The organism is Planotetraspora sp. A-T 1434, from assembly GCF_025420585.1.
Lineage (GTDB): Bacteria > Actinomycetota > Actinomycetes > Streptosporangiales > Streptosporangiaceae > JAOEGB01.
In genome coordinates this window covers 172,437-287,779 of record NZ_JAOEGB010000001.1, presented here as the reverse complement: position 1 = coordinate 287,779, position 115,343 = coordinate 172,437, and the positions used below count along the sequence as shown (strand labels likewise).

Sequence of the window (115,343 nt, the reverse complement as noted above, 5' to 3'; positions counted from 1 at the left end):
GCCATCGTGGTGTTGTTCGCGCCGCGACCGGCGATGGCCGTGCTCGGCATCGCGCTGCTGCTGGCCGCGCTGATCGTGATCGATCTGCTGTTCGCCGGCAGCGTCCGCGCGCTGCGCTTCCGGCGTGACGGCGAGCGGCTGGTACGGCTCGGGCAGTCGGTCGCGGTCGGCCTGATCGTGGACAATCCGGGCCGTCGCAGGGTCCGCGGCGTGCTGCGGGACGCCTGGCCGCCTTCGGCCGGAGCGACGCCCCGCCATCTCAAGGTGAACGTGCCGGGCGGCGAGCGGCGGCGCCTGGTGACCACGTTGACGCCGACCAGGAGGGGCGACCGGGAGGCGGTGACCGTGACGGTCCGCTCACTGGGCCCGCTGGGCCTGGCGGGACGGCAGGGGGCGCATCGCGTGCCGTGGTCCGTGCGAGTGGTGCCGCCCTTCCTCAGCCGGAAGCATCTGCCCGCCAAGCTGTCCAAGCTGCGAGAGCTGGACGGCCAGCACCCGGCGCTGGTGCGCGGCCAGGGCACCGAGTTCGACTCTCTGCGGGAATACGTCATCGGCGACGACGTGCGGTCCATCGACTGGCGGGCCAGCGCCCGGCGCAGCGACGTCGTCGTCCGGACCTGGCGGCCGGAACGCGACCGGCGGGTGCTCATCGTGCTCGACACGGGCCGCACGTCCGCCGGCCGCGTCGGCTCACCCCCCATTCTCGGCACGCCGCCGGGGTGGCCGCGGCTGGACTGGTCGATGGACGCCGCGCTGCTGCTCGCCGCGCTCGCGGCACGCGCCGGTGACCGGGTGGACTTCCTCGCCTACGATCGGGCCGTCCGCGCCTGGCTCTCCGGCGCAGCCCGGACCGAGCTGCTGTCGTCGCTGGTCAACGTGATGGCGCCGATCGAGGCCGAGCTGGTCGAGGCGGACTCCCCCGGCATGGTGGCGGCCGTGCTGGCCCGAGCCAAGCGCCGCTGCCTCGTCGTGCTGCTGACCGACCTCAACTCGGCCGCGATGGAGGAAGGCCTGCTGCCGGTGCTGCCGCAGCTGTCGTCGCGCCACTTGGTGCTGGTGGCCGCCGTCGCCGATCCGCGGGTCGCCGCCATGGCCTCCGGCCGGGGTACGGCGGAGCTCGTCTACGACGCGGCGGCCGCCGAGCAGTTGCGCGGCGAGCGCCGGAGGGTCACATCACTGCTGCGCCGCCACGGCGTCGAGGTCGTCGACGCGCTGCCGGAGGACATCGCCCCCGCACTGGCCGACGCCTACCTCGCGCTCAAGGCCGCAGGGCGCCTCTGATCTTCTGAGTGGCTTTCTGTGCGGGTCATGCCGTGGGGGCGAAATCGGGGGCGTGTTCGATGTCCCCTGTCTCACCGGCCCTGCCGGCCCGGCGGCCGAACACGATGACGTAGGCCAGGAAGACCACCTCGGCCAGGGCGCCGATCCCAATGCGTGCCCACGTGGGCAGGCCCGAAGGCGTCACTCCGGCCTCGATCAGGCCCGATATCAGGAGCACGACGACGAGGCCGAGGGCGACGCTCATGACGGCCCTCCCCTGCTCGGCCAGTGCCTCGCCGCGTCGCCGGGGGCCGGGGTCGATGACCGTCCAGCCGAGCCGCATGCCGACGCCCGCCGCGAGGAACACCGCGGTCAGCTCCAGCAGGCCGTGCGGGAGGATGAGCCCCCAGAAGACGTCGGCCTTGCCGTGTGCGGCCATCAGCCCGCCGAGGACGCCACCGTTCGCGGCGTTCTGCCAGAGAATGTACGGAATCGGCAGCCCCAGCAGGATGGCGGAGACGATGACCTGCATCGACACCCACGCGTTGTTGATCCACACCTGTCCGGCGAACGACGCCGCCGGGTTCTCGGAGTAGTAGTCCGCGAAGTCGTGCTCGACGAGCTGCTTGATCTCTTCCGGGGTGCCGATGGCCGCCTGGACGCCGGGGTTCTTGGCGATCCACACGCCCATGACATAGGCCACCGCGAGCGAGGCCAGCGCCGCCCCGAGCCACCACCTCCGAGCGCGGTAGGCCACCACGGGAAACGAGACGGCGAAGAACCGCACGACCTCCCGCCATGCCGGGCTGTGCGCGCCCGTGACCGCCGAGCGAGCCCGCGCCACCAGGGCCGAGAGGCGGCCGACGAGGATGGCGTCGGTCGAGCCGGAACGGACGATGGACAGGTGCGTCGCGGCCCGCTGGTACAGCTCGACCAGCTCGTCGACCTCCGCGCCGTTCAGCGAGCGGCGCCGCCGTACCAGATCTTCAAGCCGGTCCCACATCGGCTTGCTGGCGGTGACGAACGCATCGATGTCCACAGATCAGACCCTATCGACGGCGGCGCAGTAGGGTGCGGAGTGTGTCGGAAGTCGTGACGGGTGAGGCCGTCGTCGTCGAGGTCCGGGTGGCTCAGCTGCCCAGCCGTGCCGTGGCCTACATCATCGACTGGGTCCTGCAATGGGCCGTCCTCATCCTGGCGTACATCCTGCTGTCCAACGCCTCCGTCGTGACCGACACGGCGCTCGCCAGAGGGCTGGTGATCCTGTTCACCGTCCTCGTGATCGTCGGCTATCCGGTGATCTTCGAGACCGTGAGCAGAGGCCGCAGCCTGGGCAAGCTGGCGCTCGGTCTGCGGGTGGTGGGCGACGACGGCGGCCCCGAGCGCTTCCGGCAGGCGCTGTTCCGCGGGCTGGCGGGCTTCGTGGAGTTCTGGCTCTTCTTCGGCGCCCCGGCGCTCATCACGTCGCTGGCGAACGAGAAGGGCAAGCGGCTGGGCGACATCTTCGCCGGCACCATGGTCATCGGGGAGCGGGCGCCGCGTCAGGCTCCCCCGCCCGCCATGCCGCCGCAGCTCGCCGCCTGGGCCTCCTCGCTGGAGCTCTCCCAGCTCTCCAACGAGCTGGCGAACACCGCCCGGCAGTACCTCTCCCGCTGGCACCAGCTCGCGCCCGTCACCCAGCACGAGATGGGCGTCCGGATCGCGGAACAGGTCAGCGCGCGCGTCGCCCCGCCGCCCCCGCCCGGCGTGCCGCCGCACACCTACCTCGCCGCCGTTCTGGCCGAGCGCCGCCGCCGCGAGGAGATCAGGCTCGCCCAGGCCCGCCGCCCCGCCATGCCGTACGGCACAGCACCCCAGAGCTACGGGGCACCACCCGCGTACGGCGCGGCACCCGCGTACGGCGCGGCACCCGCGTACGGCTCGACGCCGCAGTACGGCGGAGCGCCCCAGGGGCAGGCGCGACCTGCGCCGGAGGCTCGGCCGGCCGACTCCGAACCGGCCGGTCCGACGCCCGGAGGATTTCTTCCGCCCGCATGAGGTGTAGACCCCGATATGCGGGGCACGGAGAACGACTGCAGGACATGGGGCATGCCTGCAGTGGGGTTAAGGCGGGCGCGATACGGTCGGAGGGAGAGGCCGCACCGGTCGTGCCCGCCCTCTCAAATGAGGCGTCGGAACGACGTCTCTCTATGTGACCGGTGGGCATGGCCGTACCAGGTCAGGAGCCGAGCCGCCAGGAGTGAAGGTAGTCCTCCTGCTCGGTGGTGAGGGCGTCGATCGCGATCCCGGCGGCGGCCAGCTTGAGCCGCGCCACCTCGGCGTCGATGTCCGCCGGGACGTCGTACACACCGGGCGAGAGCCGTACCGACTCCTGGGCGAGCCAGGCGACGGCGAGGGCCTGGGCGGAGAAGGACATGTCCATGACGGCCGCCGGATGACCCTCCGCGGCGGTCAGGTTGACGAGGCGGCCCTCGGCGAGGAGCAGCAGTCGCCTGCCGTCCTCCAGGACGTACTCATCCGTGTTCGGACGAATCCCGAAATTTACGGTTTGTGCCATCTCTTCGAGCGCGCGCACATCGATCTCGACGTCGAAGTGACCGGCGTTGGCCAGGATCGCGCCGTCCTTCATGACGGCCAGGTGCTCAGCCCGGATGACGTCACGGTTGCCGGTCACGGTGACGAACACGTCCCCGGTCTGGGCGGCCCGGCTCATGGGCTGGACGTCGTATCCCTGCAGGGACGCGTCGAGGGCCTTCACGGGGTCGATCTCGGTCACGACCACCCGGGCTCCCAGGCCCTTGGCCCGCTCGGCCACCCCCCGGCCGCAGAACCCGAAGCCGGCGACGACGATGGTGCGGCCGGCGAGCAGGACGTTCGTGGCCCGCATGATGCCGTCGAGCGTGGACTGGCCCGTGCCGTACCTGTTGTCGAACATCCGCTTCGTCCGGGTGTCGTTCACCGCGACCATGGGGAACCGGAGGGCTCCCTCTGACGCCATCTGGCGGAGCCGGATGATGCCGGTGGTCGTCTCCTCGCAGCCGCCGATGACGGCCTCCAGCAGTTCCACCCGCTCGGTGTGGACGATGTTGACGAGGTCACAGCCATCGTCAAGCACGATATTGGGCGAAATATCGAGTGCTTGATGGATGTGGCGGTAATAGGTTTCCCTGTCCACCCCGGCACGGGCCTGGACGGCGATGCCGTAGTCCGCGAGAGCGGCGGCGACGTCGTCCTGGGTGGACAGGGGGTTGGACGCGGCCAGGGCGATGTCCGCGCCTCCGGCCTTGAGCGCGCCCATGAGCACGGCGGTCTCGGCGGTCACGTGGAGACAGGCCGCGATCCGCAGCCCGTCGAGCGGCCGGTCCTTGGCGAACCCGGCGCCAATAGCCTCCAGGACCGGCATGGAACGGGCGGCCCACCCGATCCGCCGCTCTCCCGCCTCCACCATCCCGCCGTGATCATGCACAGCTTCCTCGCTTACCGCCCTCACGTGGCCCTTCATCCGCCGTGATCATGCACAAGTTCCCCGGCAGGGGCTCCTGCCAGAGGAAACCACCTTCGTGATCATGCAGCTGACCGGCCATGCCTGCCGGCCGTCCATCAGCCAACTGCATGATCACGGACCGGGGAGCCGCGGCTCAGGCGAGCCCTGCGGGAACATGCGCATGATCACGAATCGTGTCGTCCCAGCTCAGCCTGCCCCTCCGGGAATCAGTGCATGATCACGCCGGAGGGGCGGGGGGCGCGGGGCTGGATTAGTCGAAATCAGTAACGGTAGTGGTCCGGCTTGTAGGGGCCTTCGACGTCCACGCCGATGTACTCGGCCTGCTTCTTGGTCAGCTTGGTCAGCTTGACCCCGAGGGCGTCCAGGTGAAGGCGGGCGACCTTCTCGTCGAGGTGCTTGGGCAGCACGTAGACGCCGATCGGGTACTCCGAGGTCTTGGTGAAGAGCTCGATCTGGGCGATCACCTGGTTGGTGAACGAGTTCGACATGACGAACGACGGGTGGCCGGTGGCGCAGCCCAGGTTCATCAGGCGGCCCTCGGCGAGCACGATGATCGAGTGCCCGTCGGGGAAGACCCACTCGTCGACCTGCGGCTTGATGTTGTTCTTCACGATGCCCGGGATGCGGGCCAGCCCTGCCATGTCGATCTCGTTGTCGAAGTGCCCGATGTTGGACACGATCGCCTGGTGCTTCATCTGCGACATGTGCTCGGCGGTGATGATGCCGAAGTTGCCGGTCGTCGAGACGAAGATGTCCGCGATGCCGACGACGTCCTCCAGCGTGGTGACCTGGAAGCCGTCCATGGCCGCCTGCAGCGCGCAGATCGGGTCGATCTCGGTGACGACCACACGGGCGCCCTGACCGCGCAGCGCGTCGGCGCAGCCCTTGCCCACGTCGCCGTAGCCGCAGACCACGGCCACCTTGCCACCGATCAGCACGTCGACGGCCCGGTTGAGCCCGTCGATCACCGAGTGGCGGCAGCCGTACTTGTTGTCGAACTTCGACTTGGTGACCGAGTCGTTGACGTTGATCGCCGGGAAGAGGAGCTGCCCGCCCTTGTGCATCTCGTAGAGCCGGTGGACGCCGGTCGTCGTCTCCTCGGTGACGCCCTTGATACCCTCGGCGATCTTGGTCCAGCGCTTGTCGTCCGAGACCGTACGGCGGAGCGTGTCGAGGATGATCCCCCACTCCTCCGGGTCGTCCTCGCCGGCGGCCGGCACGGCGCCCGCCTTCTCGAACTCCACGCCCTTGTGGACCAGGAGCGTGGCGTCGCCGCCGTCGTCAAGGATCATGTTGGGGCCGGAGCCGTCGGGCCACGCGAGAGCCTGCTCGGTGCACCACCAGTACTCCTCCAGGGTCTCGCCCTTCCAGGCGAACACCGGAACACCGGAGGGGTTGTCAACGGTGCCATTCGGGCCGACGACGACCGCGGCGGCCGCGTGGTCCTGGGTCGAGAAGATGTTGCAGCTCACCCAGCGGACGTCGGCGCCGAGCGCGACCAGCGTCTCGATGAGCACGGCCGTCTGGATGGTCATGTGCAGCGAGCCCATGATCTTCGCACCCTTGAGCGGCTGCGAAGCGGCGTACTCCCTCCGGGTCGCCATGAGGCCCGGCATCTCGTGCTCGGCGAGGCGGATCTCCTTACGGCCGAATTCCGCAAGAGCAAGGTCGGCGACCTTGAAGTCCATGAGTGTGTCCCTCCGTTGTCCGTCGCCTGCGATTTTAGGCGTCCCGTACGGCCCGGCGCACGCGCAGGTGCGGGAACCTGACACAAGAATGTGAGGATTGAGCACGACACCGACAGATGCCCTCGCAGGCGGTGCCTGCGACCGGTCGCCGATGTCCAGATCGATGATCGCTGACCAGCGGATGCGCCGCCGGCGCCGGCCCGACGGCCGACGAAACGAAAGCGGGATTACCCTGACCCTCGCCCAGGTGAGCGGCGACGCCTGTTATCCGGGGACCGTCAAGATCTCCCGGACCGGCGACCGGGAGGCCACACTCGAGGTGACCCGTGAGGGGGAGACCTAGACCCGGTACACCGGCACCATCAGCCGCGCCTCCTGAGTCGACCAGGCGGCCGGCGACGGGTTGGGTCCGGGGACGGCGGGCTCTACCGTGACGGAGAAGCGGCGGAGAAGCGCCGAAGAAGTCAGGGTGAAGTCGCGGAGGGCCGGATGCGGCGGGACGACCCGGCTGCGGCCGCGGCGGGACGGCCCCGGCTGCGACCCAGAACCGAAGGGGAGTCGATGCGGATAACGGAGGCGGCCAAGCGGCTCGGCATGTCCCCCCGCATGCTGCGCTACCGGGAGGCCCTCGGCCTGCTGCCCCCGGTGCGGGACCGGGGATCCCATCGCAGGTTCGGCCCCGAGGAGCTTGCCGCCGTCAGCCAGGCCATGGAGCTGGAGCGCCGCTTCGACGTGTCACCCGCGGAGCTGGCCTTCGCGTTGCGAGCCTTGTCGGAGCCCGTGGTCGCGCAGGCCGTACGGGACCTCGGCATCAGGATCGGCCGCATCCAGGCGCCGCGCAGAGCCCTGGACTTCGAGAAGGAGAAGGCCCTTCGCCTCCTCCGCCCGCGCTAGCGGAAACCACACAGCCATGCGACCGCGCAAGCCGGACGCCCCCAGCTACCGCACAGCCGTACGGCCGGCACGGCCTCGGCCCCGCAGTTGCACGGCCCGCTGATCGCTCCTACGAGTGACGACACGGGGCACCGCCGCATCGGAGAATCTCGGGCGTGAACCAGACAACACGACTCACGAAGCTGGAGGCGAGCCTCTCGTCGTTCGATCTTCGCAGGGCTCTTTCCTCTCCCCTGGACATCGTCGTCGGCGCGGCTCTGGCGTCTGTCGCGGCCCTGGGCATGGTCTCGGCCAACGAAGGGCTCGGGGGCGCCATCGCCGTCCTGCTGGCCACCGCGCCCCATGTCATGCGCCACGCCCACCCATGGCTCACGATCGGGCTGACCCTCCTCGGGGCCGTGCTCCTCCTCGCCGTGGCGCCGCGTCTTGACTTCTGGGCCGTCCCGGTCTTCGTGTCGGGGCTGCTCTCCCTGTACACACTCCAGCGGATGATCGACCGGCTCGCGGCGTGGATCCTCGGCGGAATCCCGGTCGCGGTGGCTCTCGCGTTCGCCGGGCTCTACTACGCCGGCCGGCGCTTCGGCGTACACGACTCGGCCGAGGTCGCCGTCGCCGTGATCGCGGCGATCCTCTCCGCCGGGACGACGCTGCTGGCCGACACCCGGCGCAGCCGTACGGAGGCCAGGGAGGCGCGGGCGGACAACGTCGAGACGCTGCGGGAGCAGGCGGCCATGGCAGAGCGGGCGCGGATCGCCCGGGAGATGCACGACATCGTGGCCCATTCCATCTCGATGGTCGCCGTCCAGGCCGAGACCGCGCCGTACACCATCAAGGACCTGAGCGACGAGGCCAAGAGGGAGTTCGCGGAGATCGCCACGGCGGCCCGGGGAACGCTGACCGAGATGCGCAGGCTGCTCGGGGTGCTCCGCGCCGACGTGCCTCCCGAGACCGCGCCACAACCGGGGCTGGCGCGGCTGACCGAGCTCATCGAGCAGCACGGCGGCCAGGTGGACGTCGACATCGTCGGGGAGGAACGGGAGCTGCCGCAGGCGGTGGACGTGTCGGCATACCGGATCGTCCAGGAGGCTTTCACGAACGTCCGCACCCACGCGCCGGGATCGCGCGTGTCGATCGAGGTGGCCTACCGGCCCACGTTGCTCGCCCTCCGGATCGCCGACGACGGCCCGGGCCCTTCCAAGAGCGAGGACGGCCTGACCGGCTCCAACGCCAAGGAGCCTCCCGGCCACGGGCTCATCGGCATGCGGGAGCGGGCCACGGCCCTCGGCGGCTGGTTCGTCGCCGGACCGGGCCCGGCCGGCGGCTTCCTCATCCAGGTCGGGCTGCCACTCGAATGAGGGCGACGACGAGAGGACAGCTCAGGTGATCAAGGTTCTCGTGGCCGACGACCAGCCGGTGGTGCTCCGGGGGTTCACCGCCGTGCTCGCCGCCCAGCCGGACATCGCCGTCGTGGGCGCCGCCCCCGACGGCGCGGAAGCCGTACGGCTCGCCCGGGCCGAGCAGCCCGACGTCGCCCTGCTCGACATCCGCATGCCGGTGCTGAACGGGATCGAGGCCGCCCGGGCCATCACCGAGCTGGGCGCCAAGGCCATCATGATCACGACATTCGATCTGGACGAGTACGTCTATGACGCGCTCCTCGCGGGGGCGAGCGGCTTCCTGCTCAAGGACATCAGAGCGGAGGAACTGGCGAACAGCGTGCGGATCATCGCCCGCGGGGACGCCCTGCTCGCGCCCAAGGTGACGAGACGCCTGATCGCCGAGTTCACCCGCCGCCGCGTCCAGGCGGAGACCCTGCTGACGCCACGGGAGTCCGAGGTGCTCCGCCTGATCGCCCGGGGGCTGTCGAACGCCGAGATCGCGGCGGAGCTGGTCGTTACCGAGCACACCGTGAAGACGCACGTCGCCCGGGTGCTGTCCAAACTGGGCCTCAGGGATCGCACTCAGGCGGTGATCCACGCCTACGAGACCGGGCTGGTCCACGCGGGCGACCACGGTCCGCTCGCCGGCTGATCCTCACGAACTCCGCCGTCACGACGAGAGCCGGCTCTTGGCCATGCTCCCTGCCATCCCGGGCGCCGAGCCGTACGAACTCGTCGTGACGGCGGCTCAGCGCTCAACGGCCGCCCCGGCGGCTTAGGGACCGACTGTCAGCCGCAGACCGTCAGCGCGCAGGGAGTCCGCCGTCACGTACGGCTGCTCGCTCTCGATGTCGGTCATCGTCAGCGGGACGCTCAGCGAGGGCACCAGCTTGAGCGCCTTGACCAGCACGTTCGGTTTGTCCGCCGTGAACTCCTGCGGGATGCCGAGAAGCTTGCCGGTCATCTTGGTGGTGCAGATGACCACGTCGCCCTCGAAGGTGAAGGTGCTTCCGACCAGCGTGGTTCGGCCCATCGTCTGCTGGGGCTCGACCAGCACGGCCTTGTCCATCGTGAACCTGAGCATCTTGACCGTGCCGGTCGCTGCGGGCATCTCCACGACCCCGTGGAACTTCATCCCCGTCATCGTCAGCGAGGGCGCCCGTACGGCGGCCGCCTCAACGGCCACCCTCTGCGAGGACGCCACCGGATCGCGAAGGGGGACCCCTGACGTGGCAGCCGTGGACATGACCTGCCCCGCCATCAGGATCAGTGGCAGTACGGCCATCGCCGGGGTTCTACCGCCGGGGTGGGACCTGCCGTCGTCGGGCGCGTCCGGGGGCTCGGCCGTGGAGTCCTCGGAAGGGCCGGACGAGCTCTTCACCCTGCCGATCCACACGCTGGGGGCGCCGCCTGAGGACGAGGATGACGACCGGGGCTGTGTCCGGGGCTGTGACGGGGGCTGTGACGGGGAATGCGGCCGGGCCGTGCTGGCGATATCCGACGTGCCGGAAATGGCGGTCGTACGGAAACCGCCGGACGTTCCGGCCGTTATAGCCGTTCCGGCGGCACGCGTTCCGGCGGCTGCGGGGGCTCCACCGGACGCACCGGCTGCGCGGGGTCCGTCTGTGCGGGTCACGGGAGTCCAGGCGGCGGCCAGCGCTCCCCCGACCAGGCCCAGGAGCATGCCGATGAGGAACCCGCCCAGGTTGGCGTAGACGAACGACGCGATGGACACCAGCACGGCGACTATGCCGAGGAAGACCCGCTGGCCCGGCTGCAACCAGAGCAGCAGCCCCAGGATGATCAATACGAGCGCGATCAGGTAGGTCGCCCCCACCGTGCCCGACTGGATGACCAGCGGCAGGGCCTGGGTCGCGAACGGGATGCTGAGAAGCTCCAGCCCGGCGAGCAGGGTGAGCAACCCACCCCAGAACGGCCGGGTCCGCCGCCACGATGTCGCCCCGCTCATGGGCACCTGCCGGCGACGGCGCCGCCGAGTCCACGGCCCCGGCCGGTACGGCAGGCCACGAGCCGAGCACCCACCGGGCGGGCCATCGCTCGCGACGCCGCCATGGACAGAGGCGCAGCGGGCTGACCCGGCGCACGCCGCGTCGTACGCGAAGGCGCAGCGGGCGAACCCGCCGCAGGGAGCGCCGTCGCCGGAAGATCCCTGACGAGCATGGGCATCAGAAGCACTCGTGGGCGCCGGGCTCGACCGTGAGCTTGAGGCCGGGGAGCTTGAAGGTGGCCGCGTTCACGGCCCAGGAGACCTGCTTGAAGTTCTCCATGGACACCGACCGGGCCTGCTGGCCGAACATCCCGCTCTGGCCCTCGCCGCCCGGGACGGCGTCAAGAGTGCCGGCGTCCCGGCCCGCCTCGATGTTCGTGAAGACCGCGTTGCCCTGCAGCTGCGCGGCATCGACGATCATGTTCTCGGCGACGACGGGATCCTTGCCGGTGCCCGCGGTGAGCCTGATGGTCACCTTGCCGACGGGCGACTTGACGAGGACGGTCTGGCACATGTTGGTCAGCGTGGCGTGCCGGATTCCGGAGACCGCGACCGGGATCTTCTGGCCCTTCTTGTTCTCCACAAGGCTGCCGTACTGGACGAAGCCCTGTCCCTGAAGCTTGTCCGCCGAGACCTTGAAGGTGTCGCCCGAAACCACGAACGACGCCCCGATGGCCCCCTCTGCTGTGGCGCCCACGAGCACCGACGCGACCGCGAGCGCGGGAACGAAGACCAGCGCGAAGCGCCTCCACCGCACTTGTCCCTGCTCGAACACGGGCGAACACCTCCGCAGAGCCCTGTGATGTAACGCCCAAGTTACCCACGGGTACCATGCGGCTAAAGAGAACCGTGATCACATTTCAGTCACACCGTAATGTGATCAGTCAGGAAACCGGTCATATGTGGGACGCGGCGGTGTCGGCGTCCGCTCGGTAGAGGTCGGGCTCCAGGTAGATGACACGGGCGATGGGCACCGCCTTGCGGATGCGCTGCTCGGCCTCGTCGATCCCCTTGGCCACCTCGGCCGCCGTCTCGTCGTGGTCCACCGCGATCTTCGCCGCGACCAGGAGCTCCTCCGGCCCGAGGTGGAGCGTGCGGAGGTGGATGACCTTGGCGACGCCGGCGTCCTCCAGGGCGGCGCAGATCTGCTCCTCGACCTCGGGAGTCGCGCTCTCGCCGATCAACAGCGACTTCGTCTCCGCGGCCAGGATCACCGCGATGACGGCGAGCAGGACACCGATCATGACCGTGCCGACGCCGTCCCAGATCCCGTTACCGGTGACCACGGCCATCGTCACGCCGAAGAGGGCGAAGACGAGGCCCAGCAGCGCGCCGAAGTCCTCCAGCAGCACGACCGGCAGCTCGGGAGCCTTCGCCCTGCGGATGAACGACACCCAGGAGTGATCGCCCTTGATCTGCCGCGACTCCTTGATGGCCGTCCGGAACGAGAAGCCCTCCGCCACGATCGCGAAGATCAGTACGGCGAAGGCCCACAGCGGCGACTCCACCGGATGCGGGTCGGCGATCTTGTGCCAGCCCTCGTAGATCGAGAAGAGGGCGCCGATGGTGAACAGCACCACGGCCACCACGAAGGCGTAGAAGTACCGCTCGCGCCCGTAGCCGAAGGGGTGCTTGCGCGTGCGGCCCTTCTCGGCCCGCTTGCCACCGAGGAGCAGCAGCGCCTGGTTGCCGGAGTCGGCGACCGAGTGGACGGACTCCGCGAGCATCGACGACGACCCTGTGAAGAGGAACGCCACGAATTTCGCCGCCGCGATCGCCATGTTGGCGCCCAGCGCCGCGATGATCGCCTTGGTACCGCCACCCGCACTCACACGAAACTCCTCAGTAATCGGCCAGAGCGATCCTATTGGGAAATTCGGGCCTTGAGTTCCGCGATGGCGGACACCGCCGTGGGATCGATGCCATATCCGAGGGCCAGGTAGACGCTGGCGTAGTCGCCCAGGCCGACCAGCGTGGCGAGCCGCTCCAGCGGGTGGCCGCCCTGGGCGAGGACCTCCGAGACCGGAACGCCCCGGTCCTCGGCCAGCCGTACTGACACCACACGGCGCTTGGCGACCTGCGGATGCTCCTCGACGTCGCGCAGCAGGATGAGCCGCAGCCGGGCGTCCGGGCCGCCGAGGCCGCCGGGACCGTCGGGCTCGTCGGGCTCGTCGGGCTCGTCGGCGAAGGGGTCCGCGAAGATGTCCCGTCCGGCCAGCGGGCCGTCCAGGGTGGCGACCTGGTTGTGGTGCACCTCCGGGATCTCTCCCCAGATGGCGGGATATTTGGCGTTCTCGTTGAGCTGGCAGGCCAGCCGGTGCGCCGCGACCGCGGCGATGGGAGAGGTCCCCCAGACGAGTGGGATGCTCCCGGCCAGCTCCATCGCCAGCGTCTTTCCGGGGTTGATGAACGACTCGCTCGACGGACGGCAGCGGTGGGAGATGTCCTCCAGCCGCGTGGCCACCGCCTCGAAGACGTCCTCTCCGGCCTTCACCAGGTTCATCTCGGAGGCCGCGACGACGAGCGGGACCAGCAGCTCCCACAGCGCCGCCCTCGGCTGGTTCGCCCCGCTCGACACCGGGACGAAGGTCCCGCCGCCCCGCGCCACCAGCGCCGCCAGAGGCGATTCGGCCGCGCCGACCCCGAGCGTCGGGCTGCCACGCCGTACGGCTTCCGCGGCCAGCGCGAGCGTCTCCTCGCTGTTGCCGGAGCGGGAGACGACCATGACCAGATCGGCCGCGCCGACCCAACCGGGCAGCCGATAGCCCCGGACCGTGATGATCGGCAGGGGCGTGCCGTTGCCGCAGACGGCGTCGAGCACGTCGCCCGAGATGCCGGCGCCGCCCATCCCGGCCACCACGATGGCCCGAGGCCGGCCGTTCGCGACCATCCTCGCCACCCCGGCCTCGACGGCGGCCCGGTAAGCGGTGCGCACCTGGGCCGCCGAGGACGCCACCGAGCGGAGCATCCCGGAAGGGTCGCCCTCCGCCAGATACGCCTGGTCGTCGAGCCTGTCCGGCTCGAAGCGCGCCCCTCCGGCGTCGCTCATGCCCTGCGCGCCTCGTCGACGAGAAGGACCGGAATGTCGTCACGGACCGGATAGACCAGCCCGCACGCCTCCGAGGTGCAGGCCAGCTCGTCGGTGTCGGCCTCCACACGCAGCGGAGACTTGCACGCCGGGCAGGCCAGGATGTCCAGCAGCCAGTCGTCGATCTTCAACTCTGTCAGCTCCTTACGAGAGCGAGCACTTCGTCTCGCACGGCGGCCACCTTGTGCTCGTCGGCCGCCTCGGCGTTGAGCCGCAGCAGCGGCTCGGTGTTGGACGGGCGGAGGTTGAACCACCAGTCCAGACCGCTCACGGTGAGGCCGTCAAGCTCGTCGAAGGTAACACCCTCGCGGGCCGCGAAGGCGTCCCGGACGCGCTCCAGGGCGGCGGTCTGGTCGCTCACCCTGCTGTTGATCTCCCCGGACGCGGCGTACCGGGTGTACCGCGACAGGACCTCCGACAGCGGCCGGTCCTGCTCGCCGAGCGCGGCGAGGACGTGCAGGGCCGCCAGCATGCCCGAGTCGGCGAACCAGAAGTCGCGGAAGTAGTAGTGAGCCGAGTGCTCGCCCCCGAAGACGGCGCCCGTGCGGGCCATCTCGGCCTTGATGTACGAGTGACCCACGCGGGTGCGGACCGGCACGCCGCCGTGCTCCCGGACGATCTCGGGCACACCCTTCGACGTGATCAGGTTGTGGATGATCGTCGCGCCCGGGTGCTTGGCCAGTTCCCGCACCGCGACCAGCGCGGTGATCGTGGACGGGGAGACCGACTCGCCACGCTCGTCGATCACCCAGCAGCGGTCGGCGTCTCCGTCGAACGCGATGCCGATGTCCGCGCCCTGGTCGACGACGGCCTTCTGCAGGTCGCGCAGGTTCTCCGGCTCGATCGGGTTCGCCTCGTGGTTGGGAAAGCCGCCGTCGAGCTCGAAGTAGAGCGGGGTCAGCTCGATCGGCAGGCCCTGGAACACCTCGGGGACGGTGTAGCCGCCCATGCCGTTTCCAGCGTCCACGACGACCTTGAGCGGCCGGATGCCGGAAAGGTCGACCAGCGTCTTCAGATGCTCGGCGTACCCCTTCAGCAGGTTCTGCTCCGTCACCGTGCCCTTGTCCGCCACGCCGGTGTCCTCCCCGGCGCCGTCGAGAAGCTGGGAGGCGCGGTCGCGGATCTCGGTTAGGCCCGTGTCGGTGCCCACGGGGACCGCACCGGCGCGGCACATCTTCATGCCGTTGTACTGCGCGGGGTTGTGGCTGGCCGTGAACATGACACCGGGCAGGCCGAGGCTGCCGCTGGCGTAGTAGAGAAGGTCGGTCGAACCGAGGCCGGCGCTCACCACGTCGGCGCCGCGCGAGGTCGCCCCGCGCGCGAAGGCGGCCGCCAGAGGTCCGGAGGAGGTGCGCATGTCATGGGCTATGACCACCGAATCGGCGCCCGTCACCTCGACGAAGGCCGCCCCGACGGCTTGGGCGATGTTCTCGTCGAGCTCGTCCGGCACCACGCCGCGCACGTCGTACGCTTTGAAGATCTTCGTGAGGTCGGCCACCGCTGCCCCTAACAGTCGTCTGTCTACGGACCTGAGCCTATAGCGCCCGACAGCCTCGACGACGACCGAGCCAACGCTGTGCGCGATCTCAACGCGCGATCTCAACGCGCGATCTCAACGCGCGATCTCAACGCTCCCTGTTGGGCTGGGCCGACTTGAGGACCCGGAGATGGCCGCGGCGACCGACCTCGACCGCCTGGCCGATGGGCTCGCCCGCGCTGGGCGCGGGACGGGCGGCCTCGCGGACCGCGTTGGCGAGCGCCTCCAGATCGTCTCCGCTGGGCGATCCGGCCTCAGACGGGAGCCGCACGACCTCCCACCCGCGAGGGGCCGTGAGCCGTTCCGCGTGCTCCGCGCACAGGTCGTAACAGTGTGGTTCGACGTACGTCGCCAGGGGGCCGAGAACGGCGGTCGAGTCGGCGTAGACATACGTGAGTGTGAAGACGGCAGGCTGCCTGCAGGCGGTACGGGAACAGCTGCGGACGGGGCTCACGGAGGGACCGTATCCGGTCCGCGTTCACATTGCCACCACCCCGCCGCTCTTATCGAGCGTGTCGCCACAATCCAGCAAGTTCCGAAGTCGGCAGGAGATTGCCGGACAACTCGGTCAGTCCCCCCGAGTCAGTCCCGTATCGCGACACTACGGCGACTTCCGGAACAGCCGGCATGAGATAACGGGACAGCCTCCGATGACGGGGGCGTCGGCCGAGAGCGTCCGGCCGATGGCATAGACCCGCGCTCTCCCGGCGTCCTTGCCTGGTGACGGACTGAGGAGAAACCGGTGGATCCAGGCTTCGAGGCGAAACTCTGCGATCTTCCAAGCTAAGCCAAGATCACCTGCAAAGCGGCCACCGCCGTACGGCTCCGCCGCGGTCGCGTGCGGCGCTCTAAGCTGGCTCCGTGAGCGAGCGGAGCGAGCCCGGCGAAAGGCCGGCCCCGAAACGGCGCGTGCGCCGGCGTGACCGGCACGGCCGCGGCATGCGTGGGCCCCTCGCGCCCTCACACGTGCCGATCGCCAAGTCCCGTGGGGAGCGCTTCGACGACCTGGTGCTCGACGCCGTGGACCGGCTGAAGCCCCGCTGGGGCACGCAGCTCGCGACCGTCGAGTTCGCCGTCGAGGAGGTTCCCCCGGCGAGCGAGCTGATCGATGGCCCGGCGCGGCTGGCGTCCGACCCGATTCCGTTCGGCCGGGCGGACTCCGCCGCCGGAGACGACCCCGCGGCCATCGTCATCTACCGGAGGCCGCTCGAGGCCAGAGCACGCGACCGCGACCAGCTCGGCACGCTCGTCTTCGACGTCGTCGTCGAGCAGGTCGCCAGCCTTCTCGGCCTCACCCCCGAGACGATCGACCCCGGATACGACGACCGCCACTAGAGAGCCGTCCAGGCCACCGTAGAAAGCCGGCCTGGCCACCCTAGGAAGCCTGGCCACCCTCGCCGTGATCATGCAGGGTTTCCCGGGAAGCTCGGGGACGTGCGGCCTCCCCGATCGTGATCATGCATGGATTCCGCCGCACGCGGCCCGACCAGGGACGACACGCTTTGTGACCATGCAAATCTGTGTCCGTGCGGCGCACCCTTGTCACGCATGATCACGCTACCCAAGGCACCAGGTAGAACAGCGCATCCGGGAGCATGTGCATGATCACGATGCGCAATGCGCCAGGCAGAACGGTGCGTGCGGGAACATGTGCATGATCACGCGGTGGGGTGGCTGGGACGACGGCCTTCAGGGGAGTACGGCGCTGGGAGAGTCCTTGGTGGGAGGGACGAGGGCCCAGGTGCGCGCCAGGGCGAGAGGCTGCGTGGTGATGAACAGCCCCTGGGGGGTCGCCTCGGTGAGGACCCGCCCGCCGTAGACGGGGCCGGACCCGGGCTGGGGCTGGACCGCGACGCTGAATCCGGCCTTGCTGCCCGGCGGCGCCTTCAACGTGATCTCCTTGGTCCGCGCGGCGGGGATCTGGACGTCGAACGGCGCGGGGACCGGCCCCTCCTTGGGCAGGAACTGGATCTTGACCGTGGCCGCCGCGAAGGGCGCCGACAGCACGAGACCGGAGGTCTGCTTACGGGACGCGCGGGCGTCCGCCACGACGCTGCCGAGGTCGATGGACGGCGCTCCGGCGGTGAACGCGACGTCCTGGCTCGTGCCAGTGCCCGTGATCTTCAAGCCCGCCACGATCGGCACGTCTGAGGACAGCACGAGGGCGGCGGGCTGACCCCCGATGCCGGTGGACATGTCGAGCGTCGCCGTCGACCCGGCCGGGACGTCGACGGACTCCTTGTTCTTCAGCGCGTACGACCCGTCCTTGAGCACGGCCTTCACCTGGACCACGGTGTCCTGCTCGCCGGGGGCGGTGACGTAGAGCTCACGGAGCCCGGCCGTACCGGGAATGCCCGGCACGACCACCCTGGTGGACGGCTCAGCGGCGATGGGCAGCCAGTCGACGCCCTTGCCCTCGCCGAGCACCGCCTTCACCGCGGCGGCCACCCGGCCGCTTGCGGTGCTGACCTCCACCGCCATGACCAGCGGGGACGGGGCGAGGTCGCGGAGCTTGACCGCGCGGTGCTGGCCGGGCTGGAGGACCAGGCCGTTCCCACGGTCGCTGAGCACAGGCCCCTCACCGGAGTAGATCATGATCTCGACGTCGGCGGGAGCCGCGTCGACGTTCGTGACGTAGAGCGTCACATCGGCCGCGGCCGGCCCCGGGCCGACGAACCAGGCGTTCGCCCCCGGCTCGACACAGCGCACGGCGGCCAGTCCGCGCTGGCTGCCCGACTTCTCCCTGGCCGTCTGCGCGGTCTCCAGTCCCGCGGCCATCGAACCGGTCGCGGCGATGGCGAGCGGTTCGCTCCCAGGAGTGATCTCCTGCTGCCACAGGACCCCCGGCTGCCGGACCGTGGCCACCGGCTTGCCCGTGGTCCCGTCGGACTGGACCTCGGAACCGCCGGCCTTCCCGGACTTGTCATCCTTCTTCCCGTCCGGCTTGCCGGTGGGCTGCGCCTCCGGCTTGGCGGTGGGTTGCGCCTCCGGCTTGGCCGTGGGGGGCTGGATCTCGGCGACGGTGGCGGCGCCGGGCGTTTGGGCGCCGGGCGGGGTGACCACGCTCACCCGGCCGCCGCCGGGGGCCGGGCACACGGTCGTGACAGATCCGACGGGAGCCCGCACAGCCTGGGGCGGCTTGTGAACCACCGGGGCGGGACGGCTGGCGTAGGCCACGCCGTACAGCGCGGCGAGCGCCACCAGGACGAGGGCGAGCAGGCCGAAGCGGTTCTCGATCAGGCCCTTCACGCCGGCACCCGGTCTTCCCGAGCCCGGCGGCGCCCCCGGGGCTCCTCCGCCGGGGCGTCGGCGTACTGCTCGTCCAGATCATCCGTACGGGCCCCCGGAGAGGCCAGGATCAGCACGAGGCCGACGAGGGCCGCCTGGGCCCACAGCCAGATCCTGTGCCGGGAGTCCGCACCCGCCGGTGGCGGGGGGACGGGCGCGGGGGTGGCCATCCGCCACAGCCCGGTGGTCTCCGACAGGCTGACCCGCACGAGAGCGGGATCGGAGTCGAGTGCCCGCTGCAACGCGGGGTCGACGGGTCCGGGCACGGTGACGAACTGGACGCCGTAGGACGCCAGCGTCGCGGCATACGTGCCGCCCCGGCCGGAGGCGAGCCCGGCCACAGCGCTCTCCAGCCCCAGGCGCGCGCTCTCCGCAGGCTTCAGGTCCGACTCGCCGATGAGTGGCGCCCCGCCGCTCAGGAGGGTGTAGGTGAGGCGGCCCTCCTTGGGACGCATCAGGAGCGTGCTCTGCCCCTTGGCGGATCCGACCGCGGCCAGCACGGGCATCGGGTCGCGCACGCCGCGCCGCAGCGGGTCCTCCGCGCCCGATTTGATCCACATCGACGCCGCCGCCAGCGGCGTCGCGAAGGCGACCACGACGATCAGGAGGGCGCCCGCGCGGCGAAGTCCTCCGGCGGCGCGGAACTCCGCGATGCGGTGGGCCGGATGCGCGGCCGCCACGAGCAGGCCGGTCGCGGCCAACGCCAGCGGCACGCCGGGCCACGCGGGGACGTCGCCCACGCTCAGGCGGCTGACCACGGTGGCGACCAGCACACCGAAGAGCATGGCTCCCCACCCGATCGCCACGACCATCTGGTGACGGCGCAGCAGCAGCGCGGCCAGCGCGACGGCGACCAGGCCGGCGGTCACCCATACCGGCGGCACACCAGGGCCGCCGGGGCTCAGCATCAGGAGCGAATCGGCCCCGAGCCTCGGGTCGGCCAGCGCGGCGTCGCGCAGACCCGCCTCCAGCACGATGCGGCCCGGGTCCCGCACGATCTCGATCAGCCAGGGGAACAGCAGGACCAGCGGGGTTCCGAGGCCGATGGCGAGCGACAGGCCCACGCCCCGCCGTACGCCGCCGAACGACACCGCCGCGAGCCCGCCCAGGATGGCCACGAGCACGTAGACCAGCGGGGCGAAAGCCGTACCGACCGCGAGGAGCAGGCCGAACCCCCAGGCGGCGCGGCGTGATCCCGCGACGACCCTCGTGGCGAGGGCCGCGTAGACGGGGAGAAGGACGAAGACGATCGCCGTCCCGAGGCGGCCGCTCGCGATTACCCCCGTCGCGACCGGCAGCAGCGCGTAGGTGGCGGCCAGCCAGACCCGCGCCGGGGTATAGGCGATCATCGTCTTGGTCGCCGCGTAAGCCGATAGGCCGGCGAGCGGCACGCACCCGAGCAGCAGCACCGAGACGGCGAGCCAGGTCTTGCCGAAGAAGACCGTGGACAGGGCCGCCAGCACCGCGACGTACGGCGGGGCCCACGTGTCCGAGCCCAGCCCGGCGGTGTGGTGGTTCTCGGTGTAGAGCCGCCAGAGGTCGGACGCCCCTCCGGTGACCGGCACCAGCGCGCCGCCCCCGAGCAGGCCGCCGAACAGCAGCGACCGCTCCGCCGCCACGGTGATGGCGACGAGGATGAGGCACAGCGCGACGCCGGGGTTGCCGAACACCCATTGGAACCCGCCGGAGTCGGTGAGCAGCTCGTCGCCGTCCTCCTGGGAGGGCTCCCCCGTCGCGGCGTGGTGGCGGCCCGCCGAATCGACGGGCCCCTCCCCGGCGACGAAGCTCTGCACCATGTCGGCCAGCCGCCGGAACGCCGCTCCGGGCGGGGTGAGCAGGCGCTCGACCGCGGCGTACCCCTGTTTCCTGTCCTGCTTGCGCGCCTTGCGGAAGCGCCGCAGGCGGCGTGGATGGACGAGGATCGAGCTGAGAGCGGCGACCTCGTCGAGGGCGTTCGCGGGCTGCTTGGCCAGGAGGAACAGCACGGTCCTGACCAGCGAGCCGGAGATGTTGCGGGCGATCGAGCGCAGCAGCGCCCAGAACGGCAGGTTCGCCATGATGACGAGCAGCCCGTTGTGCCGGTCCAGCCTGCGGGGATGCTCGTTGCTCGCGGAGATCCGCCTCCGCCGGCGGGCCGACGCCTCGGCGTGCCAGGCCACCGCGTCGGGCACGTTGAGGACCCGGTGCCCGGCCGCGCGGGCCCGCCAGCACAGGTCGAGGTCGTCGCGGAACAGCGGCAGCTCCGGGTCCAGGCCCGACAGCGCTTCCCAGACCTCGCGGCGGATCAGCATGCCCGCGGTCGAGACCGACAGGACGTCACGGATTTCGTCGTGCTGGCCCTGGTCGTACTCTCTCGGTTCGAGGCCCGTGTCCCGCCGGCCCGACCTGCTGACGGTCACGCCCATCTCCAGCAGCACGCGCCGGTCTAGCCAGTCGCGCAGCTTCGGGCCGAGGATCGCGGCCTTCGGGTCCTGGTCGGCCGCCCACAACAACGCCTGCAGCGCCTGCGTGTCGGGAGCGCAGTCGTCGTGGAGCAGCCAGATCCACTCGTTGCCCGGCTCCTGGACCTGCGCGCGGGGCAGCCGCCGAAGCACCTCGTGTACGGCCTCGCCGAACCCGGTGGACCTCGACATGCTGAGCACGTTGCTGGGGCCGAACGCCTCGGTCAGCAGCTGTCCGCTGCCGTCGCGGCTGCCGTTGTCGACACCGACGACACGGTCAAGCGGACGGGTCTGACGCAGAACCGCCGTCAGCGTCTCCTTGAGCCAGCGGGCGCCGTCATGGGCGACGACGATCGCGGTGACCGAGTGCAAGTCGAGTCCTAGGGGGGTCGTACGGCTGAGCGCGGACCACGATACGGCAAGCCCGGCTCACTCGATCACACCCGCGCCAAACCGTTAGGGCATGGGCCCTCGACCCGATCAGTGCCGATCAATGCCGTTCAGAGCCGATCAATGCCGTTCAGAGCCGGTCGATGCCGGTCGAACGCCGCCACGGCTGGTGGACTCCCACGAGCGGAAACCGTCAGGCGGGGCCACGCGACCTCCGCGTGGCCCTCGCCCGTGGTCTCAAACCGCCTGACGCTTGATCCTGCGCCGTTCCCGTTCCGACAGCCCACCCCAGATGCCGAACCGCTCATCATGTTCGAGCGCGTACTCAAGACACTCCGCCCGCACTTCACACGAACGGCACACCTTCTTGGCTTCTCTGGTGGAGCCGCCCTTCTCAGGAAAGAACGCCTCCGGGTCGGTTTGAGCGCACAATGCCCGCTCTTGCCAACCAAGATCTTCACCATCGAGCGCCTGTGCCATGACCAGCTCGGTCATTGCACACCTCCCTGTCGCTCGCCCGCCCACAATGGAGCCCCCCATAAAACGTCTCCCCTGTACCCACCCTCGGGGAGCCGTAACAACACGTCTGTAATTACACGCGCGTGCAGCGTGTGGCGTCAAGCGGCATAACGATACCCGGGGAAAGACCCGCTTGCCCCGGTTCGTACGCCCCGATCTTCGGTCCTATCAGCGTTCGGAACCATACCAAGGGAGATCGGGGTCGGTTCTGTGGCCTGCCTGCTCTGTGCCGGAACCTTCCTCATACTTTGCCTGCGACCGGTCGGGGGTGTAGATCGCGGTGGGGTCGATCGGCTCCTCCCTCCGGTGCGGCCCGCTCAGCGGATCCCCCTGGTAGCTGGGCGGATCGAAGCGCAGCGTACGGTCGGCCGGCTCGCCGCCGGACGCCGAATACGGCGCGGGCTCGGGCCGCTGGGGGTGTCCCAGGGGGTTGTCGTAGTAGTCCTGAGCCTTGGGGAACTCCTGGCCTGCGTAGTCCTGCGAGGAATGGTCCTGGGCCTTGGGCATCGGCCCGGTGGGGTAGTCGGTCACCGGCGCCGGCTGCCCGAGCTGCTGATAGCTCTGCGCCTGCTGGTATGCCTGCTGGATCTGCTGCTCTCTCGGGTCGGCCGCGCCCTCATAGGGGGACGGCTTGCCGAACTCGTAACCGTTGTGGAAACCGTTCTCGAAGCCGGTGTGCGAGCCGGTGTGCGAGCCGGTGTGGGAGCCGGTGTGGGAGCCGTCCTCGCCGGCGGGCTGCTGGCCGGCCGAGTGCCTGGCGAACTGCGGGCCGGAGTACCCGGTGAAGGGCGACCCCTGCTGGTCGTACGCCTGGCTATGGTCCCGGTCGTACGGCTGGCCGTGGTCGCGCTGCTCGTACGGCCGGGCCTCGGCCGGCGCCTGGGAGGCGGGCTGGCCGAAGGCGGAATCGGCATAGGGGCCCTGGGGGAAGCCGCGCCCGTCCGATCCGCCGGCCTGCGGGAACCCGGATCCGCTGGCCTGGGGGAAACCGGAGCCTTCAGCGCGAGGGAATCCGGTCTCTTCCGCCTGAGGAAAACCTGGCGCTTCCGGCTGGTGGAAGCCGGGGCCTTCCGGCTGGCCGCCGAACGACGGCTGGCCGTACCCACCCGTCTCGGACTGCCGCCCGGCATAGCCGTACTGATCGTTCGCCGGGCCCTGCGGCGGCTGCGGGAAGCCGTCGAACGACTGTCCCTGGTGGCTAGGCTGACCGAACTGTCCGGGATGGTTCGGCTGACCGGGCTGGCCCGGGTGGTTGGGCTGGCCGGACGAGGGCGCCGGCGGAGCGGACGAGTAGGCGGACAGGGCCGAGTCAGCCTGAGTGCCGTAGGAGCCGGGAGGTCCGCCCGCCCGCTCCGACCCGAACCCTTGCCCCTCCGACCCGAACCGCTGACCATCGGACCCGAACCGCTGACCATCGGACCCGAATCCCTGGCCATTCGACGCCAACCCGTGGCCATCGGGGGCGGGCCACTGGCCTTCCGTGCCGAACCGCTGACCATCGGACCCGAACCCCTGGCCATTCGACGCGAACCCCTGCCCCTCGGGGCCATAGCCCTGGGAGCCGCGATCGGGGCCGAAGCCCTCGGGTCCGGGACGGTCCTGCTGGAAGCCCGGCGTGCCGTACTGCTCCGAGTAGGAGTTTCCCGGCTGAGCGGGCGGCATGCCGGACGGAAGCGCGTGCGACGCCTGGTGGCTCCCCGTGCCCGCCTGGGGGAACGAGCCTGACTGGCCCGCGTAGCCCTCGCCCTGGTGCTGGGCCGCGTAGCCCTCGCCCTGGTGCTGGCCCGCGTAGCCCTCGCCCTGGTGCTGGCCCGCGTAAACGTCGCTCTGGTGCTGGGACGCGCCGTAGGGCTCCGGCGCCCGGTCCTGACCCAACGGCCGGTCGGCTGGCCGGTCCTGGCCGTACGGCTCCGGAGAGCGGTCCTGGCGGAACGGCTCGTGCGGCCGCTCCTGCGCGCCGTACGGCTCCTGCGCGTGCTGGGGGTGGCCCAGCTGCTGACCGGGCTGCTGACCCTGCTGCTGACCGGGACCCTGCTGACCGTGGCCCTGCTGCTGTCCGTACTGTGGCTGCTGCTCGTACTGCGGGGGCTGCTCGTACTGCTGCTGATGTTCGGCGGGGGGCGGAAGCTGGGGGTAGGACGCGGCGAGCGCGGGAACGGCGGCGCCCGGCGCCGGCTGCTCGCCATGCCGGTCTCCCGAGCCGTTGCCCTCGCCATGACCGTGCGGCTGGTTGAAACCCTGCCCATGCCCGGGGCTCTGGGGGTAGGCCTGGGCATGCGGCTGGTGGGCGTCGTTGCGCCGGCCGCCGTAGAAGCCCTCGCCGGAGCGGCCGGGCAGGCGGACCGGCTGGAGGGCGGCGGCCGAACTCGTCGCGAAAACCGCACCGGCAGCGGCCAGAGCGAGCATGGGCAGGCCGGTGATCAGAAATTCGAACCTGTCACGGAAGCTCGGGAGATCACCGAACAGAATCCCCAGCACACTGATCAGACCAAAAAGGACGCCCACTCCGAGCGCGCCCGCGACGCCGAGCGTGACGAGCCTCGCCCGAGTCGTCGGCTCACCCAGCTTCGTCACGAGCAGCACCGCCCCCACGCCCAGCGCGGTGGAGACCGGGGACGCGAGGTTGTCAACAAGGCTCTGACCGGCACGGAAGCCGAAAGGCAGCGCCAATCCGGCCGGGCCGAACAGCAAGTGTGCGATGCCAACGAGAATGCCGGTGGACACGACGGACAGCATGATCCACGCCGCCGGCTCTCGCAGCCGGCCGGTATCGACCTTCAGCACAACTACCCCCATTGCGTCCAAATGGCACTCGGGGAAGTTTTGCACATGCCTGACTTTGGTGTCGGCTGACCCAAGAACCTCATTCGACGCGCCATAGCCCAACTACCCACATTTGCCGCATTATTCCGGGGGGTGGGCGTTCACAGCCCGCCGAAGGTCCGGTGGAAGACTGTCGACATGCGCATCGTGTCTCTCGCCGGCGGAATCGGCGGCGCCCGTTTCCTCCGCGGCCTCAAGGCGGCGGCCCCCGACTCCGAGATCACCGTCATCGGCAACACCGGAGACGACATCACGCTCTTCGGCCTCCGCGTCTGCCCTGATCTCGACACCGTCATGTACACCCTCGGCGGCGGCATCAACGAGGAGCAGGGCTGGGGCCGGGCCGACGAGCACCACACCGTCAAGGAGGAGCTGGCCGCCTACGGCGTGGAGCCCCAGTGGTTCGGCCTCGGTGACCGTGACTTCGCGACGCACATCGTGCGGACCCAGATGCTGTCGGCGGGCTACCCGCTGTCCCAGGTCACCGAGGCGCTGTGCGCGCGGTGGCAACCCGGTGTCCGGCTCCTGCCGATGTCCGACGACCGGACGGAGACCCACGTCGTCGTCGCGGACGCGGACGGCAGGCGGGCGATCCACTTCCAGGAGTGGTGGGTGCGCCTGCGGGCGTCCGTCCCGGCCGAGCAGATCGCCCTCGTGGGCGCGGAGGACGCCAGCCCGGCGCCCGGTGTCCTCGACGCGATCCACAACGCCGATGTCGTGATATTTCCGCCGTCGAACCCGGTCGTCAGCATCGGCACGATCCTTCAGATCCCCGGAATCCGGGAGGCCGTGGAAGAGAAGACGGTCGTCGGGGTCTCCCCCATCATCGGCGGCGCGCCGGTGCGCGGCATGGCCGATGCCTGCCTGACCGCGATCGGCGTGGAGACGAGCGCCCAGGCCGTGCTGGAGCTGTACGGCTCCCACCTGGTCGACGGATGGCTCGTGGCGGAGGAGGACAAGGGCGTCGCCCTCGACGGGGTGGCCGTCGAGGCCCGGCGGATCCTCATGGACTCTCCGGAGGCGACGAGGGAGATCGCCGCCGCCGCCCTCGCTCTCGCAACATCCCTCGGCTCCACTCCGCGCCGTGCATGATCACGCCCAGTCCTTTGCCCCCACCCATGTCGTGATCATGCACGGGTTTCCTGGATGACCGCATTGACCTGCGGAAACCCATTTCGTGATCATGCATTAGCGTCAGACATATCGGTCGTCCGAAGAGGAAGTCGAGTCGTGGCTCACATCACCATCACCGGAATACCGGGGCTGCCCGAGGTCGGGGCCGGGGACGACATCGCCGGACTCGTGGCGCAGGCCGCGCCGACCTTGGAGGACGGCGACATTCTGGTCGTCACCTCGAAGATCGTGAGCAAGGCCGAGGGCCGCGTCCGGCAGGGCGACAGCCGTACCGCCGCGATCGAGGAGGAGACGGCCCGCGTGGTGGCCCGGCGCGGCGAGACGGTCATCGCCCAGACGAGGCACGGTTTCGTGATGGCGGCAGCCGGCGTGGACGCCTCGAACATCTCCCCCGGCACGATCCTGCTGCTCCCCGAGGACCCGGACGGCTCGGCCCGGCGGATCAGGCACGGCCTGCGCGACCGGCTCGGCGTCGAGGTCGGCGTGATCGTCTCCGACACGTTCGGGCGGCCCTGGCGGCACGGGCTGACCGACGTGGCCATCGGCGCGGCGGGCGTCCGGCCGCTCGACGACTTCCGGGGCCTGTCGGACACGTACGGCAACCCGCTCAGCGCGACCGTCACCGCGCTGATCGACGAGATCGCGGCGGCCGGAGAGCTCGCCAAGGGCAAGCTCTCCGGGGTTCCGGTGGCGGTGGTCCGCGGGCTCCGCGACCTCGTCACCGCCGACGACGGCCCGGGCGCCCGCGCCCTTATCCGGCCCGCCGACGAGGACATGTTCCGGTACGGCTCGGCCGACGTCGTCTTCGCCCGTCGCACGATCCGGGAGTTCTCCGGGCGAGAGGTCGATCCGGCGGCGGTACGGCGGGCGGTGGCGGCCGCCATCGCCGCCCCGGCCCCTCACCACACCACGCCGTGGCGCTTCGTCCTTCTCGAAACCCCCGAGATCCGTACGGAACTCCTCGACGCCATGCGGGACGCCTGGATCGACGACCTGCGGTCGGACGGCTTCTCCGAGGAGTCCATCGCACGCCGCGTCAGGCGGGGCGACGTGCTGCGGAACGCCCCCTATCTGGCGGTCCCCTGCCTGGTGATGGAGGGCTCCCACACCTACCGCGACGACCGCAGGAACGCCTCCGAGCGCGAGATGTTCGTGGTCGCCGCAGGCGCGGGAGTGGAGAACTTCCTTGTCCAACTCGCCGTGGAGGGCCTCGGATCGGCGTGGGTGTCGTCCACGATGTTCTGCCGCGACGTCGTGCGCAAGGTGCTCGACCTGCCGCCGACCTGGGACCCCATGGGAGCGGTCGCCATCGGCCACCCCGCCGGGCCGCCCCGGGACCGCCCCCAGCGGGACGCCGCCGACTTCATCGTCACCCGGTAAGAAACCCGGGAGAGGTCAGCTGCTGGACGGCCGGCAGGTCGGGTGGCAGAGCCGCCGGGCCAGGGCGGAGAGGAACACGTCGATGATCTGGCCCGGCTCCTGGGCGACGTAGAGCTGTCCGTTGGTGGCCGAGACGATCTCGTTCAGGGCCTGCTGGTCGGCGCCCTTCCCGAACGCGACGATGATGATCTGGACGGGCTTGTCGGGGTTCCACTCCTTGTGGAGCCGCTCGACGAGCTGCTGCCGCGAGATGCCCTTGCCGTCGTCCCGCCCGGCCGTGAGCAGGAGCAGGGAGTTGCTCATCAGCGGGTCGTAACCCTGGGAGACCGACTGGAAGCCCTCGTTGATCGAGTCGTAGAGCGAGCTCGTCTTGTCGCCGCGCGCCTTGATTCCGTCCGCCACCCGGTAGAGGGCCGTCCTGCGGATCTCCTGGCCGCTCCCCGGCTCGGTGATCGGCCCGAGGCTCACGAGCTCCCGCTCGTTCTCGCCGTCTGCGACATCCCTGGCGAACTCCCAGAGGCCGATGTGGGTCTCGTTGGGGAACAGCTGCAGGCCGAGCTTCGCGGCCTCGACGGCGACGTCCATCCGGGTCTTGCCACCCGCCCTGATGGGCTCGGCGTTCTCCTTCGACACGTCGGCGAGGACGAGGATCCGGCTCGGCGGGGCGAGGCGGCTCCACGCCTCCAGCGCCTCGTCGATCACCTCCGGCGTGATGGATGGCCGGGGCCTCGGCTGCTCGGTCGGGATGTCCGTACCCGCCGAGTAGGGCGGCTCCCTGCCGTCGGCGGTCCGGAATCCGTCGTGCCGCACGGCCTCCTGGACGAACGCCGAACGCAGCCAGTCGCCGAACAGCCGCGAGCCCGCCGCCTGGTCCGGGTCCGCGGCCGTCACGACGTACGGATAGTCGAGATTGATCGTGCCCTCCTTCGGCTGGAGGGCGGTCAGGGGGTCGGCGGGGATGTCGCGGTTGTGCGCCCAGACCGACTGCTCGGGGACGATGACCACCGGGCGGGTCCAGATGCCGGGTTGGTCCACGGCCTCCAGCATGCTGCGGTAGTCCGGGGCGGACCCGGCCTGGGCCATCCGCACGAACGCGGTGAGGTCCTTGTCGGCCGTCTCCCCCGACCCGACGATGTCCCGCGCGGCGGCGACGGTCGCGATGCCCGCGCCGGACACCGACGGGTCGGGGATCCGCACGATGTCCGGCTCGCCGTCGGTCGGCTGGATCCGCCCGTGGACGGTGGCGGGGAAGACCATGTCCCAGCTCATGGCCGTCTTTCCCATGGCGAACCGCTGGGCGACCGCCCGCCGCGTGGCGAACACGAGCGGGGAGGTGGCGACGACGGTCTCGTCGGCCGCGATGTCCTGGGCGCCCTGCTTACGGGCGAGCCGCACCCAGGCGGAGGAGTCCGCGATCCACCCGTCGGGGCGGTCCGGGAGGACGCCCGCGCGGTCGCCGATCAGCGTCCGCAGCACGGGGGCCGGCGGCTGCTCGACGACCTGCACCCGCACGCACCGCCCGGACACTCCGGCGTCCCGTGCGTTGAACCGCTCCGCCGCCTCCATCACGGGCGGCGCGATGTCCACGGCCGAGACCACGCTGACGAGGATCGGGTCGCGGGAGGAACATGTTCCTCCCGTACGGCTGGCGAACACGTAACCCAGGCCGCCGAGGACCGCGAGAACCGTGAGGCCCGCGACGACGCTGCGCCACCGGGCCCGCCTGCGGCGCAGCTCAGCGGTCGAAGCGGCGCGGTGACGACCGGAGGGCACGGTGACGATCCTTCACAGTTTCTCGGAGCGGGTCCGCGAGCACGGAGGACGATTCTCCCCATCGCCCCCGCACCAGGCGCAAGGGTCTCGAACGCAAATATATAGAACTTGTTATAACTCGCACTGAGAGCTAGATGGAGGAACCCGCGCATGATCACGGCAGGAGTCGCGGCAGGGGTCGCGGCAGGGGTCGCGGCAGGTCGGGCGGCCCCGCCGGGAACCCGTGCATGATCACAACAAGGGGTGGGGTCGGGCCGGGCCGCCGTACGGTCAGGCTTGGGAGGCCAGGGGGAGTGTCCTGCGGACGCTGCGGCAGACGCCGTCGCTTCGTTCGGCCGCGGCCAGGCGCTCGGCGCTCGGCGTGCCGTACGACGTGGTCCGCTGGCGCAGCGGGCGGCCGGTGGGGGCGACCATCGCGGCGATCTCGCTGATCGTCCGGTAGGACCCGTTCTCGGATCCGGCCATGCGGCTGATCGTCTCCTCCATCAGCGTGCCGCCGAGGTCGTTCACGCCGCCTTCGAGCACGACCCGGCACAGGTCGTCCTGGAGCTTGACCCACGAGCACTGGATGTTCCGGATCGCGCCGTGCAACATGATCCTGGCCAGCGCGTGGACGGCCCGGTTCTCACGGGCGGTCGGCCCGGGGCGGGCGATCCCGGCCAGATAGATCGGCGCGCTGTGGTGGACGAACGGCAGCAGCACGAACTCGCTGAAGCCCCCCGTCTCCTCCTGGATCGTCCGGATGAGCCGGATGTGCCGCACCCAGTGCTCATGCGTGTCCACGTGGCCGTACATCATGGTCGAGGTCGTGGGGATGCCGACCTTGTGGGCGGTGGTGATGACCTCGACCCATTCGCGGGTCGGGAGCTTGCCCTTGGTCAGCACCCAGCGCACATCGTCGTCGAGGATCTCGGCGGCCGTGCCCGGCAGCGAGTCGACCCCGGCCTCCTTCGCCGCCTGAAGCCAGTCCGCGATCGACAGGTTCGTACGGCTCGCGCCGTTGATGACCTCCATCGGGGAGAACGCGTGGACGTGCATCTCCGGGACGCGCTCCTTGACGGCCCGCGCGATGTCGAAGTAGGCCGTCCCGGGCAGGTCGGGGTGAATGCCGCCCTGCATGCAGACCTCGGTGGCCCCCGCCTCCCACGCCTCCTGCGCCCGGTCGGCCACCTCCGACAGCGACAGCGTGTAGGCGTCGGCGTCCGTGCGGCGCTGCGCGAACGCGCAGAACCGGCAGCCGGTGTAGCAGACGTTGGTGAAGTTGATGTTCCGGTTGACGACGTAGGTGACGTCGTCGCCCGCCGCCTCGCGCCTCAGTCCGTCGGCGATGCGGGACAGCTCGTCCAGGCCCGCGTCGTCCCCGCCGGCGCCGGTCGGGTCGCCCGCGAGATCCAGCAGCGCGAGGGCCTGCTCGTCGGTCAGCCGGGCCGGGTCGCTCTCGGCCTGTCGCAACGCCGCGCGGACGGTTCCGTCCACGTGTCCCGTACGGCTGCCGCCGCCGCTCGGCAGCGGGTCCTTCGGGAGTCGGTCCTTTGGGAGTCGGTCCTTTGAGAGTCGGTCACGCAGAGCGTCCCAGTCGCCGTAGACGTTGTCGAAGTCGTCACGTCGGTCGTTCGTCCGGCCCTCGGAGTCGACGGCGACGTGCAGGTCGGCGCGGCCGGTCGTCTGGATGTTCTGGAACCCGCCGTCGGGCTCCTGCCACGGGCGGCCCCGAAGCACGGCGTCCTCACGGGCGAGCCCGGTGTCCGGGTCGGCCAGGACGGCCACGTGCTCCCGGAGCCGGGGATCGAGCCACGGCTCCCCGGCCAGCACGTACTCAGGATAGATCGTGAGCCGTTCCCGGAGCGTGAAGCCAGCGGCGGCCGTCCGGGCGGCCAGATCGTCGATCTGCGGCCACGGGCGCTCGGGGTTGACATGGTCGGGCGTGAGCGGGGAGACGCCTCCCCAGTCGTCGATGCCCGCGCGGATCATCATCGTGAACTCGTCGCCGATCAGGTTCGGCGGGGCCTGAATCCGAATCTTGGGCCCGAGGATGAGCCGGGCCACCGCGATCGTCGCGGCCAGCTCGTGCAGGTCGGCGTCCGGCATGCCGCGCATGGCCGTGTCGGGCTTGGCGCGGAAGTTCTGGACGATGACCTCCTGGACCCCGCCGTACTCCTTGGCCACCCGGCGGATCGCGAAGATCGACTCCGCCCTGTCCTCGATCGTCTCGCCGATGCCGATGAGAATGCCCGTGGTGAACGGAACGTTGGACCGGCCGGCGTCCTCCAGCACGCGGAGCCGTACCGCCGGGTCCTTGTCCGGGGAGCCGTAGTGGGCCTGGCCCTTCTCCGTGAAGAGCCGCTCCGAGGTCGTCTCCAGCATCATGCCCATGGAGGGTGAAACCGGCTTGAGCCGCTGGAGATCGCGCCACGTCATCACCCCGGGGTTGAGGTGGGGCAGCAGACCGGTCTCCTCGAGAACGCGGATGGCCATGGCCCTGACGTACGACAGCGTGTCGTCGTAGCCGTGTGCGTGGAGCCAGTCGGCCGCCTGGTGCCACCGGTCCTCGGGGCGGTCGCCCAGGGTGAACAGGGCCTCCTTGCAGCCCATCGCCGCCCCCTGGCGGGCGACCTCGAGCACCTCGTCCGGCGACATGAAGGGGCTGTCCAGCTTGTGCGGCGCGGTGGCGAAGGTGCAGTAGCCGCAGCGGTCCCGGCACAACCTGGTCAGCGGGATGAACACCTTCCGGCTGTAGGTGACGATCCCCGGCCGTCCCACCGCGGCCAGCCCGGCGTCCCGGACCCGGGAGGCGTGTTCCAGCAAGGTCTCCAGGGCGTCACCGCGAGCGCGCAGCAGGATCGCGGCCTCCGCGACGTCGAGGGTCTTACCGTCCCGAGCCCTGGCGAGCGCACGGCGAGTACCGCCGTCACCGTTGGAACCGGCGCTCACAATGCCACCCACCTGACTGCCACCGTTCGAAGCCTTCTGTGCCGTCATACGCGCACACTACGGCCCCCTGAGTACGGCAGGCTTACCCAGCCCCCTCCCGAGATCACCCCCCCACCCCGCCGCGTGATCATGCACAGATTCCCAGCGAGCCCTCCGACCGGCCCAAACCCCGCGCGTGATCATGCACAGATTCCCAGCGAGGCCTCCGACCGGCACGAACCTTGCCGTGATCATGCACGAATTCCAACTCTGACGGCGGCCGGAGCCACTCCTCGGAGTCCCCGTCCTCAGAACGACCGGTAGTCGCGGGCGGCCATTCGAGGGCCGCGCGCGGGCGGCCGGATGCCGCTGAGCTCGATCAGCCTCACCACGCGGTGACGATGGCCGCGGAACGGCTCCAGCAGCTCCAGCATCCCGGCGTCGTCGGTCTTCTGACCGGTGAACGCCCAGCCGACGATGCCGGGGATGTGGAAGTCCCCCACGCTCGGCGCGTCCGGATCGCCGTGTGAGCGCTGCCGCACCTCAGCCGACGTCCACACCCCGATTCCCGGCAGAGCCCGTAACAGCCGGTCCGCCTCCGCCGACCCCGTGTCCACCGCCAGGGTGGCCTCCAGCTTGGCGGCGTGGCGGGCGGCATTGATGATCGTCCTGGCCCGTACGGCCTCCGCCCCCGCGCGGTGCCAGTCCCACGACGGGATCGCTCGCCACACCTCTGGTGGGGGGATCACGACCATGCCCTCGGGTGCCGGACCGGGAGCGGGCTCGCCGTACTTCCGCATGAGCCACCGCCAGGCCCGCCATGCCTCCCTGCCGACGACCTTCTGCTCCAGCACGGCGGGCACGAGGGCCTCGAACACGCGGAGCGTCCGCCCGATCCGCAGCCCCGGGTTCCGGGCGGCCAGGTCCGCGACGAACATCGCCGGGGAGTCGCTGGAGTCGCGACACAGCTGGGCGAGCATCGCCGCGAAACCGGAAAGGTCGTCATCGGCACCGAGCGCCTGCGGCAGCGTATCCAGCAGCCAGTCCGCGCCGGGGCCCCACGCCTGCCCATGCACCTCTCCGGCACGGGCGGTCACCCGTAAGGTGCCGGGCCCGCCGGGTGTGCGGGAGGTCCGCCAGATCGCCCCGTCGGGCGTCCTCCGCCACGCCGGGTCGCCACCACCGCGCCGGTGCGGCGACAGCGTCAGCGCCACGTCGATCGCCGCGAAGGAGTGCCACCTGCGCTCTCTGAGCGTCGTCACGGCACCACTCGACGGCATCGGCCTCGCCTCCCCACCCACCAGTGTGCCGCCCGGCCGAACCTCAGACGCCGCCGAACCGGACATCACTGAACCGGACATCGCAGGGCCAGACGTCGCAGGGCCAGACGTCGCAGGGCCAGACCCTCGCCGGATCAGACGTCGCTGGAAAAGCGGACGGAGCACTCGGGAAGGGTGACCCCTGGCCAGACGCGCACGCCGGAGGTGAGCTCGTTGCCCGGACCGATCAGAGCCCCGTCGCCCACGACGACCTCCCGGAGCACGGCGCCGGATGAGACGCGGGCACCGGCGCCCACCACCGAGTCGACGACGACGGCCCCCGACTCGATGACCGCGTCGTCGGCGAGGACGCTGCCGCGCACGCTGGCCCCGGCCTTCACGGTGGCGCGGGCGCCCACGACCGTGCCGCCGGTCACCTTGGCCTCGGGCGACACCTTGGCACCGTCCAGGAGAAGGGACTCCCCCGTGACCCCCGGCAAGGCGGGCGACCGGAGCCTGCCCTGCACCAGATCGCAGGAGCCCTGCACGAAGGCCGCCGGCGTGCCCACATCGAGCCAGTAGGACGCGTCGGCATAGCCGAGGACCAGCTCGCCCGCCTCGATCAGGCCGGGGAAGGTCTCCCGCTCGACGGAGACGACCTCTCCGGCGGGGATCGAGTCGATGACCGAGCGCTGGAAGACGTAGCAGCCCGCGTTGATGCGGTTGGTCACCGGATTGGGCGTCTTCTCCAGGAACGCGGTCACGCGCCCGTCCGGGGCGGTCGGGACGCAGCCGAACCGCGACGGGTCCTCCACCTCGGTCAGGTGAAGGGTCACGGCGGCCCCGCGCGAGAGGTGCAGGTCCACCTGGGCCGAGATGTCGTGGCCGGACAGGATGTCGCCGTTGAGGACCAGCACGGGCGCGTCGGAGGAGCAGGTCAGCGCGTCGGCCGCGTTGCGGATGGCGCCACCGGTGCCGAGCGGGGTGTCCTCCGTCATGTATTCGATCTCCAGCCCGAAGGCCGACCCGTCGCCGAAGGCGTCGGTGAACATCGAGGCCCGGTAGGAGGTGGCGAACACGACCCGGCTCACACCGTGCGCGCGGGCCTTGGCAAGTTGATGCGCGAGGAAGGGGACCCCCGCTGTCGGAAGCAACGGCTTGGGGGTCGTCAACGTCAGTGGCCGCAAGCGGGTGCCTTGACCACCGACGAGCAGGATCGCCTCAAGCCGCTCCGACGAAGGCAAAGAAGTCTCCCTCACAGCGAGAGGTTAGCCTAGCTCTCCACCGCCCGCTGGTACGACACGAGATGCGCTTCGGCGGACAGGTGCCACGTGAACTCCTGCGATCTGGCCGACCCGGCGGAGGACAGCGACTCCCGGCGCTCCGGCGACTCCAGCAGCGCGCGGAGCGTGCCGGCGATGCTGCCGGCGTCCGGTTCGGTGTAGGCGACGGCGTCGCCGCCGACCTCGGGCAGGGACGTCCGGTGCGTCGTCAGCACCGGCGCGCCGCAGGCCATGGCCTCCAGGACGGGCAGCCCGAACCCCTCGCCCCTCGACGGGAACGCGACGACGAGCGCGCCCCCGAGGAAGCCGGGGAGATCCGTGAAGGACAGGTAGCCCGGGCGGACGACCCGGAGCTTCGGCGGGAGCCCGGCCACCGCCGCGTTCACCTCGTCGTCCCAGCTCTGGCCTCCCGCCAGCACGAGCGCGGGCGGTGCGGACAGGTGCCGTACGGCCTCGGCGAAACCGCGGACCAGGTTGGGGACGTTCTTGCGAGGTTCGAGGGCGCCCAGGTGCGCGACGTACGGGTGCCCGTGCAGGCCGAACCGGTCTGCCACCCGCCTCTTCTCCTGCTCGGTGGGCCGGTGGAAGAGCGCCGGGTCCACCCCGTGGTAAGCCACGTCGATTCTCGTGGGGTCGGCGGCCAGCACCCGGACCAGTTCGTCCCGTGTGGCCTTCGACGGCACGATCACCCTCGTCGCGTGACGCACCGCCGTACGGGTGGCCGAGCGGAAGAAGGACGCCTTGACCGAGCCGTGCTGCTCCTCCTCGGTGAAGCAGGTGACGTCGTGGACGGTGGCCACGGTCGGCAGGCCGGGCCGGAGCGGGATCGAGTAGAACGGGCCGTGAATGACGTCCGCGCCGACCTGCTTGGCGAGGACGGGCACGCTGGTCTGCTCCCAGACGAGACGGGCGCCTCTGTTGGTGATGGCGGGCGGGCCCGGCAGGATCCTCGCCGACGGGGCGAGCTTGCCGTACCGCTCGGCGTCCGCCCGCTGGCAGACGACCGCGAGATCAGCGCCGGCCTCATGGAGAGCGGCGACCAGTCCATCGACGTAGCGGATCAGTGCGCCGCGGTCGGCGGGAACCGCCGCGGCGTCGATGAGCACTCGGGGTTTCAAGAAGATCGCTCCCCTCCACGAGCCTCACCGGCAGGAGCCGAGTCCTGCCCGCGTGGCCTTGTAAACCGGCGCCAACCCGGCAAGGGGACCTGGGGGCGAGCACGCCCGTCCACGACGGACCTTCTCCCCCGGCACCCTCCACCTTTCACTCTATTGGTCGCTTCCCCGGAAAGGTGAGGGATATCACATGTCTTTTCAGGCCGTCGGCACTGATTCCGTGGCGATTTCACGGATTGCTGGTCGTGTCCGCTCTTGCTCGGCTCTTGCTCTTGGCCCAGCTCTCTCCCGGCGCTCGGCTCAGCTCTTTCCAGCAGGATCGTGGCTCAGCTCTTTCCGGCGGGCTCGCGATGCCCGGCGGCCGTGCTTCGTGAGGCGAGGCCGGCCAGTCCCGCGCAGACGAGGTCTCCCACGGAGACGATGAGCCGGGAGCAGAGCACGGCCGCCGTGGTCCTCCCGCCGCCCAGCACGGGGGCGAGCGCGGCGGCCATGGCCACCTCGCGGACTCCCACACCCGCCGGGGCGATGACCACGAGGAAGCCCAGGCACCAGGCCAGCGCGTACGCGCCGAAGCTGAGGACCACGGCTCCCGGACCGGTCGCCCCCAGGCCGTGGACGATCAGCGCCAGGTGCGTGCCGTACGCCACCCATCCGGCGAGCGCCCATCCCGCCGAGGTGAGGACGCCGCGGCGGCTGAGCGGCCGTTCGAGGGGCGGCTTCCGCAGCTGCCTGAGCCCGAAGCCGATCGCCCCGTTGACCACCTTGGGGTGCAGCGCGATCACGAGCACCGGGATCAGGAGCAGGAGCCAGGCGTACCGCGCGACCGACTCGCCCGCGAGCACGGGCAGGGTGACGGCCGCGACCAGCAGGCCGCTCGCCAGGTAGATCGGGTACGTCAGGAAGAACGCGGCGGCGCTGCGCGACCGGGGGATGCCGTGGTCCCGGCCCATCTCCATCTGCGCGAGCACCGGCCACAGCGACCCGGGGATGTACTTGCCGAGCTGCCCCACGAAAAAAATCTTGGCGGCGTCGGCGAACGCCAGCGGCGAGCCGAGGTCGGCCAGCAGGGCCCGCCACATGAGCATCCCGGCGACCAGCGCCCCCAGCACGGCGACCAGCGAGCCCGCCAGCTCTCCCCACGACAGCCGGGCGAAGCCGGCCGACACCTCCGTCCACTGCCCGGCCAACGCCCACGCGCCGAACCCGAGCGCGACCAGCAGGAACCCCAGCCGGACGATCTTCCGCCGGTTCATCCCGCCCCCAACCCGCGTCGCGCTCGCCGTACGGACGTCATGGCGAGCCGCGTGCCGTGCGTCACGGCGAGCCGTGTCATGTGCGGGGTCGCGTGCGTCATGGTGTGCGGACCGGCTCGGGCGGCTGTGGGAGAGAGGCGCCCAGGGGGCGCTTCGGGGTCTTCGTCGCGACCCACAGGTACGTCGGCACGACCGGAAGGAGCGCCGCCAGCGCCGGGCGGGGCGTCCTTTCCAGGGTGGCCTTGGCCGCGCGGCCGACGCCTCCAGGGAAAAGCTCGCCCCCGGCGAACCGCTCCGGCGAGGCCAGCACCGGGAACGTGTAGTCCCAGATGTGGAACTCCGCGAGCATCCGCCGCAGGCCGCGCCGGGTGCGGAAGCGCTCGTAGTAGTGGTCCGCCCTCCCGAACGCCCGGACATATCGGTCGGCGGCCACGGGCGGCAGGTAGGACAGGAACGGAAGCTTGTAGTGCGGCTCGATGACGCCGAGCCGGTTGCCGAGCCCCAGGTAGAGCACGCCGTCGTCGGAGAGCACCCGGCGCATGTCCCGGATGACCGCGTCGGGGTCCACCACGTGCTCATAGATGTGATTGAAGACCAGCACGTCCACCGAGCCGTCCGGGAACGGCAGGGCACTGCCGTCCGCGCACAGGAACTCGACCCGCTCGCCGAACCGCTCGGCCGCCTTCCTCAGGCCGGGGACGTCGATGTCCACCCCGAACGTACGGCTCGCCCCCGCGCCCGCCAGCTCGTCGGCGATGAACCCGGCCGAGCAGCCGACATCGGCGACCGTCAGCCCCGACAGCACGTCACCGGGGTCGGCGGCGTCCCTCCCCAGGAAGTGACCGAGCACCGCGATGATCTTCGCGGCCTTACGGCGGCGCTTCTCCTCGTCCAGCATCGCGGCCTGGAACTCGGAGTACTCCAGCTGGGCGGCCCGTTCTCTGCTCACCGGTCGATCACCGCTCCGCTTTCTCCCGATCTCACACCCGCGTCCGGGAGCATGGTCTGCCGCGACCCCCCGCCGGGTGCCGCGATCGCTCGGTTCCGTTCCACGGTGCCCAACAGTACCTTCGCCGGGCCCCGTCCCCGCGCGGTTGGGCCACATGGGCCTACCGGCCGGTAGCTTTCAGGCTCTACCCTTGGCGGATGCCGCGTCCATCCCCGCGCCGATCCCCGGACGGACCCTCTGGCGGACCCTCTGGCGGACTCACGGTCAGGCGCCTGCGCCGATCTCTGGGCGGGCTGCTGGGGCGTCTGCGGTCCAGCCCGCTTCTCCGGGTCCTCCTCGCGGTCCTCGCTCTCGGCTTCCTCGGGTACGGCCTGGCCGGGAACTGGACGGAGACCTCGGCCGCCATATCGCGGCTTTCCTGGTGGTCGCTGGGCGCGTGTTTCGCGGCCGTCCTGGCCGGTCTGGGCCTCATGCTGGTGGCCTGGCGCGACATCCTCGCCGGGCTCGGCTCGCCGCTGCCGCTCCGGATCGCGGCGCGGGTCCTGTTCGTGGGGCAGCTCGGCAAGTACATCCCCGGCTCCGTGTGGGCGTTCGCAGCCATGATCGAACTGGCTCGCGACCACGGGGCGCCCCCACGGCGGACGTTCAGTGCGACCGCGCTGGGCCTCGTCACCTCGCTCGGCTGCGCGCTGGCGCTCGCCGCCGCCACGCTGTCGCAGCAGATCGCCCGTGAGGCGTGGTGGCTGATGGCCCTCATCCCGCTCGTCCTCGTCGGCCTGCATCCGCGGGTGATCACCTGGGGGCTGAACCTGGCCCTGCGCGTCGCCCGCAAGGAGCCGCTCGACCGGGTGCTGAGCGGCACGGCCATGCTGAAGGCCATTGCGTGGACCATGGCCGGCTGGCTCGTGTACGGCGTGCACCTGTGGGTCCTGATCGCCGGCATGCGGCCCGGCGGGGTGTCCCTCTACGCCGTGGCCGCGGGCGCCTACGCGCTGGCCTGGGCCACCGGCATCCTGACGGTCGTGGTCCCGGCGGGTATCGGCGTGCGCGAAGGCGCGATGGTCATCGCCCTGGCCCCGGTCCTGGACACGCCCAGGGCACTGGTCGTGGCCGTCGTGTCACGCGTCATGTTCACCCTGGCCGACGCCACCTGGGCAGCCCTGGGCTTCCTCCTGTCCCGCGCCACCGCCCCCACCCTCCCGCGTGATCATGCACACATTCCCACGCACCCCGGCTGACCTCCCCCGCCCCTGTGCGTGATCATGCACGGGTTCCCGCACACACGGCCCGGCCCGCGCTCACCTCATCTGTGATCATGCACGGGTTCCCGCACACACGGCCCCGCATGCGATTACTTCATCGGTGATCATGCAGAGGACGCGTCAGCCCCCCGCCAGCAGGGTCTCCAGGTAGGCGGCCCAGTACGGCTCGGGGTCCACGGCCTTGACTCCGCCCCGCAGGCGCTCGGGCGTGCCGGGCTCATAGAACCGCTTGAGCGCGTCGGCCAGCGCGCCGGCCGACCCGGGCTCCAGCAGCAGGCCGTCGACCCCGTCGGTCACGTTGTCCGCCAGCGCCCCGACCCTGGTCGCGATCACCGGGACGCCGTGCTCGTGGCCCAGCCACACGTTCTGGCTCGCCGTCGCCGAGCGGTAGGGCAGCACAAGCGCGTCCACCTCGGCGAACAGCCCCGGCACGTCGTCCGCGGCCACATAGCCCGGCCGCAGCTCGACCCGGTCCGACAGCCCGAGCTCCGCGATGAGGGCCCGGGTCTCCTCCAGACCACCCCAGAACTCTCCCGCGACCGTCAGCCCGACGCCCGGCGTCTGCGCGAGCGCCCGAAGCAGCAGGTCGAGCCCCTTGTAGGGGCGGACGATGCCGAAGAACAGCAGCCTGCCGTACGGCTCGCGCTCAAGGGCGGCCTCCGGGCGGCGGGCGGGCAGGTGCGGCGCGAGGGCCGCCACCCGCACTGGGGCGTCGGTGAGCTCCCGGGCCTTCGACGCCTGCTCCTCGGAGTGGGCCAGCACCCCGCCGACCCTCGTGAGCAGCGCCTTCATCAAAGGCTTGTCGTACGGCTTGGCCTCGTGCGGAAGCACGTTGTGGCACAGTGCGATCACCTTGGTCCGGCGGCGCAGGCCGTACAGGATGCCGAGGTAAGGGGGCACCTGCACCGGGCTGAGGACGGCGAGGATGACGAGGTCGGCGCCGCGCAGCCGCCTCCCGCACCGGACCCAGCCGTCCGGCCGCCGCCAGTCGAGCTCGCGGCGGGTGTCCGGGTACGGCTCGCCCTCGGGGGTGTCGATCGTCTGCTGCCCGGGGTAGAGGAAGGCCGGATACTGCGCCTTCCACGACTCGATCACGACATCGTGCCCCTGTGCTCGGAGCCGGTGCGCGAGCTCGGTCGTGTGCTGGGCGCCGCCGCCCTTGTACGGATATGTCGGCCCGACGATCGCGATCCTCATCGTCCCGCCCCCCACGGCCGCGCCACCGCCTACTCGCCTCTGGACCGGACGATCAGGTCGGCCAGCAGCGCCACCGATGCGATCAGGAGACCCGACAGGAAGGTCACGACGGCGTTGCTGGTCAGGTAGAACCCGTAACGGATCACGTCGTACGCGCCCTTGACCAGCCCGATGCCGACCAGCCACAGCGCGAGCGGCATCAGCACCTTGAGCGGGTTGAAGTACATGACCATCCGCAGGACCTGCAGGATGTAGCGGTAGGCGTCCGAGATGAAGCTGAACTTCGACTTCCCGGCCCGCTTCGCGTACTCGATCGGCAGGTAGTAGACGTCGTGCTGGTTCGAGAGGAACGCCAGCGTGATCGTCGTGACACACGAGAAGCCGGGCGGGAGCAGCCGCAGGTACGGCCTGGCGACCGACTTGCGGAAGGCCCGCAGGCCCGAGTTCAGGTCGGGGATCCTCTGCCCGGCCAGCCGCTCGGCGACCTTGCGGATGAACCACTTGGCCGGGACCCGCAGCAGCTTGTGCGAGCCCTCCTCCGTCGTCCGCGCGCCCACGACCTGATCGATGGTGGGGTCCTTTTCGAGGATCTGGACCAGCTCGGGGATCCGCTCGTTCGGGTAGGTCATGTCGGCGTCGGTCCACACGACGATCTCGCCGCGGGCCTCCTGGGAGCCGATCCTGCGGACCGTGCCCGAGCCGCCGTTGCGGTGGAACGCCTTGATCCGCATGTTCGGGTACCGCGGCGCCGCCTCCTGCAGGCGCGCGAGGGTCGCGTCGGTGGAACAGTCGTCCACCGCCAGCAGCTCGTAGGTGTAGCCACTCGCGTCCATGGCCGCGCAGATGCGCTCGACCTCGTCAACGACGTGGTCCTGCTCGTTGTAACAGGGCAGGACGATCGTCACGTAAGGGTTCTCGGCGGGAGTCACAGCGCTTCCAGAGGTCTCGGGCGTGGTCACGTCCGGTTAGGGTACTCTGCCCAGCCAAACCCCGACCTCACATCGCGGTACTGGTACGGCTTCAGCCTCCGCCTACGGCCCCGAAACGTCACTCACTTCCGCCACGCCGGCCACACCGGCGAAGGACTTTCTGATATCCCGGATCACCGGTGGCGCGGCCAGCTTCACGTAGTAAGCCTCCGGCATATTGGGGAGATCTCTATTTGTGACCGCCCTCTCCCACCAAACGTGACGCCACACCTTCAGAGCGTGTGCACGATCCTCGAAATAGACGGCCTCCACGCCTGGGAGGGCATAGATGCGGCCAAGAACGTCGTCTTTGTCCGTCTGACTGGCTGCTCCACGCCCCTCACACCGTTCGTAGCTCTCGCCCGCCTGGGGGCAGAGTGCGATCGACAAGTCGGCTTTCCCGCGCCAGAAGTAGTCCCGGAAAACGTAGACCCGGGAGACACCTGGCAGTGCCTCAAGACGCCGCTTCAGCGCCCGCCAATCTCCGGGTCCGATAGCGCCGCGATACGACTCCGGCAGGTCGGCTGCTTCGATGGTGTCCAGCAGAGCTTCGTGCGCATGGTCTTCCTCCGCCACGGGCAGGGCTCGGAAGTTCGCCAACGCCTCTTCCTGCGTCTCAAAGTGGAAATCTTTGACCACGGGGCTGGTGTTGAGCACTGCCGCCACGGCCTGCTTCTCCTCGGCGGTGACGGCCCCTCGATCGCTGCAGGCCTCCGACGCGGTATCTCCTCCCTGACAGAGGAACGCTGAGAAGGTCCCGGTTTGGGGCCAGGGACCGTCGGGGGGTGAAAGGGGTTGGCGGGAGCGCTGGTAGAGCACCCAGCCGCCGACCGACACCCCGGCGAGCAGCAGAACGGAGACCGCCACCACACCGACCAGCCCCCGATGCGCCCTCAGCCAACCGCCAAGCCGTGGCTCCCGGTCGTCGCCGAAGGACAACTCCTCGCTTACGGCTGGCTCCGGGGAATCCTGCGAATCCGGGGACACATGCACAGAGACGACCCTAGCGACACCCAACCCGCCAAGATCACCGGTCTTCCGCGACACAGCGCAATCTGGCGCCCGTGCTGCTCCGCCTCCCAGAAGCCGCGCGATGCGGCCGCTTAACGGCGTTGTTAGGCACGACGCCCGCTCAGCCTGACGAGCGGAGAACCTCCCTCACCCCGGCCAGGCCCGGCAAACCGGCCAATGACTTCGCGATGTCCCGCGTCACCGGAGGCTTCGCGAACTTGACGTAGAACGACTCCGGCACCTGAGCGGGGTTATCCACCCCGCCCCCATTCCACCAAAAATGGCGAAACACCTTGAGTCCGTGCGCGCTGTCCTCGAAATAGACGACGTCGACTCCAGGCAGGCCCCGAATACGGTCAAGGATGGCCTGCTTCTCGGCCGCGGTGGCCTTCCCATGTCCTGTGCATTGCACGAGATAGCTTCCGACTTGAGGACAGAGTGGGATCCAGATGTCCGTCTTTCCCAGCCAGAAGTTCTCATGATAAAGATAGGAATTCGAAATTCCCGGGAGCCGCTCCAACCTCTGGACCACTGTGTTCCAGTCCCCCGCCCCCAGCGTGCCGCGATAGGACGCCGGAAGATCGGCTGCTTCAACATCCTTCAAGAGAGCAGCCCGCGAAGGATCTTCTTTCATCGCCTTCGGCAAGATCGTCGCCCGGAACTTCGCCAGAGCCTCTTCCTGCGTCTCGAAACGGAATTTCTTGATTACCGAGCTGGTCCTGAGCACTGCCTCTACCGCCCGCTTTTCCTCGGCGGTTATGCCCCCACGATCACGGCACGCCTCGAGAGGGTCATCCTCACGGCAAAGAAACACCGTGAGATACCCCGTCTGGGGCCAGGGGCCTTCCGGGGGTGGCAGGGGTTGCCGGGAGCGCTGGTAGAGCAGCCAACCGCCCACCGACGCCCCGGCGAGCAGCAGAACGGAGAGCGCCGCGACGCTGACAAGCCCGCGATGTGCCCTCAGCCAACCGCGCGCCCGCGACTCCCGATCGGGATGCTGCCCGAAGGACAACTCCTCGCTCGCGCGGAGACCGGGGGAATGGAGCGGCTCCGGGGACAAATGCATGGAGATGACCCTAGCGAGACCGAGACGCTATGGTCAGCCGTCCCGCGGCACAGACAGAACCAACGGCAGCCCGCCACGAGCGGTGTCACACCCCGGTCCCTTTTGCGTGTCCCGTGCCAACCCGCAGGGATCGTCCTTGAATGACGAGCTGCCCAGCCTCCGTGAGGGCCCGAATTGTCCGGTGTGATGGTAGGACACCACAAAGTGCCATCGCGACCTCGTTCCGCTTCACATGTTTGAGGCTACTGAGAAGCGTTGCCAAATCGACGATTCTCAGTTGCGGGCAAAGCCGGGACCTATCACCAAGATGATCAATCAGGCAGGGATGGTCATCCAGACGTCGATGATCAGGTTCCAGGTGCCGTTGGGCGGGTCCACCAGGGATCGCTCGTCCTGGCGGGTGCGAAGTTTCACGACCTGCACGGGCGCGCCGTACATGGCGAGTTGGCGGGGCTCGGCCGCGAGCAACACCGGAAGCCGCCCGGTACGCCGGACCTTGTCGATCAGGCGCTCGACGTCGGAGCTCAGCGGCACGTCCTTCCCCCTGGGAAAGGCGACCCTGGCGGTGGGCACGCCGCACTGGCCGCGCACGAGCTGGGTGAAACGCTCGCCCGTGGCCCGCTCGATGATGAGCACGGACCCGTTCCGGGGAATGGCCGCGCACAGTCTCGCGGCCTCGGCCATCTCGCCCCGGTTCACCGGCGTGAAGGCGGTGCCGATCGAGGTGATCGCGGCGGGCACGACCAGCAGCACCGCGCCGACCGTCACCACCAGCCGCGAGCCGTACCCCGCCCTTCGGACCCTCTCCCGCACCCAGCGCAGCCCCCAGACCGCGAGCAGGATCATCCCCGGGATGACGATCGGCACCAGCCTGCGTGAGGCCCAGGGGTGGTCAGGCGTGATGGCGGGACGCCACAGCGTCGTCACGGTCGTCCAGCCGATGATCGCCAGAGGCAGCAGCCAGCCGAACTCCCGCCCCCGGGCCAGACGGCGCACCATTACGGCCGCCGCCAGTGTGGCCAGCACGACCACCGGAACGCCCACGTACCAGATCACCCAGTAGAGCGAGTCTTCGTAGTAGAGCCGGGTGCGGTCGAGGGGCAGGTGGTTGGCGCGCTGGGTGTTCTCTATGAAGCCCGCGGTCACGATGTCTTCCGTCGTGACCGGCCAGCGACGCTCCGTCTGGATCCATGGCCGTACGGCGAGGCCGGCCACGACGAGCACCACGAGGGCGGCCGCGAGGTCCGGGAGCCTCCTGGCGATCCGGCCTCCGGCGGACCCTTCCATGCGGGCCGCGATCCGGGGCGCGAGAGCCGTACCGCCGACGGTGAGCACGACGAAGGCCACGCAGATGGCGAGCAGTGGCTTGAGCGATTCGGACAGGTAGTTCAGGTAGGGCCGGGCGAGCACGTAGCAGGCCACGAACCCGTACGCCGCCCCGATCGCCAGCCCGGCCAGTAAAGGAACGCCAAGCCGTCCCTCGGGAAAGATCCGCGGGGCGGGCCGGCTCCCCGCCGCGCCGCCCCTCGCCGCGTCAATCCCGGCTGCCTCAACCCCAGCCGCGCTGCCCCCAGCCGCGCCAGCCCCCGCCCCGCCGGCTCTGGCCGCGCCGATCCCCGCCCCGCTGCCTTCTACCGCGCTGCCGCCCGCGGCGCTGCTTTCTTTCCCGCCATCCTCCGCCCGCTCGCCGCCCTCAAGGGAGGCCGCGACTGAACTCTCGACCGAGCCGACCAGCCCGAAGCCGGTCTCCCCGGAAGCATCCGCGTCGGCGGCGTGCCGGGCGCGGGACACCCGGCCGAGGGCGATGAGCAGTCCGGCGAAGGCGAGCACGGGAAGCACGTCGCGGAGGCCGTCGATGCGCACGAGCAGGGCCAACCCGAACGCGAGCCCCGCCAGGGCCGCCGTCAACGGGGCGCCACTGGACTGAGCGTTCCTGGCCGCGGAGAGCGCTCCCGACAGCCTGCGCGAACGTCTGGTCGTCAGGCCCCTGGGACGGGCCCCTTCAAGAGAGTCGTCCCCCGACATGCCCGTCCCTGGATCCGGGCCTGGATCCGGGCCTGGATCCGGGCCTGGATCCGGGGCCGCCAAGTGAGGCACTGCGGGGAGGAACCCCACTCCCAGGAGGGCCGCCCGCAGCCGGAACCGGGCGTCGAGCAGCAGGCTCATGCCGCCGAACAGCAGGATGAGCGACGGGATCTCGCTGAATGTCGTCCGGGACGTATAGAGGATGGGCAGACTCACCGCGAAGACCAGCGCCGCCAGCGGGGCCCACCGGGCGCCGACCAGGCGGGCGACCGTCCCGCCGAAGGTCAGCACGGCGAGCGCCCCGAGGACAGGCGGCACGAGGAGGAGCCCGGGGACGCCGCCGAGCCAGTGGCCGATCGCAAGGATCGTGGGAGGCCCAGCCATGAACTGCGGGACGATCCCGCCGTCCCAGCCGAAGAAACCCATGCTGGCGAACCGCAGGGCCGGATCGGGAGCGCCGAAGTCGCCGAAGGGAATGGGCAGGGACCCATGCCGGGCCAGCCAGATGGCGTACTGCGCATAGGTGGCCGGATCACGCCGGACGATCAGCTGCTCGCCATGAAAGAACCCGTTGAACACGCCCGACGCCACGGCGATGCCCAGCACGGCCGCCGTCTGCCAGGCCGCCGACTCCACCGTCTCGGGCAGGCGGCGCAGGCCGTACACGCACAGAAGGACGGCCAGGCCGCCGCCGAGCAGCACCATGGGCAGCGGCCGGAACCAGCCGAGCAGCAGCAGCGGCAGCCCGGCGAGCAGCCACCCGCTCAGAGCGAGCGCGGGCACGGCGGAGAGGACGGCGAGCACCCGGCCCGCCGACGGCCATGTGGTCCGCCACTGGGAGCGATGAAGTCGATTCGTTGGAATGAGGCGAGCGTAGCCGCTTGGTCCGACAATCACCCGTCCCGGCGGCCTGATCGGCCATATGTCGTCGGCATGGCCCAGGCGAGTCCGCAGGTGAGTTCGCAGGTGAGTTCGCAGGCCTGTCCGTAGGCCTGTCCGTAGGCCTGTCCGTAGGCCTGTCCGTAGGCCTGTCCGTAGGCCTGTCCCTCGGCGCCGAACGCAGGTCACAGCCGACGCCGGGAGCCGGTAGCGTACGCCGGGAGACCATCGGGGGCGGGAGTGAGGGTGGCGCAGATCAGGCGCGTCGCGCCTTGGGCTCGGACGCACAGGTGGTTTCTCGGAGTGCTCGGCCTCGGGGCCTTCCTCCGCATCCTCACCATGATCGGATACCGGCCCGCGCTCTGGTTTCCGGACTCCTACACCTATGTCGTGACAGCCATGCGGCTCCGGCCCGATCTCGTGCGTCCGGCGGGCTACCCGATATTCCTACGCTTGCTGGAGCCGCTGCACAGCTTCGCCGTGGTCACGTTCGTCCAGCACCTGCTGGGCCTAGCCGTAGGCGTCATGGTCTACCTGACCGTCCTCCGCCGGGGCGCGCCCGCCTGGGCCGGGATCCTGGCCTCCGTCCCGGTGCTGCTTGACGCGTACCAGATCGAGCTGGAGCACCTGCTCGTCTCCGACTCGCTCTTCACCTTCCTGATCGTCGCGGCGGCCTGCCTCACGCTCACCCGGGCCCCCTCCCCGTGGACGGCCGCCGCCGTCGGCCTCCTCCTCGCCGCCGCCACCCTGACCAGGACCGTCGGCCTGCCGCTGATCGCCGTCTTCGCCTTCTTCCTCCTCTGGTACGGCTACCGCGATGGGGCGGGAAGGACGCTTCGGCGGTCGCTGGTGGCATTTCTGCTGGCCGCGCTGGTGCCCATCGGCGCCTACGGCGGCTGGTTCTACGCCACCAATCACCGAGTGGGCCTCGTGGGGGCGAACGGGGTGTTCCTCTACTCCCGCACGATGGCCTTCGCAGACTGCGCGGTCATGAAGCCGCCCCCGGACGTGGCGGTGCTGTGCGACCCCCGGCCACCGGAGAGCCGGCCGCCGTCGCAGGAGTACATCTGGGACGCCGCCTCTCCGCTGGTGCGGCTGCCCGGCATCACGTTCACCCGCGAGACCGACACGCTGGCCGGGCGGTTCGCCTGGCTCGCCATCCGGAGCCAGCCGCTCGATTACGCGGGCTCGGTGCTCAGCGAGCTGGGCCGTTCGTTCGCGGACGGTCGGCCCATTTATCCGAACCCGGAGACCTACGGCTATTACGAGTTCCCCGCCACGGTGCCGCCTCCGCCGGGACGCCACCCGGCGGTCGTCGGGAAGATGTTCGCCGAGCGGTATGAGCAGGGCTCGCTCACCGTGCGGATAGCCGAGCCGTACGCCGCCTGGATGCGGGCCTACCAGAAGGTGGCCTTCATGCCCGGCTCGCTGTTGCTGGCCGTTCTCCTCGTGCCGCCGGCGGTGGCAGGAACCCGTGCATGGTCACGCCGAAAGTCCGCCCAGGCCGGCGACACGGTCGCCGGGGCCCGTGCATGGTCACGCAGGAAGTCTTCGCAGGCCGGCGGCTCGGCCGGGAACCTGTGCATGATCACCACAAAGGGAGTGTCTCTGACGTGGGTGGCGGCGCTGGTGTTGCTGGTGGTGCCGCCCGCCACTGCCGAGTTCGACTATCGGTACGTGCTCCCCGTGGTGCCGCTGGCATGTCTTGCCGCTGCCATTGCCATCCGCCCGGTCCTCGTCCTCGAACCGGCCCGTGACCTGGGACCACAGCCGATAAAGTGAAATCCGGGTAAAGCCCCGGTTTTGTACATACCCTGAAATGTCCCGGTTTTAGTATGCTTCCCCGTCGGATCACCCCGGTGCGGACAGCATGATCGCTGCCCGAATCCCACCGATCGTGGCGCTCTCACATGCTCGCGTGACTACTCTCGTGAGCGCGATGAGTGATCGCCAGGCAAGGAGGACAAGTGTGCGAGCGAAGCGGTAGTAGCTCCAACTGTTCGCCCACACGTCCGGCGGTCCTCCAGGCGAGGAGAGCCCGTTGAGCGACCGCCGCCGCGCCGTCCGCAACCAGGCGGCGCCTCCCGCGACATCCGACCAGAAGGTCTGGGGCCCCTCCGACACCGTCGCCGGCTCGTACGGCGGCGCCTTCGACAATTCCGGAGGACGAGGGGGCTACGGAGCCGCTACCCCGGGACGCGGGGCCTACACCCCCGATTACGCGTCTTCTCCCGGCTACGCACCCCCTGCCCCCGACGGTCGCGGGGATCGGTCCTACGGGGACGACGCGCCGCGTGGCCGCCGGGACAACCGCGCCGCCGACCTGTCCCCCGGCAGAGGAACGTACGGCGACGACTTCAACCAGGACGACGCCCCCAAGCGACGCCGCCGCAGGCGCGGCTCCGAGGACGAGCCCGCCTATGACAGCGAGCAGACCGTCGCGTACGGCGGAGGCGCCCGTGGAGGCAGGGGCGCCAGGGGAGCCGAGGGTTACGCGGAGGACTACACCGGACCCACGGCTCCCCGCAGGGCGCCGGGCGGCGGTCATGTCCCTCCCGACGTTCCTCACGACGACGAGCCGCGACTCCGGGGTCGTGGTGGAGGCGGCAAGCGCGGCCTGAGCGTGGCGGGCTGGATCAGCGTTGTGCTTACGAGCCTCATGGTCCTCGGCACCCTCACCGCGTACAAGTTCTACCGGGACACGTTCGGCCTCTTCAACCGGGGGGCGTCCACCGACGACCTCGACAAGAACCGCCCGGAGAACCAGACAGGCGCGATCAACGTGCTCCTCGTCGGGTCGGACACCCGAGCCGGTGACAACAAGAAGTACGGCCAGCGCCTCGTCAACGACGGCGAGCGGACGGACACGATCATGCTGCTGCACGTGTCCCCCAACCGCGACGGCGCGACGCTGATCAGCTTCCCGCGTGACTCGATGGTGACGATCCCCAAGTGCTATTCCAAAACCGGGGCGACCGTCCCTCCGCATCTGGGGATGATCAACTCCGCGTTCAGTGACGGCGGGATGATCTGCACCCGGCGGACCATCGAGAGCCTCACAAACATCCGCATCGACCACTACGTGAAGGTCGACTTCACCGGCTTCAAGAACATCGTCAACGCCCTGGGCGGGATCCAGATCTGCCTGCCGCAGGATGTGAACGACAGACAGTCGAAGTTCAACCTGACCAAGGGCAAGCACGTGGTCATGGGGGAAACCGCCCTCGCCTACGTGCGCCTGCGTCATAACATCGGCGACGGCAGCGACATCGGGCGGATCAAGCGTCAGCAGGTCTTCATCTCCCAGGTGGTGAAGAAGGCGACCAGCAGCGCCCTGCTCACGGACATCCCCAAGCTGACCGGCTTCATCACCGCGGCGGCCAAGTCCGTGACGATGGACGACGCGCTCAACACCGAGGCGCTGATCCAGATCGCCCAGAGCGCGTCGAAGCTGAGCGCGAAGGGTTTCAAGGCCACCACGGTGCCATGGATTCCCGACCCGGCGAACCCCCAGGCGCGGGTCGTCTGGAAGCAGCCGGACGCGAACAACTTGTTCGCGGGCATCAACGGCGACACGCAGGTGACCCCGTCTGCCACTCCGAGCACCGCCACGTCCGGTGGCACCACGTCGGCCACGCCGACGAAGCCCGCCGGTCCGGCGATTACTGAGCCACAGCAGGTCAAGGTCGAGGTCTACAACGGCACCAACACCTCCGGCAGAGGCAGGGAGGTGGCGGAGGCCCTCGCCGCCCAGGGCTTCAAGGTCGTCGGAGTCGGCGATGCCCGGAAGGCCGACGGCACCGACCAGCCGAAGACCATGATCCGCTACACGGGGCAGGGCTGGGACTACGCCAAGCTTCTGGCGGGCAAGCTGCTGATCCCGGTCTCTCCCGAGACCGGCAAGGCGGCGAGCGGCCCGGCACAGCCGTTCACTCCGACTTCCCCGCCGCCCGACGCGCCGAAGGGCCGTGTGCCGGGTCCCGTGATCCAGCTCGTGGTCGGAGCCGACTGGAAGGGCGTCCGGATCCCCCTCCAGGTCGGGGACAACGCGGTCACGTCCGAGACCAACATCTGCGCCAGCTGACTCGGGCCGCAGACGGGGAAGGGCCGGTGACTCCTCACGGAGCACCGGCCCTTCCGCCCTTACCGCGTGATCATGCACATGTTCCCGCACGCACCGTCCCACCCGGCCCTTCGCCCAGCGTGATCATGCATGACAAGGGTGCGCCCCGGCGGACAGACACCGCATGATCACAAACCCGGGAAAGCCTGCATGATCACGGCGACGGTGTGCGGGGCGGCTCTCTCGGGCTGCTGCGGGGGTCGAGGGTCGCCGTGTTTGACGAAGATCTCGACTGGTGTCACATCGGTTACGTTTCGGCCCAGACGCGACATCTGATCGCGATGACGTTAGGGTGGGGGATCTGGCGAACGCGCCCTGTTCGCCCGTTCGGCTGATCCGCCGGGGCGCCTTCGCTAGGGTCCGACCCAGGACACAGGTCTGCGAATCTCGAGGATTCGCGAGACGCGACCGCCCCCCGAGCCTCCAACAGATAGCAGAGCGTTTCTCTCGTGAGTGACACCCGCCAGCACCCTCCGGTTCCGGTTACGAGGCCAGGCGTCACCCCCGATGCCGAAGACGCGCCAACCGGCGTGATCAGCCGCATCACCGTCGACCGGCCGGCTCAGGACGGCGACGGGCTTCCCCCCGCGGCGAAAGACCAAGCGTCCCCCGGCTCGACTCCCAACGCCTCGGAACAGCCCGGACCGGGAGCGGCGGGAGCCACGCGTGACCGGGCCATCCGCGAGTCCCCCTCGGCGGGCGCCTTCGCGGGGCCCCAGGGGTCCGCCGGGTCCGGCCCCACGGCCGGGCCTCCCATCCAGAACCAGGCCCAACGCGACAGGCCGCCGCTGCCCGTACGGCAGCCGCGCAAGAAGGGCGCGGCCGGACCGGGCCGGCCGCCCGAGCTGGCGACACCCCCGGAGGGGTTCGACTACTTCTCGGGCTCCGCGCAGGGCGACCCGAACTCACCGGCCCGGCCCTCGCCTCGAACAGCGCAGGGAGATCCCCGCGCCGCGTCCTCGCAGCGGTCCACCTTCCACATCGGCACCGGACCCCAGGCCGATCCCCACGGCCTCGATCTCCACGGCACCGGACCCCAAGCCGCCGCCTTCGAGGGCGCCGGGTTCCATGGCACCGGGCCGCAGGAGTTCCCGGCTCCCGCCCGGCCTCCGGCGGACCTGCCCACTCCGCAGGTCACCTTTGGAAGCGCCGTCCGCGGAGCCCAGGGCCCCGAGTGGCCCGAGCTTCCCGATGACCTCGCGTCTGACCTCGCGTCTGACCTCGCGTCGCCTTCCGGCCCATGGGACCCGTGGCGGCGCGGCGCCCAGGAGACGGGCCCAGCGGGCGCGGTGGACCCGACGGGCCCAGCAGGCGCGACCCGCGCGCAGCAGGCCCTCGGCAGGACAGGCACGACCGACGACCGGCCCGCCGAGCAGCCGCTTCCGCTGCCCGCCTGGGCCCAGGCGTCCCCTGCGGGCTTGTCCGCCCTCGACCAGTTCGGCCCCCATCCTGTACGGCCCGCCGTACCGGCCGACTGGGACGGGCCGCAGACCGAGCAGGAGCTGGAGCCCGCGCCAGAGGCCAAGCGGCCGCGCGAGCCGTACCTGGACAACGTCAAGTTCGTCCTGATCGCCCTCGTGGTCACCGGACACTCGCTGATCCCCACCCTGGCGGCCGATTCCGCGCGGGCGGCCTACCTGTTCATCTATGTCTTCCACATGCCGCTGTTCGTCGTCATCAGCGGCTACCTCTCCAGGAACTTCTGGAACTCCAACGCGAAGACGAACAAGCTGGTCGACACCTTCCTGGTGCCGTACGTCATCGTCGAGGTCGGCTACGCCGCGCTCCGGGCCGCCCTGGGGCACAAGTGGAGCATCACGATCATCGACCCGGCGTGGCTGAACTGGTACCTGATCGCGCTACTGTTCTGGCGGCTCTCGACGCCGGTGTGGAAGCGCATGCGTTATCCGATGCTCATCGCGATGATCGTGTACCTCTTCTCGGGCCTGTCGGACCTGCCCGGCGACTTCAGCATGGACCGGTTCTTCGGGCTGATGCCGTTCTTCGTCCTGGGTCTGGTGATCAAGCCGGGGCTGTTCGACTTCCTCAAGCGCGCCTGGGTCCGGGTGCTCTCGGTGCTCGTGCTGCTCGGCGCGGCGGCCGCGGCGGTCTACCTGGTCAGCAACTACTCCATCAAGCTCGGCCCCATCTACTACAAGAACAGCTACAGCGACCTGCACCTGATCTGGTGGAAGGGCATGGCCCTGCGGATGGCGCTGTTCGCCGCCGCGCTCACCATGTCGGCGGCCGTGATGTCGCTGATCCCCCGGCGGGAGACCTGGTTCTCCGATCTCGGCACCCGGACGCTGTACTGCTACCTGCTGCACGGTGTGCCGGTGCTGATCGCCAAGGAGATGGGCTGGCTGAACGTCCCCTGGCTGTACGGCCCGCTCGGCGTGGCCGCCATCGCCAGCGCGTGCTTCGCCCTCGCCATCGTGCTCTGCATGCCGATCACCCGGACGGTCTTCAAGTGGCTGCTCGAACCGCGCCTGACGTGGCTCTACCGGCAGTCGCGGAAGCCCGCGGCCGAGCTCAGCGGGGCGGCCGCCCAGGCTCGATGAGCCGGATGGGATCACCCCGGGGGCTGCACGGGTAGCAGGATGTTCAGCCGCAGTTCGGGGCGCATTCACCCGGCGCATCCGGACACTTCGGACCGGACGGCAAGCCTCGCTCTATGAGGGTATGTGTCGGCACGATAGTCCATCATCCGGAGGACGCGCGGATCACGCATCGGCAGATCCGGGCGCTTCTCGACGCCGGGCACGACGTCACCTTCATCGCGCCGTTCACCCACTGCAACGTGACGCCGCAGCAGGGGATCCGGCCCATCGACGTGCCACGGGCGGTCGGCCTGCGCCGGGGCAGGGCCCTCAAGGCGGCGCGGGCTGCCATCGGAAGGGGTGTCAGGGACGCCGACCTGCTTCTCGTCCATGACATCGAGTTGCTGCTCGCGCTGCCCCGCAAGAGGCCGCCGACGGTATGGGACGTCCACGAGGACACGGCCGGAGCACTGGAGGCCAAGCCGTACCTTCCGGACGCGCTGCGGGGTGTCCTGCCCCCGCTGATCCGGGGCATGGAGGGCCGGGCGGAGCGCCGCCTGCACCTGATCCTCGCGGAGGAGTCCTACCGCGAGCGGTTCACCGGGGACCATCCCGTCGTGCCGAACCACACGTACGTGCCGGAGATCCCGCCCCCGCCGCCTGGCGACAGCCGGATCGTCTACGTCGGCCACCTTTCCGAGGCTCGCGGCGCGGTCGAGATGATCGAGTTGGCGCGGCGGCTCAAGGGCCACCAGATCCGGCTGGACCTGATCGGCCCGGCGGACGCCTCGATTCGGCCGCTCCTCCGGGACGCCCAGCGCGAAGGCGTGCTCGACTGGTTCGGGTACGTGCCGAACAAGCACGCTCTGCGGATGGCCGAGGGCGCCCTCGCGGGGCTGTCCCTGCTGCACGACGTGCCGAATTATCGCGACTCCACTCCGACGAAGGTCATCGAGTACATGTCGCGCGGCATTCCGGTGATCACCACCCCGCTGGCCAGGGCCGCCTCGCTGGTGGACCGGGTCGGCTGCGGGAGCGTCGTGCCGTTCGGCGACGTCGACGCCGTGTCGGACGCCGTGGCCCGGGCCGTGCTGGATCTGCGCGACGAACCCGAGCGACGGGCCGCGATGGGCGCCCGGGGCCACACCGAAGCCCTGCGCCACTACCACTGGCCTTCGGCGGCCCGGGAGTTCGTCGCCCAGCTCGAACAGTGGGCCGGCGCCCCGACCCGGGTGGCCGCCCGGCACCGCAACCGCGCCGTCACCGTGTAGAAACCGGCCCGACAACCATCGCCGTGATCATGCAGGGTTTCCCGGGAAGCTCGGGGACGTGGGATTCCCGTGCAGTTCCTGTGGGATTCCTGTGGGATTCCCGTGAGATCCCCGGATCGTGATCATGCACCGATTCCGCCGCACATGCCCTGACCAGGGCCGACGCTATTCGCGATCATGCAGTGTCCGCCTCTCGGGCGCACCCTCTTGATGCATGATCACGCTGCACAAACCCCAGGTGAGACGGCGCGGGCGGGAACATGTGCATGATCACGCCGAAGGTCGGCCGGAAGGGGCCACGCTCTCTTCCCTTACCTGGCCGGCCCCTACTTGGCAGCCCTTACTTGGCCTGCCTTCCCTTGTGCCTTCCCTTGTGCCTTCCCTTGTTTGGCCGGCGCTCCAGGAAGGGCCGGGGCCGTACACCGACGTGACGCGTGCGGTTATTCGCACCGTCGCGCGTTGGGCCGCGCGTACGGCTATCGCCGGGCCGCCCGGCTTGTTCTACTGGGGGTATGGCAAGCCATCTCATCCAGGGCCGCCTGGTCGACACGCCGATCGAGGTCCGCGACGCCACGGTCTGCAGCGCCATGTATCTCGTCCGGGCCGACGCCGCCCGAGCCGTCCTCGCGTACTCCGGCATGGACATCACGGAGGTGCTGCCGGGCAAGGCCGTCTGCACCCTGGCGTTCGTGGAGTATCGGGACTCCGACCTCGACGCCTACCAGGAGTTCGGCGTGGCGTTCCTGGTGCGGCCGCCCGAGGCCGGTCCGCCACCGCGACGCGGCCCGCTGGCCGGTCTCAAGGACCTGCGCGGATCCGGGTTCGGCGCGTTCGTCCACTGGCTGCCCGTCGACCAGGGATTCACACTGGAGGCCGGACGGAGCATCTGGGGCTTCCCCAAGGAGCTGGCGGACATCGACGTGCGCCTGGCCACGCCGTACAAGCGGTGCATCGTCCGCAAGGACGGGCGGCTGGTCGTCGACCTGCTGGTCCGGCCCGGCATACCGCTGCTCCCCCCGGCGCGGACGCCCGATCTCCGGGGTGGCCACGACGGCACGAGCGGGACCAAGGGTGCGGCGCCGCTGAGCGCCTACGCCCATCTCGACGGGGTCACCCGGCGCATCCCGTGGACGACGCGCCCCCACGGCGTCCGCTCCCGGCCCGGCGGGGCGCTGATCAGGCTGGGCAACCATCCGATCGCCAAGGAGCTGAGCGAGCTGGGTCTGCCCAAGCCGGCCTTGATGACGAGCACCGTCAGCCACGTCACGATGTCGTTCGGAGATGCGGAGACCGTTCAGGCCTGACGGAGGCCTGGACGAGCGCGCGACCGAGACGGCCCTTGCATGATCACCGACGAGGTTCAGCCTGGTCAGCACGACCCGCACGGAACCCGTGCATGATCACCCACAAGGTTCCGCCTGGTCAGCACGACCGGCACGGAATCTGTGCATGATCACGCGGGGGGTCGCCGCGCGGGGGGTCGCCGCGCGGGGGGTCGCCGCGCGGGGGGTCGCCGCGGGGATGGGATGTGCGGCTAGACGATGGGCGGGCGGCCGAGGCGGAGCATGCGCCAGGCGGTCCGCCAGGCCATCGGGCGCCGCTCGCCCGCCGGCTGGCGCACCCCCTCGGAGAAGCCGCGGAACCACGCACGGAGAGCCGCCGCCGACCGCTCCCGGGCGAGCGTGAGCACGACCCAGTTCAGCAGGTACAGCACGGCGAGAGGCCAGGGAAGGTTGCGGCGGGCCAGCCACACGCGGTTGCGCGCGTTCAGCCGGTAGAAGTCGGCGTGCCGGCTCGGCAGCACCAGCGGGTGGTACATGACGGTCTCGGCGTCGTACTCGATGCGGTAGCCCTCGCCGAGCAGCCGCCAGGCCAGGTCGGTCTCCTCGTGGGCGTAGAAGAACCGCTCGGGCAGGCCGCCGACCTGGAGGAACGCCGACTTGCGGATGGCGCAGGCACCGCCGAGGAACGTCGTGACCGGAGAGGACCGCTCCGGGTCGCCCGCGCGCAACCGGGGGACGTGCCGCCGCTGCACCGAGCCGCCCTCGGGGTCCATGACCCGGAAGGAGATCACCGCGAGGTCGGGCTCGTGGGTGAACCGCTCACGGACGTGCGCGGCGACCTTCGAGTTGGCATACCAGCCGTCGTCGTCCAGGAAGAGGACCACGTCACCGGAGCACTCCTGGACGCCCCGGTTGCGGCCCTCGGGAATGCCCGTATTGTGCGTGAGCCGTACCGTCCTGACCGAGGCGGCGGTGCCCGGCAGGGGCTCCGCCGTCAGCGCCGGCACGTCCGCGCCGTTTCCGACGATCACCACTTCGACGTCGCCGTCCGTCTGCGTCAGCGCGGACTCCACCGCGCGGTCCAGCTCGGCGACCCTGTTTCCCATGGTGAGGATGACACATGAAATCTTCACCGCGTCATCGCCTCAACGTATGGCGCACTACACACGATTTCATGATCACCGAGTCTGTATGGCCGGGCAATCCGGAATCTGCCTGGTTACTGAAAAATAAGCGTATCGGAACTGCCAGGAAACCCCTACCAAACCAACGGTATACGGATGACTCAGGCACTTACCCATATTCTGACGGTTCACTCGCCCGGAACTGGTCACGACAGCCGCCTCGACGCCAGGATGCTCACCAGATGCAGGACGAGCTGGATGACCGCGATGACGGCGCAGGCCACCACGAGCACCCGCGTCGCCGGGAACCAGAGGTCGAGCACGGCCGCGACCACGACGATCAGCGACAGCTCGACGGCCTGGATGACCCGGTGGAACCGAGTCGCGCCGACGATCCTGCGGGCGAGTCCCAGCCGTCGTGACACGAACTGCCCGGCCGCCGCCTCGGTGGCCGCGACGAGGCCGGAACGGGCCCGCGCGACATCGACCAGGTCGGTCTCCGACTTGATCAGAATCGCGCCCAGCGCCGCTGCGAAGCCGAGCACGGTGTACCAGTCGGGAAGGGTCTGCGACGCCCGGAATCCCAGGCCGATCAGCAGAGCCGCCTCCGCGAAGTAGTGGCCGACCCGGTCGAGGTAGACCCCCGTGATCGACGTGCGGCCCGTCCACCGCGCGAGCTCCCCGTCCGAGCAGTCGAGCAGCAGGTAGAGCTGGATCAGCAGCGCCGCCCCGACCGCCGCCCCGATTCCGGGCAGGGCCAGTACGGCTCCCGCCGCCACGCCGCACAGGATCATCAGACCGGTGACCTGGTTGGGCGTGATGGGCGTCTTGGCCAGCAGCCAGGTGCCGTAGATGGACAGCCGCCGCATGTACAGCAGGCCGGCCCAATGCTCGCCGCTGCGGCGGTCCATCGTGGTCTGCGGCTGCGCGACCGCGCGGATCTCAGCGACCGACGGCGCGGACATAGTCCTCAACTCTCGCACGGACCTCGACCTCCGACAGGCGGAGGTGCTCAAGGATGGTGTAACGGCCGGGCCGGGTGCTGGGGGCCAGCATCACGGCGGCGGTGAACTGGTCGGCCGTCAGGCCGACGTCTTCCGGCACGACCGGCAGCCCGTGCTGCCTGAGGCAGCCGGTGACCTGGTCGAGCCGGTGTGAGTCCTCACGGAGGAAGAAGCAGAACGCCGCACCGATCCCGGCGAGCTCGCCGTGATTGGACGTTCCTGGGAACAGCTGATCCACGGCATGAAGGATCTCATGGTCGCCGCCACTCCCCGGACGGCTTGACCCAGCGATGACCATAGACATACCGGAGAGAATCAAAGCTTCGGCCAGGACGGTCAGGAACGGGTCGGACTCGATGGAGTCGGCCCGCCCGAGCACCGCCTCAGCCGCCGTGCGGGCCATGGCGACGGCCAGCCCGTCGATGGGCTCGCCGCGCTCGGTGTTGCCGAGCTGCCAGTCCTCGATGGCCGACAGGTTGCTGACCACGTCGCCGACGCCGGCCCGGACGAGGGACGCGGGGGCGTCGTGAACGAAGTCGAGGTCGACCATGATCGCCAGAGGCATCGGCACGCCGAACGACCCCTTCCCTCCTTCGTGAACGAGGGAGGCGACCGGCGAGCAGATGCCGTCGTGCGACAGGTTGGTCGCCACCGCGACCATGGGGATCCCCGCCAGCGACGCGGCGTACTTGGTGGCGTCGATCGTCTTGCCGCCGCCGACGCCGACGACGGCCTCGTAGGCGCCCTTGCGGAGGTCGGCGCCGAGAGACACGGCCGCGTCGACCGTGCCGTCGGGCACCCGGAAGATCTTCGCCTCACCGAGGGAAGGGGCGATTACCTGGGCGATCTTGTCGCCCTGGCTCGCACCCACCGCCACGGCGACCCGTCCCGAGGTGGCGACCCGGCTGTCGGCCAGCAACGAGCCGAGCTGCGCGATCGCGCCCCGCCGGACCTCCATCGTGAGGGGGGCGGGGAGCATCCTTGCCAAAATCGGCATCAGAACTCCTCAGGCGGCGAGACTGCGTGGGGGGCGGCCAGGGCCGTAGCGACCGCTAGTAGCGGCATGCGATCTCACGGGCCTTGGACAGGTCGTCGTGGTTGTCCACCTCGACCCAGTCGACCTTGCCGATCGGAGCCACCGCGATCTTCTCCCCGCGGACAACCATCTCCTGGTAGCCGTCCTCGTAGTAGAGCTGCGGGTCGCGCTCGAACGTCGCCCGGAGGGCGTCGGCCAGCCGCTCGGCCGCGCCGGGACGGATGAGCGTCGCCCCGATGTACTCGCCGTACGCCTCGGAGGGGTCCATCAGCTTGGTGATCCTCTTGAGGTGGCCGTCCTCAAGGGTGACCTTCATCTCCTCGTCCGCGAGGGACTTAACGTCGTCCACGGCGAGAAGGATGTCCGCGCCGTCCTCGGAGGACAGCAGCGTCCGCTCGACCGACACCGGGTGGACGGTGTCACCGTTCACCAGCAGCGCGCCCTGCTCGAAGTAGTCGCGGGCGCACCACAGGGAGTACGCGTTGTTCCACTCCTCGGCCTTGTCGTTGTCCACGAGGGTCAGCTTCACCCCGTGGCGGCGCTCGAGGTCGGCCTGCCGTTCACGCACGGCCTGCGCCTGGTATCCGACGATGACCACGACGTCGCGGAGGTCAACCGCCGCGAAGTTACGCAGGGCGATGTCGAGGATCGTCGTCTCACCGTCGACCGGCACCAGCGCCTTGGGGAGCGTGTCGGTGTACGGCCGCAGGCGACGTCCGGCCCCGGCGGCCAGCACCATTCCGAGCAATTCTCTGCACTCCTTGAGGTCGAGCGTCAGGCAGTAACCTCAAAGGTTAGTTGGGTTTTGCTCCAGTGTGGGTAATCCGGAGTTGGCTTCCCGTTAATCCCCCGGTCCCGCGTCGGCCGCCTCGTCCACCGCTCGCGGCGCGGCCAGCCAGCAGGTGAGGCTCTCCCAGCCGAACAGGACCCAGAGGTAGGCGGCGAGCAGCCCGAACATGACGGGCACCGCGTCGAGCAGACCGCCGACGGCCACGACGATCATCCTGCCGTCCCAGCCGAGCCCCCGGGTCGCGAGCCACGGCGGCGGGTAGACGTGCTGCCGCACCCGGTAGACGGTGTCGTAGTGGTGGAAGGCCATCGCCCCGAGGACCGCGAAGATGAGCACCGGCGGCACGTCGCGGGCGAAGCCGACCGAGGCGACGAAGCCGTACTCGGTGAGCCGCAGGATCGGCGGGACCAGCCAGTCGAGCCGCCCGTCGTGCCGGTGGGAGCTGCCCGACCCGGCCAGCAGCAGGGCCACGGCCGGCGCGAACACCGCGAGGTCGTCCGCCCCCGCCACCCCCACGAGGAGCAGGACCCCGGTCACGAAGGCCCCCGCCAACGCGGGCGGGAGCGGCGGCAACTGCCCGGCGACCAGCGTGCCCATGGCCCTCGACAGCACCCCGTCGTCGCGGTAGGCCATCACGGTGCCGCGCGGCACCGGCGTCATCTGTACCGAGATCATGCTCACCCCGCCGTCACCCGAGCGTCGCGGACGCGAGAGCGTCCGTCATGTGCGCCGCACGTCATGCGAGTGACCTCGCGATCCGGCCTGCGAGCGTGTAGAGGAACGCGCCGCCGCCCCAGCCGAGCAGGGCGAGGAACGTCACCCTGGCGTCGGCCACGGCGGCGGTGACGGCGATCAGCGCCATCCGCTCCCCGATGGGCAGCACGATGATCTTCTTCATCCAGTAGGCCACGCCGTGGTCGAACCGTCTCGACAGGGCCAGCACGGACCCGGCGCCCTGTGACCCCTGCGACCCCTGCGAATTGGACCGCTGTGGACCTGGCATCGTACGCGGGTCCGGCGGGGTGTCCCAGGGGACTGCGAGCGAGCGCGGCGGGCCGGTGCGCACCGCGCCGGACCGCACGGCGTCCGCGACCGCCCCGGCGTACGAGAAGCCGATCATGTGCCTGATCGTCTGCAGGATCATCGCGCCGACCGCGAGCGCCCAGATGTCGCGCGGCCCCCCGGGCCCGGCGGCGTAGCCGAGGGCGAGCCCGACGTAGACGACGTACTCCTTCGCGCGGTCCGCGATCGCGTCGAGCCAGCCCCCCAGCGAGGAGAAGGCACGCGTGTAGCGGGCGAGCTGGCCGTCCACGCAGTCGAGCACGAACGACAGATAGAGCGCCACGGCCCCGACCACCTGCGCCATCCGGTTGCCGTCGGAGAACCAGATCGCCGCGATGACCGCGAGTCCGCTGGAGATCCCGGTGACGGCGTTCGGGGTGAGGCGGAGCCGGGCGGCGAGCCGTACGACATGGCGCGACCACGAGCTGACGCCATAGGTCGTGAAGAAGCCGTCACCGGTCTTGATGGCGGCGTCGAGCCGCGCCTCCGGCTCGTCCACCTCGGCGAGCCGCTCGACGGCGGCCTCCGCCGCGAGCCGGCCCGCGACCCGCTCGCAGTGCAGCCTGCCGATGGCGGTGGCCATCACGGGCACTCCGGCGCGCACGAGGCCGGCCAGCAGCAGGTCGGCGACCTCCGTGTCGGCGGCGCGGCCGAGGTGGCGGCTCTGCGCGAGGTCCGCCAGCTCGTCGGCGACGTCGGCGAGGCTCGCGAGGTGCGCCTCCCCCACCTGGAGGACGCCGCGGAAGGTGCCGTTGGCCCACTCGACCTCGTGGAAGGAGTTGCCGGCCGAGACCACGCGGCCCCATTCGGTCCTGACGGGCGGGCGGAGCGGCCCGGCCTCGCCGTTCGCCACGATGGCGCCCGTGTGCCGGGACGGGTGCTCCAGCAGGGCCGCCAGGGCCTCGGTGTGAGCCACGACGTCGCCGGAGAGCACCACCACCGGGCACGTGGAGGACCTGGCGACCTTGGCCACGATCCGCAGATCCTCGGCCAGCCCGTCGCTGGCCATGACCGTGTGCCGCATGCCGTCCACGGACGGGAAGCCGTCGTCGCCGCGCGCCACCACGTGCAGGTCGCGGACCGGCAGGAGGATGAGCTGGCGGGTGAGCCGCTGCAGGAGGCTCCCGCCTTCACCGCGCAGCCCGGCGTCACCGCGCAGCCCGGTGTCACAGAGCAGCCCGGCGGCCGGCGAGGTCGCGTAGACCAGCGCCACCGTGCCCGCGATCTCAGGACTCGGCGGGAGATCGCCCATAACGCCCCGCTTGCTCAGTGCCAGCTCCCAAGGTCGGTGTCACATCGCAACGTAACCGAGTGATCACTAGCTGGCAATCACCTTCACCGTCTTCCCACACGGGTATGGTCTGGTGCGGGGAGGAGATCATGATCGCGGAATCGCGTCTTCGGACGGTCGGAGTGGTGCTGGCCGGGGGGATCGGGCAGCGGGTCGGCCTGAACACCCCCAAGCAACTGCTTAAGATCGCCGGAAAGACCATCCTGGAGCACACGCTCGACGTGTTCGACGGCCACCCGGAAATCGACGAGGTCGTGGTGCTGATGGCGGCCGGCTTCGTCGACGAGGCCGCCGAGCTCGTCACGAGAAACCGCTACACCAAGGTGACGCAGATCCTCGAAGGGGGCGCGAGCCGTACCGAGTCGACCTGGCGGGCTCTGCGCGCGCTCGGTGACGAGGAGTGCGACGTGCTGCTGCACGACGCCGTACGGCCGCTGGTCGAGCCGCGCATCATCAGCGAGTGCGTCGCCGCGCTCCAGCGCTACGAGGCCGTGGACGTGGCGATCCCCTCGTCCGACACGATCGTGGTCGCCGTGCCGGGCCCCCGCGGCGAGATCATCCGCGACATCCCGGACCGGTCGCGCCTCCGGCGCGGCCAGACCCCGCAGTGCTTCCGCCTGTCGGTCATCCGCGCGGCCTACGAGCGGGCCTTCGCGGACCCGGACTTCGAGAAGCTGCCCGCGACCGACGACTGCGGCGTCGTGCTCCGCTACCTGCCCGACGTGCCCATCTACCTGGTGCCGGGCAGCGAGCACAACATGAAGGTCACCCACCCGGTCGACGTGTTCATCGCGGACAAGCTCTTCCAGCTCGCCGAGAGCACGGCTCCGGCGCTCACCGACGACGAGTACCGCCGGGGCTTCGAAGGCCGCACCGTGGTGGTCTTCGGAGGCGGCTACGGCATCGGGGCCGACATCGTGAACCTCACCAGGGGGTACGGCGCGGCCGTGCGCTCCTTCTCCCGCAGCTTGAACGGCGTCCGGGTCGAGGACGCCGCCGCCGTGGAGGACGCCCTCGCGGGGGTGTACGCGGAGACGGGGCGCATCGACTACGTGGTCAACACGGCCGCCGTGCTGCACATGGGGAAGCTGGCCGACGCGGGGCAGGCGTCCGTCGATGAGATCGTCGCGGTCAACTACCTGGGCCCGGTCAACATCGCCAGGGCGTCGGTCAAATACCTCGCGGAGACCCGGGGCCACCTGCTGCTCTACACCTCCTCGTCCTACACCCGGGGACGGGCCGACTACAGCCTCTACTCCTCCACGAAGGCCGCCGTCGTCAACCTCACGCAGGCCCTGGCCGACGAGTGGGCCTGCCACGGCATCCAGGTCAACTGCGTGAACCCCGAGCGGACCGCCACGCCCATGCGCCTGCGGGCCTTCGGCGACGAGCCGGCCGCGACGCTGCTGTCGCCGAGCGCGGTCGCCCGCACCAGCCTCGACGTGCTGCTCTCCCGCCTCACCGGCCAGGTCGTGGACGTACGGCTCACACGGTGAGACGGTGATGACCCGAAGGGTCGTCGGGGGTCGTCGGGGTCGTCGGGGGATAGCCAGCGGTGCGTGGGGGAAGGTTCAGGGCGAAGCACGCCCTGCTCGCAGGGGTGTTGCTCGGGTCGTATCCAGCGCTGGTCACGGCCGCGCTGTGGCCGCTTCCGTGGCTTTTCGCGGCGGTGGTGCCCCTGTCGTACGCGGCGGAGGTCGCGTTGCCGAGAAAGACGGCGGAGCGGCTCGGGAGGGCCCACCTCGGGGTGACGCTCCGCTTCATGACGCGTGAGACGGCCGCCATCCTGCTGCTCGCGCGGACGGCCGGCGCGGAGTCGCGGTGGCTGGTCCTGCTCGCCGGAGGGGTCTTCGCCTTCCACGGCGTGCGTGCCGTGCAGACCGCGCTGGCGGACCTGCTGAACCGCTGCCACAACCTCATGCCGGTCACCACCAGGAACCTCGACCTGTCGGCGCTGCGGATCCCGCCCGCGCCGCCGGAGAGGCTCGTCAACTGGCGCGGCGCGCGGCTGCTCTACCTCGACGCCCTGCCCGTGGGCCTCACCGCTTTCGGCGCGCTGACGGCCGGCCGCCCCGAGGCCGCGGGCGGCCCTGCCGGAGCGATCGGTGTGGCCGGGGCGATCGGGGTGGCCGGGGCCGTCGCGGCCGTCGCGGTGGAGCTGGCCGCCGTCGTGGCCCTTCTCGTGCACGTACGGCGGGCCGCCCACCTGCGGAACAAAGGGCGGATCATCAGGGCCGTGGACGAGCAGGTCCGCGCCTACGGGCCGGATGTGCTGCTCTACTTCTCCGGCCCGCCGAAGTCGGCCTACCAGGCCACGATGTGGCTCGACCCGCTGGAGCGGCTCGGGTGCCGGGCGCTGGTCGTGCTGCGCGAGCGGGAGCTGGCCAAGGTCCTCGGGCGCACGACGCTGCCGGTGCTCTGCATTCCGTCGGCCGTCGACCTGATGAACTTCCGCGGCCTCGACTCGGCCCGGGTCGCCCTCTACGCGTCGAACGTCGGCAACAACATCCACATGCTGCGGGTGCCCGGCGTCACGAGCGTGTTCGTCGGCCACGGCGACAGCGACAAGGAGGCGTCGTTCAACCCGTTCACGAAGGTGTACGACGAGGTCTGGGTGGCGGGCCCGGCCGGGCGTGAGCGTTACCGGCGCGCCCAGGTGGGGGTCCGGGACGAGGCGATCGTGGAGGTCGGCCGCCCCCAGCTCTCCGAAGTGATGCGGAGCAGTCCCTACACCCAGGGCGCCGTGCCGTACCGGACCGTCCTCTACGCGCCGACGTGGGAGGGGTGGACGGACGACCTCTTCCACACCTCGATCGTCACGATGGGGCCCGCCCTGGTCCGCGCCCTGCTCGAACAGCCCGTCAGGCTGATCTACAAGCCCCACCCGCTGACCGGCCACCGTTCCGCGACGGCACGCGCCGCCCACCGGCGGATCCTGGCGCTCCTGGATTCGCCCCACGACGAGGCCCGTACGGCAGGCTCGGGGGTGCCCGCTGTACGGCACCTGGCCGTGACTGGCGCGGGCCCGAGCCTCTACGACTGCTTCAACCAGGCGGATCTGCTCATCGGCGACATCTCCAGCGTCGTGACGGACTTCGTGGCCAGCGGCAAGCCTTACGCCGTGACGAACGTCGCGGGACGGCCGGAGTCCGAGTTCCGCGACCGCTACCCGACCGCCGGCGCGGCGTACCTCCTCAGCGACGACCTGCGCGAGCTTCCCGGCATCCTGGGCCACGTCCAGACGGCGGGTGAGGACCCGATGGCCGGCGCCCGGCGGGAGCTGCGCGCCCACCTCCTGGGTCCCGACCACCCGGACGCGCTGACCCGCTTCCACGACGCCGTGAAACGCGCCTGCGCCGCGTCACTGAACAGCCGCATCGAGGTGGCGGGCGCCGAAACCATCGCCCTTTCCACATGCGAGTGAAATACTGGCCGCGCATACCCAGAGTATCGATACGGACACGAAGGGACGCGCCAGGCGATGGTCGCCACATCACGCAAGCCCCATGCGACGCTCCAACCGGTTCCCGACAGGCCGCTACCCAGCACTCCCCGTGAGCTGTTCGACTCGCTGCCGCCCCTGCCGGGGCTCCGGACCGAGATCATCGATGGGAGACTGATAGTGAGCCCCGTGGGCACCCCCGAACACGGCTTGTTGGCAATGCGCCTGTTCCGGTCATTCATCCCGCTCATGGACGAGCGCGGGTGGGACGCCTGGGCGGGCAATGTCGACGTCTGCGTCGACGGCCCCCGGGACCCGGTCGGGCCCGACTTCGTCCTGGCGCCCAAGGACTGCCCCAGGTGGGGCGAGCGCGAGCTGCTCTCCTCCGGCCTGAAGCTGGTCGCCGAAGTGGTGTCCAGGGGAAGCGCGGAGGACGACCGCGGGAAGAAGCCGGGGATCTACGCGGGGGGCGGCGTCCCGGTCATGCTCCTGATCGACCCGATCGCCACGCCGCCGGCGGTGACCGTATTCAGCGAACCAAAGGACGGCCGCTATCACACGTCCGCGTCCGTCACCTTCGGCCGGGAGATCCACATTCCGGACCCGGTCGACTTCACCCTGGACACCTCAGTCTTCGAAGAGGTCCTGTAGGCGTGCCTTCTCAGCCTCGGGGCGGGGCTTGCTGAGCCCAGGCGGGCTGGTCAGGAAGCCCGTGCCCCACGAGACGTGCATCGTGGCGTAGACGAGCGGCAGCCGTGCCAGCGCGGCGGGCGACAGGCTACGGCCGGTCAGCACCGAGCCCGCGAGGATCGCGACGACGTAGCCGCCAGGGATGAGCAGCCCCGGCCAGAAGAACGGCGAGACCACCAGGCCGAGGAACATGGCCAGCACGGCGGCCGGCGGGGCGAGGTAGCGCAGGTTGATCGTGCCCTGATGGGTGCGGGAGACGACCCGCCTCCAACGGCCGTAGTGGAAGTACTGCTTCCCGAGGGCGCGGACGTTCGGCCGGGGACGGTAGGACACCCGCATGCGCGGCTGGAACCACACCAGGCCGCCGGTCTCGCGGATGCGGTGGTTCATCTCCCAGTCCTGGGCGCGCTGGAAGTGCTCGTCATAGCCGCCGACCCGTTCCAGCGCCTCACGGCGGAAGACGCCCAGGTAGACGGTGTCGGCCGGGCCGGCCTCCCCGCCGGTGTGGAACCGCGCGTTGCCGACCCCGATCTTCGACGTCATCGCGCACGCCACGGCCTGCTCGAACGGTGTGACGCCCTCGGCCGCCATGATGCCGCCGACGTTGTCGGCGCCGGTCTGCTCCAGGGTCTCGACGGCCGTACGGACATAGTCCGCCGGGAGCATCGCGTGCCCGTCGACCCTGGCGATGATGGGGTTGCGCGTCGCGGCCAGCGCCGCGTTCAGCGCGTTCGGAGTGCGGCCGGTCGGGTTGGGGACGACGGTGACGCGGGGGTCCTCGGCGGCGATCGCGTCAGCGACCTCCTGCGTGCGGTCCTGGGACGGTCCGACACTGAGGACGACCTCGATGGGGCCCTCGTAGTCCTGATCGAGGACCTGGCTGACGGCGTCGCGCAGATGCCGCTCCTCGTTGAGCACCGGCATGATGACCGAGACCGGCGGCCAGTCGCGCGTGGCGTTCCGATCGGCGTTCTCGCTCGTGTGGCGCGAGTCGGGAAAGGGCTTCATGGCGGCGCTCACGCTACTGTACGAACGGGTGGAGACGGCAACCGGAGGATGACCGCGAATGCCTGGCGACCATGGGGAGGACTCCGGCGTCCGCGTTGGAGGCGACGGCTACGGCGGGGTCAGACTCGCGGCGAGGCGTGCCCGGCGCGGCCGGGCCGGGCTGCGGTCGTTGCTCATTTCGGGCTCCCTGTCCGGGGTTGTCCTGCTCGGCTCCGGCGTTTTGTGGGTTTTGCCCAACTACGCCGCCAGCAAGATCCAGAAGGTGGACGCGGGCACGACCGACCCCGGGCCGCAGGGCGCGATGAACATCCTGCTGGTCGGCGTCGACAAGCGCGACAACCTGACCAGGCAGCAGCAGAACCAGCTCCACCTCGGCCGCGAGGCCGGGCAGCGCAGCGACACGATGATGGTGCTCCACCTTTCCGAGGACCACAAGAGGGTCACCGTCGTCAGCCTGCCCCGCGACAGCTGGACGGACATCCCCGGCAAGGGCACCCACAAGATCAACTCGGCGTATCAGTTCGGCGGGGCCAAGCTGGCCGTACGGACGGTCGAGCAGGCGACCGGGTTGCGCATCAACCACTACGTCGAGGTCAACGTGCTCGGCTTCATCGGCGTCGTGGAGTCGCTGGGCGGGGTCACCGTCTGCACTCCCGTTGCCATCAACGACCCGAAGACCAAGTTGACGCTCCAGCCGGGCACCTACACCCTCGATGGGGCCAGAGCCCTCGCGTACGCGAGGACGAGGGCCACGGCCCGCTCCGACCTCGACCGCATCGACCGGCAGCAGCAGGTCATCTCGGCTCTGCTGCACGAGGCGCTGAGCGGCGGCACGCTGGCCAACCCCGCCAAGCTCGGCGGCCTGGTGAACTCCACGCTTCGCACCCTGACGGTGGACCCGGCCCTGGGGGACGACCTGCTCGGCCTGGCCAACCAGCTCAAGGGCGTCTCCACGGACGACGTGTCGTTCGCGACCGTTCCGCTGTCCAACGTGAACTACACGACGCCGACGGGCGAATCTGCCGTGCTCTGGGACAAGCAGGCCGCACGGGAGCTGTTCCGCCGGATCGGCGCGGACGAGCCGCTCATCAAGCCGTCCGGGAAGCCGTCCGCGGGGGCTTCTACAGGGGCTACTCCGGCGTCTTCTCCGGGCTCTTCTGCGGGGGCGTCCGGGGGCGCCACGCCGTCCCCCTCTCTGGCCCCCTCTCTGGCCCCCTCGCCGTCCGTCTCCCCCACCGCGCTGACGATCCCGCCGGGGCGGATCGCGGTCCGCGTCCTGAACGGCACGCTGATCACCGGGCTCGGCGCGAAGACGAAGGCCGCCCTCGTCGCCGCCGGGTTCATGGTGCCGTCCACCCCGGGAGACACCGCCCAACGCGACTTCGCCAACACCGTCGTCCGCTATCCCCCGAGCCGCCTCGACTCCGCCCGTACGGTGGCCGCCGCCATCCCGGGAGCGGAGCTCCGCGAGCGACCCGGGGCCAACGGCATCGAGGTCGTCGTCGGTCAGAAGAACAACACGGTCAAGAAGGTCACCGTGGCGGCCACTACCCCCGCTGTGTCCCCGACCGGTACGTCGTCGTCCCCCGAGTCCACCGCGCCCCCCATCGCCAGGACCGCCACCCAGAACATCTGCAAGAAATAGAACGGGCGTACGGCGGGTCTAACGACAACGTCGCACGGCGACGGCGGCGTCACTGACCGAGTGCGGACCTCTGGGTTCTGTATCGCTTGAGCAGCAGCGGCCGCATCCACCGGAGCGGCGCGGGGAAGCTGTCCATCAGACGCGCGGCTCCGGGCGCGGGAGCCGGGTCGTGGAGCAGCCCCATGACGAGATCCGGCCCGGACCGGGGGGCTCCGGCGACGATGGCCGCCCGCAACCGCAGGACCTCGGCGTCGGACACCTGCGGGAAGAGCTCGCGCAGGACCGGTTCCTCGCTGTCGAGGTGATCCATCAGCACGTCACGCATCCTGACCGCGGCCTGCGCCCCCTCCCGCGCGGCATCGCGCACCGCGACGGCACGGTCCGACCTGCGGGCCACCCCGGCAGCGATCGCGTCGACGGCGGCGTCGAGGGTCTTGAGCTCGGCGTCGAGGGCCCGATGGTCGACGCTGAGCCCGTCGAGGGCGGCCACGGCGTCGGGGAACATGCAGGACGCCGCGGCGACGCGCGCCGACATCCTGCGCACCGCGCGCGAACTGTTCTCCTCCGAGGGGTACGCGCGCGTGACGGTGACCGGCATCGCGCAGCGTGCGGGGGTCGCGACGAAGACCGTGTACGCCAGCGCCGGCAGCAAGGTCGCGATCTTCAAGGAAATCCTCATGACCGCCGTGACCGGCTCAGGCGCGGAGGAGACGCTGGCCGCGGTGCGGAAGAGCGACGACCCTCGTGAGGCGCTGCGGATCCTCGCCCACGGCACACGGGTCGGCAACGAGACCCATCGGGACGCCATGGAGATGCTCCATGCCGCGATCTCGGTACAGGACGACGCTGAGGCGCTCTGGCAGCAGGGCACCACCCTGTACCGGGAGGCATTGCACCAGGCGGCGGTACACCTCGGAGAGATCGGCGGGCTGGCCGACGGGCTCGACGCCGACCGCGCCGCCGACATCCTCTGGTTCTGCCTGGGCACCGGGGCCTGGCGGACCCTGGTCGATGACTGCGGCTGGAGCTGGGACGACGCGGAGCGCTGGCTGGCCGTCCAGGCGCTGACACTCCTTCACATCCGGCCCGCGTCCGACGAGCCTCGTCTGGAAGCCCGCCCCCGTCACGGCCGGCGCCATCCAGCCCCATAATTCAGATTTCGCCCTAATTCGCGGCGACACGACGACATTATTGCTTCGCCAGTTTCCGGGGCGTGTAACAGCCGACGTGCGGCCTCGGATATGTGGGATGGACAGTCGAATTCAGTGACCATTTGACCTTGGCGGCGGGCAGGGCGGAAATCATCGGCATCCTCCTCGCCGCTCCGGAAGGGAACAGGGACGCCAGAATGGCCTACGAGATTCACGGCAAGCCGACATCTCCGGTCGAGATCTATTCGACGCCGAACTCTGGCACCGCAGGCCCCGTGGCCGAGATCCGCGCCACGGTCCGGGTGTTCGTCTACCAGACGCTGTCAGGCTGGCGGCAGATCCGCGTGCTGGAGGGCGGTAACGCCGGAAGACAGGGGTGGGCCAGAGAAGGCGACGTCGTCTCGGTGCAGAGCAAGCTCGTAACGTCCGATGAAGAACTGTTCGCGTTGTTCGCGACATTGCGCGAAGCGCATTTCACCCCACCATCCGGCACGCCGACGCCCATCCCGTACCGCTATCCGACGGACGGATGTTTCGCCCGCGCCGAGATCATGGCCAACATGCTCGCCGCTTCTGATTACCAGGTGGACAAGGTGTTCGCCATCGCGGCGGGCGGACTGCGCCTCAATACTCCCCACGGCGGCGACCAGCCGGGGTTCGGCGAGCGGCTCCGGGTCGGGTGGTGGTACCACGTGGCCCCGATCGTGTACATCCCCTCGGGCGGGCCCAAGCCGGAGCCCGCACTGCTGGACCCCTCGGTGTCGGACGTGCCGACGACCATCGGAGAGTGGGTCGGGAAGATGACCAGCGGCCCAACCGAGCCGGAGATCACCTACGACCAGCTGCGTCAGTATCTCCGGGGCACGAAGGCGTACCCCGGCGACCGCACGCTGGTGGTCCGGGCAGGAGCGACCGTCTATTCGCCGCCCCTCGCGACCGACCCCTCCACGACGATGGTCGCCAAACCCGGCAACGTCGTGCAGGAACTGGCCCGTACGGCGAGGCTCGTCCCGGCGCACGACGTCGTCGCCCATCTGGACCAGTTGTTTCGCCGCTGCTTCGAGACCTGGTCGGCCGACCAGAGGACGCGGAACCAGCCCTCGCCCTACCCGGCCTACCAGGCGGAGCTGGGCTCGCTACGGCACCGGATCCAGGCGCTGCCTCCCGAGGACCGGAACTACATCCGGACCAGGTTCCCCAATTTTTTCGCCGACTGGCGCTACACCTTCGTCGGCAGCGGCGTCGAACAGGACTTCAAGAGTCTGGAGACCCTACTGGCCTCCTGACCGCTGCCAACGCCGCACGCGTCGCGAGAAAATCCGTACGTCCTGTCGAACCGGCCCGGAGAAATTTCGAACTAGCGAGTAAATTTCCGTAGATAAGGCGACAACGCGGCGAGGTGACATCCGGGCCGCGCGATTCCGATCCGGGCGCCAACCGCTGATGCCGCCGCATCAGCGGGAATAGTGCGCGGCGACCCGACGCCCAGAAAGACCCTTGACCGGATGGGCCGGGATATTTACCGTCTGTTGCGCAATGCCCTATCGCGTCTGCCCTGCTGTCTCGCGAAATGGAGGCATCGATGTCCCGGAAGCTTCGTATCCGGCTCGTCCCCCTTGCAGTCGCCGCCGTCCTGACCTCCACGTCGGCGCCCGCCTTCGCCGGCGTGATCGACCCCGCGCCGATCGGCCCGAACCAGTACTTCTACGGCCTGGTGAACGGGCAGGCCGGGCAATCGGTCATCAAGATGGCCTGCTTTGGTCCGGTCACCCCCGGCCAGACCGGGCACCCTCTGGCCGGGCAGACAGTGGAAGTCCGTCCCGTGCCGTCGCCCTCGACGGTCGACGTGGGCTACACCGGCAGCGCGGCCACGGCGGTCGGCGTCTCCCTGGGGAACTCCGCTTCGGCCGTCACACCCATCGTCCTGCGCTACTACGGCGTCGCCGCCGCGATCCCGACCTCGCTGAACCTGCCGTGTTACGGCAGCGGTGTCGTCGAGTTCGTGCCGGCGCCGCCAAGCTCGACCTCCCGCCCGGCCGCGGTCAAGGTCAACTTCGTCGGCCAGCCCTGACACGGTCGGCCCCGCGACGGAACACTGATCATCTCGGAACCACCTGGGAGACAACGAACCCCGCCCGCCGAACCGGCGAGGCGGGGTTCTCGCACGTCAGTGGCTACTTGAGGAGCTGGCGGGCCATGACCATGCGCTGGATCTGGTTGGTGCCCTCGTAGATCTGGGTGATCTTGGCGTCGCGCATCATGCGCTCGACCGGGTAGTCACGGGTGTAGCCGTACCCGCCCAGGAGCTGGACGGCGTCGGTGGTGATCTCCATGGCGGCGTCGGAGGCGGCGCACTTGGCGGCGCTGGAGAAGAACGTGAGGTCCTTGACCGGCGTGCCGTGCATGGCGAGCTCCGACTTGGCGGCGGCGGCGTAGGTGAGCTGCCGGGCGGCCTCCAGCTTCATCGCCATGTCGGCGACCATGAACTGCAGGCCCTGGAACTCGGCGATCGGCTTGCCGAACTGCTTGCGCTCCTTGACGTACCCGATGGCGTAGTCGAGCGCGCCCTGGGCGATGCCGAGCGCCTGTGCGGCGATCGTGATACGGGTGTGGTCGAGGGTGGCCAGCGCGGTCTTGAAGCCGGTCCCCGGCTCGCCGATCATGCGGGAGGCCGGGATGCGAACGTTCTCCAGGATGACCTGGCGCGTGGGCGACCCCTTGATGCCGAGCTTCTTCTCCTTGGGCCCGAAGCTGACCCCTTCGTCGCCCTTCTCGACCACGAACGCCGAGATGCCGCGGGCCCCGGCCGACGGGTCGGTGACGGCCATGACGGTGTAGTACTCCGACACGCCCGCGTTGGTGATCCACATCTTGGTGCCGTTGAGGACGTAGTGGTCACCGTCCCGCACCGCCCGGGTCTTCATGGCGGCGGCGTCCGACCCGGCCTCCGCCTCGCTCAGGGCGTAGGAGAACATCGCCTCGCCCCGGGCGACGGGCCCCAGGTACCGCTGCTTGAGCTCCTCGGACGCCGACAGCAGCAGCGGGACGGTCCCCAGCTTGTTGACGGCGGGGATGAGCGAGGACGACGCGCAGGCCCGCGCGACCTCCTCGATCACGATGACGGTGGCCAGCGCGTCGGCGCCGGCCCCGCCGTACTCCTCGGGGATGTGCACGGCGTGCAGGTCCGCCGCCACGAGGTCCTTATAGACCTCCTCGGGAAACTCCTCGTTCTCGTCCGCGGCGGCGGCACGGGGAGCGATCTTTTCGTCGGCGAGGGCCCGGACCGTCTCCCGGAGCATGTCGTGCTCCTCGGTGGGCGCGTAGAGAGGGAAGCTCATATCGAGATAGTAGGACGTCCGAGTAGATGGTTACCATCCAGTACGGCCCGGCCGCCGTGGGGTTGCCGACAAGCGTCATGACTGCCCAGAGCCGCCGGGCCGACGTCGACCGGTTTCACGGATCGCCGTACCGTTGGGGCCAGGACCAGTTTGCCCAGGTTGCTCAGCGGGCAGTTGACTGGCCCGATACCATGCCAGATCACAAAGTGTCGGTAAGAGGGGAGCATGCCGTGCCGTACCGCCTCACCGTGCTTGGGACCGGTTATTTGGGTGCCACTCACGCGGCGTGCATGGCCGAGCTGGGCTTCGAGGTGCTCGGTCTGGACGTGGACGAGCGCAAGATCGAGCAACTCCAGCGCGGTGAGCTGCCGATTCACGAGCCCGGCCTGGAAGACGTGCTCCGCCGCAACCTCGAGTCCGGACGGCTGCGCTTCACGACCTCCTACGAGGAGGCGGCCCGGTTCGGCGACGTCCACTTCATCTGTGTGGGAACCCCGCAGAAGAAGGGCGAGTACGCCGCGGACGTCTCCTACCTCGACGCCGTCGTGGAGTCTCTCGCTCCCCACCTCGACCGCGAATGCCTGGTGGTCGGCAAGTCCACCGTCCCCGTCGGCACCGCGGAGCGCCTGGCCGAGAAGCTCGTACGGCTCGCGCCCGGCGGGATCGAGGTCGAGCTGGCCTGGAACCCCGAATTTCTCCGGGAAGGCTTCGCCGTACAGGACACACTGCACCCGGACCGGATCGTGCTCGGCGTCACCTCCGAGCGGGCCGAGAAGGTGCTGCGTGACGTCTACGCCCCGCTGGGCGAGGTCCCGGTCGTGGTGACGGACTTCCCGACCGCCGAGCTGGTCAAGTCGGCGGCCAACGCGTTCCTCGCCACCAAGATCTCTTTCATCAACGCGATGGCCGAGGTCTGCGAGACCGCCCATGCCGACGTGAAGCAGCTCTCGCTCGCGCTGTCGTTCGACGAGCGGATCGGCGGCAGATATCTCAACCCCGGGCTCGGGTTCGGCGGCGGCTGCCTGCCCAAGGACATCCGGGCGTTCATGGCCAGGGCGGGTGAGCTGGGCGCCGACCAGGCGCTCACGTTCCTGCGCGAGGTGGACGCCATCAACATGCGCCGCCGGGCCCGCATGGTGGACCTCGCCCGCGGCCTGGTCGGCGGCTCGTTCGTCAACCGCACGGTCGGCGTGCTGGGCGCGGCCTTCAAGCCGAACTCGGACGACATCCGCGACTCCCCGGCCCTCGACGTGGCGGTCACCATCGGCCGGCAGGGCGGCAAGGTGACCATCTACGACCCGGTGGCCCTGGACAACGCCCGGAAGGCCCACCCGGATCTCGGGTACGCCGGCACGGCCCTGGAGGCCGCCCGAGGCGCCGACGTCGTGCTGCTCCTCACCGAGTGGCAGGAGTTCGTCGACCTCGACCCCGAGGAGCTGGGGGCCGTCGTGGCGAGCCGCAACATCGTGGACGGCCGGAACGCGCTCGACGCGGAGATCTGGCGCTGCGCCGGCTGGCACTACCGCGCCCTCGGCCGCCCGTAGCCTCTCCCGCCGACCTGGCCGGCACTACGGAGCCCTCGGGCCGCCCGTAGCTTTCCCGCCGACCCGGCACGCCGCTCGGACCATTCCGGCCTGAGCGGCGTCAGAGCATTTCGGCGGCCTCGGCGCGGAGCTTCTCGCCCTTGGCGTGCGCCTGCTTCTTCAGCGCGGCCTGGAAGGCCTCCATCCGCCGCCGGAGCAGCTCGTCCGACGCCGCGAGGATCCGTACGGCGAGCAGGCCCGCGTTCCGTGCTCCGCCGATGGCCACGGTCGCCACGGGCACGCCCGCGGGCATCTGGACGATCGAGAGCAGCGAGTCCATGCCGTCCAGATACTTGAGCGGCACGGGCACGCCGATGACGGGGAGCGGGGTGACCGAGGCGAGCATCCCCGGCAGGTGGGCGGCTCCCCCGGCTCCCGCGATGATCACCTTGAGCCCGCGCGAGGCGGCGCGCATGCCGTACTCGATCATCTCGGCCGGCATCCGATGGGCGGAGACGACGTCGGCCTCGAACGGCACGCCGAACTCCGACAGGGCCTCGGCGGCCTGCCTCATGACCGGCCAGTCCGAATCGCTCCCCATGACGATCCCGACCTGAGGCGTCTCGGCGCTCTCAGCGCTTGCGACGGGCTCGACGGGCTCCGCGGCCTCCAGGTTCGCGGTGACCTCAGACATCGGCGGGTCCTCTCAGGCAGTCGGCGGCGTGCCGGGCGCGGGCCCGGACCTCGTCGAGGTCGGTGCCGAGCGCGGTCACGTGCCCGATCTTGCGGCCGGGCCGCACTTCCTTGCCATAGAAGTGAATCTTGATCCCCGGGTCGTTCGCCAGCACGTGCTCATATCGGGAGAAGACGTCCGGGTCTGGCCCTCCTAGCAGGTTGGCCATGACCACGACGGGCGCCGTGAGCGACGGCGAGCCCAGGGGCAGGTTCAGCACGGCCCGCAGGTGCTGCTCGAACTGGGACGTCCGGGCGCCCTCGATCGTCCAGTGGCCGCTGTTGTGCGGGCGCATCGCCAGCTCGTTGACGATCAGGCCCGTCTTGGTGGCGAACATCTCCACCGCGAGCAGCCCGGTGACGCCGAGCTCACGGGCGATCTTCAATGCGACGTGCTGCGCGGCTGCGGCCTCCTCTTCCGAGAGGTTCGGAGCCGGGGCGATGACCTCGACGCAGATGCCGTCCTTCTGCACGGTCTCGACCACGGGGTAGCTGACTCCCTGGCCGTGCGGGGAGCGGGCGACGAGCACGGCCAGCTCGCGCTCGAACGGCACGAAAGCCTCCGCGTACACCGGCACGCCGTGCCCGAGCGTCTCCCGCGCCTCCTCCATGGAGGAGCAGACCCACACCCCGCGGCCGTCGTAACCGCCTCGGACGGCCTTCAGCACCACGGGCCAGCCGTGCTCCCCGGCGAACGCCTCGACGTCGGCCTCGCCGGAGATCCTGGCCCAGGCCGGGCAGGGGGCGCCGATCGCGGTCAGCCGCTCCCGCATCACGACCTTGTCCTGGGCGTGGACGAGCGCGTCCGCCCCGGGATGTACGGCGACGCCGTCGGCGGTCAGGGCCCGGATGTGCTCGGTCGGCACGTGCTCGTGGTCGAAGGTGACGGCGTCGCATCCCTTGGCGAAATCCCGCAGGTCGGCGAGATCCCGGTAGTCCCCCACCTGCGTGTCCACAATGACCCTGGCGGCGCTCTCGTCACGCGAGTTGGCCAGAACACGCAGTTCGACGCCCAGCGCGATCGCGGCCTGCTGCGTCATCCGGGCGAGCTGTCCCGCCCCCACCATCCCGACGACGGGACCGACGACGGGGCCCGCTGCTGGGGCCTCTGCTGAGCTTGGCGCGGGGTTCGCGAGAGAGCCGGCGGCCTGGACGGCCTCGGAAGCGGCACCAGGGCCTGACGGGGGAACGTTTGGGCTGTTCACGACATGTCAGCCTACCGATTCCCGGCCCGTACGGCTGCCACACCCGGTCGCACCCGCCCGTTTCAGGGGCCCACGTCAGCCGCCGCCGGAGGTGATGTCGGCGAGGCCGCGGCGGATGGCGACCGTGGTCATCACGTTGTCCTTGGCGACCCTGGTCGCCACCAGGACCAGCTCGCTGCCCGTGATCGCCCGTGGTCTGCTCTCGCCGGTGTACGCGCGGACGTCGGCCGAGCCGTACCGGGGATGGGCGAGGGAGGAGCGCCCGGAGCCGGGCTTCTGGGTGTAGACGACCCTGAGCGCGTGGAAGACGAGCGCGCCGCCATCGGGCAGGGCCAGCCCCCGCGCGGGCCCCTCCAGCCGTACGTCGGTGGAGAGCCGGTCCGGATGGGCCTTGACCGGGGCCCGGACGAGCTCGCTGAGCAGGCTTCTCATGGGGTCGCCGGAGGAGAACCTCACGCCGCTGACGCCGGCGGGGTCGGTCAGGTAGGCGACGTGCCGGGTGGGCACGAGACTCGCCCGGACGGAGATGCCGGGGTCGTCGTCCGCGTCTTTCACGTCGCCCTCGAGCTTGGGCTCCGCGCCGACGACCGGGATCGGCCCCGCCGCGAGGCGCCATCTGCCGTCGGCCTGGGCGAAGACGAAGTAGGCCGGGTGGGGCTGCCGGGCCAGCGCGACGAACCAGGGAGCCTGGTCCCGGTCCGCTCCCGGTCCGGGCAAGTAGAACGCCGCGTCGCCGTATCCGCCGAGGTCGGGGACCGCCCCGCCCTTCCGCGCCGCCTCGCAGACCCGGGCGCCCAGCGTGCTCTCGGCCCCGGTGGTCAAGTAGACGATCTTGGCGCAGTCCCGGCGCTTCCAGGCGTCCTCGAGGTCCGCGATCGTGGCGAAGGCGGCCTCGGCGTCGGCCGTCGAGATCGCGGCGGACACCGCGGACGACCCATCCCCGGAGCCGCCGCGGGAGCCGTCACGGGAACCGGAGGACTGGCCGAGGGTCTCGTCTCCGCAGCCCGCCAGCAGCGCGAGGCCGAGGCTGAGGGCCGTGATTCTGCGCAGCACGGTGGAGCCACCTCTCCAGAACACGAAGGTTCCAGAACAAAGTGATCCTGGTCGGGCGAGAGCGTAGTGCGTGTCGCCCCCCGTTATCCCTCATAGCGAGATATTTCTTGAAATCTTCTTTACTGAAGTGGCCCCGCCACACAGGTGAGGAACACGCTGACCGGGGGACAGCGCCCCTACGGGCGCTCCATACCGGTAGCCTGGGAAGAACTCGCCGCCGATCAGGAAGGACCGTGCGGGTCGTGCAGTTTCTCCGCCGCGCCTATGAGCGGTTCGCCGCGCTTCTTCACGAACTGCTCAAGTTCGGCACGGTGGGCGCCATCGCCTTTTTCATCGACTTCGGCGGCACCAACCTCCTGCGCTTCGGCGTCGTTCTGGGCCCGCTGACGTCGAAGACGATCGCCACGGTCGTCGCCGCGACGTTCGCCTACCTGGGCAACCGCTTCTGGACCTTCCGGCACCGCGAGCAGAGCGGCGTCGCCCGGGAGTACGTGCTGTTCTTCCTGCTCAACGGCATCGGCCTGCTGATCTCGCTGCTGGTGATCGGCTTCGTGGAATACACACTCGGGCTGCACGACGCGCTGAGCTACAACGTCGCGCAGATCGTCGGCCTGGTCCTGGGCACGATGTTCCGCTTCTGGTCCTACAAGAAGTGGGTGTTCCTGGCGGCGCCGGACCTGCCGCCGGTCGAGGGCGTCGAGGCTCAGGCGGGGCCGCTCACCACCCGGTGACGGTCGGCGTCGCGAGCCTGCCTCAGGAAGATCGCGAAGGTGGCCGGGCGGGGCTTGACCAGCTCAAGCCGCCCGCCGTCGGCCGCCACCAGCGCGCGGGCGAGCGTCAGCCCGAGGCCGGTTCCCCCCGCCCCGCTCACACTGCGCTCGAACACCTTGGGACCGAGGTTGTCGGGGATGCCCGGCCCCTCGTCGGCGATCTCGATCACGACCGACTTGTCCGTACTGGACGTGTTGATCGTCAACGAGCCGCCGCCATGCTTGAGCGAGTTCTCCATCAGGGTGGACAGGGCCTGGCTCAGCCCGCCCGTCGTGCCGAGGGCGCTCAGGCCGCGGTCGCCGGCCAGCACCAGTGAGCGCCGTGCCCGGCGGAACGCGGGCTCCCACTCGGTGATCTGCTGCTCCACGACGTCGTCCACGTCGATCGGCTCCGCCTGGGCGTGACGCTGCCTGCGCGCGGCGGCCAGAAGCTCGTCGATGACCGCGGTGAGCCGCTCGACCTGCACGATCGCGGCCTCACCCTCCTCACGGACGATCGCGGGCTCGCTGGCCGCCCCGACGATCTCCTCCAGGCGCATGGTCAGCCCGGTGAGCGGCGTGCGGAGCTGGTGGGAGGCGTCGGTGGCGAACTCCCGCTCCCTGGCGAGCAGGTCCGAGATGCGCAGCGCGCTGTGGTCGAGGACCTCCGCCACGAGATCGAGCTCCGGGATGCCGTAACGGTGCTTGCTCGGCCGGGCGTCACCCGACCCCAGCCGCTCCGCGATCTTGGTGAGATCTTGGAGCGGCAGGGTCAGGCGGCGTGACGTGACGGTGGCGAGCCCGATGGCCGCGCCGAGGGCGACGACCGCCAGCGCGATCGTCAGCACCAGCCGTGCGTGCACGTCCTGGTCCACCTGGGCGGAGTCGCGGCTGATCCGGACGTAACCGCTCTCGGACCGGGCCTCCTCGGTCAGCTCGCGGCCCGCGGGCGGCGGTGTGCCGGCCACGATGAGCGGGTAGCCTCGGACGAACACCTGGATGTACCGGTCCGGGTAGTTCTTCGCCAGTTGGGTGGAATCGATCAACTGGTTCTGACTGACCGAATATTCCACGCCGATGAGGAGCCGAGTGGCCTCGGCCCTCAGCTCTTGGGCGACCTCGTCATTAATCAGCCGGACGGTCAGCACGGCCAAGGGCACGCCTAAGAGAAGGACGGCGATGACCGCGACGAGCAGCATGGAGGACAGCAGGCGCCGGCGCAACGTGCTAGCTCCTCCCCGATGGCCCCTCCACGGGGGGCTACTCGCGCTCGAAACGGAAGCCGACCCCTCGGACGGTCGTTATGTACCGCGGCTTGGCGGCGTCGTCCCCCAGCTTGCGCCGCAGCCACGAGATGTGCATGTCGAGTGTCTTCGTGGACCCCCACCAGTTCGTGTCCCATACCTCCCGCATGATCTGCTCGCGGGTGACGACCTTGCCGGCGTCCCGCACGAGCACGCGCAGCAGGTCGAACTCCTTGGTGGTCAGGTGCAGTTCCTTGTCCCCCATCCACGCCCGGCGTGAATCGGCGTCGATGCGGACGCCCTGCACGACCGGGGTCTCCGACGTACCGCGCCGCAGCAGTGCCCGCACGCGGGCGAGCAACTCGGCGAGGCGGAACGGCTTGGTCACGTAGTCGTCGGCCCCGGCGTCGAGACCGACAACGGTGTCGACTTCGTCGACACGGGCGGTGAGGATCAGCACCGGAGTGCCGTGTCCCTCAGCTCTGATGCGGCGAGCGACCTCCAGCCCGTCCATCTCTGGAAGGCCGAGGTCGAGAACTATCAGGTCGACGCCCCCCGACAGGGCCCTTTCGAGGGCCTGCGGGCCATCCGGGCTCACCTCTACCTGATAGCCCTCCCGGCGCAAGGCACGCGCAAGTGGCTCGGATATCGAGGTGTCATCCTCGGCGAGAAGTACGCAGGTCATGGTGCGATCGTAGGACCTTAGGCGATCGTTTCCCGGCTACAGCGCGCAGTTTGACTCGTCGTTGACCCATCAATTGACCTGGGCAAACACTGATAAATCCGGGATACGTCAACACGCAAGGGCCTCAACGTTCCGGGCATGGGTCCGCCATCCGGCCCCGCCGGGCGGGAGCCTTACCACAGAAGAAAAACGCCCGCCGGAGAGGAACCGGCGGGCGTAACTTGACGCGCGGACGCGTTACGAAAGTCCGAAAATCATACAAGCGTCACTCAACGGACAATTGAAACAAAGCGGGTCAAGGGTTATAAGGCGGTGCTATTGAGCACGGCGGGCGTCAGGAGGCGGACGGAGGCTCGGCGTAGCGCAGAAGGTAGAGCTGCTCGCCCAGGCTCTCGATGAGGCCCAGCTCGGTCTCCAGGTAGTCGATGTGGTGCTCCTCGTCCGCGAGGATGGCCTCGAACAGCGTGGCGGAGGTGATGTCGCCCCGCTCCCGCATCAGCGCGATTCCGGGCCGGAGGCGCTTCACCACGCCCAGCTCCAGCTCGAGGTCCGCCTGGAGCTGCTCCCTGACGGTCTGCCCGATGTGGAGCGTGTTCAGCTTCTGGTAGTTCGGCAGGCCCTCAAAGAAGAGGATGCGGTCGGTGAGCTGCTCGGCGTGTCTCATCTCGTCGATGGACTCGCCGCGCGTGAAGCTCGCGAGCTTCGTATATCCCCAGTTCTCCTGCATCTTGGCGTGCAGGAAGTACTGATTGATGGCGGTGAGCTCGGAGGTGAGCTGCTCGTTGAGCAGCGCGATGATCTCCTTGTCGCCCTGCATGACGCCTCTCGATCTATGCGGTGGTGACGAGGTCCTCGGACCGTTTCAGCATCGCACAGATCTTCCGGACACAGGACGCGCAGTCCCCCCCGGCGCCCGTGGCGTCCCTGACCTGCCGGGCACTCTTCGCACCTGCGGCGATGCAGTCGTGCACCTCGCTCTCGGTCACGGCGCGGCAGACGCAGACATACATGGCGGGAGGTGACCCTTTCAGTGGGACTTAAGGTTAGGCATACCTAAGATAACCCACTTTGGTAAGGCTTGCCTATGTGGGCCCGGTCACAGTACGGCAAGCCCTACGACAACCCCCTACAGCACCACGACCTACAGCACCACGACCGATCGCAGCACCTCGCCGCGGTGCATCTTGGCGAACGCCTCCTCCACCTGGTCCAGGCCGATCGTCTCGGACACGAACCCGTCGAGGTTGAGCCTGCCCTGCAGGTAGAGGTCGATCAGCATGGGGAAGTCCCGGCTCGGCAGGCAGTCGCCGTACCAGGACGACTTGAGCGCGCCGCCGCGCCCGAAGACGTCGAGCAGGGGCAGGTCGAGCCGCATGTCGGGGGTCGGCACGCCGACCAGGACCACGGTCCCCGCGAGGTCGCGTGCGTAGAAGGCCTGCTTGTACGTCTCCGGGCGGCCCACCGCGTCGATCACGACGTCGGCGCCGTTGCCCCCGGTCAGCTCCCGGATCGCCTCGACGGGGTCGTTCTCCCGGGAGTTGACCGTGTGGGTGGCGCCGAACTGGCGGGCCAGGGCCAGTTTGCGATCGTCCACGTCGACGGCGATGATCTTGCCCGCTCCGGCGAGGTTCGAGCCGAGGATGGCCGCGTCGCCGACGCCGCCGCAGCCGATCACGGCCACGGAGTCGCCGCGCGTGACGCCGCCGGTGTTGATCGCCGCCCCGAGGCCGGCCATCACGCCGCAGCCGAGCAGCCCGGCCACCGCGGGCGACGCGGCCGGGTCGACCTTGGTGCACTGCCCGGCGGCGACCAGCGTCTTGGCGGCGAACGCCCCGATGCCGAGCGCGGGGCTGAGGACCGTCCCGTCCGAGAGGGTCATCTTCTGCGCGGCGTTGTGCGTGTTGAAGCAGTACCAGGGGCGGCCTCGGAGGCAGGCCCGGCAGTTGCCGCAGACGGCGCGCCAGTTGAGGATCACGTAGTCGCCCGGCGCGACGTCCGTCACGCCCTCGCCGACGGCCTCCACCGTCCCGGCGGCCTCATGCCCGAGGAGGAACGGGAAGTCGTCGTTGATCCCGCCCTCGCGGTAGTGCAGGTCGGTGTGGCAGACGCCGCAGGCCTGCACGTTCACGACCGCCTCGCCCGGCCCGGGATCCGGCACGTGGACCGTCTCCAGGGTCACCGCCTCGCCCTTGCCCCGCGCCACCACGCCCTGCACGTCGTACGGCATGCCCTGCACCTCATCTTTTCTTTCTGGTTTCCGGCGGCGTCAGCCTCTCCGGAGAACGTACGGCTGCACAACCCCGAGCCCGCGGGCGGGACGGCGGCGGATCTTCATCACCTCGACGCCGGACACGCCGCCGAGGCCCTCCGCCATCCCGCTGTCGATGACGATCGTCCCCGGCCGGGCGATGGAGGTCAGCCTGGCCGCCAGGTTGACCGTCGTGCCGAAGACGTCGCCCAGCGTCAGCAGCACTGGGCCGTACGCCAGCCCGATCCGCACATCAGGGCCCTGCACGTCGAGTTTGAGCTGGTCGGCCAGATCGAGGCCGATCAGCGCGACGGTCTCCGGGCTCTCGCTCGTGAACAGCACCTCGTCGCCGAGGGTCTTCACGAGCCGGCCACCGTGCGCCGCGATGATGTCGGACGTGCGATCTTCGAAGCCCTCGATCAGGCCGGCGAGGGCGAACTCGTCGAGGTCCCGGGACACCCTCGTGAACGACACCAGGTCCGCGAACCCCACGGCCATGGTCAGACGGCCGGGCAGGGCCTCGTCACCGAGCTGGGCCATGGCGATCAGGCGGCTCGCCGTCGCGGCGAGCTGGGATCGCCAGACGTGGACCAACGTCTCCTCGAAGTCGGGCAGCACCCGGCGGGCGGTCTCCGTCATCCGGATGAGGTCGTCGTCGCTGGGCGCCGTGTGGGGGTCGAGCATCGCCCCGATCATGATCTCGGCCTGCCACTGCGCGAGCCGCGATGTCGTACGGCCCAGCGCCCTCGCCATGCGGACGACCGTCAGCTCGTCGAGGAGCCCCGCGTCGAGCATGTCCCTGATCCGGCGCAGCGCCGCGAGGTCCCCATCGGTGAACGCCACGGCGTCGTCGGCGACGGTGGCGAAGCCGAGCGCCCGCCAGATGCGGCCGGCCAGCTCCTGGGGTACCCCGGCCGACTCGGCGACCTGACGGCGGGTGTAGCTCGGCGGCGGCCCGAGGAACAGCCGCTGCACGTCGTCGGCGCTGGGACGCCTCCTGGTCTCCACGTCTTCCTCCCCCGGCAGCCGCGCCGGGCCACGCACCCGTGGCGCGCCGCGGTCACTTGCCGTCGATGTTGCCGTCCGAGGCATCCTCCACCAGTCGGAACAGCTCCTGACGGACCAGCTGGATCTTGGGGATGTCCCGGTAGTCGATCTCGCCCTTCTCGGACGCGGACTCGACCCGCAGGGTGCCACACCCCAGGATGCGCTCGATGAACTTCTGGTCCGAGCTGACGCTGTTGACCTTGGCCAGGGGGATGTCATCGTCGGACTTGTTCAGTATGCCGGTACTGATGGCGAACCGGTGCGACGTGAGTGTGTATGAGGTTGTCTTCCACCGCAGGTAGGGGATGAACGACCACAACGTCAGCGCGACCACGGCGACCACGGCGACGGCGATGCGCGCGTACCCCGAGTATTCGTAGTCGCTGGGAATGAAATAGATCGCGGCGCTGGAAACGGCCACGACGAAAACCAGCGCGAGGAACGGCACGATGAGCCGCTTCCAATGAGGATGGAACGAATGAATCATTCGCTCGCCCTCGGTCAGGTGATGATCCGGGAGACCCATGGCGCAAATCGTGACACGTTCGCCCTCGCTTTGCATGCCCCCTCGCCTTCCGCGCGTGATCATGCAAGATTTCCCCAGGATGTCGCCTGACTTGCGCGGCAACCGTACGTGATCATGCACGTCTGCATGGGCGCCTGTGGTGAGCTGCGGACATCAAGTTTGTGATCATGCAGACGGTTGCCGATGCATGATCACGGCAGGCGTTCCCGCAGCTACGGCAGGGCCACCAGGAATTTACGCATGATCACGTACAGCGTTCGCGCGGCTGCGGTGCGGTCGCCGGGAATCCGTGCATGATCATCGCGACGCCCGCGACATGATCACGTGCCATGTGTGGGCTGCTCAGCCGCTTTCCGGACGGCGCACGTGGACGACGTCGCCCGCGCTCAGCGAGTGCTCCTGCCCCTGGGCGCGCACGAGGAGGTGACCGGCGTGGTCGACCCCGGTGGCCAGCCCCGTCAGCACGCGCTCTCCGGGCAGCTCGACCCGGACCTCCCGCCCGATGGTGCCGGACCACGCGATGTAGGCGGCCCGAAGCCCGCTGGCGTCGGCGTCGCCGTCCGCCTCGACCCACTCGCGGTAGTGCGACTCGATCTCGCGGAGGATGGCCCGCAGCAGCGGGTCGCGGTCGACGCAGGCGGCGTTCTCGATGAACAGCGAGGTGGCCCGCTCCACCGGCAGCTCCTCGGGCCGGATGGAGACGTTGAAGCCCATCCCGACGACCACTGCGGTGTCCACGCGCTCGGCCAGGATCCCGGCGAGTTTGCGCTCCCCGATGAGGAGGTCGTTGGGCCACTTCAGCCGGACGTCGACCTGGGCGATGCGCCGGACGGCCGAGGCAGCCGCCAGCGCGACCAGCAGCGACAGCCAGCCCTGCCGGATGGGCGACACCTCGGGCCGCAAGATCATGGAGAAGGTGAGCCCCGACCGCGGCGGCGCCGTCCACAGGCGGCCGAGCCGCCCGCGCCCGGCGAACTGCGACTCCGCGACCAGCACCGTGCCCTCACGGGCCCCTTCCCGTACGGCTCTCGCCAGGTCGGCGTTGGTCGAGCCGGTCCGCTCCACGACCGTGACGGCGGACCACAGCGAGCCGGGGCGGACGAGCGCCTTCTGGAGCGCCGCCTCCGAGAGCGGTGGCCGGTCGAGATCGGCATAGGGCGAGTTAGGCACATACCCAGGCTATCGGCCTCCGGCCCGGAATATCCGCCAGGCGTAATCTGTGCGGCATGGATCCGAAGAACTGGGCCGGTCTGAAGCCGTTCGGCATCGGCGAGCGCAAGCCCAACAACTATCTGGAGCTGTGGAAGGCGTTCCAGTCGGTCAAGGGCAACCGGAGGTACGCCTGGCGCATCCTCACCCAGGGCACCTGCGACGGCTGCGCGCTCGGCACCCGCGGCATGCGCGACTGGACCATGGACGAGGTCCATCTGTGCAACATCCGGCTGCGGCTGCTGAAGCTCAACACGATGCCGGCGCTCGACCCCTCGGTCCTGGCCGACGTGTCCCACCTGGCCGGCATGACCAGCGCCCGGCTCCGTGATCTGGGGCGCCTGCCGTACCCGATGATCAGGCGGGCTGGAGAGCCCGGCTTCCGCCGGATCTCGTGGGAGGAGGCGCTGGCGACGGCGGCGCCGCGTCTGGGCGAGCGCCTGGGGGTCTACCTGACCAGCCGCGGCGTGCCGAACGAGAACTACTTCGCCGCCCAGAAGGCCGTGCGTGCCCTGGGCACCAACTCGGTCGACAACGCCGCGAGGATCTGCCACTCGCCGTCGACCGTGGCACTCAAGCAGACGATCGGCGCGGCGGCCACCACCTGCTCCTACACCGACTGGATCGGCTCCGACCTGATCGTCTTCATCGGCTCGAACCCGTCCAACAACCAGCCGGTGGCCATGAAGTACCTGTACCACGCCAAGAAGGCCGGGACGAAGATCGCGATGGTCAACGCCTACCGCGAGCCCGGAATGGACAAATACTGGGTGCCGTCGAACGCCGAGTCGGCCGTGTTCGGCACGAAGATCACCGATCACTTCTTCGGGGTGAACGTCGGGGGCGACATCGGCTTCCTCAACGGCGTGCTGAAGCACCTCGTCGAGAACGACTGGCTCGACAAGGTCTTCATCGACGAGCACACCTCCGGCTTCGAGGAGGCGTGCGACGCCGTCGCCGGCCAGTCGTGGGAGTCGCTGGAGGCGCTGTCCGGGGCCACCCGGCAGCAGATGTACGAGCTCGCCGAGCTCCTCGGCCGGGCCCGCTCAGCCGTACTCGTCTGGTCGATGGGGATCACCCAGCACACCTACGGCGAGGACAACGTCCGCGCGATCGTCAACCTGGCGCTGGCGCGGGGCTTCGTGGGGCGCGACCACTGCGGGCTCATGCCGATCCGGGGCCACAGCGGCGTGCAGGGTGGCGCGGAGATGGGCGCGTACGCCACCGGGCTCCCCGGCGGCCTGCCGATCACCCCCGAGAACGCCGAAAAATTTCGCAAAATATGGGGATTCGAGGTGCCGACCAGCCCGGGGCTGACGGCGACGGAGATGATCGACGCCGCCCACGCGGGCGAGCTGGACACGCTCATCTCCAGCGGCGGCAACTTCCTGGAGGTCCTGCCCGACCCGGGCTACTGCCGCGAGGCGCTGTCCCGGCTGAAGCTCCGCGTCCACATCGACATCGTGCTCTCGTCGCAGATGCTCGTTCCGGGCGCCGGTGACGTGCTGCTCCTGCCCGCCCAGACCCGTTACGAGATGGCCGGCGGAGTCACCGAGACGTCCACGGAACGGCGGATCATCTTCTCGCCGGAGATCGACGGACCCCGCATCGGGGAGGCGTGGCCCGAGTGGCGGATCTTCACCGAGCTGGCCGTCCGCGCCCGCCCCGAGCTGGCCACGACCCTGCGCTACTCCGGGACGCCGGAGATCCGCGAGGACATCGAGAGAGCCGTCCCGTTCTACGCCGGAATCGCCCGGCTGGCCCGCTTCGGTGACAGCGTCCAGTACGGCGGGCGGCATCTGTGCCCCGGTGGCCGGTTCCCCACGGCCGACGGCCTGGGGCACTTCTCCGCCGTGGCCCTCCCCGAGCTAGAGCGCCCGGACGGGTCGTTCCTCGTCGCCACGCGGCGGGGCAAGCAGTTCAACAGCATGGTCCACGAGCGCCGTGACGGGTTCAACGGCGCGACCCGCGAGGCCGTGCTGATGAGCGCCTACGACGCCGACCGGCTCGGCCTGCCCGACGGCGCTCCGGTCGAGCTGCGCCAGTTCGAGGGGGAAGAGGTGTTCCGGGGGAAGGTCATGCGGGCTCCCCTCATGCCGGGCAACCTGCAGGTCCACTGGCCGGAGGGCAACGTGCTCCTCGACAAGGCCCGCCGCTCCCCCGACGCCAAGATCCCCGACTACAACGCGCTCGTCGTCATCCGCCCCACCCCTCCGCCGTGATCATGCAGAGATTCCCGGCCACCCCGCGTGACCAGCCCCCACCCCCCGCCGTGATCATGCACAAGTTCCTATAGTTAGCCTCTGACCAGCGAAGAAGCGATTCGTGACCATGCAATCTTGCGACAGCCGTACGCACCGGCCCGGACCCGTCACGCGGATCCGGGTGCGGGAGGTCGCCGGCTCCGCCGTACGGGACCGGAGAGACGACCTGGCCACGGAGGAGCCCCTGGAGATCAGGCTGCTCGCCGGGGGCGAGAGCCGTACGGTCGCGATCACCATGCGCACGCCGGGCGCGGACTTCGAGCTCGCGGCGGGGTTCCTGCACGGCGAGGGCGTCGTCGCGCCCGGCGACATCGCGGCCATCGGCTACTGCACCGACGAGGATCTGGAGCCCGAGGCCCGCTACAACACCGTGACGGTGCGGCTCGGCGTCCCGAAGCTGCCCGATCTCGCGTCGCTTGAGCGGCATTTCCTGACATCGAGCGCCTGCGGGGTCTGCGGCACGGCCAGCCTCGACGCCCTCCGCGACCGTTGCCCACCGCTCCCCGCCGGCTCGGCGATCACGGTGTCCCCCGAGGTTCTGTACGGCATGCCGTCCCTGCTGAGGAAGGCGCAGGGGGTGTTCGGCAGGACGGGCGGCCTGCACGCGGCGGGGCTGTTCACGCCCGACGGGTCGCTCGCCGGCGTGCGGGAGGACGTCGGGCGGCACAACGCGGTGGACAAGCTCGTGGGCTGGGCGCTCCTGGGCGGCCGGCTGCCGCTCGACCGGCATGTGCTGCTGGTGAGCGGGCGGGCGAGCTACGAGATCATGCAGAAGGCGGTGACCGCCGGCGTCCAGGTCGTCTGCGCGGTCTCGGCCCCGTCGTCGCTCGCCGTCGACCTGGCCAGGCACTTCGGCGTGACGCTGGTCGGGTTCCTCCGGGAGGAGCGGTTCAACATCTACGCGGCCGCCGAGCGGATCCCGACCTGACGACTGCATGATCACGAGCCGCGTCGTTGCAGGCCAGCGGCATTGCCGGGAATTCCTGCATGATCACCAACCAGCGGATGGCAGGCCCAGGCGCTCCACCGGAATCCCTGCGTGATCACCAACCGGCGGATGGCGGGTTCCGGGTGCTCCACCCGGAACCCGCACATGATCACACCCCCACAGAGGTCAGCCCGTGTTCTGGAGGCCGGCGGCCACGCCGTTCACGCTCAGGAGCAGCAGGGTGGACAGGCCTTCCCGCTGCTCCTCCGACAGGTCCTCATCGGCCCGCAGCGCCGACAGTGCGCGTAACTGCAGGTGGCTGAGCGCGTCCACGTAAGGGTCGCGGAGCTGCACGGCCCTGGAGAGGACCCGCCGGTTCTCCAGCAGCCGGGTGTGGCCGGTGACCTCCAGCACGAGCTTCCTCGTCCGGTCATACTCGTCGAGCACCTGCTCGACGAAGTCGTCCCGGCCGCCGAGCGCCAGATAGCGCGACGCGATGGACCGGTCGGTCTTGGCCAGCGACATCTCCGCGTTGTCCAGCATCGCGGCGAACAGCCGCCACTCCCGGTACGCCGACCGGAGCTCGTCCAGGCCGCCCTCGGAGACGACGGCGGCCAGGCCGCTGCCCAGGCCGTACCAGCCCGGCAGGTTGACCCGGGTCTGCGCCCACGCGAAGACCCACGGGATCGCCCGCAGATCATCGAGTGACCGCGGGGCGCCCAGACCACGCCGGGCGGGACGGGAGCCGAGCCGCAGGGAGCCGATCTCCTCCAGCGGGCTGACCAGGGCGAACCACTCCGGGAAGCCGGGAGCCTCGGTCAGCGCCCGGTATGCCTGCTCGGAGGCGGTGGCGACCTGATCGGCCAGCGTGCGGAACTTGGACGCGGCGGCGGCCGCGCTCGACTCCACGGCGGAGGTCGAGGCCAGCAACACCGCGTTGGTCACCTGCTCGATGTGCCGCCGGGCGATCGCGGAATGTCCGTATCGGGCGAAGATGACCTCGCCCTGCTCGGTGACCTTGAACCGGCCGGCCACCGACCCGGGGGCCTGGGCCAGCACGGCCCGGTTGGCGGGGCCGCCGCCACGGCCCAGGGCGCCGCCCCGGCCGTGGAAGAGCGTCAGCCGCACGTCGTTCTCGGCGGCCCAGTCGGTCAGCGCGGCCTGGGCGTCGTAGAGGCGCAGCGTCGCGGCGGCCGGCCCGAGCTCCTTGGCCGAGTCGGAGTAGCCGAGCATGACCTCCACCCGCCGCCCGTTCTCGGCGAGCCGCCTGCGGACGGGCTCCAGCGACAGCATGCCGTCCAGGACGGCCGCCGAGTTGTCCAGGTCTTCCCCCGACTCGAACAGCGGCACCACGTCGAGCACCGGAGCGCGGTCGCCGAGGGCGTGCCGGGCCAGCTCGTAGACGGCGGCGACGTCGTCGGCGGACCGGGTGAAGGACACGACGTAGCGCCGGCACGCCCGCACGCCGAAGCGCTCCTGGATCCAGCCGATCACGCGGATCGTGGCGAGGACCTCCTCCGTCCGCTCTGAGAGCTTGCCGGAGGCGATCTCCTTCAGCGCGACCGCGTGGACCTCGGAGTGCTGGCGCACCTCCAGCTCGGCCAGGTGGAACCCGAAGGTCTCGACCTGCCAGATCAGGTGCTGCAACTCGCCATAGGCCTGCCGTACGGCTCCCGCGGTCCGCAGGGAGTCCTGCGCGAGCCTGAGGTCGGCGATCAGATCGGCCGGCGAGAGGTAGGCGAGGTCGAGATCGCGGCGGCGGGTGGCCGCGATCCGCGACGCCACGAACAGCAGCCACTGCCGGTGGGGCTCCTGCGGCGAGCGCGTCGCCACCTCCGACACCAGGTCGGGATGGTCGTCCTCGGCCGCCGACAGCGCCGCCCGCAGCTCGGCCGACGGCGGCGTGTAAGCCGCGGAGGCCGTCATGGTCCGGCCGATCCGCGTGGCGGCGTTCTCCAGCGCGGTGAGCACGTGCTCCGCGTGGATCAGGACGGCTTCGCGGGTCACCTTGGCGGTCACGTTCGGGTTGCCGTCGCGGTCGCCGCCGATCCAGCTCCCGTAGCGGATGAACGCCTTCGACAACGGCTCGCGCGTGCCGGTCCCGGGCTCCAGGGCCGCGTCGAGCGACCGGTAGATCAGCGGGACCGTCCGGAACAGCGTCTCGTCGAAGGCCGCCATCGCCGTACGGACCTCGTCGAGCGGGTCCAGCTTGGTCGACCGGAGCTGGGACGTCCGCCAGAGCAGGTCGATCTCCTCCAGCAGCCGCCGGAGGGCCTCCTCGCGCTCGCCCGTCCCCCGGCCCGGCGCGTTGTACTCGCCGAGGTGGGCGCTGATCCGCTGGATGGCGGTTACCACGGCCCGCCGACGCGCCTCGGTCGGATGCGCGGTCAGCACCGGGCGGAACTCCAGCCCGTCGATCAGCTCCTGGAGCCGCTCGTCGCCACGCAGTGCCTGTACGGCTTCCGCAAGCGACTCGCGCAGCGGGACGTCGTCCTTGTCGCGCTGCCGCAGGATGCGGATCCGGTAGTGCTCCTCGGCCAGGTTGGCCAGGTGGAAGTAGCAGGTGAAGGCGCGGGCTATGTGGACGGCCCGGTCGACCGGCCACTCGGCCACCATGGCCGCGATGTCGTCGGCGGTCGTCTCGTTGCGCCGAGCGGCGATCACGGCTTTGCGCAGCCGTTCGACGTCGGCGAGGAGGCCGGGACCGCCGTGTTCGGCGATCACCTGGCCCAGGAGTCCACCCAGAAGGCGCACGTCGGCACGGAGCTCATCCGGCATCTCCGTGACGGCACTGTGTCGTTCGGCAGGGGCGATGGCGGCCATGCTTGGAAGGCTAGCGAATCCCTTTCGGCCACCCGAGACCGGTCTCATTAATTGGACTAGACCATTAGATTGGCCTCGCTCCGCTCGGCGGCTCGGGGTCGCTCGTTCCTCGCTCCCTCTCGACTCCTCAGTCCAGACACCGCCGCGCCCCTCGCAGATCAGGTGGGGCGGATCAGCTGAAGTAGACCAAACGAGGGTGGGTCAGGTGGGGCGGGAGACGGCGGCGACGAGGTCGGGCATGCGGTTGAAGCCGATCGACGCGCCCAGGCGGCGGCCCGCCCAGGCGATGAGAAGCCCGTACGGCACGGCCAGCACGCACAGCCAGTAGGCGCCCAGGAGGATGGGGAGGCCAACCGGCAGGGCGATCATCGAGGTGCCCAGCATCGCGCCGAACGAGGCGAGGAACGCCTGCCCGCCCTGGCCGGGAGCGGCCCCGCTGAAGGCGTTGAGCCGGTCGGGGAACGTGTACGGAAGGATCACGCTGGTCACCGAGCCCACTCCGAGTGCCACTCCCAGCACCCCCCACGCCGTGAGCGCGGCGACGAGAGCCCACGGGAGGGTCCCGGCGATCAGGGCGGCGACCACGGAGACCACGGTCAGCAGCGGCACCGCGATGATCGCGATGGCCAGGTGCCGCCCCGCGAGATCCGTACGGACATCACGGTCCGTGGCGAAGGCCACCGCGTTCATCCAGAGCGACGGCCCGTCGATGCCGAACACGTTGGCCGCCTGCAACCCGATCATCAGAGCGGCCAGGCATGCCGGGGCGATCGCGGACGCGGGCCCCTGCCAGCCGCCGGGGCCGCGGAGGGAGAACATGATGATCCCGCTCACGGCGATCGCGGTGAACCAGGAGATCCGGCCGCGCGGCTCGCGCCGGGCGTACTTCAGCTCCTTGGCCACGATGGCTCCCAGCATCCCGCCGGGCAGGAACCGCCCGATCCGCGACCGCCGCACCGAGCCGCCGCTCTGGTTGGAGGAGTCGGGCGTGACGAGAGCCCGCCGCAGCGCCGCTATCCACAACCAGGCGAGCACCACGACGACCATCGCGACGACGATGAGGTCCGCGACGCCGATCAGCCCGCCGTCGGCGATCGCGTGCGCGGCCAGTCCCGGCGGCGTCCAGCGCAGCGCCGAGCCGGCCGATTCGAGCAGCTTGCTCGGTTCGCCGGGCAATCCCCGGTTGAGCAGCAGATTGGGAAGCTGGAAGAGAAGGACGACGAAGACGGCGGCCACCGCGAGCAGGTCGCGCCCCCTGCGGCTGCGCAGCGCACCGGACAACGCGGTGGTGACCGCGCGCGAGGCCACCAGGCACAGGGCGAACTGGAGCACCACGGCCACCAGCCCGAGCAGGACGCCACCGAGGCCCGACGCGAGGCCGACGACGCCTCCGGCGAGGACGATGAGTGAGGCCAGCGGCCACGGCCCGGTCGCCGACGCGGCGAACATGCCGATCGCCAGTTGCCGTGTGGTCAGCGGGAACAGCGCCAACCGCGACGGATCGAGCGTCTCGTCCAGGCCGAAGGCCAGCAGGGGGACGAGAATCCACCCGATCGTGAACAGGGTGAACGCCACGATCCCGATGTCGAGCGCGACGTCGGCGGGCGCGAGCCGTACGAGGCTGAAGAGCAGGAAGCCGGCGACGGCGGCCACAACCGCGCCGATGACGGAGAACACGAAGCCGAGCTGTTTGATCGTGTCGCCGCGGAGGTTGCCCCTGATCAGCCGCAGCTTCAGCCGGACGAAGAGCCTCACCATCGCGCCGGCCTCCCCGCGAGCGGGCGCATCCGCGAGGGCGCCGATGTCAGGCCGTCGAGGAGCCGAGCCATGTCAGGCCCTCCTCCCCGTTGCCGCGTGCGCCGACGAGCTCCAGGAACGCCTCGTTGAGCGTCCGGTCGCGGCGCACCTCGTCGAGCGGGCCCTGCGCGACGATGTGGCCGCGGCTCATCACCGACACCCAGTCGCAGAGCCGTTCGACCAGGTCCATGACATGGCTGGAGAAGATGACGGTGGATCCGGAGGCGGTGTATCTCCGCAGCACCTCCACGAGGGTGTTCGCCGACACCGGGTCGACGCCCTCGAACGGCTCGTCGAGGAAGAGCACGTCCGGATTGTGCAGCAGCGCCGCCGCGAGGCCGATCTTCTTCCGCATGCCCGTCGAGTAGTCGACGACGAGTTTGTCCTGCGACTCGACCAGATCCATGATCCGCAGCAGCTCGTCGGCCCGCCTGCCGACCTCGGCGAGCGGGATGCCGCGGAGCTGGCCGTTGTAGAGCAGCAGTTCCCGCCCGGACAGGCGCTCGAACAGCCGCAGGCCCTCGGGCAGCACGCCGATGTGCGCCTTCACGCTGACGGGATCGGACCACACGTTGTGGCCGTTGATCTCGATCAGACCTCCGTCGGGGCGCAGCAGCCCGGTGACCATGCTGAGCGTCGTGGTCTTTCCCGCTCCGTTGGGGCCGACGAGCCCGGCGAAGCTCCCTCTGGGCACGATCAGGTCGATCCCGCCCACCGCGATCTGCTGCCCGAACCGCTTGAACAGGCCTTGCGTGCGCACCGCCTCCACCATGGGCCCCACTCTGCCAGCTCTCGACGTTGTACGGCTTTCGCCTGGTACCCCATGAACGCGCGGGGATCTTCCCGTGGTTCCGCTGTTCTGCCGCCGTCTTTTGGCCCCGGCTTTGGCGCGGCTGGGACCACCCCGCGGCGGGCCGATGCCGGATGCTCGTTACCCTGTCCGACATAAGGTCCGAGATGAGGCCCGGATGAGGTCCAAATGAGGTCCGAGGTGAGGTCCGAGGTGAGGTCCGAGATGGAGTGCGGGACCGCTGCGCGCGGACGAGGAGCGGTGAGCGACCGATGAGTGCTGAGCGGGCTCACGAGATCGACATCCACACGACCGCCGGCAAGATCGCCGACCTTGACCGGCGCAGGCAGGAGGCCGTGCACGCCGGTTCCCAGCGGGCGGTGGAGAAGCAGCACGCCAAGGGCAAGATGACGGCCCGCGAGCGGCTGATTTCGTTCCTCGACGAGGGATCCTTCGTCGAGTTCGACGAGCTGGCCAGACACCGCTCGACGAGCTTCGGGCTCGACCGGGAGCGTCCGTACGGCGACGGTGTGGTGACCGGCTACGGCACGGTCGACGGCCGCCCGGTGGCCGTGTTCGCGCAGGACTTCACCGTCTTCGGCGGCTCACTCGGCGAGGTCTTCGGCGAGAAGATCGTCAAGGTCATGGATCACGCGCTGAAGACCGGCTGCCCGATGGTCGGGATCAACGACTCCGGTGGGGCGCGCATCCAGGAGGGGGTCGTCTCACTGGGCCTCTACGCCGAGATCTTCAAGCGGAACGTGCACGCCTCGGGCGTGATCCCGCAGATCTCGCTCATCATGGGGCCGTGCGCCGGTGGCGCCGTCTACTCCCCCGCCCTGACCGACTTCGTCCTGATGGTTCAGGAGAAGTCGCACATGTTCATCACCGGGCCAGATGTGATCAAGACGGTCACCGGTGAGGAGGTGACGTTCGAGGAGCTGGGCGGCGCGCACACCCACAACTCGAAGTCGGGCGTCGCCCACTACGAGGCCTCCGACGAGGAGGACTGCCTGGAGTTCGCCAAGGCGCTGCTGTCCTACCTGCCGTCCAACAACATGGACGAGGCTCCGGCCTTCGAGACCGAGGTCCCGCTGGAGACGACCGACGAGGACCGCGAGCTCGACACGCTGGTCCCCGATTCGGCCAACCAGCCCTACGACATGCAGACGGTCATCCGGCACGTCCTGGACGACGGCGACTTCCTGGAGATCCACGCCGGTTTCGCGCCGAACATCGTCGTCGGCTTCGGCCGGGTCGAGGGGCGTTCGGTGGGCGTGGTGGCCAACCAGCCGATGAGCTTCGCCGGAACGCTCGACATCGACGCCTCGGAGAAGGCCGCGCGGTTCGTCCGGACCTGCGACGCCTTCAACATCCCGGTCCTGACCTTCGTGGACGTGCCCGGATTCCTGCCGGGCACCGGCCAGGAGTGGAACGGCATCATTCGCCGGGGCGCGAAGCTCCTCTACGCCTACGCCGAGGCCACCGTGCCGCTGGTCACGGTCATCACCCGCAAGGCGTACGGCGGGGCCTACGACGTCATGGGGTCCAAGCACCTCGGCGCCGACATCAACCTGGCCTGGCCCACCGCGCAGATCGCCGTGATGGGGGCCCAGGGCGCGGTCAACATCCTCTACCGGCGTGAACTGGCCGCCGCGGACGCCCCGGACGCCGCCCGCGCCCGGTTCGTCACCGAATATGAGGACACCCTGGCCAACCCCTACCTCGCCGCCGAGCGGGGTTACGTCGACGCGGTCATCCGGCCGTCGGAGACCCGGGTCCAGATCGTCCGCGCGCTCCGCGCCCTCCGCAACAAGCGGGCCACCCTGCCCCCGAAGAAGCACGGGAACATCCCCCTATGACCGCCCCCATGAGTGAGCGAGAGCCGTACCTCAGGATCGTGCGGGGCGACGCGACGCCCGAGGAGGTCGCCGCCGTCGTCGCGGCCATCACCTCACGGGCACCCCGGGTGACGAAAGCCGTACAGAAGGCGGAAAACTGGAGGAATCCGGCACATCGGATGCGAGGCGCCCTGCCGCGCGGCCCGGGAGCATGGCGGGCCTCCTCGTTCCCCGGTTCCCGGTAGGCCTGACAGCGAGCGTCAGGCGATTAGATCAGCCGATCAGGGTGTCAACTGGCCCAAGAGTTGGGACTATCTAGATAGTGGGGGAATATAGTCAGCCGATCAACTAGTGACGAGTCCTGGAGGACAACATGGCCATCCCGGACTTCAACGCCCACGGCATGGCCGCTAAGTATGCCGTCCTTGTAGACGTTGGTTACCTCTACGCGGCGGCCGGCGAAGTTCTTTTGGCAGCGAAGGAGCGCAAGGAGTACCGCGTCGCGGCGGACGAACTGATCCAGTCGCTCCAGAAACACGCGCTTGAGCGCATTCCCGGCGAGCTGCTCCGAGTCTACTGGTACGACGCCGCCCGCGATCGCGTGCCCACCGTGGACCAGCGGGTGATCGCCCAGCTTCCCTGGGTGAAGGTCCGGCTGGGCAACCTGAACGCCCGTGGCCAGCAGAAAGGCGTGGACGCCCAGATTCGGAGCGACCTGGAGGCCCTGGCCCGCCACCACGCCGTGAGCGACACCGTCCTGATCGCCGGTGACGAGGACATGGTCCCCGCCGTGGAGGCCGCCCAGGCGTACGGTGTGCGGGTCCACCTCTGGGGCGTCGAGCCGCCGTTCGGCACCAACCAGGCCGAGCGGCTGGTCTGGGAGTCCGACACCGTGGAGATCCTCAGCGCCGACTTCCTGCGCCCCTACTTCAACCGCGCGCCCGCGCCGGTGCCCGTCACGCCCGCTCCGTCGCCCGCCCAGGTCTTCGCCGGCCGTACGGTGAAGCCCATTCCGAAGGCTCCGGTCGGCCAGGTGACGAAGCTGGGCCCCGGCCGCCCGCATGTCGAGGAGGTCGGCGAGCACGTCGCGCAGAAGTGGATCCTCACGCGCGGCCGCGACAACATCCGGGACCTGCTGCCCGGCCCGATACTGCCCACGGTCATCGACACCGAGCTGCTGATCGAGGCGGAGAAGGAGCTCGGCCACTCGCTGCGACCGTATCCCGAAGCCAGAGTCTGGCTCCGAGACGGCTTCTGGGCCCGGGTCTACCGCGAATTCGACCTGGGCGTAGGCATCTCCAGCAAGTGACCCCCCTTCCTTCGCCGTGATCATGCACAGGTTCCGGGAGATGGCGCTTGACCGGCCGTTATCGTGATCGTGATCATGCACGGATTCCCGCAGGACCGCTTTCACCTGCGACGACTCGATCCGTGATCATGCATCTCGCATGGGCCGAGCGATGCATGATCACGCCACGGGGAAGCCCAGCTCAGACCGCACACTCGGGAACCCGTGCGTGATCACGCCACGGGGAAGCCCAGCTCAGACCGCACACTCGGGAACCCGTGCGTGATCACACCACGGGGAGGCCCAGCTCAGGGCGTACGGGCGGGAACCTGTGCATGATCACGGCAAGGGTTGGGGTCCGATTTCCGCCAGTGCGCAGCGGTGGCCAGGGCATAACGTCGTATGCGTGACCACACGACGGCTCGACTTCGACGCGTGCTATCTGGCGGTGTCCGCTCGGGACGCCCGGTTCGACGGGCGCTTCTACACGGCGGTCACCTCGACCGGGATCTACTGCCGGCCGATCTGCCCGGCCCGCACACCCGCCCGGAAGAACGTGCTCTTCTACCAGCACGCGGCGGCGGCCGAGGCCGCGGGATTCCGGCCCTGCCGCCGCTGCCGCCCCGAGCTGAGCCCCGGTGACCCCGGCTGGGATGTACGCGCCGACCTGATCGGGCGAGGGCTTCGCCTGATCGACGACGGCGTGGCCGACGATCACGGCGTGGCCGGGCTGGCCCAGCGGCTGCATGTCACCGAGCGGCACCTGCATCGCCTGTTCATCGCCGAGCTCGGCACCGGACCCCTCGCCGTCGCCCGGACGAGGCGGCTGCTGCTCGCCAAACAACTCCTGACCGAAACCTCGCTGCCGATCACCGATGTGGCGTTCGCAGCCGGTTTCGGCAGCGTGCGGCAGTTCAACGCGGCCATGAAGGAGTCGTACGGCTTCGCACCCGGAGAGCTCAGGAAGACCGTTGGCCCCCTCACATCAGGGACCGGCCAGACAACCGGCTCCACAACCGGCTCAGCGACCGGCCTGACCCTGCGGCTGAGCTACCGCCGGCCGTACGACGCGCAGACCATCCTGCGCTTCCTGGCCGCCCGCGCCATCCCGGCAGTGGAGGCCATCACCTGGTCGTCCCAGCCGGACCCGGAGGCGAACAGGACGCGGGAGCCGGAGATCACCGGCTACACCCGCGCCGTCCCGGGCGGGTCGGTGATGCTCGTGCCCGCCGATGGACACATCAGGCTGACCGTGCGCACCGAGGACATGAGGCAGCTCGCCAGGATCGTGTCGCGCTGCCGTCGTCTCATGGATCTGGACGCGGACCCGGAGGCCGTCGCCTCGATCCTCGGCTCGACCGACCTCGCTCCGCTGGTCAAGGAGCGTCCGGGGCTACGAGTGCCCGGGGCGTTCGACGGATTCGAGCTGGCGGTCCGCGCTGTCGTCGGCCAGCAGATCTCGGTCGCCGGAGCGCGCACGATCCTCGGCCGCATCGCCGCCCGTGCCGGCATCCCGGCCACGGCGGAGACCATGGCCGGAGCCTCGGACACGGCGATTTCCCAGGAGAGCCGGCTGCTCTTTCCCACTGCGGAACGGCTGGCTGAAGCCGACCTGAGCGGTCTGGGGCTGACCAATCGCCGGATCTCTACGCTCAAGGCTCTGGCGGAGGCGGTCGCCGCCGGGGAGATCGACCTCGACGGGGCAGAGGACCCTGCCGAGACCACCGCCAAGCTGCTCGAGATGCCCGGCATCGGGCCGTGGACCACGAGTTACATCGCCCTCCGCTCGCTCCGCGACCCGGACGCGTGGCCGGAAGGCGACCTGGTGCTGAGGAGGACCATGGCGAAGCTGGGCATCCCGGCCGGACAGGCTGAGCTGTGGCGTCCCTGGCGGGCGTACGCGGCTCTCCACCTCTGGAACGCGAGTGCCCCCGTGACCACCTCGCTGGATTCGAACCGTTGAAGGAGGCAGCGGCAGGCCGTTCAGGCCGCGCCGCGACCACGATGATTCTGTACCAGACGCTGCCCACGCCGGTGGGCCCGCTCGCGCTGCTGGCCAGGAACGACGTCCTCGTCGCCGCAGGCTTCACCGCCGACCCCCGGGAGATGTTCGTACGGCTTCCGCATGACTTCCAGGCGCTTCCCCTCCGGGAGGGCGACCTGGGGGACGCCGCGCAAGCCGTACGGGACTATCTCGACGGGAAGATCGACGCGCTCGACGGGGTCCCCGCGGAGCAGCCCGGGACACCGACCCGCCAGCGCCTGTACGAGGCGCTGCGGAACGTCCCCGCCGGGACGACCGTGTCGTACAGCCGGCTCGCGGAGCAGGCCGGGCTGCCGAGGACGGCCGCGCGGGCCGCCGGGTCGGCGTGCGCCCAGAACCTGATCGCGCCGTTCGTTCCGTGCCACCGGGTGCTCCCCTCGACCGGTGGCTACGGCGGCTACTACTACGGGACTCGCGTCAAGGAATGGCTCCTCGCCCACGAGTCCCGGAGCTGACACCCAAGGGCCCGAACGCGGACGCATGTACAGCTAGCCGCGCACGGTGCTCTGCACCTCACCGACGGGGACGTCTCGGGTCACCGTCACCTGAACAGGGGCGTTGTTGAGTGGCGCGTAGATGAACGGCGTGACGGGCCCGGCGCCGGTGTTGTTGGTGGCGGCCGTGACGGGCCACACGGTCGTCACCGTCAGCACGTACACCTTGCGCGGCTGGTCGATCGAGGCGTGCTGATAGGTCACCCCGCAGGTCATCTTCCCCCCCTTGACGTAGGGGTGACCCTCGGTGCCACAGTCTTCCAGCACCACTGCGCGCTCCTTGGTGGTGCCGGGATCGATCTTGATACTGTCCAGCTTCGCCGTGACCGTGGCCGACATGACGCCCGGCAGGGTGGCCGTCACCGACCGGGCGGGCGCCCCCATTCCCTCCAGCCAGAGCCACGTGTCCAGGTTGACGTAGCTCTTCCCGTCAGGGCTCAGTTTGATCGTCGGCTGGGGCACGGTGAGAGCGGCCCGGGCGATCTGCAGAAGTTCCTCGACCGTGATCCCGGCGGGCGGCGTGGCTCCCGGAGGCACCCAGACCGCGCCGTCCAGGCCGGTCCAGCACGACATGCCCTTCGGATCGGCCGAGTTGTACGCGGGTGTCCACCATTTACCGGGCTGGCCCACCTTGTCCTTGTACTGCTGCAGGAACTTCTGGAAATCCTCCTCGGTGCCGCCCGGGTGAGTGTGGAACCACCACGCCCGCAGATCCTCCTGGCTCTGCAGCATGTCTTCGGCGGACTTGCCGGGCTCATACCAGCAGGGGCGCTGGACGCGATATCCGTCGTTCTTCTTGCCGAGGCCGCTGCCGGACAACGTGATGTTGGAGTTTTCCAGCTTCACGCCGACGCTGCGGCCGTTCCGGTAGACCTGACCGTGCGGCCCTCCAGTGCCGGCCGGATCGGCGGCGGCCACCGTAAGCAACCCGCCGGCCAGCAAGGACACCAGCAGAGCTCTCGTCTTCATCGGACGCACTCCTTCGCGCGCTCGTCGGGATAGGCGGCGTGCCGGTACAGCTTGATGCGCCACGTGCCGTCATCGCCCCGCCGTACGGCCGCGACCTGGAAGTATGTGGATTTGGGTGGCTTCGTCCAGGCAGGCTGGTCGGCCACCGGCGTTCCGGTCGTGTCGGTGACCCGCACACCTGACTCGTCCACGCAGGCGTCGACTTCCGCTCCGCGGCCGGTCACCGAGGCCACGCGCAACGAGTAGAGCTTGGCCAGCCCACGCGCCGAGAACTTGCCGGCGACGAACCCGCGCACCCACGTGTACGCGTCCTGGCTGGCCGTGTCCTCGACGCCGTCGAGGTACGACTTGTCCTTGCCGAGGCTGCCGACCGCGCGCCACTGGGCGGCGTAGTTGTCCCCGAAGGCCTTGACCATGGCGGTGTGCGCGGCGTCGAGCCCGGACGGCCACTCGATCTGGACTTGAAGCCCGGGGGCCACGGTGATCGTCTCAGCGCCGGGCGCCGCTACGGCCTGGGATCCGGCGGAAGGCTGCTCCGCGATCGCCCCCGCGGGCGTGAACCCTCGCTCATGACCGGCCCCCGAACAGGCCGAGACCAGAAGAGCGCAGGACGACAGCGCGACCGCGCCTCTCAGGCGGACCAGGGGTCTCCAGCGCACCAACCATGCCCTCCGGTTGATCGGGCCCCCCGCCGGGATGACGGTAGCCATGGTCACGAAGGGCGATCCAGCGTTATGCATGGATCGGCATGATTCGAAGGCGGTCGGGGGGCTCATTGGGCTCCATCAGGCCAGGCGGGAAGTTCTGAGGTGCGGGGAGTCGCCGCGGCGCCAGGCAGGGAGCAACTCGTCGATGAGGGACTCCGTCTCCGGGGCCATGCCGCCGCCGTAGGGGTGGGACGCCGCCCTCCGGTGCAGGCCGTCCACGACCGCCCGTAGCCGGGCCTGGTCGCCGGTGGCGTGGGCGGCGCGGAGCAGGTCGCGCCACAGGCCCTCGTCGTCGGCCGCCAGGAGCAGGCCCGCCCGCGCCGCCGCCACCGCGGCATGGGGGTCGTCCTGGGCGAGCCGTATCTCGCACAGCGCGTGGGCCGCGTCCGCCACCCAGGCCGTCACGTCGTATTCGAGCGAGTCGGCGGCCAGCCAGGCGTACCGGTTGCCGGGCCTGCCGTTCAGCAGCGGCCCGCGGACGAGACCAAGGGCCTTGTCGAGCAGTACGGCTTCCGCCTCGCCCGGCCGCCGGGCGTCGGCGACCTCCCCGGCTCGCCGGACGAGCTCCTGGAAGAGCTGCCAGTCGGTGCGGATCTCGTGGCCGAGCCGCAGCCGCCCGGACGTGTCGAGGAAGAGGTGGGGCCGCCCCTCGGAGTCTTTGCCGAGCCATTCGGCGACCCGCGCGATGGTGGCGTCGCGGACCGCGGGCTGCACGCCGCGCGGCCACAGCACCCCTCCGAGGACGACCGGGTGGACACCGGCCCGATGGGTGGCGAGGTAGACGACGAGCTCGTGCGCGAGCGCGGCCCGGCCCTCTTCCAGGGGATTCACGGGGCTGATCTCGATCGGGCCGAGGATCCGCACTTCGATCGAGGGCGGCTCGTCCGAGACACGATCGGCCGGATCGGACACGGTGAGCGGCTCGCCCTCGGTGCGCTGCGCCGTACGGAAGAGGTTGACGACCGCGTTGTAGTGCCTGCGAGGCAGGAGATGGGCGTCCACCTCGAACCCCAGGGCGTCGACCCGGGCCTGTCCGTCCTCGGTGATCTCCCAGGTCCAGGTGGCGTGCGGGACGTCCCCCGCCAGGACGAATCCGCTCGCCGTCCGCATGCCCTTGCCGAGCATCGCGAGGCGGCGTGCCTCGTCCTCGTCGGGGCGGATGGCCGATAGCAGGTAGTGCGGCGTCCACGCCGGGTCGGCCACGCGGCTGTGGATCCGGCCGGTGAGGACGTCGTCGGCCTGGCGGACCCGCTCCTCGAACTCGGGCAGGACGTCTGCCAGGTTGCCCGCCGTCCGGATCCGCTCGGGGGCGAGGGCCGCAAGCTCGTCCCCGAAGCCGACGAGCGTGATCTTCATGTGGTCCGACCATCGGTTGGTCGCCAGCTCGACGGCCAGCGCGGACAGGGCCGCCACGGTGTGCGCGCCCGTCATGCTGATGAGCCCGTGCGCCGCCTCCAGGTCGATGAGGACCCGGCCGCCCTCTCCCGTGCCGAGCGACACCAGTCCCGGATAGGGCGCGGGCACGTCGGCGAGGGCGTGCTCGTCGATCCGCCGCCCCTCGTGCGCGGGCAGCCGCCAGACCTGTCCGCCGTCGCACGCCTCCCAGGGCTCGGGGGCGTCCTCGTCGGGCGGCTGGATCCACAGGTCGAGGCCGCGGGCGGACAGGTGCACGGCGTACACCGTGGGAGGGCGCTGCCCACGCTCGGCCAGCAGCTTGCCGAGCAGCCGCAGGCCGATGTCCAGCATGCGGCTTCCCGGGGCGTCCGCGCCCAGGCGGATCGCCACCTCGGCGTTGGCGGCGTCTCCGCGCGGCCGGGTGATCCGGTGCCCGAACGCGCGCCGCCATAGCTGCTCCCTGCGCCTGCGCCCGAGGACGGCCAGCAGCCCGGCGGAGGCCAGCGTCGCCGCGGCGAGGTAGTCGACGAGGTCGAGCCCCGCGGCGGACTCCTCCGGGTCGGCGAAGGGGGGCTTGGGATCCGCAGTGGGCGTCCCGCCGCCCGTCCCGCGCTGCGGATCCCTCTCGGACACCGGCCGCGTGGTGGGGTGCTCGCCCGGACGGCTCGCCGGGTTCCCGGCCGGATGTACGGCTGGGCTGGTCGGTTGGGCGCTCGGCCGGGCACCGGGTTGGCCGGCCGGGGTGGCGGTGACGGTGTGCTCCGGCATCGCGGGCGGCGGCAGCACGATGCCCGGCTTGCCCGGATCCTGCTTGCGTGGCTCCTGCTTGCGCGGCTCCTGCTTGCCGGGCTGGGGCCGGTGGTGGTGCTCTTCCTTTCCATGGCCCGGCCTGCCGGTCTCGGACTTGGCGGTCTCGGGCTCATGCGTAGGCCGTGGGTCCGCGAGGACGTCGCCGGCGTCAGCCGTACCGGAGAAATGGGTGCGACCGTCGAGCTCGGCGGGCTTGCCGCGATGCTCCTCCAGGATGGTGGGCCGGTCCTCGTCCACTGGGACGACATGAACATTGCGGGCGTCGTCCGGCATGTCGAGCACCCAGCCCGGACGGATCAGGTCGGCCATGTGCAGCCGGCTGCCGTCGGGCTGCTCCTTGTGCTGGTTGAGCCGGTAGATCTCGTGATAGCGCCGCCCGTCGCCCAGGCACTTGTCGGCGATCTCCCACAGGCTCTCGTGGTGACGCCCGTGCGGCGGCTGCACGACGTAGACCTTCTTGACCTCACGGGCGTGCAGCGGGGAGCGCTCGACGGCCGGATCGACCGGCGCGGACAGAGCGGCCATCTGCGGGCGGATCGGGGCGGGGGCGCCCACGCGGGCAATCGGCACGGCCACCGCCGTGGCGGTGAACAGCAACAGCACCGCCGACACCAGCCGGTTCGCGAGGGCCTGGGTGCCGCCTGAAAGGGGAACGCGCGCGGGCATGCCGACGCGGCGGAGCCCGGCGTACACCTCGACGACCACGCACAGGAAGAGCTGGAACCAGGCCAGCCACACCAGGAGGACGAGGATGGCGATGATCGTCTCGGGCCCGACCTGGCTCGTGAAGAGGTCGGCGTTGAGCAGTTCCTTGGGCAGGGGCGGGCCGGCCAGCCTGAGCAGCGCGTACGGCACGCCGCCCACCAGGCCGGCCAGCGCCAGGAGGGCACCGAGCCCGGCGAAGACGTCGCCGGCTGTGCGCTTGGGCGGGATGCGGACGGGCCGACGGCCCCGCCACTGTTCCCCGCCCGAACCGCTCGGGGGCCGCTGGGAAACGGGACGCGGCGGACCCGGCGGACGCTGTGGAGACGCCCCGGCTCCTCGAGGGCGTGGCTGCGGCCCGGCCGACTGCGGCCAGCCGCTCCCTTCAGGCCGCCCGGCCTGCCTGGACGGCGGCGTGGGTCTCTGGGACATGCCTATCCCTCCCCAAGGCGGTCGGCCGGCTGCTGCCCGGGCCTCTTCGGACCGGGCCACTTCAGAGTCGCCGTGAACAACCCGGACATCCAGCGGATGCGGCTGATCGGCATGGCACGGGCCGGCCGGTGAGAGCAGGGCGTTATGGCGGTCATGCGGCACCCGCGTCCGGAGCGGCGGTGGCGTTCGCTTCCATGTCGGCGCCGCTGAACCCCAGCACGGAGAGGAAGTAGGCGTCCCAGTGGACTCCGATCCCCACCGTCACCTCGTTCTGAGCGCCTCCCATCGCGCACTCGGTCATCTTCACGCCATCGACCTCCTGGGCCGCCACGATCTGCCGGGCCTTGCCGCACACCGTTCCCTCGTCGGCCAGCAGCCGGACCTGACCGGTGGCGCGGAGCGCCTCGGTGTCGATCTGGTCGGCGGCGGCGCGGGCGGCCTGTTCCGCGATGTCGGCCGCCTTGAGCCGAGCGTTGATGGCCGCGCCACCGTCCACCAGCAGCCCGGCCAGCAGGAACACGGCGACCGAGAAGATGACCACGAAGACCGACATCGAGCCCCGGTCGCCGCCGCGCCCAGGTGTGATCACGCACCTTCCGCCGTGATCATGCAGAGGTTCCCCGACATGGCGCCTGACCTGCGAAGCCACCGGCCGTGATCGTGCACGGATTCCGCCATACGCCCACAACCTGCGCCGACGCTCCGCGTGATCATGCAAGAAGGTCATTTGTCGACCCTCCGGAGCTGCTCCAGAGGAACGACGGAGCTGCCCGCCATCTGCTTGGCCGTACCGAAGCCGAGGAAGTCGAGGTTGAGCTCGCAGGTCACGGTGGCCTTGACGACGCCGCCTTCCGTCCAGTCCGTGCCGGACATGCTGACCTGCGGAGAGCACTCACCCGACAGGGCGGCCTCGGCGGCGTCGGTCGCGGCGGCCTCGGCCTCGGAATGCGTCCGCTGGACCGACGCCGCCCGCGCCGCGTCCCGTGCCGCGCCGTTGACCTCTCCCTGTGCCTCCACGATCCGGCCCGCGCCCACGAGGAACATGAGGAAGATCAGGAAAACCGGGGCCAGCAGGACTGTTTCGGCCGTCATCGACCCCCTGTCCAACCGGGTCCGGCGCCTGGGACGAGTCATTCGCACCCGCCGGAGCCGTCGTCGGGACGGAAGCACTCGATCGGACCGCCGAAATGGGACGTGATGGTGAACGTCATCTCCGGAAGCAGCGGCACCACCTGCACCGCGCTCCCTGTCACGTCCATGCCGCGCTGGTCCCCTTTCTCCCATGCTGTGGCCTTCGCGTTCTTGAGCAGCTCAGGCCCGATCGCTTGCACGATCTGTACGGCTTTCGCCTCCGCCTCGGACTGCCATCCGTCTGAGGTGGCGGCAGCGCGGGCGATCCGGGCGCCTTCCCTGGCCGCGGCGTCGGCGACCTGCCGCCCGTGGAACCAGAGCGTGAGCTGGACGACCAGCAGCACCACGGCCAGCACGACCGGCATGATCATGGCGAGCTCGATCACGGTCGCCCCGCGCTCGCCGCGACGGCCCCGAGCACCGGGCATGACACGAGGGCCGCGAGCACCCGGCAAGCCTGGACCGCCACGAGCCCCGGGCATGACGCGGGGGCCGCGAACTCCGGGCATGCCGCCGGGGCCGCGCGCCTGACGCCGCGGCCGGTCGTGTGCGCCTTCGGGCTCTGCCACTACTTCGTCGGGCCGGTGCCACCGCTCGTTCCGCCGAAGTTGGAGCTGATCTCCGTCTCCTTCGACGTGACGAGGGTCTTGATGAGGGTGGCGAGGCCCATGGCGACCCCGGCGATGATGGCGGTGATGATCACCCACTCGACTGCCGAGGCTCCCCTGCTGGGGGCGGTGCGGGCGCGGTCGATACGCACGTGCAGTACGGCGATCATGTAGTTCAGCCAGAGGAGCATCAGGACCCCAACATTTTCATCGCTGCGGGATAACTAAGGAAGATCACGAAGCCCGCGCACAGCAGGAGCTGCGCGACGAGCATCGACTGGGACCGTTCTCCCGCCTTGCCCTCGACCTCGGCGAGCTCGCGGCGTCTGAGGGTCGCGGCGCGTGCGGTGAGGGAGGCGCGGACCTTGGCGCCGTCGTCGGCGACGAGGCCGAGGGCGGCCGACAGGTCGCGGAGCTCATCGACGTTGATCTCGTCACCGAGCTGACCGAGGGCCTGCCACGGGGTGATGCCGACGATCCGGGCGTTGGCGAGCGCTTCGCGGATGCGTTCCATGGCCCAGTTGGACCCGGCGGCCGCGCCCGCCACTCCCACCGCTCCGGCCGTTCCCGGCAACCCCGCCGGGGCTGTGCCGTTGACGGAAGGGGTGGTCGGGCTGCCCACGGACACGGCCATCATGAGGGCCTCGGGGACGCCGCGGCCGCCCGCCAGGTTCATCGAGACGAGATCGAGGAAGGCGCCGACCGCGTGGCGGAAGTCACGCCGCCGGGTCGCCGCGTCGCGCCGGATCTGCACGTCCGGCAGGAGGAAGAACACGATGGAGACCAGCAGGGCCGACCAGAGCGGCACCTGCACCGACACCCCCCAGCCCATGAGCGCCAGCCAGCCGACCAGCAGCGGGAACGCCAGGAGCCCGGAGACCGCGAGCAGGACCTTCGTCGCCAGGAAGCCCTCGAAGGACTTGCCCAGCAGGGCCAGATCGGCCTTGGTCGAACGCGCCTCCCAGCCCCGGGAGGCGTAGAAACGTGCCAGCCGTAGGCCGAGATTACGCCGGAAGGCGCTGACGTTCTCGTCGGGGGCGATCAGCGGCGCTCGCGGCACATCCATGCCGTCCCGGGCGAGGTCGAGCGCGGCGAGACGGGCGACCAGCCCGGGCCGCGGCGGGAACAGCGCTCGGAACAGCAGGAAGAGCCCAAGGCCGATCAGGGCTCCGGTGAGCACGGACTCGGTCATGGCGCCTCCCCGATGGCATGGGGAGGCGTCTCGGAAGGCTTTCGCCAGATCACGATGGAGGGAGGGCCTGGTCGCGGGGCCACCGTGAGAATCTTCGCTTGATCACGGCTGGTCATTGAGCAGGTCACCTCCCCTGCGCGGGAACTTGTGCATGATCACGCCCGAGGGTGAGGGGGATGGGGCGGCTGTCGATGTGGTGGCTGTCGTGGGTGTCGTAGGGGAACCGGGTGGCGTCGGGGAAGCGCGTGGCGTGGGACGGTGGTAGGGGGCGAGGATCCGGGCGGGCTTGTCGAAACGGGCGAGCCGCCGCATCCAGGCGAAGCCCGCGCCGAACAGGCCCGCCACCACAACCAGAACGGCCTGGCCGAGCAGGGAGTTGTACTCCTCGACGTACGACCGGTTGAAGATCACCAGGGCGGCCGCGAAGGCCAGTGCCGTGCCGACCACGATCTGCACGCTCTTACGGGTCGACCTGCGCTCCGCCTCCACGCGCCGCCGCATGTCCAGCTCCTCCCGGGCCGACACGGCGAGGGCGGACAGCACGTCCCTGAGCCCCGGCCCGCGAAGCCGCGAGTTGAGGATCAGGGCGGCCACCACGAGGTCGGCCGAGGGGTCGTCCAGCTCGTCCGCGAACATCCGCAGCGCGTCCGCCAGCGCCATGCGGGTGTGCAGCCGGTCGACGAGCGCCCGCAGGTGCGGCTGCAGCATGGGCGCGGCCGCCCGGATCGACGACGGGATGGCCTGTTCGAGCCCGGCGGCTCCGGCGATGGTGTCCCGCAGCGACTCGGTCCACGCGGCCAGCCCCTCAAGCCGCCGCATCGCGGCCCGCTCCTCCCCCGCGCCTCCGGTGAGACCCCGCCAGGCCAGGACGAGCAGCACGGCTCCCCCGGCGATGACCGGCCAACCGGTCACCACGAGCACGACCACGCCGGTCACGGCGGCGACGGCCGACCGGGTGGACAGGGTCCTGAGGAGTTGCAGCCGCCTGGCCTTCCCATCGGGACCGGCGGGCCGGGGACGCATGCCGTACAGGGACAGGGCGAGGAGGAACAGGCCCCCACCGGCCACGGCGCCGGACAGCAGCACCAGCGGATCGAAGACGCCCGGAGGCAGCAGCGGCATCACGGCCTCCCTCGGCGTCGGCGGTACGGCTGCCGCGTCGTCCCGGCCGCAGACCCGCGCGGGCAAGCCGTACGGGCGCGTGGCCTGGATGGGTGCCGCGAGGTCGAGGGGCTCTGAGGGGCCGACGGGTGTCGAGGGTTCGACGGGTGCTGAGCGGTCGACGGGTGTTGAGGGGTCATCGCCACGCTCCTTGCGACGGGTCGTAGCCGTGCGCGGCGAGCTCGTCGATGCAGGAGACCGGGGCGTGTGGCACGACCCGTTCGCCCGACAGTGCGAAGACCTCGGAGGACAGCACGCGGCCGTCGCAGCCCGTGACCTCCCGGACGCTGGACACGAAGCGGCGCAGCGTGCCGCCGACGTGGTAGTCGTTGCGCTTCTCGATGAAGACGACGAAGTCGATCGCGCCCGCGATGAGCATGTGCGTGGCCTCGATCGGGAGCCGTTCCTCCGCCTGGAGGGCGTAGGTCGCCACGCGGTTGAAGACCTCCATCGAGGAGTTCGCGTGGATGGTGGACAGGGAGCCGTCGTTGCCCTGGGTCATCGCGTTCAGCATGGTGACGATCTCGTCGCCCAGCACCTCGCCGACGATGACCCGTGAGGGGTTCATGCGCAGCGAGCGCCGGACCAGCTCGGCCATGGTGATCTCGCCCTGGCCCTCCGAGTTGGGCAGGCGCTGCTCGAACGCCACGACGTTCGGGTGCAACTCGGGGAACTGGTCGAGGCCGAGCTCCAGCGCCCGCTCCACCGTGATCAACCGCTCGACGGGCGGGATCTCGTTGGCCAGCGCCCTGAGCAGGGTCGTCTTCCCCGCGTTCGTCGACCCGGCGATCATGATGTTCTTCCGGGCGGCCACGGCGGCCGACAGGAACCGGCCGACCTCGGCCGTCATCGTGCCGTTCCCGACCAGGTCGCTGAGGAAGACCTTGCCCAGCCGGGCGCGGCGGATCGAGACGGCGGGCCGTACGGTCACGTCCATGACGGCCGACAGCCGGGAGCCGTCGGGAAGGCGCAGGTCGAGCTGCGGGTTGGCGGTGTCGAACGGCCGGGACGACAGCCCGGAGTAGGCCGCGAGGATCTGGATGAGCTCGATCAGCTCCTCGTCGGATTCGGCCACGGGGTCGTGCATGAGCTCCTGACCGTCCGCGTAGCCCACGAAGACCCGGTCGTAGCCGTTGATGTCGATGTTCTCGACCTCGGGGTCGTCGAGGAAGGGCTGGAGCCGTCCCACGCCGAACAGGGCGGCGTGGATCCCGGCCGCGAGGGCCTCCTCCTCTTCCGCCGTCGGCGGGGTCCGGCCGACGCCGATCTCTCCCCTGGCGAACTCCTCGAGCACCTGGGCGATGAGCGCCCGGGCGAACTGCCGCTCGTCCTCTCCCGTCATCGGCGGGACGCCGCTGGCCTGGTCGAGCCGCCGCTGATGGGCCAGCCGGTCGCCGACCTCCTGCCGGAAGCGCTTGACCAGCCCGTGGTCGATGGGCCGCCTTGGCGTGCTCATGGCGTCGCTCCGCCCCGCGTCGTCATGGCCTCGCTCCGCCCCGCGTCGTCATGGCCTCGCTCCGCTCGATGGTTCGGAACGGCCGCGCGTCGACTGAGGAGACTGCGGAGAGGAAGCGTGCGGAGAAGGGGCGTTGGGCTGGGGCACGGTGAGGCGCGAGCCGGGCCGGTTCGCGGAGGCGTCCCGCTCGCTGGACGCCACGTGGCCGGCCAGGCGCCCGGCGAGCTCTCGCGCCGTCCGGACGAGGAGGCTGCGGTCGAGCCGGCCGCCCCACTGGCCGCGGAGCAGCTCGGCGCCCTTCGGGTCGTACGCCAGGCCGCCCACGAAGGCCACGTCCCAGCCGGAGACGATGCGGCGGACCTCATCGAGCGAGCCGCGGTACGACCGGGGGTCGGCGATCACCACCACGCCCACCTGGCGGTCGATCAGGGACAGCCGCTCGCGCAGGTGGGCGACGTGGTCGAGGCTCGCCCGGGTGAAAAGAACCACCTGGTCGGCCTCGGCGAGCAGGTCGTTGATCTGGGGATACAGCCCGAGGCGGCCACAGTCGGCGAGCACGTCGGCCTGCGGCAGCGCGGCCAGCGACCGGCCGAGGGGGCCCCACAGCCAGGTGAGCCCCGCGGCTTGCTCGCCGTTGGTCAGCCCGGCCAGCACGTCGAGGCCGCCGACGAGCTTCTGGGTGTGCTCGTAGACCTGCTCGGCGTGGAGGCCGCGCCTGGCGACCGCTCCGAGGCTGAGCAGGCCGCGCCCGGGGTTCAGCACGCCGCCGTCCTGCGCAGGAAGCCGGTAGGCCAGGTCGCCGCCGGAGGGGTCGCACTCGGCCAGCAGGACCGGGCGGGGCCACACGGCGCCGAGGGCGGTCGCCGCGGTGGTCACGCCGGGCGCGCCCTTGTCGGCCGCGAGCACGATGAGGGCCACGTCATTTCACCCCGGGAAGCAGGGTGAGGGCGACCTCGCCGCTTGACGCGTACTGGGCGATGGTGGGCGCGACGCTCGAATCGACGATCACCGAAACGAGCCCCGTCGAGGATGTTCTGCTCTCTGGGGCCCCGACACTCTCGACCCGGGCGCTGGAGGCCAGCACGCGCTGCTGCGCGACGGCCCCCGACCCGCGTCCGGCCGAAGCCACGTAGATCACCTGGACCACGTCGCCGACGTCCAGGCCGACCGGCGCCTGCCCCGCCTTGAGCGCGAGGCCCACGATCGCCTTGCCGGGGCCGACCAGGGCGCTGTCCGTCGTGACCATCCGCTCGGTCAGCAGCGTGCCGGGCAGCAGGGTCACCGCGGCGTACGTCTTGGCGACCCGGTCCCTGAACGTCCAGGGCACGTAGTCGATGTCGGTCTCGGCGATCTGCACCTCCTGGAGGGCGGTCGCCGGGACGAGCTGCCCCGCCCCGACCTGCTGGCCGACGCGGATGGCGGAGACCCGTTCGCCGCTGCGCAGGACGAGCAGTGTGGTGGCCAGCGCCCCGCCCAGGATGAGCAGCACGGCGAGCGCCGCGAGGGCGGGTTTCCGCTCTCTCGGCGGCACGGGAAGCTTCCGGTAAGCGGGTCCGGAAAGACCGGAACGCTCGCTCGCCGGTGCGCGACCGTCTTGGGCAGTCTTCTCGCTGATCCTCATGGGTGGGGGACTCCCAGGGATGATCGCGCCCTTTTTCGGGCCGCTTGAATTCGTTTACGGTCTTGCTCTTTGCTCAGACTTCACCACATTATGGGCAGCTTCCCGTTCTCATGTTGCCGTAAAGCGGCGACCCATGCTTATCCGTTAGGAATACGCCTGTCAACGGCAGTGGATCTAGATCCATCCAGGCAAATAGCGTTCTAATACCGCTATTTTGTGATATCCGAAACTCACTGCATTCCCAGCGGTCACATCTTTCACAGGGATCGCCGGGTCTCGGCCACCAGGACACGGGCCGGTTGTCCACAGAGTCGCGGGGCGGACATGAAAGAAGTTCGCGTCTATCGGTTGGATAAACGCCTTGTTCACAGGGCGAAGTAGCGGCACCCGACCAGAGCTCCTTCCATCCCCCACACGTTGTCCACAGCGATATCCACCACCGGGCCCGCCACTCCGGGCGCACCAAGGGCGATGGCCGATGGTGGCGCATGTGACTCCAGTGACTGATGTGACAGAAGTGGTAGACGACCTTTACCGATTGGGGCAAACGACCAGATCGACAGGTGACACGCCACTACCTTGTCCCCCTGAGAAGATCGCGAAGAGATCTTCACGCAACCCTCTCCGGATGAAACCCTCTCACCGAGAAACGTCCCTCCACCTGATGCCCTCCGCTGAGGGCCTGGAGTCTGCGCATGCGGATTACGCTCACCGTGGTCACCGAGCACGGCCACCGCGACGTGGTGGTGGAAGGCGACGAGGCGACCACCGTCGCCGGGCTCGCCGCCGCGCTCGACAGCTCCTCCGGCCGCCCTTCCAACGTCGTACGGCTCCCGCGCGCCAGGGCGCCCTACGACCTCGACAGGGGCCAGCGAACGGAGCCCGCCGAGGCCAAGCTGTGGCTCGACGGGCGGCCGCTCGACCCGGACAGCGCCGTCTTCGGGCTCCTCCGCGACGGCGACCTGATCGCCGTGGACGGTCACGCTGCGTCCGCCACCATGATGGAGGAGCCCGGCGGCGTGGTGGAGCTCCGCGTGGTCGGCGGCCCGGGAGCGGGCGTCGTCCACCGGCTCGGCTTCGGCACGCACATCATCGGCGCCGACCCGGCGTGCGCGATAGCCGTACCGGATCCGCTGATGCCGGCGCGGGCCGCCGTGATCCGGCTGACTCCCAGCGCCATCACCGTGGAACCAGCCGACATGTCCAGCGGCTCCGCGGACCGCTCGCCGTCCAGCCGGCACGCGTCCGACCGGGAGGGGGCCGCTCGCGGCTCCGGCGGTCATGGATCAGGCGGCCTTCACCTCGACGGGGAGCCGGTCATCGAGGCGACGCCGTGGCCGGAGCGGGCGACGCTGTCCTGTGGCGGCTCGGCCTTCTCCATCGGCCCGGTCCAGCCGCCCGACGCCCACCTGGACGCGCTGCCCGACGGGGGGCTGGCCTACAACCGCCCACCCCGGCTCCAGCGGCCGGACCGCCAGCGGCGGATCGTCGTCCCGGCCGAGCCCAAGCGGGCCGAGGGGATGCGGCTGCAACTGCTGGCCGCGCTGCTTCCCGCGGTCTTCGGCATCGTCATGGTACGCGTCACCGGCCAGTGGTACTTCCTGCTGATCGCGCTGATGACACCGCTGATCATGCTGGGGCAGTGGGCCGGAGACCGCAGGCACGGCAGGAAGAAACACCGACAGGCGGTCAAGGCGTACAAGGAGCGGCTGGCGGCGTACGAGACCGAGGTGACGAAGGCCGTCAAGGAGGACGAGGCCGAACGGCGGAACGGCGCGCCCGATCCCGCCGAGGTGCTGCTCACGGCGACCGGCCCCCGGCGGAGACTGTGGGAGCGGCGGATCCACGACCGTGACGCGCTGCGGCTCCGCGTGGGGCTGGCCGACCTCCCCGCCGACCTCGACTTCGAGCCCGAGAGCGGCGCGCCCGCCGACTCCCCCCGTAATGACCAGCCTCTCTGCCGGGACGTCCCCGTCGCCCTGGTCATGCGCAGGCTCGGCGTCGCGGGCCTCACCGGGCCGAGAGACGTGGCCCTCGGCTCCGCCCGCTGGCTGGTCGGACAGGCGGCCACCCTGCACAGCCCGCGCGACCTCGCCATCGTCGTGCTGTCCGCCAACGCCGACAGCGCCGACCAGTGGGGCTGGGTCCGCTGGCTGCCGCATTGCGCGTCCGACGCCGCCTCGCGCGGGGGCTCCCTCACCGCCGACTGCGTCGCGCTCGTCGGCGCCGATCCCGAGGCGGCCGCCCGCCGGGTCTCCGAGTTGGCGGCGCTCGTCGCCGAGCGTCTCGACACCGACGGCACAGGCGGCACAGGCGGTGGCGGGCCGTACGGCGCGGTCCTGCGGAACTCGCGGCTGACGGGCGGCCCGGCGGGCTGGGAGGACCTGGGCCGCGCCGGTTCGGCGCAGGCGGCCGAGCCGGCCTTCGCAACCTATGACGAGCGCCCCTACGACGTGCTCGTCATCCTCGACGGCGCCCAGGTGCTGCGGGGCCTTCCCGGCATGCCCCAGGTGCTCAGGCAGGGCCCGAGGGCCGGGGTCTACACGATCGCGATCGACGAGGACGAGCGGCTGCTGCCCGAAGAGTGCGCCACCGTGGTCTCATGCGGCCGGGACGGGTCGGTACGGCTGCGCGGCGGCGGCCTCGACCCCATCAGCGGGATCCGGGCCGACCGGGTCTCCCCGTCGTGGGCCGACCGCCTGGGCCGGGCGCTGGCCCCCCTCCGCGACGTGAGCCGCGACGACCCCTCCTCCGCGCTCCCGGACTCCGTCCGCCTGCTCGACCTGCTCGGACCCGTCGACATCGCCAAGCAGTGGGGCCGGTCGACCCGCGCGGTCATCGGCGTGGGCCCGGAGGGCCCGTTCGAGGTGGACATCAGCAAGGACGGCCCGCACGCCCTGATCGCCGGAACCACCGGCGCGGGCAAGTCGGAGCTGCTCCAGACGTTGATCTGCTCGCTGGCGGTCGCCAACCGGCCGGACGAGATGACGTTCGTCCTCATCGACTACAAGGGCGGCGCGGCCTTCAAGGAGTGCGTACGGCTCCCGCACACGGTCGGCATGGTGAGCGACCTCGACGGCCACCTGACCCAGCGGGCCCTGTCGTCGCTCGCCGCCGAGATCCGCCGGAGGGAGCGTCTGCTCCTGGACGCGGGGGCGAAGGACATCGACGACTACCAGCGGCTCCGGGCACGCGGCGCGACCTGGGTCCTGGGCGTGGGCGGGGTGCGCCAGGCGCGGACCAGCGGCATCTTCGGCAGCCCCGGAACGGGTAGCCCGAGCGGCTTCGGCCCAGGCGCCTCGTTCGGCGGCTCGGGCTCGTTCGGCCGCTCGGGCGGGGCCGGGGCGGGTGGGGCCGGTGTGGGTGGGGCCGGGGCGGGTCTTCACTCGGGCGGCCGCCATCCGTCCCTCCCTCGGCTCGTGCTGATCATCGACGAGTTCGCCGCGCTCGTGGCGGAGTTGCCCGACTTCGTCGAAGGGCTCGTGGACATCGCCAGGCGCGGCCGCTCTCTCGGCATCCACCTGATCCTCGCCACGCAGCGGCCCGGCGGCGTGGTGACGGCCGACATCCAGGCCAACACCTCGCTG

At 70.3% G+C, this 115,343-nt stretch carries 91 protein-coding genes and 1 pseudogene (2 of these 92 cut by a window edge); 31 read left to right on the top strand and 61 right to left on the bottom strand.

Features of this window, described 5'->3' with window-relative positions:
• Positions 1–1,281, top strand: partial view of a DUF58 domain-containing protein gene (locus N5079_RS01285; protein WP_261581385.1) — the 3' portion only. The gene continues 42 nt to the left of window position 1, outside the view; 1,281 of the gene's 1,323 nt are visible here — the last part of the coding sequence; the start codon falls outside the window, past its left edge; its stop codon occupies positions 1,279–1,281.
• Between the two features lie 25 nt (positions 1,282–1,306).
• On the opposite strand, the gene N5079_RS01280 is transcribed toward N5079_RS01285, so the two are convergent.
• A complete protein-coding gene (locus N5079_RS01280; RefSeq protein ID WP_261581384.1) occupies positions 1,307–2,299 on the bottom strand; it encodes a stage II sporulation protein M in 993 nt (330 codons plus the stop codon).
• A 41-nt stretch (positions 2,300–2,340) separates the two neighbouring features.
• Here N5079_RS01280 and N5079_RS01275 point away from each other — a divergent pair, with 41 nt between their 5' ends.
• Entirely contained in the window at positions 2,341–3,297 is a 957-nt protein-coding gene (locus N5079_RS01275) for an RDD family protein (protein ID WP_261581383.1), read from the top strand.
• Positions 3,298–3,478: 181 nt separating this feature from the next.
• Here the strand turns inward: N5079_RS01275 and N5079_RS01270 are convergent, their stop codons facing one another.
• Positions 3,479–4,726 (bottom strand): adenosylhomocysteinase, encoded by a 1,248-nt coding sequence (locus tag N5079_RS01270; RefSeq protein ID WP_261581382.1) that lies wholly within the window; start codon positions 4,724–4,726, stop codon positions 3,479–3,481.
• A gap of 299 nt (positions 4,727–5,025) precedes the next feature.
• Positions 5,026–6,453 (bottom strand): adenosylhomocysteinase, encoded by a 1,428-nt coding sequence (gene ahcY, locus N5079_RS01265; protein WP_261581381.1) that lies wholly within the window; start codon positions 6,451–6,453, stop codon positions 5,026–5,028.
• A gap of 561 nt (positions 6,454–7,014) precedes the next feature.
• On the opposite strand from ahcY, the gene N5079_RS01260 reads away from it, so the two are divergent.
• From N5079_RS01260 to N5079_RS01250, 3 genes are all read left to right on the top strand, one after another.
• Positions 7,015–7,347, top strand: coding sequence for a MerR family transcriptional regulator (locus tag N5079_RS01260; protein WP_261581380.1), 333 nt, complete (start codon positions 7,015–7,017; stop codon positions 7,345–7,347).
• A 155-nt stretch (positions 7,348–7,502) separates the two neighbouring features.
• Entirely contained in the window at positions 7,503–8,702 is a 1,200-nt protein-coding gene (locus tag N5079_RS01255) for a sensor histidine kinase (protein ID WP_261581379.1), read from the top strand.
• A gap of 25 nt (positions 8,703–8,727) precedes the next feature.
• The gene (locus N5079_RS01250; RefSeq protein ID WP_261581378.1) at positions 8,728–9,378 is read left to right on the top strand and encodes a response regulator; all 651 of its coding nucleotides are present in this window, start codon (positions 8,728–8,730) and stop codon (positions 9,376–9,378) included.
• Positions 9,379–9,501: 123 nt separating this feature from the next.
• Here the strand turns inward: N5079_RS01250 and N5079_RS01245 are convergent, their stop codons facing one another.
• The 7 genes from N5079_RS01245 to N5079_RS01215 all read right to left on the bottom strand — a co-directional run bounded on the left by N5079_RS01245 (position 9,502) and on the right by N5079_RS01215 (position 15,813).
• Positions 9,502–10,695, bottom strand: coding sequence for a DUF6114 domain-containing protein (locus N5079_RS01245; RefSeq protein WP_261581377.1), 1,194 nt, complete (start codon positions 10,693–10,695; stop codon positions 9,502–9,504).
• A 217-nt stretch (positions 10,696–10,912) separates the two neighbouring features.
• Positions 10,913–11,509 (bottom strand): DUF6230 family protein, encoded by a 597-nt coding sequence (locus tag N5079_RS01240; protein WP_261581376.1) that lies wholly within the window; start codon positions 11,507–11,509, stop codon positions 10,913–10,915.
• 121 nt (positions 11,510–11,630) lie between these two features.
• Complete coding sequence (locus N5079_RS01235) at positions 11,631–12,566, bottom strand: cation diffusion facilitator family transporter (protein WP_261581374.1); 936 nt, start codon at positions 12,564–12,566, stop codon at positions 11,631–11,633.
• A 32-nt stretch (positions 12,567–12,598) separates the two neighbouring features.
• The gene (locus tag N5079_RS01230) at positions 12,599–13,783 is read right to left on the bottom strand and encodes an SIS domain-containing protein (RefSeq protein WP_261581373.1); all 1,185 of its coding nucleotides are present in this window, start codon (positions 13,781–13,783) and stop codon (positions 12,599–12,601) included.
• A complete protein-coding gene (locus tag N5079_RS01225; RefSeq protein ID WP_261581372.1) occupies positions 13,780–13,953 on the bottom strand; it encodes a Trm112 family protein in 174 nt (57 codons plus the stop codon). Before N5079_RS01225 ends, N5079_RS01230 begins: the two co-directional genes overlap by 4 nt.
• Before the next feature lie 5 nt (positions 13,954–13,958).
• Positions 13,959–15,320, bottom strand: a complete 1,362-nt coding sequence (locus tag N5079_RS01220; protein WP_261581371.1) for a phosphomannomutase/phosphoglucomutase — start codon at positions 15,318–15,320, stop codon at positions 13,959–13,961.
• 127 nt (positions 15,321–15,447) lie between these two features.
• Positions 15,448–15,813 (bottom strand): DUF3499 domain-containing protein, encoded by a 366-nt coding sequence (locus tag N5079_RS01215; protein WP_261581370.1) that lies wholly within the window; start codon positions 15,811–15,813, stop codon positions 15,448–15,450.
• 485 nt (positions 15,814–16,298) lie between these two features.
• Between N5079_RS01215 and N5079_RS01210 the strand changes: the two genes are divergently transcribed.
• Entirely contained in the window at positions 16,299–16,694 is a 396-nt protein-coding gene (locus N5079_RS01210) for a metallopeptidase family protein (RefSeq protein WP_261581848.1), read from the top strand.
• A 354-nt stretch (positions 16,695–17,048) separates the two neighbouring features.
• On the opposite strand, the gene N5079_RS01205 is transcribed toward N5079_RS01210, so the two are convergent.
• The 4 genes from N5079_RS01205 to N5079_RS01190 all read right to left on the bottom strand — a co-directional run bounded on the left by N5079_RS01205 (position 17,049) and on the right by N5079_RS01190 (position 24,781).
• A complete protein-coding gene (locus tag N5079_RS01205) occupies positions 17,049–18,608 on the bottom strand; it encodes a DUF5719 family protein (RefSeq protein ID WP_261581369.1) in 1,560 nt (519 codons plus the stop codon).
• Positions 18,605–21,460 carry a glycosyltransferase family 2 protein gene (locus tag N5079_RS01200; RefSeq protein WP_261581368.1) on the bottom strand — a complete coding sequence of 952 codons (2,856 nt, stop codon included), beginning with the start codon at positions 21,458–21,460 and terminating at the stop codon, positions 18,605–18,607. Before N5079_RS01200 ends, N5079_RS01205 begins: the two co-directional genes overlap by 4 nt.
• Positions 21,461–21,715: 255 nt before the next feature.
• On the bottom strand, positions 21,716–21,973 hold the full coding sequence (locus N5079_RS01195; RefSeq protein WP_261581367.1) for a WhiB family transcriptional regulator: 258 nt from the start codon (positions 21,971–21,973) through the stop codon (positions 21,716–21,718).
• Between the two features lie 192 nt (positions 21,974–22,165).
• On the bottom strand, positions 22,166–24,781 hold the full coding sequence (locus tag N5079_RS01190; RefSeq protein ID WP_261581365.1) for a hypothetical protein: 2,616 nt from the start codon (positions 24,779–24,781) through the stop codon (positions 22,166–22,168).
• 177 nt (positions 24,782–24,958) lie between these two features.
• Between N5079_RS01190 and cofD the strand changes: the two genes are divergently transcribed.
• Both cofD and N5079_RS01180 read left to right on the top strand, forming a co-directional pair.
• Complete coding sequence (gene cofD / locus N5079_RS01185) at positions 24,959–25,912, top strand: 2-phospho-L-lactate transferase (RefSeq protein WP_261581364.1); 954 nt, start codon at positions 24,959–24,961, stop codon at positions 25,910–25,912.
• Positions 25,913–26,050: 138 nt separating this feature from the next.
• Positions 26,051–27,334 carry a coenzyme F420-0:L-glutamate ligase gene (locus tag N5079_RS01180; protein WP_261581363.1) on the top strand — a complete coding sequence of 428 codons (1,284 nt, stop codon included), beginning with the start codon at positions 26,051–26,053 and terminating at the stop codon, positions 27,332–27,334.
• Positions 27,335–27,349: 15 nt separating this feature from the next.
• Here N5079_RS01180 and N5079_RS01175 read toward each other — a convergent pair whose 3' ends face one another.
• From N5079_RS01175 to N5079_RS01145, 7 genes are all read right to left on the bottom strand, one after another.
• Positions 27,350–29,107, bottom strand: a complete 1,758-nt coding sequence (locus N5079_RS01175) for a substrate-binding and VWA domain-containing protein (RefSeq protein WP_261581362.1) — start codon at positions 29,105–29,107, stop codon at positions 27,350–27,352.
• A 270-nt stretch (positions 29,108–29,377) separates the two neighbouring features.
• On the bottom strand, positions 29,378–32,038 hold the full coding sequence (locus N5079_RS01170) for a bifunctional FO biosynthesis protein CofGH (protein ID WP_261581361.1): 2,661 nt from the start codon (positions 32,036–32,038) through the stop codon (positions 29,378–29,380).
• Positions 32,039–32,325: 287 nt separating this feature from the next.
• Positions 32,326–33,279 (bottom strand): DNA-3-methyladenine glycosylase family protein, encoded by a 954-nt coding sequence (locus N5079_RS01165; protein WP_261581360.1) that lies wholly within the window; start codon positions 33,277–33,279, stop codon positions 32,326–32,328.
• A gap of 152 nt (positions 33,280–33,431) precedes the next feature.
• Positions 33,432–34,535 (bottom strand): NDP-sugar synthase, encoded by a 1,104-nt coding sequence (locus N5079_RS01160; protein WP_261581359.1) that lies wholly within the window; start codon positions 34,533–34,535, stop codon positions 33,432–33,434.
• A gap of 14 nt (positions 34,536–34,549) precedes the next feature.
• Positions 34,550–35,677, bottom strand: a complete 1,128-nt coding sequence (locus N5079_RS01155; RefSeq protein WP_261581358.1) for a glycosyltransferase family 4 protein — start codon at positions 35,675–35,677, stop codon at positions 34,550–34,552.
• A gap of 323 nt (positions 35,678–36,000) precedes the next feature.
• A complete protein-coding gene (locus tag N5079_RS01150) occupies positions 36,001–36,927 on the bottom strand; it encodes a lysylphosphatidylglycerol synthase transmembrane domain-containing protein (RefSeq protein WP_261581357.1) in 927 nt (308 codons plus the stop codon).
• Between the two features lie 97 nt (positions 36,928–37,024).
• Positions 37,025–37,876, bottom strand: coding sequence for a class I SAM-dependent methyltransferase (locus tag N5079_RS01145; RefSeq protein WP_261581356.1), 852 nt, complete (start codon positions 37,874–37,876; stop codon positions 37,025–37,027).
• A gap of 197 nt (positions 37,877–38,073) precedes the next feature.
• Between N5079_RS01145 and N5079_RS01140 the strand changes: the two genes are divergently transcribed.
• Positions 38,074–39,114: a lysylphosphatidylglycerol synthase transmembrane domain-containing protein gene (locus tag N5079_RS01140; RefSeq protein WP_261581355.1), complete on the top strand. Its 1,041-nt coding sequence runs from the start codon at positions 38,074–38,076 to the stop codon at positions 39,112–39,114.
• 144 nt (positions 39,115–39,258) lie between these two features.
• Here N5079_RS01140 and N5079_RS01135 read toward each other — a convergent pair whose 3' ends face one another.
• The 5 genes from N5079_RS01135 to N5079_RS01115 all read right to left on the bottom strand — a co-directional run bounded on the left by N5079_RS01135 (position 39,259) and on the right by N5079_RS01115 (position 46,209).
• Positions 39,259–40,335, bottom strand: a complete 1,077-nt coding sequence (locus tag N5079_RS01135) for a glycosyltransferase family 4 protein (protein ID WP_261581354.1) — start codon at positions 40,333–40,335, stop codon at positions 39,259–39,261.
• 29 nt (positions 40,336–40,364) lie between these two features.
• Positions 40,365–41,294 (bottom strand): glycosyltransferase family 2 protein, encoded by a 930-nt coding sequence (locus N5079_RS01130; RefSeq protein ID WP_261581353.1) that lies wholly within the window; start codon positions 41,292–41,294, stop codon positions 40,365–40,367.
• A 72-nt stretch (positions 41,295–41,366) separates the two neighbouring features.
• Positions 41,367–42,350 (bottom strand): permease-like cell division protein FtsX, encoded by a 984-nt coding sequence (locus N5079_RS01125; RefSeq protein WP_261581352.1) that lies wholly within the window; start codon positions 42,348–42,350, stop codon positions 41,367–41,369.
• Positions 42,351–42,435: 85 nt separating this feature from the next.
• Complete coding sequence (locus N5079_RS01120; RefSeq protein ID WP_261581351.1) at positions 42,436–43,380, bottom strand: permease-like cell division protein FtsX; 945 nt, start codon at positions 43,378–43,380, stop codon at positions 42,436–42,438.
• A 315-nt stretch (positions 43,381–43,695) separates the two neighbouring features.
• Complete coding sequence (locus N5079_RS01115; protein WP_261581350.1) at positions 43,696–46,209, bottom strand: hypothetical protein; 2,514 nt, start codon at positions 46,207–46,209, stop codon at positions 43,696–43,698.
• 321 nt (positions 46,210–46,530) lie between these two features.
• On the opposite strand from N5079_RS01115, the gene N5079_RS01110 reads away from it, so the two are divergent.
• From N5079_RS01110 to N5079_RS01090, 5 genes are all read left to right on the top strand, one after another.
• Complete coding sequence (locus N5079_RS01110; protein WP_261581349.1) at positions 46,531–48,066, top strand: hypothetical protein; 1,536 nt, start codon at positions 46,531–46,533, stop codon at positions 48,064–48,066.
• A 259-nt stretch (positions 48,067–48,325) separates the two neighbouring features.
• Entirely contained in the window at positions 48,326–50,368 is a 2,043-nt protein-coding gene (locus N5079_RS01105) for an LCP family protein (protein WP_261581348.1), read from the top strand.
• A gap of 488 nt (positions 50,369–50,856) precedes the next feature.
• Complete coding sequence (locus tag N5079_RS01100) at positions 50,857–52,968, top strand: acyltransferase family protein (protein ID WP_261581347.1); 2,112 nt, start codon at positions 50,857–50,859, stop codon at positions 52,966–52,968.
• Between the two features lie 113 nt (positions 52,969–53,081).
• The gene (locus tag N5079_RS01095; protein ID WP_261581346.1) at positions 53,082–54,218 is read left to right on the top strand and encodes a glycosyltransferase; all 1,137 of its coding nucleotides are present in this window, start codon (positions 53,082–53,084) and stop codon (positions 54,216–54,218) included.
• A gap of 512 nt (positions 54,219–54,730) precedes the next feature.
• On the top strand, positions 54,731–55,522 hold the full coding sequence (locus N5079_RS01090) for an acetoacetate decarboxylase family protein (protein WP_261581345.1): 792 nt from the start codon (positions 54,731–54,733) through the stop codon (positions 55,520–55,522).
• Positions 55,523–55,752: 230 nt separating this feature from the next.
• On the opposite strand, the gene N5079_RS01085 is transcribed toward N5079_RS01090, so the two are convergent.
• The 6 genes from N5079_RS01085 to N5079_RS01060 all read right to left on the bottom strand — a co-directional run bounded on the left by N5079_RS01085 (position 55,753) and on the right by N5079_RS01060 (position 61,769).
• On the bottom strand, positions 55,753–56,634 hold the full coding sequence (locus N5079_RS01085; protein WP_261581344.1) for a glycosyltransferase family 2 protein: 882 nt from the start codon (positions 56,632–56,634) through the stop codon (positions 55,753–55,755).
• A gap of 197 nt (positions 56,635–56,831) precedes the next feature.
• Entirely contained in the window at positions 56,832–57,590 is a 759-nt protein-coding gene (locus N5079_RS01080) for a CDP-alcohol phosphatidyltransferase family protein (protein ID WP_261581343.1), read from the bottom strand.
• Complete coding sequence (locus N5079_RS01075; RefSeq protein WP_261581846.1) at positions 57,568–58,608, bottom strand: iron-containing alcohol dehydrogenase family protein; 1,041 nt, start codon at positions 58,606–58,608, stop codon at positions 57,568–57,570. The genes N5079_RS01080 and N5079_RS01075 overlap by 23 nt, the downstream gene beginning before the upstream one ends.
• A gap of 73 nt (positions 58,609–58,681) precedes the next feature.
• Entirely contained in the window at positions 58,682–59,413 is a 732-nt protein-coding gene (locus N5079_RS01070; RefSeq protein ID WP_261581342.1) for a phosphocholine cytidylyltransferase family protein, read from the bottom strand.
• Positions 59,414–59,506: 93 nt separating this feature from the next.
• The gene (locus N5079_RS01065; protein WP_261581341.1) at positions 59,507–60,130 is read right to left on the bottom strand and encodes a DUF5941 domain-containing protein; all 624 of its coding nucleotides are present in this window, start codon (positions 60,128–60,130) and stop codon (positions 59,507–59,509) included.
• 61 nt (positions 60,131–60,191) lie between these two features.
• Positions 60,192–61,769: a CDP-alcohol phosphatidyltransferase family protein gene (locus tag N5079_RS01060; RefSeq protein ID WP_261581340.1), complete on the bottom strand. Its 1,578-nt coding sequence runs from the start codon at positions 61,767–61,769 to the stop codon at positions 60,192–60,194.
• A gap of 128 nt (positions 61,770–61,897) precedes the next feature.
• Here N5079_RS01060 and N5079_RS01055 point away from each other — a divergent pair, with 128 nt between their 5' ends.
• Genes N5079_RS01055 through N5079_RS01045 form a run of 3 tightly spaced genes read left to right on the top strand, consistent with a single transcriptional unit; the run spans position 61,898 to position 65,901 of the window.
• Positions 61,898–63,304, top strand: a complete 1,407-nt coding sequence (locus N5079_RS01055) for a bifunctional cytidylyltransferase/SDR family oxidoreductase (RefSeq protein WP_261581339.1) — start codon at positions 61,898–61,900, stop codon at positions 63,302–63,304.
• A 59-nt stretch (positions 63,305–63,363) separates the two neighbouring features.
• Positions 63,364–65,232, top strand: coding sequence for a CDP-glycerol glycerophosphotransferase family protein (locus tag N5079_RS01050; protein ID WP_261581338.1), 1,869 nt, complete (start codon positions 63,364–63,366; stop codon positions 65,230–65,232).
• Between the two features lie 57 nt (positions 65,233–65,289).
• Entirely contained in the window at positions 65,290–65,901 is a 612-nt protein-coding gene (locus N5079_RS01045) for a Uma2 family endonuclease (RefSeq protein WP_261581337.1), read from the top strand.
• On the opposite strand, the gene N5079_RS01040 is transcribed toward N5079_RS01045, so the two are convergent.
• Positions 65,878–66,948, bottom strand: coding sequence for a glycosyltransferase family 2 protein (locus tag N5079_RS01040; protein WP_261581336.1), 1,071 nt, complete (start codon positions 66,946–66,948; stop codon positions 65,878–65,880). The two genes, N5079_RS01045 and N5079_RS01040, sit on opposite strands and share 24 nt — an antisense overlap.
• Before the next feature lie 58 nt (positions 66,949–67,006).
• On the opposite strand from N5079_RS01040, the gene N5079_RS01035 reads away from it, so the two are divergent.
• Entirely contained in the window at positions 67,007–68,593 is a 1,587-nt protein-coding gene (locus tag N5079_RS01035) for an LCP family protein (RefSeq protein WP_261581335.1), read from the top strand.
• Positions 68,594–68,642: 49 nt separating this feature from the next.
• Here N5079_RS01035 and N5079_RS01030 read toward each other — a convergent pair whose 3' ends face one another.
• Positions 68,643–69,098 carry a hypothetical protein gene (locus N5079_RS01030; protein ID WP_261581334.1) on the bottom strand — a complete coding sequence of 152 codons (456 nt, stop codon included), beginning with the start codon at positions 69,096–69,098 and terminating at the stop codon, positions 68,643–68,645.
• Here N5079_RS01030 and N5079_RS01025 point away from each other — a divergent pair.
• The 3 genes from N5079_RS01025 to N5079_RS01015 all read left to right on the top strand — a co-directional run bounded on the left by N5079_RS01025 (position 69,097) and on the right by N5079_RS01015 (position 71,815).
• Entirely contained in the window at positions 69,097–69,744 is a 648-nt protein-coding gene (locus tag N5079_RS01025; protein ID WP_261581333.1) for a TetR/AcrR family transcriptional regulator, read from the top strand. The two genes, N5079_RS01030 and N5079_RS01025, sit on opposite strands and share 2 nt — an antisense overlap.
• A gap of 128 nt (positions 69,745–69,872) precedes the next feature.
• The gene (locus N5079_RS01020) at positions 69,873–71,030 is read left to right on the top strand and encodes a protein-glutamine glutaminase family protein (RefSeq protein WP_261581332.1); all 1,158 of its coding nucleotides are present in this window, start codon (positions 69,873–69,875) and stop codon (positions 71,028–71,030) included.
• Positions 71,031–71,326: 296 nt separating this feature from the next.
• Positions 71,327–71,815 (top strand): hypothetical protein, encoded by a 489-nt coding sequence (locus N5079_RS01015; RefSeq protein ID WP_261581331.1) that lies wholly within the window; start codon positions 71,327–71,329, stop codon positions 71,813–71,815.
• A 103-nt stretch (positions 71,816–71,918) separates the two neighbouring features.
• Here the strand turns inward: N5079_RS01015 and N5079_RS01010 are convergent, their stop codons facing one another.
• A complete protein-coding gene (locus tag N5079_RS01010; protein WP_261581330.1) occupies positions 71,919–73,082 on the bottom strand; it encodes an acyl-CoA dehydrogenase family protein in 1,164 nt (387 codons plus the stop codon).
• Positions 73,083–73,312: 230 nt separating this feature from the next.
• Here N5079_RS01010 and N5079_RS01005 point away from each other — a divergent pair, with 230 nt between their 5' ends.
• Positions 73,313–74,626 (top strand): UDP-glucose dehydrogenase family protein, encoded by a 1,314-nt coding sequence (locus N5079_RS01005; RefSeq protein ID WP_261581329.1) that lies wholly within the window; start codon positions 73,313–73,315, stop codon positions 74,624–74,626.
• A gap of 100 nt (positions 74,627–74,726) precedes the next feature.
• Here N5079_RS01005 and purE read toward each other — a convergent pair whose 3' ends face one another.
• The 3 genes and pseudogenes from purE to N5079_RS00990 all read right to left on the bottom strand — a co-directional run bounded on the left by purE (position 74,727) and on the right by N5079_RS00990 (position 77,595).
• Positions 74,727–75,299 carry a 5-(carboxyamino)imidazole ribonucleotide mutase gene (purE, locus tag N5079_RS01000; protein ID WP_261581328.1) on the bottom strand — a complete coding sequence of 191 codons (573 nt, stop codon included), beginning with the start codon at positions 75,297–75,299 and terminating at the stop codon, positions 74,727–74,729.
• Positions 75,292–76,416: pseudogene (locus N5079_RS00995) on the bottom strand (5-(carboxyamino)imidazole ribonucleotide synthase); the annotation flags it as partial. The gene purE and the pseudogene N5079_RS00995, both read right to left, overlap by 8 nt.
• A gap of 201 nt (positions 76,417–76,617) precedes the next feature.
• The gene (locus N5079_RS00990; RefSeq protein ID WP_261581327.1) at positions 76,618–77,595 is read right to left on the bottom strand and encodes a hypothetical protein; all 978 of its coding nucleotides are present in this window, start codon (positions 77,593–77,595) and stop codon (positions 76,618–76,620) included.
• Between the two features lie 242 nt (positions 77,596–77,837).
• On the opposite strand from N5079_RS00990, the gene N5079_RS00985 reads away from it, so the two are divergent.
• Positions 77,838–78,326 (top strand): GtrA family protein, encoded by a 489-nt coding sequence (locus N5079_RS00985; RefSeq protein WP_261581326.1) that lies wholly within the window; start codon positions 77,838–77,840, stop codon positions 78,324–78,326.
• On the opposite strand, the gene N5079_RS00980 is transcribed toward N5079_RS00985, so the two are convergent.
• From N5079_RS00980 to N5079_RS00945, 8 genes are all read right to left on the bottom strand, one after another.
• The gene (locus N5079_RS00980) at positions 78,299–79,567 is read right to left on the bottom strand and encodes an ATP-binding protein (protein ID WP_261581325.1); all 1,269 of its coding nucleotides are present in this window, start codon (positions 79,565–79,567) and stop codon (positions 78,299–78,301) included. The genes N5079_RS00985 and N5079_RS00980 overlap by 28 nt on opposite strands.
• Before the next feature lie 37 nt (positions 79,568–79,604).
• A complete protein-coding gene (locus N5079_RS00975) occupies positions 79,605–80,273 on the bottom strand; it encodes a response regulator transcription factor (protein ID WP_030451323.1) in 669 nt (222 codons plus the stop codon).
• Positions 80,274–80,607: 334 nt separating this feature from the next.
• On the bottom strand, positions 80,608–81,090 hold the full coding sequence (bfr, locus tag N5079_RS00970; RefSeq protein WP_261581324.1) for a bacterioferritin: 483 nt from the start codon (positions 81,088–81,090) through the stop codon (positions 80,608–80,610).
• A 13-nt stretch (positions 81,091–81,103) separates the two neighbouring features.
• A complete protein-coding gene (locus N5079_RS00965) occupies positions 81,104–81,283 on the bottom strand; it encodes a bacterioferritin-associated ferredoxin (protein ID WP_261581323.1) in 180 nt (59 codons plus the stop codon).
• Positions 81,284–81,414: 131 nt separating this feature from the next.
• Positions 81,415–82,500: an S-(hydroxymethyl)mycothiol dehydrogenase gene (locus tag N5079_RS00960; protein WP_261581322.1), complete on the bottom strand. Its 1,086-nt coding sequence runs from the start codon at positions 82,498–82,500 to the stop codon at positions 81,415–81,417.
• A gap of 39 nt (positions 82,501–82,539) precedes the next feature.
• On the bottom strand, positions 82,540–83,529 hold the full coding sequence (locus tag N5079_RS00955) for an adenylate/guanylate cyclase domain-containing protein (RefSeq protein WP_261581321.1): 990 nt from the start codon (positions 83,527–83,529) through the stop codon (positions 82,540–82,542).
• Positions 83,530–83,581: 52 nt separating this feature from the next.
• The gene (locus N5079_RS00950; RefSeq protein WP_261581320.1) at positions 83,582–84,130 is read right to left on the bottom strand and encodes a PH domain-containing protein; all 549 of its coding nucleotides are present in this window, start codon (positions 84,128–84,130) and stop codon (positions 83,582–83,584) included.
• A gap of 306 nt (positions 84,131–84,436) precedes the next feature.
• On the bottom strand, positions 84,437–85,264 hold the full coding sequence (locus N5079_RS00945; RefSeq protein WP_261581319.1) for a biotin--[acetyl-CoA-carboxylase] ligase: 828 nt from the start codon (positions 85,262–85,264) through the stop codon (positions 84,437–84,439).
• 56 nt (positions 85,265–85,320) lie between these two features.
• Between N5079_RS00945 and N5079_RS00940 the strand changes: the two genes are divergently transcribed.
• Together N5079_RS00940 and fdhD are read left to right on the top strand one after the other, a co-directional pair.
• Positions 85,321–87,525, top strand: a complete 2,205-nt coding sequence (locus tag N5079_RS00940) for an FdhF/YdeP family oxidoreductase (protein WP_261581318.1) — start codon at positions 85,321–85,323, stop codon at positions 87,523–87,525.
• Between the two features lie 109 nt (positions 87,526–87,634).
• Positions 87,635–88,495, top strand: coding sequence for a formate dehydrogenase accessory sulfurtransferase FdhD (gene fdhD / locus N5079_RS00935; RefSeq protein ID WP_261581844.1), 861 nt, complete (start codon positions 87,635–87,637; stop codon positions 88,493–88,495).
• Positions 88,496–88,681: 186 nt separating this feature from the next.
• On the opposite strand, the gene N5079_RS00930 is transcribed toward fdhD, so the two are convergent.
• The 3 genes from N5079_RS00930 to N5079_RS00920 all read right to left on the bottom strand — a co-directional run bounded on the left by N5079_RS00930 (position 88,682) and on the right by N5079_RS00920 (position 93,887).
• Positions 88,682–91,318 (bottom strand): phosphoenolpyruvate carboxylase, encoded by a 2,637-nt coding sequence (locus tag N5079_RS00930; RefSeq protein WP_261581317.1) that lies wholly within the window; start codon positions 91,316–91,318, stop codon positions 88,682–88,684.
• A 201-nt stretch (positions 91,319–91,519) separates the two neighbouring features.
• The gene (locus N5079_RS00925; RefSeq protein WP_261581316.1) at positions 91,520–93,076 is read right to left on the bottom strand and encodes a hypothetical protein; all 1,557 of its coding nucleotides are present in this window, start codon (positions 93,074–93,076) and stop codon (positions 91,520–91,522) included.
• 46 nt (positions 93,077–93,122) lie between these two features.
• Positions 93,123–93,887, bottom strand: coding sequence for an ABC transporter ATP-binding protein (locus N5079_RS00920; protein WP_261581315.1), 765 nt, complete (start codon positions 93,885–93,887; stop codon positions 93,123–93,125).
• A gap of 290 nt (positions 93,888–94,177) precedes the next feature.
• Here N5079_RS00920 and N5079_RS00915 point away from each other — a divergent pair, with 290 nt between their 5' ends.
• The 5 genes from N5079_RS00915 (at position 94,178) to N5079_RS00895 (ending at position 99,533) form a co-directional block, all read left to right on the top strand.
• Positions 94,178–95,767 carry an acyl-CoA carboxylase subunit beta gene (locus N5079_RS00915; protein WP_261581313.1) on the top strand — a complete coding sequence of 530 codons (1,590 nt, stop codon included), beginning with the start codon at positions 94,178–94,180 and terminating at the stop codon, positions 95,765–95,767.
• 8 nt (positions 95,768–95,775) lie between these two features.
• Positions 95,776–95,991 carry an acyl-CoA carboxylase subunit epsilon gene (locus N5079_RS00910; RefSeq protein WP_261581312.1) on the top strand — a complete coding sequence of 72 codons (216 nt, stop codon included), beginning with the start codon at positions 95,776–95,778 and terminating at the stop codon, positions 95,989–95,991.
• Between the two features lie 128 nt (positions 95,992–96,119).
• On the top strand, positions 96,120–97,055 hold the full coding sequence (locus tag N5079_RS00905) for an NYN domain-containing protein (RefSeq protein ID WP_261581311.1): 936 nt from the start codon (positions 96,120–96,122) through the stop codon (positions 97,053–97,055).
• A gap of 385 nt (positions 97,056–97,440) precedes the next feature.
• Complete coding sequence (locus N5079_RS00900) at positions 97,441–98,997, top strand: DNA-3-methyladenine glycosylase 2 family protein (protein ID WP_261581309.1); 1,557 nt, start codon at positions 97,441–97,443, stop codon at positions 98,995–98,997.
• A 41-nt stretch (positions 98,998–99,038) separates the two neighbouring features.
• Positions 99,039–99,533 carry a methylated-DNA--[protein]-cysteine S-methyltransferase gene (locus N5079_RS00895; protein ID WP_261581308.1) on the top strand — a complete coding sequence of 165 codons (495 nt, stop codon included), beginning with the start codon at positions 99,039–99,041 and terminating at the stop codon, positions 99,531–99,533.
• Positions 99,534–99,566: 33 nt separating this feature from the next.
• Here N5079_RS00895 and N5079_RS00890 read toward each other — a convergent pair whose 3' ends face one another.
• The 12 genes from N5079_RS00890 to N5079_RS00835 form a co-directional block, all read right to left on the bottom strand.
• A complete protein-coding gene (locus N5079_RS00890) occupies positions 99,567–100,541 on the bottom strand; it encodes a hypothetical protein (RefSeq protein ID WP_261581307.1) in 975 nt (324 codons plus the stop codon).
• Positions 100,538–101,200, bottom strand: a complete 663-nt coding sequence (locus tag N5079_RS00885; protein WP_261581306.1) for a hypothetical protein — start codon at positions 101,198–101,200, stop codon at positions 100,538–100,540. The genes N5079_RS00890 and N5079_RS00885 overlap by 4 nt, the downstream gene beginning before the upstream one ends.
• Positions 101,201–101,326: 126 nt before the next feature.
• Positions 101,327–104,587 carry a BTAD domain-containing putative transcriptional regulator gene (locus N5079_RS00880; RefSeq protein ID WP_261581305.1) on the bottom strand — a complete coding sequence of 1,087 codons (3,261 nt, stop codon included), beginning with the start codon at positions 104,585–104,587 and terminating at the stop codon, positions 101,327–101,329.
• A 151-nt stretch (positions 104,588–104,738) separates the two neighbouring features.
• Positions 104,739–105,176, bottom strand: a complete 438-nt coding sequence (locus N5079_RS00875) for a pilus assembly protein TadG-related protein (RefSeq protein ID WP_261581304.1) — start codon at positions 105,174–105,176, stop codon at positions 104,739–104,741.
• A gap of 134 nt (positions 105,177–105,310) precedes the next feature.
• Positions 105,311–105,679, bottom strand: coding sequence for a TadE/TadG family type IV pilus assembly protein (locus N5079_RS00870; protein ID WP_261581303.1), 369 nt, complete (start codon positions 105,677–105,679; stop codon positions 105,311–105,313).
• A gap of 38 nt (positions 105,680–105,717) precedes the next feature.
• On the bottom strand, positions 105,718–106,146 hold the full coding sequence (locus tag N5079_RS00865) for a TadE/TadG family type IV pilus assembly protein (protein WP_261581302.1): 429 nt from the start codon (positions 106,144–106,146) through the stop codon (positions 105,718–105,720).
• Positions 106,147–106,286: 140 nt separating this feature from the next.
• A complete protein-coding gene (locus tag N5079_RS00860) occupies positions 106,287–106,517 on the bottom strand; it encodes a Flp family type IVb pilin (protein ID WP_261581301.1) in 231 nt (76 codons plus the stop codon).
• Entirely contained in the window at positions 106,517–107,518 is a 1,002-nt protein-coding gene (locus N5079_RS00855; protein ID WP_261581300.1) for a type II secretion system protein, read from the bottom strand. Before N5079_RS00855 ends, N5079_RS00860 begins: the two co-directional genes overlap by 1 nt.
• Positions 107,519–107,620: 102 nt before the next feature.
• On the bottom strand, positions 107,621–108,640 hold the full coding sequence (locus tag N5079_RS00850) for a type II secretion system F family protein (protein ID WP_261581299.1): 1,020 nt from the start codon (positions 108,638–108,640) through the stop codon (positions 107,621–107,623).
• Positions 108,641–108,815: 175 nt separating this feature from the next.
• Entirely contained in the window at positions 108,816–110,135 is a 1,320-nt protein-coding gene (locus tag N5079_RS00845; RefSeq protein ID WP_261581298.1) for a CpaF family protein, read from the bottom strand.
• A gap of 48 nt (positions 110,136–110,183) precedes the next feature.
• The gene (locus N5079_RS00840) at positions 110,184–111,053 is read right to left on the bottom strand and encodes a hypothetical protein (RefSeq protein ID WP_261581297.1); all 870 of its coding nucleotides are present in this window, start codon (positions 111,051–111,053) and stop codon (positions 110,184–110,186) included.
• A gap of 1 nt (position 111,054) precedes the next feature.
• Positions 111,055–111,666: a hypothetical protein gene (locus N5079_RS00835; RefSeq protein ID WP_261581295.1), complete on the bottom strand. Its 612-nt coding sequence runs from the start codon at positions 111,664–111,666 to the stop codon at positions 111,055–111,057.
• Positions 111,667–112,451: 785 nt separating this feature from the next.
• Here N5079_RS00835 and N5079_RS00830 point away from each other — a divergent pair.
• Positions 112,452–115,343, top strand: partial view of an FtsK/SpoIIIE domain-containing protein gene (locus N5079_RS00830; RefSeq protein ID WP_261581294.1) — the 5' portion only. It continues 2,253 nt past the right edge of the window; only the first 2,892 of its 5,145 coding nucleotides appear in the window; it begins with the start codon at positions 112,452–112,454; the stop codon falls past the right edge of the window.

Bases quoted from the DNA above. Each gene is read 5' to 3' on its own strand.
- ahcY (WP_261581381.1), bottom strand. From the start codon at position 6,453: ATGGACTTCAAGGTCGCCGACCTTGCTCTTGCGGAATTCGGCCGTAAG.
- N5079_RS01260 (WP_261581380.1), top strand. From the start codon at position 7,015: ATGCGGATAACGGAGGCGGCCAAGCGGCTCGGCATGTCCCCCCGCATG.
- N5079_RS01245 (WP_261581377.1), bottom strand. From the start codon at position 10,695: ATGAGCGGGGCGACATCGTGGCGGCGGACCCGGCCGTTCTGGGGTGGG.
- N5079_RS01230 (WP_261581373.1), bottom strand. From the start codon at position 13,783: ATGAGCGACGCCGGAGGGGCGCGCTTCGAGCCGGACAGGCTCGACGAC.
- N5079_RS01210 (WP_261581848.1), top strand. From the start codon at position 16,299: ATGCGTGGGCCCCTCGCGCCCTCACACGTGCCGATCGCCAAGTCCCGT.
- N5079_RS01195 (WP_261581367.1), bottom strand. From the start codon at position 21,973: ATGACCGAGCTGGTCATGGCACAGGCGCTCGATGGTGAAGATCTTGGT.
- cofD (WP_261581364.1), top strand. From the start codon at position 24,959: ATGCGCATCGTGTCTCTCGCCGGCGGAATCGGCGGCGCCCGTTTCCTC.
- N5079_RS01150 (WP_261581357.1), bottom strand. From the start codon at position 36,927: ATGAACCGGCGGAAGATCGTCCGGCTGGGGTTCCTGCTGGTCGCGCTC.
- N5079_RS01140 (WP_261581355.1), top strand. From the start codon at position 38,074: ATGCCGCGTCCATCCCCGCGCCGATCCCCGGACGGACCCTCTGGCGGA.
- N5079_RS01135 (WP_261581354.1), bottom strand. From the start codon at position 40,335: ATGAGGATCGCGATCGTCGGGCCGACATATCCGTACAAGGGCGGCGGC.
- N5079_RS01120 (WP_261581351.1), bottom strand. From the start codon at position 43,380: ATGCATTTGTCCCCGGAGCCGCTCCATTCCCCCGGTCTCCGCGCGAGC.
- N5079_RS01095 (WP_261581346.1), top strand. From the start codon at position 53,082: ATGAGGGTATGTGTCGGCACGATAGTCCATCATCCGGAGGACGCGCGG.
- N5079_RS01090 (WP_261581345.1), top strand. From the start codon at position 54,731: ATGGCAAGCCATCTCATCCAGGGCCGCCTGGTCGACACGCCGATCGAG.
- N5079_RS01080 (WP_261581343.1), bottom strand. From the start codon at position 57,590: ATGTCCGCGCCGTCGGTCGCTGAGATCCGCGCGGTCGCGCAGCCGCAG.
- N5079_RS01075 (WP_261581846.1), bottom strand. From the start codon at position 58,608: ATGCTCCCCGCCCCCCTCACGATGGAGGTCCGGCGGGGCGCGATCGCG.
- N5079_RS01065 (WP_261581341.1), bottom strand. From the start codon at position 60,130: ATGATCTCGGTACAGATGACGCCGGTGCCGCGCGGCACCGTGATGGCC.
- N5079_RS01060 (WP_261581340.1), bottom strand. From the start codon at position 61,769: ATGGGCGATCTCCCGCCGAGTCCTGAGATCGCGGGCACGGTGGCGCTG.
- N5079_RS01055 (WP_261581339.1), top strand. From the start codon at position 61,898: ATGATCGCGGAATCGCGTCTTCGGACGGTCGGAGTGGTGCTGGCCGGG.
- N5079_RS01045 (WP_261581337.1), top strand. From the start codon at position 65,290: ATGGTCGCCACATCACGCAAGCCCCATGCGACGCTCCAACCGGTTCCC.
- N5079_RS01040 (WP_261581336.1), bottom strand. From the start codon at position 66,948: ATGAAGCCCTTTCCCGACTCGCGCCACACGAGCGAGAACGCCGATCGG.
- N5079_RS01035 (WP_261581335.1), top strand. From the start codon at position 67,007: ATGCCTGGCGACCATGGGGAGGACTCCGGCGTCCGCGTTGGAGGCGAC.
- N5079_RS01025 (WP_261581333.1), top strand. From the start codon at position 69,097: ATGCAGGACGCCGCGGCGACGCGCGCCGACATCCTGCGCACCGCGCGC.
- N5079_RS01030 (WP_261581334.1), bottom strand. From the start codon at position 69,098: ATGTTCCCCGACGCCGTGGCCGCCCTCGACGGGCTCAGCGTCGACCAT.
- N5079_RS01015 (WP_261581331.1), top strand. From the start codon at position 71,327: ATGTCCCGGAAGCTTCGTATCCGGCTCGTCCCCCTTGCAGTCGCCGCC.
- N5079_RS01010 (WP_261581330.1), bottom strand. From the start codon at position 73,082: ATGAGCTTCCCTCTCTACGCGCCCACCGAGGAGCACGACATGCTCCGG.
- purE (WP_261581328.1), bottom strand. From the start codon at position 75,299: ATGTCTGAGGTCACCGCGAACCTGGAGGCCGCGGAGCCCGTCGAGCCC.
- N5079_RS00975 (WP_030451323.1), bottom strand. From the start codon at position 80,273: ATGACCTGCGTACTTCTCGCCGAGGATGACACCTCGATATCCGAGCCA.
- bfr (WP_261581324.1), bottom strand. From the start codon at position 81,090: ATGCAGGGCGACAAGGAGATCATCGCGCTGCTCAACGAGCAGCTCACC.
- N5079_RS00965 (WP_261581323.1), bottom strand. From the start codon at position 81,283: ATGTATGTCTGCGTCTGCCGCGCCGTGACCGAGAGCGAGGTGCACGAC.
- N5079_RS00960 (WP_261581322.1), bottom strand. From the start codon at position 82,500: ATGCCGTACGACGTGCAGGGCGTGGTGGCGCGGGGCAAGGGCGAGGCG.
- N5079_RS00950 (WP_261581320.1), bottom strand. From the start codon at position 84,130: ATGCAAAGCGAGGGCGAACGTGTCACGATTTGCGCCATGGGTCTCCCG.
- N5079_RS00940 (WP_261581318.1), top strand. From the start codon at position 85,321: ATGGATCCGAAGAACTGGGCCGGTCTGAAGCCGTTCGGCATCGGCGAG.
- fdhD (WP_261581844.1), top strand. From the start codon at position 87,635: ATGCAATCTTGCGACAGCCGTACGCACCGGCCCGGACCCGTCACGCGG.
- N5079_RS00930 (WP_261581317.1), bottom strand. From the start codon at position 91,318: ATGGCCGCCATCGCCCCTGCCGAACGACACAGTGCCGTCACGGAGATG.
- N5079_RS00925 (WP_261581316.1), bottom strand. From the start codon at position 93,076: ATGGTGAGGCTCTTCGTCCGGCTGAAGCTGCGGCTGATCAGGGGCAAC.
- N5079_RS00920 (WP_261581315.1), bottom strand. From the start codon at position 93,887: ATGGTGGAGGCGGTGCGCACGCAAGGCCTGTTCAAGCGGTTCGGGCAG.
- N5079_RS00915 (WP_261581313.1), top strand. From the start codon at position 94,178: ATGAGTGCTGAGCGGGCTCACGAGATCGACATCCACACGACCGCCGGC.
- N5079_RS00910 (WP_261581312.1), top strand. From the start codon at position 95,776: ATGAGTGAGCGAGAGCCGTACCTCAGGATCGTGCGGGGCGACGCGACG.
- N5079_RS00905 (WP_261581311.1), top strand. From the start codon at position 96,120: ATGGCCATCCCGGACTTCAACGCCCACGGCATGGCCGCTAAGTATGCC.
- N5079_RS00895 (WP_261581308.1), top strand. From the start codon at position 99,039: ATGATTCTGTACCAGACGCTGCCCACGCCGGTGGGCCCGCTCGCGCTG.
- N5079_RS00890 (WP_261581307.1), bottom strand. From the start codon at position 100,541: ATGAAGACGAGAGCTCTGCTGGTGTCCTTGCTGGCCGGCGGGTTGCTT.
- N5079_RS00880 (WP_261581305.1), bottom strand. From the start codon at position 104,587: ATGTCCCAGAGACCCACGCCGCCGTCCAGGCAGGCCGGGCGGCCTGAA.
- N5079_RS00870 (WP_261581303.1), bottom strand. From the start codon at position 105,679: ATGACGGCCGAAACAGTCCTGCTGGCCCCGGTTTTCCTGATCTTCCTC.
- N5079_RS00865 (WP_261581302.1), bottom strand. From the start codon at position 106,146: ATGCCCGGTGCTCGGGGCCGTCGCGGCGAGCGCGGGGCGACCGTGATC.
- N5079_RS00860 (WP_261581301.1), bottom strand. From the start codon at position 106,517: ATGCTCCTCTGGCTGAACTACATGATCGCCGTACTGCACGTGCGTATC.
- N5079_RS00855 (WP_261581300.1), bottom strand. From the start codon at position 107,518: ATGACCGAGTCCGTGCTCACCGGAGCCCTGATCGGCCTTGGGCTCTTC.
- N5079_RS00850 (WP_261581299.1), bottom strand. From the start codon at position 108,640: ATGCCGCTGCTGCCTCCGGGCGTCTTCGATCCGCTGGTGCTGCTGTCC.
- N5079_RS00845 (WP_261581298.1), bottom strand. From the start codon at position 110,135: ATGAGCACGCCAAGGCGGCCCATCGACCACGGGCTGGTCAAGCGCTTC.